This window comes from Flavobacterium sp. K77 (genome assembly GCF_021608205.1).
In the GTDB taxonomy this organism is placed as follows: Bacteria; Bacteroidota; Bacteroidia; order Flavobacteriales; family Flavobacteriaceae; genus Flavobacterium; species Flavobacterium turcicum.
In genome coordinates this window covers 115343-230685 of sequence record NZ_JAKIHO010000006.1, presented here as the reverse complement: position 1 = coordinate 230685, position 115343 = coordinate 115343, and the positions used below count along the sequence as shown (strand labels likewise).

The following is a 115343-nucleotide window of genomic DNA, read 5'->3' as shown; positions in this document are numbered from 1 at the left end:
GCTTCTCCAATTAGTGTCTTCGGAATTGTTTTTAATTATGAATTATTCTTTGGAACCACTCTGAATGTATAAAATAAGCACTACTGCCAACAGCCACTACAACGGATTTGGGCATTTGGCTTAATGGAAAAATGGTCTTGTATTTGGAATATTTGGCAAATCCGAAGAATGGGGTTAATTTAGTCCCAAACCCGCTGTAGTGCCAGAACGTTAGGCGTCAGTTGACGAGAAACGAAACGGAAACAACAAAATGAAAAGAAATGGAAATTCCAAAAATTAAATTAATACCAAATCCCGAAACTGACGAAGAGAAATCAACAATTGGATATAAATGGAATAAGATTGCTGGAACTAGACATTTTTTAGGCGGAAAACCCGAAGAAGTTAGCGCAGATGATTATCCAAATTGTGACGATTGTAAAAAAGAAATGACTTTTTATGCTCAAATTGATAGTATTGGTGAGAATTACGATTTAGCAGATTGTATGGTTATTCACAATTATGTTTGCTTTAGTTGCTTAACGGTTAAAGCTCAATTAATGCAACAATTAGCATAAATTTAATTAGAAATCAAAATTAAAGAAAGTAGAAAAAGATGAATGATAAATTATTTACAAACAAAATATTTAGAATATTGCTCATTTTATTTGTTGGAATTGACCTAATAATAGCAATTTCAAGAATATCAATCAATAATGATTATGCTTCGACAATAATTTTGCGTTATTTTAATCTACTTTTAACATTAATTGCTTTTATTTCTATTTTCATAATAACTAAACAATCATTGCCAATAATTAAAATATATATAATTCTAAAACAAATTATTTTTCCAATATTTATGATTTTTTACGGTTTAAAAGAATACATATTTTACTCTTTAAACAGGTATAAAATTGAGAATTATTTTGAATTTAGTTTTACTTTATTAATTGGTTTTGTATTGTACTATTTCTTTAAAAAATATAAAGTAGAAAATATTATTTATAAAGAAAAACAGAATACGGAAACAGAAATTAAATAAACAACCGAACGCCTAACAGCAGTTTGGCAATATGGCGGGTTTTGGGCTTAATTTAAAGTTGGTTTTGTACTTGCAAAGTCTGTTTTTAACCGAAAGTTTAGGCTACCTTAACCGCCACATCGCCAAGCTGCAAAACGTTATCACTCAGCTTTTGGCGTATCGTTAATAATTGACATCGATTGTTTAACTAAATCATTAGTGTATTCTGAATAAATTGGCGGAGCTAATATTTCTGTTGGAAATTCTCTACTCCACCATTCGTCAATAGCAAATTGAATTGATAAATATTTTTTGCCTTTTTTAATAAATGTGCAATCTCCAAATTTTAAATCTGTAACAATTCCCTCTTTTTCAATTTCATCATTATCGCCTTTACAAAATTGTAAATCTCTACCAATTAATGACAATTCTTTTTCTGTGAACGGAATATCAAATCCGTATTTTTCTAAGTATTCTGATTTTTTCATTTTTTATTTAAATTAAGCCGAAGTGATAACAGCAGTTAAGCGAGATTTTCGGCATTGGGTTATTAATTTATTGATTTGTTTGTACTTGGTTAATTTGTCTAAGCGGAATAAATACGCATATCACATCCGAAAATCCTCGCTTAGCTGCGGGGCGTTGTAAGCAATTTTCAGAACGTATACATAAATGAAAGACATTCAGAAATTATTAAAGCCAATAGTCACAGAATTTCAGACTGAAATACCTGATGCTAATCCTGAAATTTATAATGTAACTTATGATTTGTGGACATTGAAAATCACTTTAGGTTTTGATGATATCAAAAGCCCAATATATGTTATTTTTAAAAATGTCGTTGGATTTAGAGTATTGGACGAAGGAAATCTTTTGGAGTTCTGGGATAAAGATGTCAGAGTTCCTGGTTGGATTTGGAGAGTTGAGAGTGGTGGCTGGTTTGAATTGGAAAAATTACGCGCTGGTTTCTTAGCTCAACATCATGGAGATAGTCACAATGAGTATTTGATAAGTGGAATAAATGATTGCTTGAGTGTAATAGCGGAATCTGAACCGATTATTATGAAAGCTGAGTAAAAAACTGCTTACAACAGGCGTTTGGCAAGATTGCGAATTTTGTAGTAAATTCAAGTTTATTTCTCGCAAGAAATTTTATCTTTGATAGAAAATAATCGGTTCCGAAGTTCGCAACCTCGCCAAGCGCCGGAACGTTAGCAACTATTATGAAAAACCTAATCTACATAATAACCACACTTTTAATTATTAGTTGTTCTAAAAAAGAAGAACCGAAAACTGTTACCGAAAATAAAACTGAAGAATTAATAGTTGTTGACACACTTGAGTTTTTCTCTGATTCAATAAGTTTTGGTCAAATACACAATAACAAAGTAGAAGTTTATAAAATTGGCACGCAAGAAAATACTATTGCTAAAGTTTATCTTTATGAAAAAGACCAATTACATTGGAAATTAAAAGATAGCTTAATTTTAGAAGCTGAGAGAATTAATGATTTAGATACTGAAATCAAAGATTTTAACAATGATGGCTTCAAAGATATAATCTTTACAACTGGAATGGCAGCAAGAGGCGGAAACGTTGTCCAAACTCTAATTTTATATTCTCCTAAAAACAAATCATTAAATTGGATGAGAAATTCAGAACGTTTCCCAAACTTAATGTTTAACGAAAAACTAAATTGTATTGACGCTTGTGTACTAACTGGAGGACAAACAACATACTTTTTAAAAATTGAAAATGATAGTCTAAAAGAATTTGCTAGTGTGGAACAAAGGGATGGTAAGATTATTGCGGAAGTTCTTGACGTGAATGGAAAATGGAAAGAAATTGAAAATATTAAAGATTCTCCAGATGCTTTTGATAGATTTATTAATTTCAGTCCTATAGAGAAAAGAAAATAACAGTTGCTAACAGGCGTTTGGCAAGATTGCGAATTTTGTAGTAAATTCACGTTTATTTCTCGCAAGAAATTTTATCTTTGATAGAAAATAATCGGTTCCGAAGTTCGCAACCTTGCCAAGCGCCGGAACGTTGGTGGTAATTGTGCCGAAACTACGTAAATTCAATAACTTAACGCAAAAAATGAAATTATCTAAAATTCTAATATTTGGATTTATTATATCTTTATTTCTTAGTTGTGATAAATATGATCCACGAGAATTAATTGTTTTTAATAAATCGAAAAATACTGTTTACAGTATCATATCACGGAATGATAAACTTGCAGGAGGAAGCTTTTACGATGAATTTGAAAATGACGAGAATTACGTCTATACTAAACACGACAGCTTATTTAGTTTTGTCTTTGAACCAATAAAAAGTAATACAAAAGTTGCTAATCACGACACACCAAGATTTTGGGACAGTTATTTTAACAAAATTGCTGATAAAAAACTTCGCTTATTTATTGTACCTCAAGATAGTGTTAGTAAATATGGATGGTTTAAAATATTTAAAAAAAACATCTATGCTAAAAAATACGAATTAACACTTGAAGATTTGGAAAAACAGAATTGGCAAGTTGTGTACGAATAACAACTACCACCAACACACGCTACAACGGATTTGGGCAATTGGCTTAATGGAAAGTTGGTTTTGTATTTGGGAATATTTGGCAAATCCGAATAATGAGCTTAATTTAGTCCCAAACCCGCTGTAGCGCGGGAACGTTGTGTGTAATGCACCTAAAAATGACGAAAAATGTATCTTAAGAAAATAAAACTTACCAACTTTAGGAGTTACGAATCAATCGAAGTTGAATTTGACAGTAACTTGAATGTAATAATTGGCAAAAATGATATTGGAAAATCTACAATTTTAGAAGCATTAGATATTTTTTTCGGTCAAGAAAAAATTAAAATAGACATTGATGATAAAAATGTTTTCAATGGTCTTGAAATGTCAATAAGTTGTTCTTTCATTATTGATCAACAAAAAGAATACCTAATTGATACAGATGTAAAAACTAATTTAAAGGATGAATTTCTTTTAAATTCAGAAGGATTGTTAGAAATTAAAAAAACTTGGGATTGTAGTAAAGACAAACTAACAGCGACAAGTTTGAAAACTTTTATAGTTTGCGACTACCCAAAGGAGTTTTATTTGAATCCATTACCCACTTTAAAAATTGAGGAACTTAAAAAAATATTAAAGGATAAAGACAATTCTGATATTGCTTTTGCTCTTTTTGACAAACTGAATAATAATGAGTTTGAAGGTTTAGAAATCGGACCATATAGTTCTGATATGGACAAAAAAATTCCAATCAAAATAGATAAAAGAAAAAGAGCTGAAATACGTAATGCTATTTATCAAGTAATTGAAAATAAAGACTTAAAAACCATTGAACTTGCTATTGACAAAGAAGACGGTAAAAATATATGGAATAGTATAAGTACAGATTTACCATTATATTTTTTATTTCAATCTGACAGAGCAAATAAAGATACTGATAAAGAAGTTCAAGATCCACTAAAAGTTATTACCAAAACTGCAATCGAAACTGTAATTGACAAACTTGAAGAAGTCAAAGAATTAATTAAAAAAAGTGCAGAATTAATAGGTAACGAAACTATAAAAAAGCTTGAAGAAATGAATCCAGAACTTGCAAAAGTTTTAAAACCAGATGTTACAAACAAAGCTTGGGATTCACTTTTCTCATTTTCTTTTGTTGGGGATGATAACATTCCTATGAACAAAAGAGGGAGCGGAGTTCGTAGATTAATTCTATTAAATTATTTTAGAGCAGAAGCTGAAAGAAAAAATAATTCGAATAAAACGGTAATTTATGCAATTGAAGAACCTGAAACTTCTCAACATCCAAATCACCAAATTCTATTAATTAATGCTTTAAGTGAAATTGCTTTAAAAGAAAATCACCAAGTAATACTAACTACTCATTCTCCCGAAATTGCTAAACAAACAAAAAGTGAAAATCTAATACTAATTGACAAAGTAAATGGAGTAAACAAAGTTATTGAAGAAGAAAACAAACTTTTTGCAATATCTAAAACTTTAGGAATTACATCATATTTAGGAAAACTTGTAATTTGTGTTGAAGGAGAAAATGACATTAATTTCTTATCGAATATTAATCAAAATATTCAAGATTTTAAAGAAATAATAGACTTGAAAAAAGAAGGAATAAAAATAATTCCTATGAAGGGTTCTTCTTTGATAAACTGGATAGATAAAAATTATTTAGAAGGTTCAAACATAGTTGAATATCATTTATACGATAAAGATGCCGATGAGAAGTACAAAAAATCAATAGAAAAAGTGAATAATAGAAATGATAGTTCTAAAGGGAAATTAACTCTCAAAAGAGAATTAGAAAATTATATTCCTTCAAAATTATACGAGATAGAATTTGAAATAGATTGTTCAAATATTAACGATTGGAGCAATGATGATGTAATTTCTATAATAACATCAAAAACAAATAAATTTAATCATATTAAAGATTTTAAAGAAAAAGAAAATATTATTAAGAATATAACAAATTCAAAAATAACTAAAAGTATAACAAAAGAGCATCTTATAGAAATGGGGAATTTTGAAGAAATAAAAAGTTGGTTTACTGACATAAAAGAACTTTACGAAAAATAAGCACTACACACAACAGCAGTTTGGCAAAATGGCGGTTTCAGTGCTAAATTGAACATTCGGAATTCTAATGATGTTTAGTACTAAATTGAAAGTAAGTACTTCTAAATCCGCCACTTCGCCAAGCTGCAAAACGTTACCAGACATTTATGAAGAAGCATCGCGGTCAAAATCGAATAATTAAAAACATCGAAAAAACTATCAAGGATGATAGTAAGCTCGATATTGACTTTTTAAATCTTGAAGGATATTTCAATTTTCAGTTCGACGATTGGTACGGTGATGAAATTTCAGCAAACGGAAAATCGCGAAAATTTATCATTGAATATTTACTTGATACCTACTTCAGATGGAAAGCCGAGCTTCAAAGCCAAAATAAAGTTTTCTACTTGGCTATATGGTTGCATGAACCGAGATTATTAAAGTCAGAAATCGTGTGTGCAATTGGTGACAAAATAGACTATTATAACACTGAGGCGTTTATGGAATCAACTAACTTGATTAAACTAAATCCTAATCATTATGGTTTATTTTCAGAGCAATTTAAAAAATTTGATTGGTCGGCAAAAATCGATCTTGAGCCTTATTACGAATTTGAAATTAATTGGCCGAAAGAGCAATACGAATTGTTAAGAGAATACAAGTCAAATAAAAAATTCTTTAAAAAATTGGTCGCTGAAAAATTCCACGTCGTTGAAAAAGATTCAGAGATTATATATTTTAACCCGGAAGGAATTGTTTGGGTTGGTCAGGAAATTTAAACGTCTGGTAACAGCGCGCAAAACTTCATTGCTAAGTTTCCGGTAAGTTGTACGCTTTTTTTACTATTTTCGTTTTGTGCTAGTGGAAAAAACTCGGTCGCCAAGCCGCAACGAGTTCTGCGCGCGAAACGTTAGCCGTCAGTTTAGGATAGACGAGAAAAAGCTAAATTCAAAATTAAAACATCAACATTTAAAATATTCAAAATGAAAAAGATTATTCTACTATCATTAATTGTCCTTTTGACTTCATTTAAAGATTATCAAACAGAATTTACTTATATAAATTTCGATTATGAATTGAAGTATCTATTTTATAATAAAGAAAGCTCTGTTTTTGTGTCTAAAACAAATTCAAAAGACTTTTTAAGATACGATGGAAGAGCTGAATCATTTGCACTTTTGCGAAACGATGAGAAATACAATATAATATTTTCTAACAATGAAATTGATTATAATTTGTCACATTTTGAGCCTAATCGGGGTTTTTTCACTAAAATATTTGAGACTAAGGAAACGAAGGTTATAAACAATTTAGTTTGTACAAAATACATTGAAAAATCTTCATCTGAACCTGAGCCTAAAGATGTTTTTATTTCTAAAAATCACAAAATTAATAATACTAATTTTTTAGTGAGTATGGGACTTAAAACGGATGTTGAGGTTAAAGGCTTAGTTGTAGAAATAAATGTTATAAAGAAAAAAACTAACGAAATTAGAACAATATTATCGCTTAAAGAAATCAAGGAAAATCAAAAATCTTTAAAGATTAATGACAAAAATTTAAATGAAATAGCTGAGAAATTCAAGAAACTTAAAAAAGATTATTATGATAACCCAAGTGTGTATTATGGTAAAAATGTCAAAAACGGTGAAACGGTTGCTACTTATGTTACTGTTGAACATATTGATGATACAGAGTCTAAGAGTTTACCTCTGAAAGAAGAAAAAAAATATATGGATATTGCCGAAAAAAATCATAAATATTTTCATTTCAAAGATGGAAATTGGAATAAGTATGCCGAAAAAAATTTCAAATTCAAAACAAAAGATACTATTGGATATACTTATAATTTTAAAGCATATTGCACAATTTCTAAGAATGGAATTATTACAAAAATAACTGATGTTCAGCCAGAAGAATATAAAGAAGAATATACAAAATTCTTAAATTCGGTAAAAGATAGATGGGTACCTGATGAAGAATATGGAGAAAAAATAGAATGTTCATATTACATCTTAACTAGAATTGTAAAATAAAACCGAACGGCTAACAGCCGTTTGGCAAGATTGGGGTTTTAGGCTGAATTTAGAGATGGTTTTGTGTTTTAAAATTTGTGTTTAACCGAAAAATCCCGCATCTTTTATCCCCAACCTCGCCAAGCGTCAGAACGTTATATCCCACTTATCTGCGACAGAAAAGATAAATTCGTAGAACACCACTTCTACTCTACTTTTCGAATTTAAAATGCAACGGAATAATTTTGAAAAGCAGAAACTGAAAAGCAGAAACCGAAAAGTGGAATCTGAAAAGTGGAAACTGAAAAGTAGAAACTGAAAAGTAGAAACTGAAAAGCAGAATCTGAAAAGCAGAATCTGAAAAGCAGAATCTGAAAAGCAGAATCTGAAAAGCAGAATCTGAAAAATGGAAACCTGAAAATTGGTCAAGAAAAAAATTTAAGCGGCATATAACAGCCGTCTCAAGCCATTGCGAATTTTCTTCTAAATTGACGCTTTCGTTTCGCAAGTTTATTTATCTTAGCCGAAGCTAATCGGGTCCGAAGTTCGCAACGGCGTGAGGCGTCGGGACGTTATATGCCACTTATCTGCGACAGAAAACATAAATTCGTAGAACATCGCTTCTACTCTCCTTTTCGACTTTAAAACGTAACGGAATAATCTTGAAAAGCAGAAACCGAAAAGCAGAAACCGAAAAGCAGAAACCGAAAAGTAGAAACTGAAAAGTGGAAACTGAAAAGTGAAAACTGCAAAACGAAACTTGAAAGCAGAAATTGAAAAGTGGAATTTCAAAAGTGGAATTTCAAAAGTGGAATTTCAAAAGTGGTAACTGAAAAATGAAACCTAAAAACGAAACTTGAAAGCAGAATCTGAAAAGTGGAATCTGAAAAGTGGAATCTGAAAAGTGGAATCTGAAAAGTGGAAACCTGAAAAGTGGTCAAGAAAAAAATTTAAGCGACATATAACAACCGTCTCAAGCCACTACGAATTTTCTCCTAAATTGACGCTTTCGTTTCGCAAGTTTATTTATCTTAGCCGAAACTAAACGGTCCCGAAGTTCGCAACAGCGTGAGGCGGCGGGACGTTGTGCTTCATTTTGAAAAACCGAAGTATAAAAACATAAATATTTAATTTAAACTATAAATAATGAAAAAAATAATTTTACTGTTTATCATCGTATCTACAATGTCTTTCAGTTTAATAAATGACAATAATTACTATCTGTTATTTGAAAAGGCTAATAACATCAAATTTTTCAAATATGGTAAACATTACTATTATGAATATTTTATGGATGAAAAAAAAGAAATTAATGGAAACTTGTATTATGTTGAAATTAGAAAATATTCTTTTAGCGATATTGATACTACATACATAAGAAAGTCCGACATTAATTATTTACAATTCAATAGAATTACAAATTCTGAATCAATATTATTACCAATAAATCCCAAAATTGGAGACAATTGGCTTGAAAATGATGGAAGTTGGAAATATGAAGTGATAGAAGAAAAAGCAACTTTTGAAACAGCAAATAAAAATTATGATGATTGTATTTTAGTAAAATGTAAACAATTAACAAATAGAGATTCAAATAAAAATGAGGAATATTTACTATATTATTCAAAAGAGTTTGGCTTTGTTGGAAACGTAGATAAAGAAAAAAATATATTAAGTTTTCTAAAGGAAATTAAATTAAACACAGTAAAAGGAGAAAAAATTAAAACGAATTAAAAACGAACGCACAACAGCAGTTACACGAGATTTGGGTTTTAGGCCAACTTTAAAGTTGTTTTTGTACTTGAAAGTTCGGTCATTAACAGAAAATTAAGGCGTACTTTTCCCAAACCTCGTGTAGCTGCAAAACGTTATAAGCCACTTATCTGCGATAGAAAAGATAAATTCGTAGAACACCACTTCTACTCTACTTTTCGACTTTAAAACGCAACGGAATAATTTTGAAAAGCAGAAACTGAAAAGCAGAAACTGAAAAGCAGAAACTGAAAGGCAGAAACTGAAAAGCAGAAACTGAAAAGCAGAAACTGAAAAGCAGAAACTGAAAAGCAGAAACTGAAAAGCAGAAACTGAAAAGCAGAAACTGAAAAGCAGAAACCGAAAAGTGGAATTTGAAAAATGAAACTTGAAATCAGAAACCGAAAAGTGGAAACTGAAAAACGAAACTTGAAACAGAATCTGAAAAGCAGAATCTGAAAAATGGAAACCTGAAAATTGGTCAAGAAAAAAATTTAAGCGGCATGTAACAGCCGTCTCAAGCCATTGCGAATTTTATCCTAAATTGACGCTTACGTTTCGCAAGTTTATCTATATTTGGTGGAAAATAATCGGGTCCGAAGTTCGCAACGGCATGTGGCGGCGGGACGTTATAGGGCAGTTGCGAATTTACGCAGACATTAAGAATTAGAAATAAATTAATCTTCCGCTAGAGTTTTTGAAAGTAGAAACTTGAAAGCGAAACTTGAAAAGCAGAATCTGAAAAGCAAAATCTGAAAAGTAGAAAATTGAAAGTGGAAACCGAAAAGCGAAACTTGAGAAGTAGAAACTTGAAAAGCAGAATCTGAAAAGCAGAATCTGAAAAACGAAACTTGAAAGTGGAAACCGAAAAGCGAAACTTGAAAGGCAAAATCTGAAAAATAGAAACTTTAAAATATTCAACCGCCCTATAACAGCCGTCTCAAGCCATTGCGAATTTTCTCCTAAATTTACGCTTACGTTTCGCAAGTTTATTTATCTTAGCCGAAACTGATCGGTTCCGAAGTTCGCAACGGCATGAGGCGTCGGGACGTTGGTGGTAATACGCGCAAAAAAATGAGAAAAATGAAGATACTTTCGGAAAATTCGCCTTTTAAAATGCTTCCTTTAGAAATGAGTGAATATCAGCGAATGATTTTCGATTCAATTCGTATTACTTTTGAAATGATTGAAAATGATTATTCATTATTAGAAGAAAAACTTCATAAGCTATCTCAAAAAAATTCTGTAAAAGAAAATACTTCTCAAATTTTTGCAAGTGCTTGGGCAATTGTTGACCACACTTCAAGACTTATTAAATTATTTCAAAAATTACCTTCTGAAAGCAACCATACAGCACTCGAAAGCATACTTTTGATAAATGCTTTTAGAAATACTATTCAACATTTACACGAACGTATTGATGAATCAATGTTTGAAAATAAATCTCCATATTATGGAATTCTTGTTTGGTATCATAAGAATATGGAAACTCAAAAACTGACACCTAAAGTATTGGTTAGTGGTTTAGCTTTTGGTTTTAATCTTAATTTCAAAATACCTGAAATTTCAGAATTAAATCAAGAAATTAATTCAATTACAATTCAAACTTTTGATAAAAAGAAAGTTATCTCAATGGATTTAAGTCTATTATTAGAAAACATAAAAACTATATGTCTTTCAAATGAAGAAAAAATTGGCGAGTTTTTCAAAGTACAAGGTTGGAAACTTTGCGATTGGTCGAAAAGACAAGATATTATGATTAATATTGAAAGTGAAGATAAGATAAATTAAAGTACTACCGCCAACACACGCTACAAGCAATTTGGGTATTAGGCTTAATTTGAAGTTGGTTTTGTATTTGGAAGATTTGGCAAATCCGAATAATGAGCTTAATTTAGTCCCAAACTGCTTGTAGCGCGAGAACGTTGGCGGTAATTTTGCCCAACCACAGAAAATATCCTGAAACAGAAAATATGAATGAGATTTCAACAACTACGAAAATTGAATTTGACAAAGCTGAGTTAGAAAATTGGTTTTTTAAAGTTGAAAAAAAGTTGCTTGAAAAAACTCAAATCCGTATTGTAAATTATGAGAACAAAGATTGTGTTTTAAATTTTAATAAACTTAATCAAAAATTTCTAGTTGACATAAATAATAAATCAGTAGTTTACTGTATTTGGGTTGGAGATACTTTGAGTAATCTTGAACCTTGTTATATTGGACATGCAAAGGAAACGATTGCAAAGTATAGAATGATTGCGCATTTTTCGAGAAAAAATAAAGCAACAGGTTCCTAACTTGAAAAAATAAAAAAAGCAGTTGAAGAAGACTTAATTTTAGGTGTAACATTCATTCAAATTGAGCCAGCTTATATGCGAACTTCAATAGAAGAATGGCTTATAATGAAGTATTCGAGCATATTGGAATGGAATAAAAATGGGAAAGTAAAATAAAAACTACCGCCAATACACGCTACTAGCAATTTAGTCAATTGGTTTAATGGTAAAATTGGTTTGTTTCAGAAATATTAGGCAAATCCGAAAAATGGGCTTAATTTAGTCCCAAACCGCCTACAGCGCGGGAACCTTGTGCGATATTTTGACTGTCAAAACCGAAAATGAAAAATATAATAATTTTTACCTTTATCTTAAATTTTTTATCTTGTAAAGCACAAGATTTTGAAAAAATATCTATTTCAAAAACTGATATTTCCGAATTGTACGTTAATGATGAAAATTCTACAGAACTATTTTATTACAAATATCTTCCTAAAAATAATATTACAGGAGTTTTAGTTGTAATTCCTTCTGGTGGAGAACTTGTTGAAAATACATTAAAACAAATAACTCTTCAAAAAATAGCAGTTGAAAAAGGAATTATGGTAATTGTTCCATCAATAAATTGGGGAACAGATAATCGAGAAGCAGAATTCAAATTGCTTGATAAAATTTTCAGTGAAATTGTCGCAAAGCATAAAGTATCAAAAGATAAATTTATACTCGGTGGACTTTCAAGTGGCGCAATGATTTCTTTAACGTACGCGGAAAAGGCAACTAAAAATCCCGAAAAGTATTTTATAATGCCAAAAGGTATTTTTGCATTAGACGCACCTTTAGACCAAGCTAGATTTTATAAATATTGCGAAAGAGAAATCGAAAGAAATATTTATCAACCTGCAGTAGATGAAGCAAAATGGATGAAGAATAATTGGGACAGTATTTATGGGGGCTCTCCAGAAGAATTTCCTGAAAAATATATAGAAAACTCTATTTACTCCTATGGAGAAAAAGATGGCGGAAACGCAAAATATTTAAAAAAAATGCCTCTTTTAATGTTTACTGATTTGGATACAGATTGGTTAATTAATCAAAGACATCGTGACTTAAATGATTGGAATGGAATTGATATAATCTCAATGATAAATAAATTAAAAATAATGGGAAATAAAAACGCTATGGTAATAGTTAGTCAAGGAAAAGGAGTTCGATTAGATGGAACGAAAAATCCACATTCTTGGTCAATTATGGATTCCGAAGTTTGCCTGAAATGGATAATAGAAACATTTGAAAAATAAAAAAACATCGCACAAAAGGCGATTGGCAAGATTGCGAATTTGGTACTAAATTCACGTTTATTTCTCGCAAGAAATTTTATTTTTGATAGGAAATAATCGGTTCCGTAGTTCGCAACCTTGCCAAGCTCCTTAACGTTTTAGCCAATTCTGATATCGACCGTGTAAACATTAAACGATATGAACGAAAGAACGAAAATAAAATTAGAACTCACGACATTTGACAAGACACTTGAAATTCTTGGTTGGACTTCAATTCTTGCAATTTGGTTTTTGACAATCACAAACTACATTAACTTGCCCGACATTATTCCCATTCATTATAACGGTGCAGGGCAAGCGGACGGTTTTGGTGGAAAAGGAAACATTTTGACTTTGCCGTTAATAGCGACAATTCTTTTTATAGGGCTGACAATCCTTAATAAATTTCCACTCTTATTTAATTATCCGACCAACATAACCCCAGAAAACGAATTAAGACAACACACTAATGCGACAAGACTTCTTAGATATTTAAAGTTCATTATCGTTGTTATTTTTGGACTACTTGCATTGCAAACAATCCGAAATGTAAACGGAGAAACAAGTGGACTTGGTATTTGGTTTTTACCATTAACATTAGGACTAATTTTTATTCCGCTTACATATTTTGTAATAAAATCATTCAAGACAATAAAACAATGACGACAAAAGACACTGGCCATAACAGACGTTTGGCAAGATTGCGAATTTTGTAGTAAATTCGCGTTTATTTCTCGCAAGAAATTTTATCTCTGGTAGAAAATAATAGGTTCCGAAGTTCGCAATCTCGCCTAGCGCCGGAACGTTAGCGCTAATGTCACGAATACGGACATTGGTTGCACTCACAATATAATTCATTGAACTGTTACAGCTATGGAATGTGGTCTAGTATAGCTACAGCAAATTCGGCAAATGCTTCCATCACTTGGACAGAGATTAAATCAAATACTATGGCTTATTATTACTTTGGTCTTCCAACAATTTTTAATAATCCGATATATAAGAAAGAATATCCAATAGATAAAAACTCAATATTTGACGACTTAAAATATAAATTATACCATCACCTAAAACCTTAAAACTATGTTAAAAACTAAAATATTTATTTTTCTATTCTTTTTATTCCATTTTTGTTCTTGTGATAAATTAGATACACGTAATATATTCGTTAAAAACAATTCTGATAAGATAATATTTAGCATTCTATCAGATAATGATAGTATGAATAGTGGCGGGTTTTATTATGAGTTTAGAGATGATTTTGATGAATCAAAAAGAGGTAAATATGATATGCCTTTTATTTTCAATGAAATTAAAAAAGGACAAAAAGATTATAATGGAGATGGACCTAGATATTGGGATACTTATTTTGATAGTTTATACGATAAAAAAGCAAGATTATTCATTGTAAAAAAAGACAGTGTTGATAAGTATGGTTGGAAAGAAATATTTAGAAAGAACATTTACAACAAAAAATATCTTTTAACAATTGACGATTTAGAAAAAATGAAATGGGAGATTGAATATAAAGGAGATTAGCGCAGAATTATTTTATACTTTTGGGAAAAACTAAAAGTAATATTTGTTTTGTGGACTATAATAGTTTTTGAAACATAATTCTAATTGAAAAGAAAAAACACTACCGCTAACAGCTACTACAACGGATTTGGGCAATTGGCTTAATGGGAAGTTGGTTTTGTATTTTAAAGTTCAGTACATAACCGAAAATTAATGCGTACTTTTTCCCAAACCCGCTGTCGTACCAGAACGTTGGCATATACACTATGAAAAAACTACAAACGACATTATTTTTATTATTTTTAATCCAAATAAATTTTGGACAGAAACTAAATATAATAAATAATCAAGCTATTCAATTCAATATCAAAAAAGAAAAGGATACTATAAATTTTATATTGATCGATACTAATTTAAACGAAATAAAACCTATATTTTTATTTTGTCAAGGTTCTTTGCCAATGCCATTATTCGTAAAACCTGCAAAAGAAAATATATGGATGATTGGCGGTGGAATTACAAATTTCGACATAAATGAAATAAAGAAGAACTATCATTTAATTGTCATTTCAATGCCGAAAACTCCAGTAATTGTTAATGACAAAAACTTAAATAAATCTTATAGCTATATTCCAAATGTAGAAGAACCCGATGAGTTTGATAAGGAATATGTAAAAGCAGATTTTTTAGAGAATTATGAATATAGAGCAAATAAAGTTTTAAATTTTTTGCGAAAACAGAAATGGGTAGATAACTCAAAATTAGTAGTTGTTGGACATTCTCAAGGTTCTAAAGTTGCGACACTTATTGCTTTAAAAAACAAGAAAGTTACACATTTGGGATTATTTGGTGCAAACCCATTTGGAAGAATTGACCAAAACATTAGAAACTATAGAAAGGAAGCAGAAAGAAAAGAGATAACCTGGGAAAAAGCTGATGAATATATCGAAAACACATATCAAATGTATAGAGAAGCTTACAATAAAGAAACTTTAAAAGAAAATCCAAATTTATTAGCTTGGAAATCTTTCTCAAGACCATTATTAAATGATTGGTTAAAAATCAAAATACCTACTTATTTAGCTTATGGAACAAATGATATTACTTCTGATTTATGTGATCTAGTTCCTTTATTTTACATCCAAAACGGAAAAGATAATTTAACACATAAAAGATACTTAAACTTAGAACATAACTTTTTTGAAGTTAATGATAATGGAAGAGCAAATTACGAAAAAGAACATTGGAAAGAAGTTATGAATGAGTTTATAAATTGGACCAAAAAATAAATACATTCCAACTTACGTACAATCAATGTAATTAATTTAAGAGGAAAACGAAAAAAATAGCACGCAGATTCTACAGATTTAAATTGATTTTTCAGCGAAAATCTACGAAATCTGAATGAAAAAAAAGTAAACCCTCTGAAACTCGTTTTCAACGAGTATCTTATTATCTCTCAATCTAAAAAAATATTATTTAAAGAATTTTAATTATGAAATTATTGTTTTTACTATTTATTGGATGGAGTAGTTTTAGTTACTCTCAGGAAAAAAATAATTTATATTTAAATTACACTTTAAAGGAACCTAATTCAAAAGATATTTTGGATAAGTTTTATAAGTATATTAACGTCCCTTTAAATAATAGCGAAAATACAACCTTTTGGACTGAAAGTAATTTCTTAAAATATCCAGAAACTGATATTCTGGATATCATTACAAATGCTGAAAATCATAAAATTACAATTCTGTCTATTAACAATAGTGATGATAAAAGAAGTTTAATTAAAATTGCTTGGATTAAAACTAGCAATAATTATGGTAATCTTTATGCTATTTATAATATCTACGCAGTTAAAAAAAATAATGAAATATTATTTGAGAATGTTTTAGATTACAATGTTAAAGATTTTAAAACTTTTGATTTAGATGAAATAAAATATGTAACCTACAAGGAACATATTTTCAATTATACCGACGCAAAAAAAATGTTAGATTTCAATAAAAAAATAAGTTTGTTTTTTGAAAAAGAGACAATAAATTTTACTTATTTTTTGTGTAAAGATATGAATCATTTTAAAAGAATAAGAGGTTTTGATTTTGACAAAATGATGGTTGAGCAGAATCAAAATGGTGGGGAGACTTTCCCCGCAGATAATGTAATTTTCGCGGGAAATAATTCAGAATTTTACCCACATGAGGTCGTTCATTTATATACGTTTAAATATTTTTCCAACATACACAAAATAATAGATGAAGGAATAGCAACTTATTTTGGAGGTTCTAAAGGAATAGAATTTAAAGAACATATTAAAAAATTAAAAAATCATTTAAATGAAAATGATTTAAACGTTTACGAAAAACTATTTAAAGAGTCAGAACAATATATCTTAGATGACATATCCTCATTGTGGTACACGGTAGGCGCTTTGTTGTGTGATGTCTCATTAAAAAAACAAGGTGAAATTGCACTATTAGAATTAATGAATTCAGGCAAAACAGATGAAGAATTATTACTTTCTATTGAGAAAATTTTTAAAATTAAAAGAGAAAATTTTGATAGTTTCATAAAAAAAGAATTACAAAATTATTAATACTACTTTATTTTTAATATTGAAATAATTCTTAAGATATTAGTTATAACATCAAACTCACTTTTCATACAGAAATCGCTTCATTGGTAGATAAAAGTGATTTTAAAGATATCAATGTTCTCTTAATATCATTTTCAATCACATTAATTCTTGAAGTTCTAAACGAATTTCCATAAAAAACTATTGTATTTATCTGTATTTCAAATTATTAAAATTGATTCAAGAAACCGTTTAGAATACTATTAGCATTAAATAACAGATTAGCATTAAACTGAAAAAATAGTAAATAAACTTTTTAGATTATCACAAAATTACGTAATTTTGATTTTGAAAAAATGAATTATATCATTCAATTCGAACAAGTTAATTCAATAATTTACTTAAAAAATAGCTTTAAATTGTTATGTTGAGTTTTGTGGCAAAATCGTGGCACATCAGTTTATAAGTAGTTGAAAATGCAGTATAGGCGCGGGTTCCAGCTTGTTGGTTCGAATCCTGCTCTCCCCACTAAAGCGCTTCAGATATCTGAAGCGCTTTTTTTATTCCTACAATTTACATCTCCTATTAAAATTTATTGTCTGTTCAAAACGATTGCACAATTCTCAATTTTATGACTTCATAAGATTTTAAACATTTCCAATAAAATAAATGTGAAGTACCGTAATCTCAATTATCACGTGTAAAGGAATTTTGATTCTTACCAAAGAATAATTAACTTAGGACTCTTAAAAGCAACTTAGTTAAGCCAATTAACAAACAAAAATTCTATGAAAAAATTTCTAAGCTTTTTATTATTGATTCCAATTCATTTTGCAAGCGCGCAAAATGACAGTGATCGAATTGAACTAACCGATCTCTTAAAAATAAAAAACGTAAACAGTATCACTAGTTCTCCAGATGGAAAAAAAGCGGCCTTTACAGTAACTTCCATTGAAAACGACGAAAACAGTTCGTTAGACTACACTTATCGCACTCAAATTTACACTTGGACAAAAGATGCTAAAAATACTTTAAAGCAACTTACATCAGATAAAAACGGCGCATCTAGACCAGCATGGAGTCCTGATGGAAAGAAACTAGCTTTTACAAGGTTTGTAAAAGATAAAACACAAATTTTTGTCCTTGATATGGATGGCGGCGAGGCATCTCAGCTAACTAATTTTAAATATGGTGCCAATAACCCAAAATGGTCTCCTGACGGCAACAAAATACTTTTTTCAGCTAGCATTTCTCTTCAAGAACTTTTAAAAGACTCCATTTTAAATCCTAAAAAAACAGTTCCAAGTTGGAATACAGAAAAACCGGGCTTTACATCGAATGATTATTTAGCCAATACTAAAATCAAAGCCAATCCGAACGGTTCATTGGCCGAAGTAAGAGCGTACTTGAACCAAAACGCTACCGATAAAAAAGCCATTGTTTTAAACAAGTTAAACTTTCAAAGCGAAAGTAATTTATCATCTGACATTAACTTTAATCACTTTTTTGAGACAGATACAAAAATCAATAGCACTCCAAAAGCCATTACTAGCGGATTCTATAGCTTTTCATCGGCAGATTATATTGCAAGTGGAACTCAAATACTTTTGTCTGGCGATGTAGACAATATCGAAAACCCTGATCGCTCGCAAGAAAGTGAAATATTCACGGTAGCTACGGACGGTAGTAATTTCAAAATGATTTTAGGCGAGAACGGTAAACGCTATAGCAATGCGTCTGTTAGCACTTCTGGAAAATGGATTGCATTTTTATCAGGAGCTACTTCATTCGTGAGCATACCAACTTTATCAATTATGCCATTAAACGGTGGACCTGAATCAATCCAGACGATTCCGTTTGACCGTAACATCTCTAATTTAAAATGGAGCAAGGACGACAAATTTCTTTATTTTACATCGCAAATGAATGGCGGGAACGTTTTACACCGTGTATCATTAGCTAACAAAAAAATTGAGGCTTTATCGGCAGCAGATCAAGGAATATCCAGTTATGATTTAGTTGCTGATGGTTTTCTTTATAGCAAGACTCAAGTGAGTAATCCATCAGAATTGTACACCGCTGATTCCAATTTCAAGAAAGAAAACAAAGTAAGCACATTTAACAATTGGGTTTCAACTAAAAAACTATCGTATCCTGAAAAGAAAAGTTTTGTAAACGAGTTAGGACTCACAGTTGAATTTTGGGTAATGAAACCAACTCAAACTACAAGTGGTGAAAAAGCGCCTTTGTTACTAGAAATTCATGGCGGACCATCTGCTATGTGGGGACCGGGTGAAGAAAGTATGTGGCATGAGTACCAATATTTTTGTAGCAAAGGATATGGTGTAGTATACAGTAATCCGCGTGGATCTGGAGGTTACGGTCTTGATTTTTTAAGAGCCAATGTTAATGATTGGGGCAAAGGACCCGCAAGTGATGTTTTAACCGCTCTCGACAAAACAGTTGCCGAAGGTTGGGCAGATCAATCTAATTTATTCATTACCGGTGGTTCTTACGCAGGATATTTAACAGCGTGGATTATTAGTCATGACAATCGCTTTAAAGCGGCTTGTGCTCAAAGAGGTGTGTACGATTTGAATACATTTTTTGGAGAAGGAAATGCTTGGCGATTGGTTCCAAATTATTTTGGAGGATATCCTTGGGAACCAAAAGTTAAAGAAATACTAGCTCGCGAATCGCCAATTAATTACGTACAAAACATTACAACGCCTTTTATCATTTTTCACGGTGCCAACGATCGTAGAACAGGATTTGTTCAAGCCGAAATGATGTTTAGAAGTTTAAAAGTTTTAGACCGTCCAGTAGAATTTGTAGTTCATCCTGGAGCTACACACGAAATTACTCGTAATGGCGACAATAGACAACGTATGGATCAAATGTTGAGAACTTACGAGTTTTTTCAGCGTTTTTTGACAAAATAATTACACGTATACAGACAAAAAAAATCGCTATCAGCAAATGCTGGTAGCGATTTTTTACTTTAATTCAGCATCCTTTTTTTATAAAGTAGCCATATCGATTACAAAACGATAACGAACATCCCCTTTTTCCATACGGTGGTAGGCTTCATGAATGTTTTTGATATCAATCATTTCAATTTCTGAAACAATACCGTGTTCTGCACAGTAGTCTAACATTTCTTGTGTTTCTGGCAATCCACCAATTAAAGATCCGGCTAAACTACGGCGACCACCAATCAAACTAAAAGCATGCACTTGATAAGGCGTAGGTGGCACTCCAACACAAATATGAACTCCGTTTACGCGTAACAATGACAGATATAAATTTAGATCGTGTGGTGCAGAAACCGTATCTAAAATAAAGTCAAAAGTCCCGGCCACACTTGCTAATTGCGCTTCATCTGAAGTTACCACAAAATTATGAGCTCCTAATTTTTTAGCATCTGCTTCTTTACTTGCAGAAGTACTCAATACCGTAACTTCAGCACCAAAAGAAACTCCAAATTTAACAGCCATATGTCCTAATCCGCCTAAACCTAAAACAGCTAATTTATGTCCCTTCCCTACTTTCCAGTGACGTAATGGCGAATAGGTTGTAATTCCAGCACACAATAATGGTGCAACAGCAGCTAAATCTAGTTTTTCCGAAATATGCAATACAAAATCTTCATGTACTACAATAGTATCCGAATAACCTCCGTAAGTAGGCGTTACTCCATCTTGACCCAAAGCATTGTAAGTATCTGTACGTCCTTTTAAACAATATTGCTCTAAACCTTCTTTACAATTGTCGCAACTTCTGCAAGAATCAACCAAACATCCCGTACCAGCAATATCTCCTACTTTAAACTTGGTAACGTGGCTTCCTACTTGTACCACCTTACCTACTATTTCGTGACCGGGAACCATTGGGTAAATTGAACCTCCCCAATCGTCTTTTATTTGATGTAAATCACTGTGACACACTCCACAAAACTGAATATCAAATTGTACATCATGCGGCCCTAATGTTCTTCTTTCAAAATTCCAAAGAGCTAAATCTGAAGTGGCACTTTGAGCTGCGTAACCTTTTGATGGTATCATATTTTTTCATTTTAAATTAAGTTTTAAATTTACACATAAAGCAGCAGTAAAAACTGTTTTTTAACGTTTTTTAATAATCGTTCATCATATAAAAAATTCGAACAACTGCCAATCAGGAGTTTAAAAACAATGGCTAGAGCCTTACTCCTATTTTAAATTGATAAGGTTTTTTTGAGTAATTTTAGCCAGTAAAATATAAATAAGTAATACTTCCGCATGGCTCAATACAAGGTAGAACAACATTTTCTAGGTACAATATTTAGTGAAACAGCATTGAACTTTCAAGAGTTCGAATCGTGCACCTTTACGAATTGTATTTTTTCTGCTTGTAGTTTTATCGATGTTACTTTTATTGATTGTACTTTTACTAATTGTACTTTCAACAAGGCAAAAATCAACCATGTTGCACTGCGAACAGTTACTTTTGAGTCTTGTAAAATTGTAGAAGTTAATTTTGCCATGTGCGATCGGCTGATTTTTGAAATCACCTTCAAAAATTGTATTTTAGATTTTTCTCAATTTTACGATTTGAATTTAAAGGAAACCGTATTTACCAATTGCAGTTGTGTTGCTGTCGATTTTATGAAAGCAAACTTGACCGCTGCTATTTTTGAAAAATGCGATTTGTACCGCGCTGAATTTGCGCAAGCCAATCTTGGTAAGGCTAATTTTACAAGTAGTTTTAATTTTGCTATCAATCCTCAAAAAACTAAAATTACCAAAGCAGTTTTTAGCAGCTCTAACGTTAAAGGATTGTTACAACATCATGATATTGTGGTGCAATAAAAAACCAAATAAAATCAGCTATTCACCGCAGTAACACCGCTAAACTGATTGTATTTGGTTCTTAATAATTATACTCTTTAAAAATAATGCTTATAAAGAAAGCATTCGAAAGACTTTTTATCCGTGGATGGTTTGACCTGTACCGTAGTTGGAAATTACAGATTCTTCAAAAGCCAGCCACTCTCTCCATCTCTTTTCAACATCAATTCCTGTTCCATACTTACGGGCATAAGTAATAAAAGTGGTGTAATGACCTGCTTCGCTTTCCATTAATTCTCTGTAAAACGAGGCCAATTCTTCGTCTTGAATATTTTCAGAAAGTACTTTAAAACGCTCGCAACTTCTTGCTTCGATCATTGCTGAAAAAAGCAAACGTTCTACCAAACCGGAAACGCGGCTGCCATCAATACTTTTTTTCATGTACATATAAAGTTCATTCACATAATCGTCTTTGCGCTCACGACCAAGTGTTAAACCTCTTTTGATGATAATGTTATGCACTTGTTCAAAATGATCCAGCTCCTCTTTGGCTAAAGCCAATAAGTCTTTCACCAAATCCTGATGCTCTGAGTTGTTGGTAATGATCGTAATAGCATTGGTGGCGGCTTTTTGTTCGCACCAAGCATGATCTGTCAGGATTTCCTCTATATTTTTTTCTACAATATTCACCCATCTTGGGTCAGTAGGCAATTGCAATCTTAATACTCCCATTTTAAATTAGTTCAAAATTTTAAAATTAGTTTCAAGTTTCAAGTTTTACCTAGAACTTAAAAAGTTTAAAATTTTGCGATACCATTCCGTAAACACAAAACTTTAAACTTTTAACCTGAGACTTTAAACAAAAATTTAATAAACGAAAATAGCTCTCTCGCTCATCATTTCGTTTACTTCATTTGCTACCGCTTCAATAACATATTCGTTGGTGTGATCAACTAAAACTCTGTCAATTAAATCAACAATAGTTTCCATATCCGCTTCAACCAAACCACGGGTGGTAATTGCAGCTGTACCTACACGAATTCCAGAAGTTACAAATGGTGATTTATCATCAAAAGGAACCATGTTTTTATTTACAGTAATCTCAGCTTTAACCAATGCATTTTCAGCTTCTTTACCAGAAATGTTTTTGTTTCTTAAATCGATTAACATCATATGGTTATCGGTTCCACCTGAAATAATTTTATATCCTCTTTTCACAAAAGCTTCCGCCATGGCAGTCGCATTTTTTTGCAATTGTAAAGCATAAGTAAAAAATTCATCTTGCAAAGCCTCACCAAATGCTACTGCTTTTGCAGCAATAATGTGCATTAAAGGTCCACCTTGATTTCCAGGAAAAACAGCTAAGTCAAGTAATGAAGACATCATTCTGATTTCTCCTTTTGGAGTAGTTAAACCAAACGGGTTTTCAAAATCTTTGCCCATCAAAATCAAACCTCCACGTGGACCACGTAAAGTTTTGTGCGTAGTTGTAGTTACAATATGACAATGCGGAATTGGATCACTCAACAATCCTTTTGCAATAAGTCCCGCTGGATGCGAGATATCTGCTAACAAAATAGCGCCCACACTATCAGCAATTTCTCTAAAACGAGCAAAATCCATATCACGTGAGTAAGCCGAAGCTCCTGCAATGATTAATTTTGGTTGCTCTTTAGTAGCTATTTCTTGTATTTTATCATAATCTAAACGTCCCGTTTCTGGATCAACTCCATAAAACGAAGGAGAATATAAACGTCCAGAAAAATTAACTGGCGATCCGTGAGTTAAATGTCCACCGTGCGACAAATCAAAACCTAATATCTTATCTCCTGGTTTCAAGCAAGCATGAAAAACAGCAGTATTGGCTTGAGAACCAGAGTGTGGCTGCACATTTGCGTAAGCAGCACCAAACAATTCTTTAGCTCTATCAATTGCAATTTGTTCTACCACATCTACTACTTCGCAACCTCCGTAGTATCTTTTGCCTGGGTATCCTTCAGCATATTTGTTGGTTAATACAGATCCTGCTGCTTCAAGCACTTCGTCACTTACAAAGTTTTCTGATGCAATAAGTTCTAATCCGTGAATTTGTCTTTCTTGTTCTTCAAGAATAAGGTCAAAAATTTGTTCGTCGCGTTGCATTTTTTTGATTTTCGTTAATTTGATGCAAAAATACAAAAAAACGTTTGCTTAGTACTTAGATTATAATATATTTGATGAGTAATTTTTTAACAAAACAATTAACAAAATATGCCAATAACAGCTAACGATACGAATAGAAAATCATGGCTTGAAGTACCTTCAAACAGCGATTTCCCTATTCAAAATATACCTTTCGGAGTTTTCCTTACCAAAGAAAACATCGTAACAGTGGGAACTAGAATTGGCGATTACGCCATTGATTTAGGTGCATTACAACAATTGAACTATTTTGAAGGTATAGAATTGACTGATGATATGTTCATGCAAGATACCTTGAACGATTTTATTTCGGACGGTAAAAAAACTTGGCGTTTGGTACGAAATAGAATCGCAGACATTTTTGATGTTAACAATCCGAAATTACAAAACAATCACACAGATCGAGACATAGTGATTTTTGATATCAAAGATGTCGAAATGCAATTACCAGTTCTCATAGGTGATTACACTGATTTTTATTCTAGTAAAGAGCACGCTACCAATGTAGGAAAGATGTTCCGCGATCCAGAAAACGCCTTACTTCCAAACTGGTTGCACATTCCTGTAGGTTACCACGGCAGAAGTTCTTCGATAGTACCATCTGGAATTCCGGTGCACCGACCAATGGGACAAACTTTGCCTAACGGAGAAACCAGTCCGGTATTTGGTTCTTCACGCTCTGTTGATTTTGAATTAGAAACCGCTTTTATCACCACTGATGTTAACATCATGGGCGAAAATATTCCGGTTACTGAGACCGAAGATTATATTTTTGGAATGGTTTTGCTAAATGACTGGAGCGCGCGTGACATTCAAAAATGGGAATACGTGCCACTTGGACCGTTCTTAGCAAAGAATTTTGCATCTTCTATTTCACCGTGGATTGTAACTATGGATGCTCTAGAGCCTTTTAGAACAAAAGGTCCAAAACAAGAGCCTACACCATTGCCATATTTACAGCAAAAAGGAAAGCACTCGTTTGATATTAATCTAGAAGTAGCAATACAACCAGAAAATGCTGAAGCAACGGTAGTATCTCGCTCTAATTTTAAATATTTATATTGGAGTATGTGCCAGCAATTGGCTCACCATACGAGCAACGGTTGCCGTGTAAATTCCGGAGATATGATGGGATCTGGAACCATTTCAGGACCAACTCCAGATAGTTTTGGATCAATGCTAGAACTTACTTGGGGAGGTAAAAACCCTCTAAAAATGAGCGATGGAACTGAGCGTAAATTTATTAATGATAATGACACTGTTATCATGAAAGGTTTCTGTCAAAACGGACAAGTTCGCATTGGTTTTGGTGAAGTTTCAAGTAAATTACTACCGCCTTTTGTGCGTCAATAAAAAATCATCAAACTAAAAAATCAAACCTAACAATTAACTTATTTTTGTTAGGTTTTTTTTTGGCATTATATTTGAATTTTGCAAAATAGAAACAACTAAACATCAATCAAAATAGTAATCAATTACGAACTCAATCATCCGCTTATGAAAAAAATTACACTCCTAATCGCTTTTATCGTTCTTGCAGCAGCTTGCGGTGTCAAACAAACACAAAACGCTTTGAGTTCAGGCAATTATGATCAAGCTATCGAAAATGCCGTATCGAACTTACGCAGCAATAAAGACAAAAAAGGCAAACAAGATTACGTTTATATGCTTGAGGAGGCTTTTGCCAAAGCAAAAGAACGCGATTTAAACACCATTAATTTACTAGTAAAAGAGGCTAATCCTGCGCAGTTAGAAAAAATTTACAACATTTACTTACAATTGAACCAACGCCAGGAGTTAATTAAACCCATTTTACCATTGAAACTGCTCAAAGAAGGACGCAATGCAATATTTCCTTTAGACAATTACAATGATGAATTAGTAGACAGTAAGAACGCACTTTCTGCTTATTTATATGGAAATGCTAAAAAACTAATGGGAACGCCTGATAAAATGAAGTACCGTGCAGCTTATGATGATTTGCAGTATTTGAACAAAATCAATCCCAACTACAAAAATACAATTGATTTAATGGACGAATGCCTAGCAAAAGGCGCGGACTATGTACATGTTTATACCAAAAACGAAACCAACATGATCATTCCGGTTCGTTTGCAAAATGATTTACTCGACTTCAGCACCTTAGGATTGAACGACAGATGGACGGTATATCACAGTAATAAAGTTAGAAATTTAACTTACGATTATGGCATGTTGATCAATTTTAGACAAATAAATATTTCACCAGAACAAATCAAAGAACGTGAATTTGTTAAAGAACGAGTAGTTAAAGATGGCGTTAAAAAACTCATTGATGCAAACGGAAAAGAAGTCTTAGACGAAAAAGGAAAACCCGTTATGGTTGACAATTTAGTCACTGTTAATGCCCGCATTTACGAGTTCAAACAATTCAAAGCTTGTCAAGTCACAGCCAAAATTGATTATATCAACTTACGATCTAACCAACTTTTACAGTCTTTCCCATTGGCGAGCGAATTTGTTTTTGAGAATATTTATGCTACATACAAAGGCGATCGTCGTGCTTCTGACGACAATTATTTCTCCTATTTTGATCGCAGAGCAGTGCCTTTTCCAAGCAGCGAACAGATGGTTTATGATTCTGGCGAGGACTTAAAAGCGAAATTAAAAGACATTATTACAAGAAATCGCTTTCGAAATTAAAATATAAAACAAAAGCTTTTCATAATACAACTCCTTGATAAACAACTATCAAGGAGTTTTTTTTTTATACCAAAAATCAAACATACCATTAAAAATTTGTTAGATTTTTTAAAAATAGGTTTCACTTTTAAAAATAAGTGTACTTTTGCAGCAATGAATCAGACAAGTTTACATACTACATTGTCACGGACAAACACACTAACTACTTCGCCCGAAGTACGGACGCTATCTGTATAGTCTCCACGTTGTTCGTTTAGTATTCATATTTCATTTTTCTCGTTTTGATTTTATCGCTCAAACCTATTGGATATTTGCATCCAATACCAACTCATAATTTATTCACAAATTATTCAAATACAATAAGTTACACTTATTTATTTACAATAACCCTTATTCTTAGGTATTATTTCATTGATACCAATCCAATTTTTTATTCCTTTTCTAACTCTAAAATTCAGCTTTTGAAATGAATATTTCTATTGTAACCGCTCAGGAAGAACACTATAAATATGCGCAAGAAATTTGCGATACCATCGAACTTTCAGCCTTGCTGAGAGGTACTGGTATTGCCAAAAGAACTCCTGAGTACATCCAGAAAAAAATGGAAACCAAAGATGCTGTAATTGCTCTTGAAAATGGCAATTTTGCAGGATTTTGCTATATCGAAAGCTGGCAGCACGGCCAATTTGTAGCGCATTCTGGTTTAATTGTACATCCAAATTATCGCAATCATGGTTTAGCCAAAAAAATCAAAACTTTTGTTTTTACGTATTCTCAACAAAAATATCCTGGCGCCAAAGTATTTGGTATTACGACGGGATTGGCAGTGATGAAAATCAATTCGGACTTAGGTTACAAACCAGTACCTTTTTCAGAGTTGACCAATGATCCAACTTTTTGGGCAGGCTGTAAAACCTGTACAAATTTTGAAATTTTAAAAAGCAAAGAATACAAAATGTGTCTTTGTACAGGTATGTTATACGATCCTGCTGAGAAACCTAAGATTCCACCAAAACACGATTTTAATGTCCGGATTTGGAACCGTTTAAAGAAAATAAAGCAAGCGCTCTTTTTACCAAAACTTTTTTGAAAGGTTCACTCCTAAATAATTAAAAGTACACTTTAAAGCTAAAATAGTGTATAAGAAAAAATAGACATTAAGTGGCAATAGCCCAACAAAAAATAAAACACAAATGGAAAATAAAAAAGTAGTTTTAGCCTACAGCGGCGGATTGGACACCTCATATTGTTTAAAATATTTAAAAAACGAAAAAGGCTTTGAAGTACACACCGTACTAATCAACACAGGTGGTTTTGATGATGCCGAGTTGGAAGCTATCGAAGCAAGAGCCTACGAATTAGGAAGTGCCAAACACGCCAATCTTACCATTCTTGATAAATATTACAACAAAGCTATCAAATACCTTATTTATGGAAACGTTCTGAAAAACAATACGTACCCACTTTCAGTAAGTGCTGAACGTGTTTTTCAAGCTATTGAAGCCATCAAATACGCCAAATCTGTTGGAGCAACCGCAATTGCACATGGAAGTACTGGTGCTGGAAATGACCAAATTCGTTTCGACCTAATCTTTCAAACCATTGCTCCTGAGATTGAAATCATCACTCCTATTCGTGACTTAAAACTTTCGCGTCAAGAAGAGGTTGATTATTTAGCCAAAAACGGCGTACATTATTCTTGGGAAAAAGCCCAATATTCTATCAACAAAGGACTTTGGGGAACCAGCGTAGGTGGAAAAGAAACATTGACTTCAGGACAACCTTTGCCTAGCGAGGCTTATCCTTCGCAGTTAATCAAAGAAGGGCACGAAAAAGTAACATTGGAATTTCAAAAAGGTGAACTCGTTGCTGTAAACGGCATTGCAGATAAACCATCAAATAATATTGTCACTCTCGAAAAAATTGCCAGCGCATACGCCATCGGCCGTGACATCCACGTAGGCGACACCATTATTGGTATCAAAGGCCGTGTTGGTTTCGAGGCTGCGGCTCCAATGATCATTATCAAAGCGCACCACTTGCTCGAAAAACATACTTTGGGCAAATGGCAGCAATACTGGAAAGAACAACTAGGCAATTGGTACGGCATGCTTTTTCATGAAGGTCAATTTCTTGATCCCGTAATGCGAAACATCGAAACTTTTCTTGAAGACACTCAAAAAACTGTCAACGGAATTGTGACCGTGACCTTGCAACCCTATCATTTTTCGCTTGACGGCATCGAATCGGAAAACGATTTAATGAACACTGGTTTTGGTCAATACGGCGAAATGAACAATGCGTGGACCGCTGATGATGCCAAAGGATTCATCAAAATATTAGGCAATGCGCAAAACATCTTTTCATCGGTAAACCAACTGACATACGAGGATTAAATTACTATTCTTTTGGGCGTGACCCTTCGTAAAAACTACGGGTCGGGTCATCCGCTATATCTTTTGCTCGGCAAAAAGCCTCACAAAAGGATACCGCTGCTACCCCTCACGCACACGCGCAGGAATACAACAACACATTTGCATCGCTACAAGAATCAAATAGGCAAAAATGCCAAGGACAAAAAATAGAATTATGATAACAATTGGAATTATAGGAGGATCAGGCTACACTGCAGGCGAACTCATTCGTATTTTACTATACCATCCGTATGCTACTATCGATTTTGTTTACAGCACTACAAATGCGGGTAAACCAATTTCAGTAGCGCACCATGATTTATTAGGCGATACTGATTTGCATTTTACCAATGTCATAAATCCAAACGTCAACGTAGTTTTTTTATGCCTCGGACATGGCAAGTCAAAAGCTTTTCTTGAAGCCAACCAATTTGCAAATCATACCAAAATAATCGATTTAGGTAACGATTTCAGATTGCACGATGATCAAATATTTCAAAACAAAACCTTTGTGTACGGACTACCTGAATTGCAAAAAAGCAAAATCAAAACAGCCAACTATATTGCAAATCCAGGTTGTTTTGCCACCGCAATTCAACTTGCCTTATTGCCTTTGGCGCAAGCCAATCAAATTACAACCGAAGTGCATATTAACGCCACAACGGGAAGCACAGGCGCAGGTGTAAGTCCATCAGAAACAAGTCATTTCAGTTGGAGAAATAACAACATGTCGCACTACAAAGCTTTTGAACATCAACATCTTGCAGAAATCAATCAAAGTATAGCTTCACTACAAGGTAATTTCAGTCAAGAGCTGCTTTTTATACCCAATCGCGGAGATTTTCCACGCGGAATATTCGCAACGCTTTACACCCATTGCACTGAAAGTTTAGAAGAAATGGTAACGCAATATGAAACCTTTTACAGAGAACATCCATTTGTTACTATAACAACAACCAACATCAACATGAAGCAAGTGGTTCAAACCAACAAATGCATTATCAATTTAATGAAAAAAGGCGACCGACTATTGATCACCTCTATTATTGATAACCTTGTAAAAGGAGCCTCAGGACAAGCCATTCAAAATATGAATCTTATGTTTGGCCTTAATGAAACAACTGGATTACAATTAAAACCATCAGGATTCTAAAAAAATTATAAGATTGATGGATTTAAAATTTTATACAAAACTAAATTTTTAAATTCTTAAATCTTTAAATCTTTAAATTTAAGCAAAATGAACTTATTCGACGTTTACCCATTATATCCAATTACTCCCGTAAAAGCCCTAGATTGCATCATCACGGACGACAAAGGAATTGAATACTTAGATTTATATTCTGGCCACGGAGTGATTTCTATTGGCCACAGCCAACCAGAATATGTAGCTAAAGTTAGCGCACAGCTAGCTCAATTGAGTTTTTATTCAAATGCCATTCAAAATCCATTGCAAGTTGAATTAGCTGAAAAACTAGGTAAAATGTCTGGCTATACAGATTACAGCTTATTTTTATGCAGCTCTGGTGCCGAAGCAAACGAGAACGCTTTAAAAATGGCTTCTTTTCATACGCAAAAGTCCAGAATTATTTCGTTTGACAACGCTTTTCACGGCCGTACATCAGCAGCCGTAGCTACTACCGATAACAAAAAAATTGTAGCACCAATTAATGCACAACAAGTAGTTACTTTTTTACCACTCAACCAAATCGAACTTGTTGAAGCCGAATTAGCCAAAGGCGATGTTGCAGGCGTAATTATTGAGCCAATTCAAGGAGTTGGTGGTCTTGACATGGGAACCACAAACTTTTTTCAAGCCTTAGAAAAAGCTTGCAAGGCACATGATGTGGTTTTAATTTTAGATGAAGTGCAATCAGGTTTCGGGCGAAGTGGAAAGTTTTTCGCACATCAATTTCACGGTATTCAACCTGATATCATTTGCATGGCCAAAGGTATGGGCAACGGTTTTCCTATTGGCGGAATTTTAATAGCACCACATTTTAAAGCGAGCTACGGTTTGCTTGGAACTACTTTTGGAGGCAGTCATTTGGCCTGTGCAGCTAGTATTGCCGTTTTAGACATCATCGAAAAGCAGCATTTATTGGAAAATGCACAAAAAGTTGAAGCTTACTTTATGGAAGCCATCAAGGTTATTCCAGAAATCATCAAAGTAAAAGGACGCGGCTTAATGCTTGGTGTAGAGTTCGATTTTGACGTAAACGACTTGAGAAAGAAAATGATCATCGAAAAACATATTTTCACCGGAGGATCAAGCAACAAAAACTTATTGCGCATTTTACCACCTCTTACAATTACAACTGACGCAATAGATACTTTTATCAGAGCATTAGCAGAATCATTAGCAGAATTAAAACAATAAGGATAAATTGATTACAATAATTACTTAAAGTAAAAAATTACCTTAAAACAATACATTGCACAACAAATCGATTTTAGAAAATTAAATCAATTGTACCATGAATTACACTTCAGTTAAAGACATAGATAATTTGGACCAATGGGTTCAACAAGCCATAAAAATCAAGAAAAAACCTTTAAAAAATAAAAAACTAGGCAATAATAAAACACTAGGAATGTTATTTTTTAACCCAAGTCTTCGCACCCGTTTGAGTACGCAAAAAGCAGCCTTAAATCTAGGCATGAATGTCATGGTGATGAACTTTGGCAGCGAAGGTTGGACGCTTGAGTACGAAGATGGCGCCATAATGAATTCTGGTTCGTCAGAACATATCAAAGAGGCCGCAGCGGTAGTTTCGCAATATTGTGATATTATTGCTGTACGTGCATTTGCTGGTTTGCAAGACAAAGAAAAAGACAATGCCGAAACAGTAATGGCAGGATTTTTAAAATACGCTACAGTTCCTATTGTCAATATGGAAGGTGCTACTGGACATCCGCTACAAGCATTGGCCGATGCCATCACGATTGCCGAGTTCAAAACAAAAGCACGACCCAAAGTAGTACTCACTTGGGCACCACATCCTAAAGCTTTGCCTCAAGCTGTAGCCAATTCTTTTGTAGAAATGATGCAGTTACAAGATGCCGATTTTGTAATCACTCACCCGAAAGGCTATGAGCTTAATCCAGAAATTACTAAAGATTCGCACATTGAATACGATCAAGACAAAGCGTTTGAAAATGCCGATTTTATTTACGTCAAAAACTGGAGCAATTACAACGAATACGGTCAAATTACAAATTCAGACCCAAATTGGACAGTTACAGCCGAAAAAATGAAACTGACCAACAACGCTAAATTCATGCATTGTTTGCCAGTACGTAGAAATGTAATTGTCACTGATGAAGTACTTGACGGTCCCAATTCTGTTGTAATTGAACAAGCCAATAATAGAACCTATTCTGCGCAATTGGTCTTGCAAAAAATATTAAAAAAATAAGGCATTGAGATGCAAAGTTCTAAGGCCATAAGTCCTCAGACGGTTTGTATCTTATCGCCTCAGAACCTTTTTTAAATGGAAAATAAAAAACCGATCACGATAATAAAAATTGGTGGCAATGTCATTGACAATCCAACCGAATTAGCGCTGTTTTTAAACGATTTCGCAAACATGGAAGGGTTTAAATTACTAGTTCACGGTGGCGGAAAATCAGCTACTAAAATGGCTGAGAGCATTGGCTTAACTCCTGTTTTAATTGATGGACGACGTATCACTGATGCCGCAATGCTTGATGTTGCCGTAATGATTTATGCCGGACAAATCAATAAAAACATTGTGGCACAATTGCAAGCCAACCAAATCAATGCAATGGGATTTACCGGTGCTGATGGGAATTTGATTCAATCACAAAAAAGAAATCACCCCACTATTGATTACGGATTTGTAGGCGATGTTACCCATGTAAATTCGAGTTTGCTACAAACACTAGTAAATACCGGAATTGTACCTGTTTTTTGCGCCATAACACATGATAAGCAAGGGCAATTACTTAATACGAATGCTGATACTATTGCTAGTGAATTGGCAATTGCACTTTCATCTCATTTTGAGGTAACTTTAAATTATTGTTTTGAAAAAGCAGGCGTTCTATCTGATAGCAATGATGATGATTCGGTAATTGAACAACTAAACGCTAGCTTGTATGCCAACTTAAAACAAAAAGGCGCTATACATTCAGGCATGATTCCAAAACTTGATAATTGTTTCAATAGCTTACAACAAGGCGTGCAAAGCATCAAAATTGGCCAACGCCAAATGTTACAAAACAACAAAACCATTTGTACCACTATTAACTTATAAACCACCAAGGAACTGTATTATTTACAATTTATTGAAACCTTTTACCGTTCCTAACCCATATTTGTGGCAACCCAACTTATGAAAAACACAGCACAACTTACACAAGAGGCCATCAGTTTGCTCAAAGCACTCATCGCAACACCTTCTTTTTCCAGCGAAGAGCAGCAAACCGCACTATTGATTGAAAATTGGTTTCGCACCAATGCCATTCCTTTTGAGCGCGAAAACAATAATATTTGGGCCTACAACCGCTTTTTTGATGCATCAAAACCAACCTTACTACTCAATTCACATCATGATACGGTAAAACCCAATCAAGGTTATACCCTTGATCCATTTGAACCAATCGAACAAGAGGGCAAACTTTTTGGCTTAGGTAGCAATGATGCTGGAGGTTGCTTGGTATCGTTGTTGGCTACTTTTACACATTTTTTCCCTCTTGAAAACCTACCATACAATTTAGTAATAGTAGCTTCGGCAGAAGAGGAAAGCAGCGGGAAAAACGGCTTAAACAGCGTTTTGCAACACTTACCTGAACTAGATTGCGCCATTGTGGGCGAACCAACTTTGATGCAACTAGCTGTTGCAGAAAAAGGATTATTAGTGCTTGATGTTGTGGTAAAAGGTACAGCAAGCCATGCGGCACACCACAATCCGGATAACGCAATTTACAACGCCATTCCGGTTATCGAGTGGTTTAACAGTTTTCAATTCGATAAAGTTTCAGAAGTTCTTGGGCCGGTTAAAATGACGGTAACGCAAATCAATGCAGGCAAACAACACAACGTAGTTCCCGCCGAATGCCATTTGGTGGTCGATATTCGAGTAAATGATTGCTACAGCAATGAAGAGATTTTACAAACCATAGCAGCACATCTTACAGCGCAAGTTACCCCAAGATCCATGCACCTCAACGCCTCGTCTATTTCTTTAAATCACGGGCTAGTTCAGGCAGGAGTTGCGCTAGGCCGAACAACATATGGCTCTCCTACCCTTTCTGATCAGTCGGTTTTGAGTTGCCAATCTTTAAAACTTGGTCCTGGCGATACACTGCGGTCACACTCTGCTAACGAATTTATTTACCTCAACGAAATCGAAAAAGGAATTCAATTGTACATTCAAATCCTAAGCGATTTTTTTAGGAGCTAATCCTGCTATCCTTTGCAATCTTTCTTGGCGAACCCTGCCATAAAAGGATTTTCACTTTAAACGGAGTTCACTGAACTCCTATGAAAATAGAAATCAAGTGAAGTAATCAGGGCTACAAACAACACGAATAAAAAACTATTTTACCTTTTCAAATACAAATCGAAACGGTAAACCTGAAACAAAAACGAATATGAAACTTTGGGAAAAAGGAATACCTACAGACAAACAAATAGAACATTTTACCGTTGGCAACGACCGAGAATTAGACTTAGTACTTGCTAAATACGATGCGCTAGGCTCTATTGCTCATGCCAAAATGTTAGGCTCCATTGGCTTATTAAGCAACGAAGAAACACACTCTTTGGTCAAAGCCTTAGAACAAATCATAAAAGATGTGGAAGCTGGTCAATTTGAAATTGAAGATAGTTTTGAAGATGTGCATTCAAAAATTGAATACCTACTAACCGAAAAACTCGGCGATGCTGGTAAAAAAATACACACCGCTCGTTCTCGTAATGATCAAGTTCTTGTAGATGTAAACTTGTACCTAAAAGATGTCGTAACCGATTTCAAAACCCAAGTAAAAGCATTATTCGATTTGTTGATGGATTTGGCTAAGCAGCATCAAAATGTACTATTGCCAGGTTATACACATTTGCAAATCGCCATGCCTTCCTCTTTCGGGATGTGGTTTTCAGCATACGCCGAAACTTTAATTGATGATATTAGTATGCTAAATGCTGCACTTGCTATTGTCGACCAAAATCCGCTTGGCTCCGCAGCCGGTTATGGCAGTTCATTCCCCATCAATCGAAGTTTTACTACTGCCGAATTGGGTTTTAAAACTTTAAAATTCAACTCGGTAGCTGCACAAATGAGCCGAGGAAAATCAGAAAAAAGTGTTGCTTTTGCTATGAGCAGTGTAGCAGCAACTTTGGCAAAATTTTCTATGGATGTATGTTTGTACATGAGTCAGAATTTTGATTTTATTGGTTTACCTGCTCATTTAACCACAGGTTCGAGCATTATGCCTCACAAAAAAAACCCCGATGTTTTTGAATTAATTCGTGGAAAATGCAACAAAATTCAAGCTTTGCCTTATGAAATTACGCTAATAACCAACAATTTACCAAGCGGTTACCACCGTGATTTACAACTTTTAAAAGAAGGCCTATTTCCGGCCATTCAAAACTTAAAAGCTTGTTTAGATATCGCCTTATTTTCAATTAAAGACATTCAAGTTAAGGAGCACATCCTGAACGATAATAAATACGACTATTTGTTTACTGTAGATACTTTAAATGAAATGGTAGTAGCTGGGATGCCTTTTAGAGATGCCTACAAAGCCGTAGCAGAACAATTGGAAAACGGCAGCTACCAATCGCCTCAAGCTACGCAACACACTCACGAAGGCAGTATCAACAACCTTTGCCTAGATGAGATCAAACAAAAAATGGACAACACATTTTAAAAATGCAACTACTGCAACAAACACAACTACTTTTAAAAATCCATTCGCTTTGAGTGGATTTTTTTTTACAATTGTCCGAAAGATTTCATTAGCAATTAATGTCTATATTTGAAATACAAAAAAGTAAATTTCAATGATGCATAACCACCAAGAACAACTTACTCAGGACCTTTTTGATCGAAAGTTAATCGACAAATCACAGTTCGATGCAGTACAAGACTACCGAAAATTGAACATATTTTCATTGCACAACGAACTTAAATTGTTACTTTATGGATCAGTATTGGCAATAAGTAGCGGTATCGGAATACTAATTTATCAAAATATTGATACTATTGGCCACACGGTACTTTTAGGATTAATTTTAATGGCGACTATCGGTTGTTTTTACTTTTGTAATAAGAATGCAAAAAGTTTTCACCAGCAGGAAGTTTCCTTTGATAATCCTATTTTGGATTATCTCCTTTTAGCAGCTCAGTTGCTAACTTGTGTGTTTTTTGGCTATTTGCAATATCAATATAAAGTTTTTGGAACTTATAACAACTTGGCCACATTGGTGCCAACCGCAATTGGTTTTTATTGCGCTTACTATTTCGACAACAAGAGTATTTTATCGCTTTCCATCAGCGGACTTGCTGCTGCAGTTGGACTTACAGTAAGTCCGCTAGCTTTACTAAATAACGAAACCATCGCTACCGATTTTCTTTGTTACACCTCAATTATACTTGGATTTACACTTCTATTTTGGTCGCAATACAGCAAACGCATCGATTTAAAAACCCATTTTACATTTTTGTACCTCACTTTCGCACTGCACCTTATTGCATTAGCTTGTCTTTCGCAGCTTGTTGAAACATATTGGCCTATTTTTGCTATTGTACTTGGATATACTTGTTATTTGTTTTACAAATTTAGTTATCAGGAAAAAGCAGTTTCACTTTTTGTATTTACTTGTCTATATGGTTATATCGGCTGCAACATTCTACTTGGAAGACTACTTTCCCTTATTGATCTTGGTGAATTAGTAAGCCTGTTTTTTATGATAATTCCAGGCTATTTTATAGGTTCTATTGTTTTATTCATAAAAGTTATTAAAGACTTCAATAAAAAAATCGCACATGATAGCCCACGATAAAATACTCCTACAAAACAAATACATACTTGAAGAAGCCAAAGCATTACAAGATACTGGCTTTATTTCTAAAGAGCATCACAGCAACATTAAAATAGAGTTAGCCGATTTTAAAAGTAACCACAATTTGCTTTTACGAATTGCATTTTTACTACTAGGGAGTTTTTTATATTCTTCGATTTGTGGATTTTTTGCGTTATCAATCCTTCAAGTTACAGGAGAGCATCTTGAAGTTCTATTTTTTGTATTTGCCTTGATTGGTCTTGCAGGAACTGAATTTTTTGCCCGACAAAACTATTTCGGTCATGGATTAGATGATGCTTTTATTATCGGATTTCAAATATGCTTGGCAGCTACCATCGGTATTATAACTTCGGGAGATGAATTTTTGATAGCCATTGTAGTAACAACATCAGCCGCATTCTGTTATTTGCGTTATTTACACCGTAGCATGTTGCTGTTAGCTTGTGTTGCCGCAACGGCAAGTATTTTTTACGGAATGCTAAACCTTGGTACTGAAATCGCAGCAATACTACCAATTGTAAGCATGGTGTTTGCATTGCTCCTTTTTTTACTTTGGAACAAAAAGCTACAGCATACTTCAACGTTTTATAAATTTGATTTAGATTTAATTCGTTATTACAGCTATCTGTTGTTTTATCTTTCGGGGAATTATTTGGTGGTTCGGGAACTCTCGGTAGTTTTACTAGAGCAAACCATCAAACCTGGTCAAGATATACCTTTTGCTTGGTTTTTCTATCTATTTACATTTATTATACCTTTTGGTTATATCTATCAAGGGTTACAACAAAAAAATAAAATTTTACTTTGGCTTGGTTTATCAGCATTAGCATTTTCCATTTACAGCATTCGTTTTTACTATAGCGTTTTACCATTGGAGTTGGTATTAACTTTTGGCGGACTAATTTTATTTGGATTTACCTTTTATTTGATCAAAAAATTACAAAATCAAACAACTGGAATTACCTTTAAGCCAGATCGTTTTAGTAATTCTACTCCATTTCAAGCGGCCGAAATTATAGTCTCAACACAATTGGGTGGTGCACAATCCAATCAACAAACAACCGATTCGCCGATGGAATTTGGTGGCGGTGGCTACAGCGGCGGTGGCGCTTCGGGAGAATATTAAATCTATAAATATTATCTATCTCAAAGATTGATTTCGAATAAAAATTATTACCCTTCAGCCTAAGAAAAAATAAATAAATAAATAAATAAAAAAACAACTTTACATTTAAGAATTGTAAAGTTGTTTTTTCTTTGAATAATGATCAATTGATGATTACAATTTAGTTTTCAATTCTCCCGCATCGATATCGCTATGCGAAACATTGTAAACCGCTTTCCCTTCTTTGATCAAAATTAATTGTGGCGATTGATGAACAACTCCAAAACGAGCTGCGATTTCATTTGAAACCTCGCGAAATGCAATCAAATCTAAATAAAAAGGTTGTACAAGATCTGAAAAGTCAAACTCACTTTCAAATTGCTTCAAAGCCATACGACTAATACTGCAACGTGTGCTGTGTTTAAAAATTACAACCGCTTGTTCTTGTGATAAAGCCACTAATTCATCAAGCTGTGAAATTGTTTCTAAATTGTTCCACTGCATTTTTGATTGGGCTTGTTCTTGATTCTCAGAACTACCAAAAATATTCTTCAAAAAACTCATAATTGTCTGTTTTTAAGACATTTTGACATTTTAAAAAAGCGAAAAAAGCTTTAATGTGTCAATTTGTCGTATATTTACTAATGGAATATAAATTGAATATTCTCACGCAAAGTTACTTAATTCAACCTAAAAATACCGAAAGATGAACTTAAATAAATTTACCATCAAATCGCAAGAAGCCATACAACGCGCACAGCAATTGGCGCAAGAATTGGGACAACAACAAATTGAAAACGAACACCTATTAAAAGCTATTTTTGAAGTAGACGAAAACGTAGCACCCTTTATATTAAAAAAGCTGAACGTAAACCTTCCGTTATTTCAACAAATTCTCAATAGCAGTTTGCAGAATTTTCCAAAGGTTTCTGGTGGCGAAATCATGCTTTCTCGCATCGCAAACAGCACCTTGAACGAAGCTGAAATCATCAGTAAAAAAATGAATGATGAATACGTTTCTATTGAACATTTGCTCTTAGCTATTTTCGAATCGAAAGCTAAAGTCGCTCAAATTTTGAAAGATCAAGGTGTTACCTCAAAAGGACTAAAAGCTGCTATTGACGAACTCAGAAAAGGAGAAAGAGTAACTTCTGCATCAGCAGAAGAAACGTATAATTCCTTAAATAAATATGCAAAAAACCTCAACGAACTGGCGCGCTCTGGCAAATTAGATCCTGTTATTGGCCGCGATGAAGAAATCAGAAGGGTATTACAAATATTAACCAGAAGAACCAAAAACAATCCAATGCTAGTTGGTGAACCCGGAGTAGGAAAAACAGCTATTGCCGAAGGTTTGGCGCACCGAATTGTGGATGGTGATGTACCTGAAAATTTAAAAGACAAACTGGTTTTCTCTCTTGACATGGGCGCTTTAATTGCTGGTGCCAAATACAAAGGTGAGTTTGAAGAACGCTTAAAATCGGTAGTGAAAGAAGTGACCGCTGCTAATGGTGACATTGTTCTTTTTATAGATGAAATTCACACACTTGTAGGTGCAGGCGGTGGCGAGGGCGCTATGGACGCAGCCAATATTTTGAAACCGGCCTTGGCACGTGGTGAATTACGAGCCATTGGTGCTACCACGCTTGATGAGTATCAAAAATATTTTGAAAAAGATAAGGCACTTGAAAGACGTTTTCAAAAAATCATGATCGAGGAACCGGATACCGAAAGCGCCATTTCAATTTTACGAGGCATTAAAGAAAAATACGAAACGCACCATAAGGTGCAAATCAAAGACGAGGCAATTATTGCTGCTGTCGAATTATCACAGCGTTATATTACCAACCGCTTTCTTCCGGACAAAGCCATCGATTTGATGGACGAAGCAGCTTCAAAATTGCGCATGGAAATCAATTCGAAACCAGAAGAATTGGATGTTTTGGATCGTAAAATCATGCAACTCGAAATTGAAATCGAGGCCATCAAACGAGAGAAAGACGAAAATAAGCTCAAAATTTTAGGTCTAGATTTGGCTAATTTGAAGGAAGAACGCAACGAGATTTTTGCCAAATGGAAATCAGAAAAAGATGTTGTTGATGGAATTCAAATCATCAAAACACAAATTGAAGACCTGAAATACGAGGCCGAAAGAGCGGAACGAGATGGCGATTATGGTAAAGTAGCCGAAATTCGTTACGGGAAAATCAAAGAAGCACAAGAGCAACTTGCTGCTTTGACAAAACAACTACAAGAAAATCAATCGGGTACCTCTTTGATAAAAGAAGAAGTAACCAAAGAAGATATTGCCGAAGTTGTTGCTAAATGGACAGGAATTCCGGTCATGAAAATGCTGCAAGGCGAACGCGAAAAACTTCTAAAACTGGAAGATGAATTGCACCTGCGTGTTGTAGGTCAAGAAGAAGCAATTCAAGCCGTGAGCGATGCCGTTAGACGAAGCCGTGCAGGATTACAAGACATGAAAAAACCAGTAGGAACTTTTCTATTTTTGGGAACAACGGGAGTTGGAAAAACCGAATTGGCCAAAGCCTTAGCAGAATACCTTTTTGATGATGAAAGCGCAATGACCCGAATAGATATGAGTGAATATCAGGAACGCCACAGTGTGAGCCGATTGGTAGGTGCGCCTCCGGGATATGTGGGTTACGACGAAGGCGGGCAATTAACTGAGGCTGTGCGTAGAAAACCTTATTCTGTTATACTTTTGGATGAGATTGAAAAAGCACATCCTGATACATTCAATATCTTGTTACAAGTTTTAGACGAAGGACGTTTAACGGATAACAAAGGACGTTTGGCCGATTTCAAAAACACGATTATAATTATGACTTCTAACATGGGAAGCCAAATCATTCAAGATAAATTTGATAATTTAAACGGAAGCGTTGAAGCCGCAACCGAAGCTGCCAAAGTTGAAGTTTTAGGATTATTAAAACAAACGGTTCGCCCAGAATTCATCAATCGTATTGACGAAATTGTAATGTTCACGCCATTATCTCATTCTAATATCGCTCAAATTGTAGGTTTACAATTAAAAAGTGTGGTGAAAATGTTAGCGGCGCAAGGAATCACGATAGATGCAACGCCCGAAGCAATTGATTACTTGTCAAAAAAAGGATACGATCCGCAATTTGGAGCCAGACCGGTAAAAAGAGTCATCCAAAGAGAAGTACTCAATGAGCTTTCAAAAGAGATACTTTCTGGAAAAATTACCACCGATAGCATTGTGTTAATCGATGCCTTTGATGGAAAATTAGTGTTTAGGAATCAAACCAATTTCGTTGATTAAAATTAAATAAACTTTAATACTTGTATAACACTGGTCGAGAGGCTAGTGTTATTTTTTTGAAAAAAAATCACTCTGGTTAAATCATCATGCATAGAGAAAAAATCCTTGAAATTTCTTGAAAAATGATTACAAAAAATTCAAATTTTTATCTTTCTATTTTATCCGCCTAAAACAAAATTTTAAAAGTAATTTTAAAAAATCAGTAATAAAAACTTTACTTTTACAAAACTATTCTTATAAAATAAAAAAACAAGAATCATGAAAAATTCTACGACAGTACTAAAATTGGTATTTTTTGCCGTTTGTCTTTGTTTTTTCCAAAACATCAATTCACAAACCAATTGGGAATTGTTAAACCCAAAACCAAGTAGTAATATTGGTTTAGATATTCGTTTTGTTTCTGCAGGAAGGGGATTTATCATAAATTCTAATGAAATACTAGAGACTTTAGACGCTGGAACTTCTTGGCAAAAAAAACAAAATATTAACAGTGCGAATGACCTAAATTTCAATGGAAACATAGGTTTTATTGTTGGAAATAATGGATATGTTTTAAAATCTATTGATAGTGGAACATCATGGGCACAAATTCAAACAGGGTTTAATGACAATTTTAATACATTAAATATTTTAAATGCAACTGATATTATTATTTCATCTTCCAATAACATTATTAAATCCTCAGATGGAGGTTCAACTTGGACTAAGAAAACTATCCCTAACAACACCGTTAATAAAACATTTTTTGTTAGTCCCCTGATAGGTCATGCCGCATGTAATGATGGAACAATGTTAAAAAGTGTTGATGGGGGTGTCACTTGGTACATTACTCAGAGTTCAAATATAGTTCCATCAGATTTATTGATGGTTCATTTCATAAATCAAAATATTGGTTTTTACACAAAAGAACATAGCGATTTGTACAAAACAATTGATGGCGGAGAAAGCTGGTCCAAAATAAATGGAATTTCTGATGCCATATATGCTATCTCATTTATAAATGAGAATATTGGTTATATAACTGGTGATGGTGGAGTCATCTTCAAAACAATAGATGGTGGGACCACATGGAAATGGAGTGGTTTTCAAAACGGACGTTTTAACAACTCAACTTTGTATGGACTACATTTTTTAGACGAGAACATAGGTTATGCAACTGGTGCTCGGGGGAGAATTATTAAAACTAGTGATGGCGGTAAAACTTGGATTGAAAACTCACCTACTTATGACGACATAAAACAGATACAGTTTATTGATAACAACATTGGGATTGCAGCAGTTGGAGATAAATTCTTTAAAACTGTGGACAGTGGCAAAAATTGGAAAAATATTAGCTCCTTAAAGCTTAACCCATCAATATCCGCAGGTAAATTTCAATTCGTAAATAATAGTATAGGCTATGCAACAACTAGTTCAACTTATGGTGGACAAGTATACAAAACTCTTGACGAAGGGGTTACTTGGACAATTTTAAACAATGGAAATGACATTATTGATGAAGGGATTAGTTCTATTTTTTTTCTCGATAAAAACATTGGTTTTGTATCAGGAGGGTTCAATCAAAAAAAAGTAATGAAAACAACTGATGGAGGTACAACTTGGCAGCAGGTGTTAGATCAAAGTTTTGGACAAATACAATTTGTAAATGATCAAATAGGCTACGCGCACCGTATTGGTTATTCAGGTGGCAGGATATACAAAACTCAAGATGGAGGTAGTACTTGGACCATCAATTTTGATATAGATCAAAACATTAATTCCATTCATTTTTTGGATGAAAACAACGGTTACTTTGCAGCTGAAAACGGTTCAATGTATAAAACTAAAAATGGTGGAATAACATGGGAAAAATTGACTATTCCTTATGTTGATTTCAGAACTGTAAAGTTTTATTCTAAAAATGTAGGTTACGTTTTTGATAATTATGGACAATTGTACAAAACCTCTAACGGAGGTGCCAATTGGGAAAATATAACACTAATCAACTCGTATGGCTCACCATCTAATGATATGGCCATAGTACAAAAAGATCTCTATGTAAGTAGTAGTAATGGTAAACTTTTAAAAAGCGCTATTTCATTTAATCAATTTGCAATAAATGTTAATCCCGCTCTTAATCTAACAAACAAAGGAGCAACTATTTCTGGTAATGCTGCCTCGAACGATGGAACATTACAAAATATAAGATTTGAATATGGAACAAATTTATACCTAACGAATGTTAAAAATACAAATCTTAATTCAGTAACATTTGATACTTCTTTGGATATATCTTCATCACTAACTGATTTAACTCCAAATACAACATATTACTATAAACTAGTAGGAACTTACAACAACGTCGATTATTCTAGTCAAATGTTGAGCTTTACAACACTTCCTGATTTGGTATTATCAATAAATGATATTTACAACTATTCATCAAATACCGCACAAGTATCAGGAAACATAAAATCTAATGAAAATGAAATTTCTAATATTGAGTTTCAATATGCCACCAAAAATGAATTTTCTGAATTTAGTACTTTACCACTAAGTACTACTGTCATTGGGAATACCAATCAAAATATTAACGGCGATTTGACAAATTTATTTCCAGAAACCACATATTACATCAGAATTAAGGCAGAACATAAAGGGCAAAACGTTTACAGTTCAGTAAAATCATTTAAAACAAAAGCAGAATATTCAATCAATTTATACAATCCTGATATTAATGGAAATAATGCTACTTTGCAAGCCTACATAAGCAGTTATAGTAAAAATATTACTAACATAGTTTTTGAATATGGAACCATAAATTATGAAAAATCTATCGCAACTGCTATTAATCAGATACCTGTAAACACTTCAAATTATGTAAGTGCTACAATTAGCAATCTAGACCCAAATCTGAATTATTATTTTAGAATTAAAGCATTAAATGGACCTGATGTCATTTATAGCAAAGAAAATGTTTTTAATACTTCCGGTAATGTCATTATAATTCCTAATCCAATAATCGAGACGAACTCTGGCTTCAATTTCGTTGGACTTATCAATGCTTATGGAAAATTGCTCGACGATATTCAATTTGAATATGGACTAACAGAAAGCTACGGTTCAACAATTAGTGGTTCGCCTAACTATGCATTTGGATATAATACTACCACTATAACATCCCCATCAACTAATTTATTACCAAATCAAACCTACTATTATAGATTGGTGGCCACATTTAACGGAAACAAACTTTACTCTAACAAATATCAATTTACAACAAAAACGCTAGGCATTAATGATTTTAAGACTGATTCTAAATTAATCACATTATATCCAAATCCTGCGAATGATGAGGTAAATATTATCACAGATGATCTTAGTGAAGTATCGAGTATTAAGTTAATCGATATAGCAGGCAAAGTTTTAATGACTCAAAACAATCCAAATCAAAACAATATTTTTAAACTTTTGCTGTCAAATCATGCAAAAGGCATTTATATTATAAAACTACAATTTAAAGATAATACTACTGTTAGTAAAAAGATTTTATTCCAGTAAGTTCAATTAAAAACAATAAACGACACCATTGTTCTTATCGATGCCTTTGATGGCAAATTGGTATTCAGGAATCAAACAGAATTGGTTTCATAATTGCAAAAAACAGCATAGCTATTTAAGCTAATTGATAAGAAAATGCATCAGTACAATCTGATGCATTTTTTTTGCAGCACCAACTTATCTTCCAATCACGATTACTCCTGCTCTACGCTAAATCACTACGCTACGCTCCGTGGATACCGCTACGATCAGGGCTATAATCGACAACTATTTTTCAGCAGTCGCTTACATTTGCGTAACCCTTCAGAACAAAGGCATCAAATATTGAATAAAACTGCTACAAAGCATAACGTTAATACTTTTTTTTAAAGCAAAAAAGTTTTAGCTTCGCACCACAAAACAATCAAAAGGGTGGCTACTACGGGTAAGAAGTTCGTGTAAGCCCTACTAAAAACTAGAACTATGGCATCAGGATTTTTCGCATTATTAGATGATATCGCAGCAATGATGGATGATGTGGCTGTAATGAGCAAAGTAGCTGCAAAAAAAACAGCAGGAATTTTAGGCGATGACTTGGCCGTAAATGCTGAAAAAGCATCAGGTTTCGTTTCCAACAGAGAATTACCAGTACTTTGGGCCATTTCGAAAGGATCTCTCTTGAACAAAGTAATAATTTTACCCATTGCATTTGTGCTCAGTTATTTTTTACCAACAGCGGTAACTGTAATTTTGGTATTGGGAGGTTTGTATTTGGCATATGAAGGAGCCGAAAAAATCTACGAATTTTTTTTCCCGCACGAACACGAAAAAACAGAAATTACTACCGCAGAATTGACCGAAGAGCAAATACTCGCATTTGAAAAAGAAAAAATCAAATCGGCTATTATCACTGATTTTATTCTCTCAGTCGAAATAGTAATCATTGCACTTGGTACCGTACTTGGTGAACCTATTGCAAAACAAATTACAGTAGTGTCAATCATTGCATTATTGGCAACAGTTGGTGTTTATGGTATTGTGGCGCTAATTGTTCGTATGGACGAAGCAGGTTTAAAACTAATTCAATTGAACCCCAATGAAAAAAGTTTCACTTACAAATTCGGAACAGTATTAGTCAAAGCATTACCGCTAATCATCAAATCTTTATCTGTAATTGGTACGATCGCTTTACTTTTGGTAGCAGGAGGCATATTTGCACACTACATTCCATTTTTACACCATATTGAAACACCACTTCCTGCATTTGTAATGGAATTCGCTTACGGTTTAGGATTTGGAGTAGCCGTTTTGATCGTAGTAATGTTAGCAAAGAAAATTTTTGGTAAGAAAGCACATTAAGTGTTCGCTTCATAAACGGATTATAAAATCAGTCTTCGGACTGATTTTTTTTTGAAAGCAATTTTAGTCGAAATAAAACTTCAAAAGATTATTTTCGAATACAACAAAAGATTATTCAAAAAGACCCTCTTTTGATTATTGTATTTATAGAAATTTCTAGTAGTTTTGAAGTATCAAATAAAAGTACAGCACTTGCTGAATAAGCAAGATATAAAAGAGAATCAGCGTTAAAAATAAAGTAATATGGATATCGTAAAATTTAAAATCACACCCAAAACCATTAAAGTTGAAGTTCGAAACTCGAACAACTATGTTTTTGATTTTAACAACTCCGTAGCCATTGCGAAAGAAGATCGAGACGTACTTTTAAAACTTTATAATGCTTTAGATTTACTATTTAAAAAAGATACTCCCACAGAAATAAAAAACTACATTTCACCCAATCAAACCAATATACTAGATCAAATTGAAGAAGTTGGTGAACAAGATTCAGAGTAAAATAATAGACCAAAGCCCAAGCTTTAGCGCAAGCTAATTAAAAAAAAATATTCTAGTTAAAAGGTAAAAATCAAAGTATTTAGCTGCCAAAATATTCCATTTTGATCAGAAATGAAAAATAATAATATGCTATACTACCAAGATTGCGCTGAAAAGAATACAAACCTAAAAACATGCTCGAAGATTTCTCTTTTATTGGTTTGATATTAATTCCAGTAATTTTTTTCATAAGCCGAAAAGCATTACGCGAAAGACAAACATTTTTAATAATTTTATGTGTTTGTATATTTTGCGGAATTTTGGCAATCTTAAACTTAGAATCAGCCGAAAATGGAAAACCAAACTTTGCACTTATTTGGTTTTGTCCATTATATTCTCTTCTCCTATACAGAATATTATTAATCGCATTTTGGGCAAGAAAAAAAAGAGATCCGAAAATTCCACAGCTTGAACTATTTTATAATGGAAATGTAGATTTTTTTGCTGACAGACTTTTTGGTTTAATTTTTATAATACTGAGTATAATGTTGCCAATGTATTTGATAACGAAAAATTATTTGTAAAAAGTACAGCAAATTAAAGGCGTTTAGCAATACTGGGAATTTAGGATGAATTAAAATATAGTTTTGTATTTGAAATTTTGTCTTTAATCCATAATCTCGAATCTCTTATACCAACCTCGCAAAGCGCTAGAACTATATAATCCTAACGTCCGGTATAATTGGGACAACCAAAACACTTTTTATCCAGATTAAATTGATAGGTTAAGGATAACTCATAAATTCCGCCTGTTTTACCAATTTTTGAAGTATTTAAATCATAAGCCAAGCCCAATCTTAAATGATCGTATTGCAAGCCTGTAAATAAATTGACAGAAGTTAGCAATTGACTATTCAAACCATTTTTAGCAGGATTGGTCACTGCAGTGGCACCAAAAAACATTTTTTCAAACAATAAAGAGGCTCCTAAATCAACTCGATTGTAGCGACCTTGTTGCATGTAATTAGACGTCAAAAACAACTTCGTTTCGTATGGAAAGAATTTAACATCAATGTAATTGGCTAATAAAAATTCATATCCTGCACTCAATGAAAAAAATGTGTTCAAAGGTAAATTTCCATCTTGAGTAAGCGCAATATTTGGCTTGTTTAAATGTTTCATTGATAAACCAATCCACATATCATCGGTATTAAAAACCATTCCTGCACTTACATCAAAAAAGCTAATTTTCTCGTTTCTAAGCAAAGGATCAATCGAACTAGCATTGATAATTCCTGTTCTAATATTAATTTGATCTTCAAGAAGTAAGTTTTGAAATGCAAATGATTTAAAGCCAAAACCTGCCTCTATAGCTGGTCGAAATTGCCAATTATCACTAATTTGGACACGATAAGCATAGTTGGCATTCAGTTGCGTGAACGTGTAATTACTGGCATTTTCTCTTTGATTCAAAATGCTAATTCCAAAACCAGAACTCATTTCTTCGTTCCAAGTATTTAAAAAAGCATAATCTGTATCAATTTTTAAAGCCAAATCAGGCCATTGTTCACGGTGAATTATACCCATGTAAGTTGTTTCCATAAAACCTGTAAAACCGGGATTTAGTGTTTCAGGAACCAAAAAATATTGTGTGAAAACAGGATCTTGTGCAGTACTTGTCGCAAAAAAGCAAGCAGTAACAACAGTGGTAATAAAAAATTTAAAATTCATTCTACAATGCTTTTCTTTATTTAATTAATGTGAATGCGCCTTCTTCGACAACTGTTTTATTGTAAAAAGTAGTTGCTGAAAGTTTGAAATAATAATTTCCGTTTTCTGCATCTAAATCTTTTACTTTCCCGTTCCAACCGCTAAGTGTTTGGCCCTTTTCAGTATGAACGATACTTCCCCAGCTATCATAAACATCTAATGTCATCTCAATAAAACCTAAAAACACGGGCGCAAATGAATCATTTACTCCGTCACCATTTGGTGTAAAGGCATTAGGCATGACTACACTATAGCCTTTTTGCACAAGTAGTGTTTTGGTATTTACATATTGACATCCAAAAGGATAATTTACAGTTTGTTTAATTGTGTAGGTTCCAGGCTTGGTATAAATATGCTGCGGACTCGCTTGATCAGAGAAATTTCCATCTCCAAAATCCCAAGAAATACTAGTGAAATCGCCAGTAGCTAAATTGGAAAATTGAACAGGATCATGAATGGAATAAAGCTGGTAAACATCTTTGCCATACGAACTTGTTTCAAAATTTGGAGTTCCTAGAACTGGCGTAGCAACATTAAAATTAATCGCTGCGCTACAACCAAAACTATCCGTTACACTAAAAATGATCAAACCATTATTATTGGTATTCATAATCTCGTTGTTGCTTCCAGAAACAATACCATCAGACCAACTCAAAGTATAGGGCGGTATTCCTCCTTTTACTTTACCCACAAACGTTTGTTTTACAAATTTAGTTTCACAATTATAATCCGTAAGCACCTCAACAGTAGGAGTTAATTGATCAAAACGTGTTATTTTCCATGATTGAGTCTCCGTGCAACCATTTGCATCGGTAACAATTACAGTATAGTTATCAGGAGGTAAATTTTGTAAATCTTCAGTAGTTGCACCATTTGACCATAAGTATTTAAACGGCTGCGCGCCACCTGTTACTACCAAATTGATAGCTCCAGTATTGGCATTTGAACAGCTTAATGTATTAGTTACATCAGCTTTCAATTCTAGTTTCAAAGGCTCATTAATTATAAAAGTTCTTTTAATTTGACACATTTTAGCATCTGTAATCGTAACAGTATAGCGGCCAGGCCCTATATTATTTCGCTCAATTCCAGCAGTTGAGTCATCATCCCATACTAATTTTACAGGAGTCAATCCACCAACTAAATTCAAACGAATGTAAGCATTCTTAGCCCCAAAACACGAGATGTTTTTAACATCAGGATTGATTGTAAATACTGGTGCATTGTCAATGATTACTTGGAAAATCTTCGAACAATTTAAGGCATCCGTCACGGTAATTAAATACGTTCCTGCTGATAAATTATTCTGAACCAAACCTGTTCCTAAATTACTCCATTGTACTTGGTACGGCGCTCCTGTTGCAAAAGGAATTCCACCTTTAATATTGGTAATTGTAATAGATGCATTCGCGTCATTGTAACATGCTATTTCGGTTTTGGTAAACTCAAGTGCAATTTCATCGTTTTGGGTAAGAATCACTTGTAAATTTGCTGTACAATTTGAATTATCTGTAACCACTAAATTATAAGTACCAGCAGGTACATTTCTTAGGTTTTTATTGCTGCTGGTAAAACCATTTGGACCTGACCAATTGTAACGGTAATTAAAATTTCCAGGAGTGGTTTCAACTGCTCGTCCACCACTAGGTGTAACATTTATTTCACCCGTACTAAAACCATAACACAAAATATCTATCTTACTTTCTAATTTTACCTCAAGTAATGGCGGATTTATTACCACATAGGTACCTGTTAAAATATCGCAATTATTAGCTTCTTTGATCGTGACCTTATAAATACCCTCTTGTAGATTTCTAAGATCTTCAGTTGTAGAAAATGAAACCCCATCTTTGGTCCATTCATAGGTATAAGGCAAATTACCTCCTATCACATTGAGGTCAATCGTTCCGTCGTTTTTATTAAAACAACTGATATCTACTTTTGAGGCTCCAAACTGAAACTTACCTGGCTCTTCTACCAAATATGATTTGACAAATGGACAATTACCATTATCAATAACTCTTAATGTATAGAGTCCAGGTTTTAGATTGATGATTGAGCTGGTATTGGCAGAAAATCCGTCAGGACCTGACCATGAAAACTGATATGGACTACCAGTTGCAAATGGAATTCCTCCAGAAACTACAATACTCAAAGAAGCATCATTTGCACCAAAACAACTTGATTTTTTATTCGTTTCTACTACTTTAATCAAGGGGTTTACCACAACAGTAATTGTAAAGGCTGGCCCAGGGCAACTTCCTGCCGTTGGGTTGATGGTATAGGTAACTGTGGCAGGAGTGTTCGTGTTATTTACTAATGTTTGACCAATGGCGCTAACGGGAGAAAACTGTCCGACAGCACCACTTACTGCTCCTGCAGGCGAAACAACCGGATTAGTCCAAGTATAAGTCGTATTTGCAGGAACATTATCAATACCATTAGATGTAGGACGAACTAAAAATGAAGAACCACTACAAATTGATTCAGATTTTGGGCTAATAATTGGCGAAAGAACCGTATTTACTGAAAAATTTCGTGTTGCAGATGTGGTACCACAACTATTGGTTACACTAAAAGTAGCTTGGTAATTTCCACTAACTGAATAAGTAATAGAACCCGGATTCAAAAGTGTTGATGTTGATGGTGTTCCGCCTGGAAAACTCCATAAGTAAGTCAACTCTGATTGTGGTGCACAACCATCTAACACATTACCAACAGGTTGGATAGTAGCCGAATTACAAAAATCGGATATTGGATTTAAAGTGATTTTTGGTGGTGTTTTAACTTCTATAAGCTGTACATTAACTCTTTCTACACCACAAGAATTTATAGTGGTAAGGCGTAAATAATAATTTCCTGGAGTTACAAAATTGATTACTGGATCCTTTGAATTACGTCCAGTACCATTAGCAAAAAACCATTGTTCTGGCTTTTTACCACAAAAATCTTCAAAATAATTTATTACCTCCCAAATGTACGTTTCTGTTCCACAACTTTGTCGTACATCTGTTGTATTGGTGATTTGAGTATTTGAATTCGCACATGGTTTTGAATAGGTAAAACTAGGTTGCAATACTGGTTCTACACAAATTGTTCTGGTAACTGTTCTTCCAATTCCGCACGGCGTTTGGGCAAACATAGTTACTGTATAAGATCCTGGATTGTTATAAATATGTGATGGATTAACTGCTCTTGAAACAGGACTACCATCTCCAAAATCCCAAGTATAAACATTAAAAGTACTACAGTCATTAGTGTAACCTGCAATAGTGTTATTATTGAAAAACACTGATCTACCTACACAATTAACGCGATTCACGTTAAAATCAACCACAGGAACATCTAAAATAATAATAGGACCAGCTGTTAAATAAGTGCTCCCGCATGAGGTAGAAATAATTAAAGCAACAGTATTTCCGTTTGGGCAATTGAATCTAGTAAAGGTATGTGGAATTGGAAAATTTTGAGAAGCTGCTGGATTAGCCTTGTTGTAATAAATCGAGCTCTCTAATTGTGCTTGAGTGTAATTTACAATAGTTCCATCTCCATAATTTACCTGATATTTTGTATCCGAAGGATTGAGAGCCCAAGACCCAATTGCAAAATTCATTGGTGCCACAGGTAGACAAAAATTGGTCGTATTTCCCGGGGCAATTAAGGCTCCAATCGGGTTATTTGAATTTTTTACAATATATGAAACACGGTTATTACAGCCACTGGCACCTACTGCCGTAATTACCATATTAAAGGAGCCTAACTTTTCATAAGTATGCTGTCTAGGAAAAACAACATTGGTCTCTGTTCTACCATCTCCCCAATCAATATTATAAGAAGTAACACATGAAGTTGACGCCGATTCATTTCCAACGTCGATGGTGTAACTTAAACTGGAATTATTATCTCCGCAACGTTCAAAAACTGAGTTTGAACCTGCCATTCTGTTAACAAATTTCAGATCAGGTTTTTGTTGTACCAAAACAGGTTTACTAACTGTGCTTTCTTCTCCATTCCTGTCTTTAACTGTTAATTTGACAATAAAGGTTTGGATACCGCAACCTAAAGCCGTAAAAGTATGAGTCGGATTACTATCTGAAGATGATTTTCCGTCTCCAAATTCCCAAAGATAAGTATAAGGAGCATTACCGCTCACAGTTGGGTTGAATGTAATTGGGGTTTCAGAACAACTACTATTGTTATTAAAATTAAAATCTACAGTGGGAGCAAATTCCTTAATCTCAATGTTAGGGTATATCGTATTGGCAAGTAAGGAATTAATTCCAAAAAAGAGTCCCAATAGCACATACCATCGGAACAGAAGAGTATTTTTTTGCATGAAAACAAAATATATAATTTTCTCACAAAAATATCATAATTAATTAACTGGGCAATAGTAATACTAGTTATTTACAAAAATAAATACGAAACATGTTTTAGGCTTCTTAAACAGAAAGAATGAATTAGCCTTGTTCCAAATCACATCCCAATACCTATCTATCTAATTAAACAAACTGTTACAAAGAATTATATTCAAAATAAAAAAGGCTATTTCCCGTGAGAGAAACAGCCTTTTTTAATTATTGCAAAGTGCTTCGAAGAATTATCTAGTATAAATAATTTAAAGCAGTAACATCGTTAGTATTAAATACACCTGTGTCACTTGAACTAAAACAAGCTCTCATGTATGAAGTAGGATCATATCCTGACGGAGTTCCCGGAATAAGCACAGCACCTACGCCTGAAGTCCCCTCATTAGTGTTTTCTCCACAACTTTGACGGCTAAACCAATCTGTGTGACGCAAACCAATACAATGTCCGATTTCGTGAGCAGCTACATGCGAGTTTACACCAACTGAATACGTATCCATACCAGAGTACAAAGTCACTGTATTGAATGGGTTTCCTCCTGATGGGAATCCTGCTACTCCTCCTGCACCACCTGCAGCTCTGCGTACTACAATGTTTGCACCGGTAGTACTAGAACTGAAAGTTAAAGAGAATTTTAAAGTCAGGTTCAAGTTATTGTAGCGGTTAATTGCCGCTTGTAATCCAGAACGCATGTTTGCACTAAGCGCCGATGCACCAGTTCCTGATAAACCAACAACACGAATTGTTCTTGGTCCAGACACAAGGTTATTGGTTCTGTATTGTTCTGTGGTAATACCACCATGCAAATCCATACTATTAATTTGCGCTTTGGTCATGATGATATCTCCTTCTATTAAAAACGCATCTTCTGTAACACCATTTTGGTTTACATGCTTTACAACTTTCACATCTTTATTGTTGAATGAAAGCGAACTAAGTTTAGCTAAAATCTCTGGTGTTACCTTAGTTGCATCTGCTTTTACAGCAGTAGTTTCGTCATCTTTAGTACAAGCTACAAAAGCCAAAACTGCACAAGACAACATTAAAATTCTTTTAATTTTTTTCATCGTTTGGTTAATTTTAAGAAAAGTTAATTGTTTTTTTTGAAGCACTTTGCAAAATCAAAAAGCCGAAAATAGACAATTAAATTTGTACGAAAATCATATTTTTATTAAAATAACAAATTTAACTAAAAAAGTTATATTTGTAACAAATGTTTTAAAAAAAGACAATCAAGAACAAATTAAAAACAAAAGGCCGTTTGTCAATACGATAATTTTATTGTTAAATAAAAACAATATCATCTAAAATTGAGTAATAAAATAACATTCAATTATTTTTTACTAATGAAATGAAAAGAAAAATTAGAAATTATTTTTTATATTTGAAAAAAAGTAAAAAATCAATTTAGTTAAAAAAATAAGTACTAAGAGGAATAATTTTATATATTTTAACATAATTTTTGTAGGTTGTTAAAATCAAACAAAGACTTATATAATAGTTTCAAAATGGTCCGAAATAACAAATTCTTACAAATAAATTATCAGAAAATAAAAAAGTGCAATATATTTTAATCCAACTAAAAATAGCATTCAAAATACTTTATTACATGAATTTCAAAATCATTATAGCACTACTCTTTATTCCTTTGATATCTTTTTCGCAAAAAACAGATCGATGGAAACATTTGCTTATTAAAGACCAAAAGAAACCTTCAACCTTTTTTCTAACTACTGTTTCTAATGCATTGACTAACAAGCATCAAATAATAAAGAAATTAGACGCGCAATTTTGTATTATTTCTGTTTCGAACGAACCATCGGAAAAATTTAAGGAACAAATTTATCGGGTTAACAACGATTGGAAACTCCCGGAACAAACCCTTAAAAAAAATAGAAAAAACAATTTCAATCTCTCAACATCTAATACCAACTTACTTCAAGCCACATTAAACAAGTTGCAAATAGCACACAAAATTGTTGGTGATATTATCATGTTACGCACAGATTTACAAACAATACAAGAGCATATTTTACAATTACCTTTTGTATTATCTATTACAACAGAATCCTTTACTCCCACCCTTGAATCTAAAATTAGAGATCAAAATTTAACCGTAAACCAGATAAACGGGCTTTCAGAAAAATTTCCACTCGTTGATGGCGCCACTCAAATTATTTCCATTAAAGATGATTTGTTTGATACCGCCGATATTGACCTACTCGGAAAATATATTTCGTCTAGCACAGAGTCAGCACAAGTAGGTGCTCATGCAACTGCTATGGCAACTATAGCTGCCGGATTAGGTAACAGCTCAGTATTAGGCAAAGGTGTCGCACCAAAGGCTAAATTACAATCCTCCAATTTTAATTCTCTTTTTCCTGATCCAATTAATTCATTACCAGGCGTAACCGTCCAAAATCATTCGTATGGAACAACTATTGAAAATTTTTATGGTCTACTAGCAAACGCTTACGACAAAAATTCATTTGAAAACACCAGCTTAAACCATGTATTTTCGGCAGGAAACAGAGGAACTGAGGGCTACAAAACCATTACAGGTAACTTCAAAAACTCTAAAAATAGTATTGTAGTTGGTTGTGTAGATACTAATGAACAAATAATGCCTTTTTCGTCAAAAGGACCTGCTAATGATGGTCGAATTAAACCCGAAATAGTAGCCTATAGTACAGAAGGTACATCAAATAGCGCAGCCATTACTACTGGAGTTATCGCATTGATGAACGAACTGCATACTGCAAAAAACAAACTGCCGCTACGTAATGATACTGCCAAAGCCATTTTAATAAACAGTGCTAAAGATTTAGGTAATAAAGGTCCTGATTTTACCTACGGTTTCGGGAATATAAATGCTACAAAATGTTTGAATACTATAAATGAAAATCGGATTATCTTGGGGAAAATTGGATCCATGCAAACTAACACCCATCAAATAGAATTGCCTGCCTCCGCAAAAAATCTAAAAATATCATTAGTTTGGACTGATCCCGAAGCGCCTGCCAATAGTACCTTTTGTTTGGTAAATGACCTCGATTTATCTTTAAATTCGACTACCGAAAATGAATTACCTTGGGTACTTAATCCAGCAAATCCAGCAGCTCCTGCAACTAAGGCGCCGGACCATCTCAATACAATAGAACAAATTGAGTTAGCAAATCCTCAGCAGCAAACTTATACTTTAACAGTAAAAAGTCAGCTTTTACAAAATGATTTTCAAAATTATAGTATTGTTTATGATTATGAATCAGCCGATACCTTTGAATGGTTGTATCCGAAACGCAATGATAATTTCCCATTTGATGGAAAAAATCCTTCTCCTTTTAAATGGAAAACCAATCAAACGAATGCAAACGGAACATTATCTATTAGCTTCGACAACGGATTATCATGGACACCGATTCAAAATAATATTGATATTCAAAATCAACTCTATTTGTACACTCCAACTCAACCCCTTTTTGAGCAAGCTAAACTAAAAATGAAGATTAACGAAAGAGAATATCTTAGTGATTCCTTTATTTTATCGTACGACTTAAATCTTACCACAACATTGGTTTGCAATGGAATTACCGAAATTACTTGGTCTACTCCACCCGCTGTGACCGCTTTTAATATTTATACATTACGCAACAGCAGCTTACAATTTAAAGAGCAAATAACAACCAATACTTACACCTTTACCGATGCCACAAATTATACGGTAGCGCCCGTTTTTCAAGGAATTGAAGGCATCAAAAGTGAATTAACTGTAGTAACAAGACCAAATACAGATTGTTACTTTGAGTCGACTCTAGCTGAAATTGAATCAGAAAATCAAATTAAAATAAGCGCTAGTCTTTTTAGTCTTTTTCAGATAAAAAAAATAGAAATACTTAAAACAAAAAATAATCAAGAAACTTCAATAAATACAATCTTAAACATCAATTCAAAAACAATTACCGTAACAGATGACAATCCAGAAATTGGTATTAATCGCTACTTTATAAGATTAACTTTAATTGATGGAACTGTATTCGACTCATCCGTATTCGAGACTAATTATTACTTTGAACAATTATTTTTGGTTACTCCTACCTTGGTCCAAAAAGACAACAAACTTTTAATTGAGGCTAAATCCGAAGGCGCTGGCGAATTACAACTTTTTAATAGCAGCGGACAATTAATGCAAACCAATCCAATTAGTTCAAAATCCTCAGAAATCACGCTTATTAATTTCACATCTGGCGTATATATTTATAAGCTTATTACCGCTAAAGGCGAGACTCAAACCGGGAAATTGATCAAAATCTAGTGGTATTGTGCTAATAAAATTGCCAAAAAAAGGGTTGCTATGAAAAAGCGAGACTTTCTAAAAACAAATTCGCTAATACCCTATTTTTTACTCTTTCTAAAATTCACTATTTTTGCAGTCTAAAATTAGAAAGCATGTCAAATAAAAAATACAAAATAGCGGTTATTCAGTTGAATTTGAATGATGTTGCCGAAAACAACTTGAAAAAATGCATCAGTTGGGTTCGCGATGCCGCAAAACAAGGAGCAGAAGTTATCTCTTTGCCTGAGTTATACAGCAGCCATTACTTTTGCCAGAGCGAAGATGTTGAAAATTTTTCGATTGCAGAGCCTTTGTACAGCACTTCTTTTACTGCTTTTAGTGCTCTAGCAAAAGAACTAGGAGTGGTTATTATTGTTCCTTTTTTTGAAAAAAGAATGGCGGGTATTTATCATAACAGTGCCTACATTATTGATACTGACGGGACAGAAGCTGGATTGTACCGCAAAATGCATATTCCAGACGATCCTGCTTTTTACGAAAAATTTTATTTCACACCAGGTGATTTAGGATTTAAAAACAATCCAACCAAAAAAGGAAATATTGGAACTTTAATTTGTTGGGATCAATGGTATCCTGAAGCAGCTCGTTTGACTGCTTTGAAAGGTGCTGAAGTATTGTTTTATCCTACCGCAATTGGATGGCACCCGCAAGAAAAAGAGCAATATGGTGAAAACCAACACAATGCTTGGATGACCGTAATGAAAGGGCATGCAGTAGCAAATGGTGTGTACGTAGCAGCAGCTAACCGTATTGGTTTAGAGCAATATTTACCTGATACAGCTGGAATTCAATTCTGGGGATCTTCTTTTATTGCCGGACCTCAAGGAGAAATTTTAGCACAAGCATCACACGATCAAGAAGAAATCCTCATTGCCGAAGTGGATCTTGATTTACAAGAAAATGTGCGTCAAAACTGGCCATTTTTTAGAGACCGACGTATTGATGCTTTTGGCGATATTACAAAAAGAGCCATCGACTAAATTTATATCGTAAAAACAAGACAAGCCTGCTAATTTCAAAATCAGCAGGCTTGTTTGTTTTAAATAATGACTCTATTTAATTCAAATCCGGTTGGAAAAATTTCACTACTCCATCTCCTTCACTACTTACAACGAGTAAACTTCTTTTAGTAGGACTTTTTGCTGCTGGTATAAAAAGTAATCCTTCAGGTGCATCGCCAGTTTTAAAACTTTGCAAAAATTGTGGAGCTGCTGGGTTAGTAATGTCATAAACCATTACTGTATCTGTTCGTTCTAAGCCAACAAATAAAATATTTTTATTTCCCATTTTTGCCACTACAACAGCTTCTGGTTCTGAACCTTTATCATCACTACGTGCATCGTCATAGGTTCCAAAATCTTGAGAACGTTTATCTAAATCATTTTTGCTATCAAAAACCAAAGCGCCTGTATTTCCGTTCCAGATGGTAAAAGAACGCGCTCCAAAACTAATTAATTCATCCAAATCACCATCATTATCAGTATCACCTTCGGTAGCAACTAAATTCAAACGTCCCATTTTAGGATCGGTTTTTAAAGTTACTGCATCAGGAAAAGCAGTTGGATCTAATGACAAGGGTTTCAACCGTGCAACATCACTATAGGTACCATATTCTCTAGCGTCTCCCTCATTTGCTGTTACAAAATAAGTAGTTCCGTTTACCATATAACTGGCAATTGCATCAGGCATGAACAATCCTTTTAATTTCCATGGAGTGAAGGCAATTGCATTGTCTCTATCACTTACGTCAATGCCATTTTCAACGCTATTGAAATCTTTATAACCTAATCCAAAAAGAGCCGTTATGGTTTTGTTAGTCAAATCGACTTTAGCTACTCCATTGTTTTCTTGTAAAGTGATCCAAGCCGTTTTAGAATCTTCAGAGATAGTAATATATTCAGGCTCAATATCTGCTGCAAAAGATTTTGCTTTTTTAGAAATTCGAAATCCTTTTGCTTTCAAAGCTGTTAATTGATTTTCGAATCCCGAAAAATTTAAGGTAGTCACAGCATAGTTATTGTTTACATCAATAATCGAAATAGTTCCATCAGGATCTACCGAATAGTCTGCATTTGGCTCTCCTTCATTGGCTGTCATAATAAATTTCCCGTCAGGCGAAAAGGTTAACATATCAGGTAATGCACCCACAGTTATTTCTTTAATCAAGCTATAATCAGTCGTTTTAAAAACAACTACTTTTCCATTTGCTTGTTTGTTAACAGTAGATTCTATTGCAACCGCTAATTTGCCATCATAAACAGCCACACTATTTGATGCTCCATTATAAACCGATAAATCAATCACAGCTAATTTTTTAGGACTAGTAGGATCTGTTATATCAATTACATCAATTTGATTGGTGTTGCTGTTATTTACTGTAAATAATTTTTTACCAACTTCATCATAGGCACTAATTTCAGCAGCACCCGTTCCTCCTATGGCAAGAGAACCGATTTCTTTAAAACTTGCAGCATTTTCATTAACGATTAACTCGGGTTCTTGGTTTGCATTCGAATCTTTCTCGCAACCAACCAATACGGCACCGGCAACCAAGAACGTCATAAATTGTTTTTTCATAATTGTGTGTTTTTTGTTTTTGCCAAAACTAACACGCAACTGTATTTTTGAAATTAACACAACATTATATAATTATTACCAAAACAATCAAGGTTCATTTCAAATGTAAAATCAGTCAATACATAGTTTTCGAGAATGAAGTTGAATGTTTATATTTGCAATCTTTCAAACAATAACTTCTTTATGACTACAAATACAAGACGATTTCCTGCAGAGTGGGAAAAACAACAAGGAATGTTACTTTGTTTTCCACACAACGGGAAAGATTGGCCAGGAAAATACGAGGCGGTTCAATGGGCATTTGTCGAATTTATTAAAAAAGTAGCCGCTTTTGAAACCGTTTATTTGGTTGTAGCCGATGAGCAACAAAAGCAAAAAGTACAAGAAATGCTAGAGATGGCACATGTTTCAGCCGACTCGATATCCTATATTTTATACAAAACCAATCGCAGTTGGATGCGTGACTCAGGACCAATTATCGTATATAATGGTTCTGCAAGAGAAGCTTTAAACTTTAATTTCAACGGTTGGGCCAAATACAAAAACATACAGCTAGATAAATTGGTTCCTAAAAAAGTAGCCACTCATCTTGGCTTACCGCTAACGCAAGTGGTATACAAAGGAAAACCTGTCATTGTAGAAGGCGGTGCGATTGATGTAAACGGTCGAGGTACTTTGTTAACTTCTGAAGAATGTTTATTGCATCCAGATATTCAAGTGCGAAATGCTGGTTTCACAAAAGAAGATTACGAAGCCGTGTTTAAAGAATATTTGGGAGTGACCAATGTCATTTGGCTTGGAAACGGAATCGTAGGAGATGATACGCACGGCCATATTGATGATTTGTGCCGCTTTGTCAACGAAGATACCATTGTGACTATTGTAGAGACAAATCCAGAAGATAAAAATTACCATGCCCTACAAGACAATTTAAAGCGCTTGCAAAATGCAAAACTAGAAAATGGTAAATCACCAGTGATTGTAGTGTTGCCAATGCCTAAAAAAGTACTTTTTGACGGACTACAATTACCCGCAAGTTATGCGAATTTTTTAATTTTGAACAACTGCGTTTTAGTACCTACATTTAATGACAGTAATGACCGAATTGCTTTGAATATTTTATCTGAATGTTTTCCAGACCGCGAAGTGATTGGTATTAGTGCCACTGATTTCATATGGGGATTTGGAACTTTGCACTGCTTAAGTCAACAAATACCCAAGTAACAATTAAAATTCTAAATAAAAATAGGCTGCCTTTATGGGCAGCCTATTTTACTTAATAACAATCATAATTTTATTTTTCCTTAGTAAAAGGAATTTTTTGTCCATCTGGAACCAACATTTCGAAACCATTTAAACTATCGTTGAATTCAAAAGTCAATCCTGCCAGTTTAGATTCGAACTTGTTTTTACCAATTGGCTCTACACTAAAACTTGGATAACCTGTAATCAACGCATTTAAAACGCCATTTTTCTCTGTGAAAGTGATTTTAAGCGGAGCCATTTTTGTAGAATAAGTTCCTAAATATCCATCCAAAATCACATCTTTTTCAAGAGTTCCAGCTGTTGCTGTCCAAGTATTGTTTTTAGTATTGCTGTCTGGTAAAACGTGGTCTGGATCTAGAGTAATACTTTCAATTTCTTCAGTTGAATTGTGTTTGAAAGACCATACTTTGTTACGTTGCCAAATTTCAACTGGTAAATTCACACGTGTAACTTTTCCAGCTTTAGTTTTTACATCTAAGGCTACTGGCATAGCCATTTTTTCAAAGTTTTCAATGGTAATTACCGCACCTAGTTTAGTATCATTTTTAACGTATTTCACATTATTGATACCTTGATCTAAACGCCAGTTGTATTGAAACCAACCTCTCCAAAACCAACTTAAATCTTCTCCAGCAACATTTTCAATTGTTCTAAAGAAATCATCAGGTTGTGGGTGTTTAAAAGCCCAACGCTCAATATATGTTTTCAAAGCCAAGTCAAATCGTTCAGGTCCTAGAACTTGTTCTCTCAAAATTACCAATCCAGAACTTGGTTTAGAGTACGCTAATAAACCAATATTACGTTCCTTCATATTGTCAGGAGAACTCATGATAGTTTCTAAATTCGGGCTTGTATACGTTTCAGCTCTCTGGTGCATGTCGGCTTTTGGCTCTTTATACTCACCATTGTTAAAATCAAGTGAACTTAATGAATTGATGAATGTATTAAAACCTTCATCCATCCAAGCAAACAAACGTTCGTTAGAACCTACGATCATTGGGAACCAAATGTGTCCGAACTCGTGATCAGTAACTCCCCATAAGTCGGCACCTTTAGACTCCCAACTACAAAATACAATTCCTGGATATTCCATTCCACCCTCATTTCCAGCGACGTTAATTGCAGCAGGATAAGGATATTCATACCATCTTTTTGAGTAATTTTCAATAGAAGCCTTGGTATATTCTGTAGAGCGTCCCCAAGCTGTATCACCAGCACTTTCGATAGGATACACTGACATTGCTAACGATTTTTTACCGCTTGGCAAATTGATTTTTGCAGCATCTAAAACAAAAGCCGCAGAAGAAGACCATGAAAAATCTCGTGAATTTTTGATTTTATAATTCCACGTTTTGGTAGCTGAAGTTGCTGATTTAGCGAGCGCCTCAACCTCTGAAGCAGATCGAATGATAACCGTTTTATCGCTTTGTTTTGCTTGTGCCAAACGAGCTTGTTCCGCCGCAGAATAAACAGCAGTTGTGTTTACCAATTCTCCCGAAGCCACAACTATGTGGTTTGATGGGGCAGTAATACTTACATCAAAGTCACCATATTCTAGGTAAAACTCAGAAGCTCCCAAGTACGGGTTAGTATTCCAGCCGCGCACATCATCGTACACACACATACGTGGGTACCATTGAGCAATTGTGAAGATTTTTCCGTTTTTAGTTTCCAAAACTCCCATTCTATCTGATCCTTCGAAAGGCGCAACAAATGAAAATTCAATTTTCACTTTTACGACGCCACCTTTTGCACTCAAAGCTTGAGGTAAAAACACTTGCATTCTTGTATCAGTGATTACGTATTTAGCTACCGACTCTGTTGTTACTCCTTTATTGGTGCTAAGAATTTTAACCGATTTAATTTTGTGACCTCCGTCAAAAACTTGTCCTTGAGCACCATTTCTACTTCCTGTTAAGGGCACAACGGCATTTCCACGAGAATCAGCTTTGAATAAATTTTGATCCAAATTCATCCATAAAAAGCCCAATTTATCCGGACTATTATTGGTATAGGTGATAATTCCCGTACCTGCGATTTCATTTTTTTGCTCATCTAATTTAGCCGTCAATTTGTAATCAGCGCTGTTTTGCCAATATTCGGCTCCAGGTTGACCACTTGCAGAACGAGTATTTGTTCCGTTTTTCGAGTAAAAATGAGGTGCAAAAGCATCATGATAATCATACTTTGAAATCGGTGCTGCTGCTCCATTTGCAGGAGCCTGCTGCGCTGACAAAGTATGAACTCCTACAGACAGTAAAGCAACTGGTAGTAGAAATCCTAATTTTAAGTTTTTCATTGTTTATAATTTTTTATACAAATTAAATAAAAAAAGAGGAATTTAAGCCTTAAAAACACAATCATTACCAGCTGCATGAATAAAAAAAGTGCTTCAAGCAACAATTAGATATTTTATAAATACTTTTACACTATTGCAAATTCTCATTTTAAATCAACTAACGTGATTACAACGCTACAAAATTCAAAACTTACCGTTCAAATTAAGCAGCTTGGAGCCGAATTATTTTCGATTACAAACTCGGAGGAAAAAGAATACATATGGGGAGGTGACCCAGCTATATGGGGAAAGCACGCTCCTATTTTATTCCCAATTGTTGGAACTTTAAAAAACAACACCTACAATTTTAATGAGCAACAATACCAATTAACACGACATGGTTTTGCTCGAGACATGCATTTTGATATCGTACAATCGTCAAAAACAGCAGTTACTTTTTCTTTGCAAGCCGATCCAAAAACTTTAGCAGTTTACCCATTCCATTTTGAATTGCAGGTGAGTTACACACTTCAAAATGCTACTATTCTTGTTGATTACAAAGTGATCAATAAAGGAGAGCATTCGATGCCGTTTGCCATAGGTGCACATCCTGCATTTGCTTTAGAAGATAATTTTAACGATTATAGTTTAGTTTTCGAAAAAGAAGAAACTTTGAAATACTTTATTTTGGTCAACGATTTAGTATCTGATCAAACCAAAGTTCTTGCTTCAAATAATAAAAAAGTAGCATTAGATTATGATTTGTTTGCAAACGACGCTTTGATTTTCAAAACCACTGAATCTAAAGAGCTGACCATCGTACATCAAGAAAAACCACTTTTAAAAGTAAAATATGCTGGGTTTCCTAATTTAGGCATTTGGACAAAAATAAACGCTCCATTTGTTTGCATTGAACCTTGGTATGGTTATTCTGATACTCAAACTGCAAATGGTAATTTGTTTGAAAAAGAAGGAATGCAAAAACTTAATGCAAATCAATCTTTTACGGCACAATATCAAATTGAAATACTTTAAATTTTCATTCTCATGATGGTAATTAATTTTTCTCCATTCCCTATTTTACAAACCGAGCGATTGGTTTTGAGACGTTTAGATGATAGCGATGCTGCCGAATTACTTGCGCTACGTTCCAATCCTCAAACAATGGAATTTATTCCACGACCACTTTTACATACTACTGAACAAGCCCTTGAACATATCAAAACAATCAATGATAACATTGATGCCAACTTAGGAATAAATTGGGCTATATCATTTCAAGACAACCCGAAAATGATTGGTATTATTGGACATTATAGAATTAAACCCGAGAGTTACCGGGCCGAAATTGGTTACATGTTATTACCTGAACATCACGGCAAAGGAATTATTACAGAGGCAGTACAAAAAGTTGTGAAATATGGATGGGACGAGATGAACTTGCATTCTATTGAAGCCATTATCGATCCAGAAAATTATGCTTCCGCAAAAGTACTAGAGAAAAACGGATTTATTAAAGAAGGTCATTTGCGAGAAAATGAATTTTTCGATGGTCGCTTTTGGGATAGTGTTATTTATTCGATTTTAAAAAAATAAAACAATCACTTTAAAAGTGATTTATAAACGATAATACCTATTTGGTACCTATTATATTTTAAATTTGCTCCAAACCATTTTACAATTTGAATACCATTGGTATTAATTCAATAATTATGAAAAAAATAATATACTGCACTCTCCTTTTAATTAGCACTTTCGCTCAAGCACAAACCTATGTAAAAGCCAATGCGATAACTACCTTGCTAACCGTACCAAATGTTGGGATTGAAACCAGCATTGGTAAAAAATCAACTTTTCAGTTTGATATTACCGCATCTATGTGGAAATCGATCAATGGAAATCCAGCGCAGTTCTACATGTTTATCCCAGAATACCGCTATCATTTTAAAGAAAAGTTTAATGGTTTCTATGCTGGGGTTCACTTAGGAGGTACGGTTTATAACTTCCAAAAATGGAATTACTGGAAAACGGATAATTATGAAAAAGGTGTGGGATACATGGCCGGGGCAACAATTGGCTACCAAAAGAGAATTAAAGAACGCTTTGTTTTGGATTTCTTTTTAGGTGGCGGAAACCATCAGGGTTTTTACAAAGGGTATTTAGTAAGTACAGGTGAACGTGTGGATGAGGCCAAAAAATACAACAAAAGTGGTGAATGGCTTCCTTATAGAGGTGGCATAATGCTTTCTTACCGAATTAAGTAATGGAATTACTTTGAGAATTTTGGAATAGTTTTTACATACAACTCCTCAACTTGCTGACGTGCCCAATCGGTTTTACGCAAAAAAGTAAGGCTTGATTTTACACTTGGGTTGTCTCTAAAACATTTAATTTTGATCAATTCTCCTAAAGTATCAAACCCATAATAAGCAACCAATTGCTCTACAATAGATTTTAGGGTAATACCGTGAAGTGGGTCTTTTGATGTAGAATTTTGCATAATGCAAAGATAACTAATTTTCAACCGAAGCAAAATACAATTGATCATGAAAACAAAACTGATTTTATTCCTATTAATGGCATGGCAACTTAGTTTTAGTCAACAAAAAAGCACTACTTATTATTTTATTAGACATGCCGAAAAAGTAGACAACTCTAAAGATCCAAATTTATCAGAGTTAGGAATGCAACGAGCACAAAAATGGAAAGCTATTTTTGAATCAATTGATTTTGACCAAATTTACAGCACTAATTACAAAAGAACTCAGCAAACAGCGACTCCAATTGCTACTGCCGATAAAATTGAAATACAGCTTTATGATCCTCAAAAAATTGATTTAAAGGCGTTTAAAAAAATAACTTTAGGTAGAAAAGTACTGATTGTAGGTCATAGCAATACCACTCCAGACTTTGTCAATAAGATAATAAACCAACAAGTATTTAACGATATTGAAGATACCACCTTTGGAAACCTCTATATAGTAACAATTATTGGTGACACCATTAGTTACCAACTACTCAAATTACCTTAATTTGACAAAACCATTTTAAATTTTATTACCTTTGTCACCTATGGTAAAAACAATAAACATATTCAACAAAAGAGCGAAATTCGATTATGAAATTCTCGATACCTACACTGCTGGAATTGTATTAGCAGGTACTGAAATTAAATCTATTCGTTTGGGCAAAGCCAATATTACAGAAAGCTTTTGTGAGTTTAACAGCAATGCTGAGCTTTTTGCAATCAATACCTATATTGAAGAGTATGCTTTTGGTAATCAATTCAATCATAAATCCAGAAGTGAAAGAAAATTACTTTTAAAAAGGAAAGAATTAAAAGGTTTACTAAAAAGCGTACAAGCCAAAGGTTTAACCATTGTTCCTTTGAAATTGTTTACCAATGAAAAAGGGTTAGCTAAACTACAAATAGGCCTTTGTAAAGGTAAAAAAACCTACGACAAACGCGAATCATTAAAAGAACAAGATACCAAACGCGACTTAGAACGAATCAAAAAATCGTTCTAAGTTGTTAACTTGAATTTTACTTAAAGAAGTAATTTCTTTGATGACTTAAATCGTCAAGACTCGAAAAAACATTTCAATTATATGCACCAAATGCTTAAATTAGCGCGCGTACAAAAAGGTTTGAAAACTCGAGAAGTAGCGCAATTATTAGGCATTGATCAAGCCTTGATTAGCAAATTTGAAACCGGAAACCGTAAGCCTACAAAAGACCAATTAGTCAAACTAGCTCATTTACTTGAAATAGATATTGAAAAAATTGTGATACTTTGGCTTAAAGATAAAATCCTAAACGAAATCAATAACGAAGAATGGGCAATGCAAGCCTTACAACTCGCTCAGCAGGAATTACAAGTAATTACTAAACCAAAAAAGTTCGAGCCTTCAAAAATCCTTTTACGATTATTAGATGAAGTTACTTCTTTGAAAAATGACTTAAGTACAATTAGTCACTTTGACCGATACCGCATCTCCAAAACTTTAGAAATAGAACTCACTTATGAAAGCAATCGTACTGCAGGCAACAGCATGGGTCTGGAAGAAACAGATTTGATTATCAACAAAGGCCACACGATTTCAGGTAAAAGCATGCGCGAACACCTTGAAGTCATTAATCAGCACGAAGCACTCGCCTACCTTCGTGACCTTGCTCAAAACAATACAGTTATCATTTCTAAAGAATTACATACCCTTTATCAATTGTTAATTCGCGGAATTTTATCAGATGCAACTGAAAATCAGACAAATGAATCAAACAAGGAATTGGAAAGCTTTTTCACATGGTTCGAAAGCCAAAAAAATGAGCTTCATCCTATGATTTTTGCTGTACAAACCTATCAAAAGTTAAGAAGGCTGTCTGTTTTTGATATTGAAAATGAAAAAATGGCGTGCCTAGTAACAAATTATTTATTCTTACTGAATGGTTATACCCTTTTACCAACCATTCAAACCTTATTAAACGCATCAAATTCAAGCGAAGAAGAAAATTATATCGCTGTGATTAATGAACAGAAAAACATTTTGAAACGATATGGTTTAACTACTTCAATCGAATGAAATTGAAATAGAAGCTGAAAATCTAATAATAAAAAAGAGATTAACCTCAGAATACCCGATATCTTACTTAATTTTTATCTTCCAAAAGCGGTACAAATCGAAATTCACCAAATTCGTGTTTTTCAAATTGGGTTTCGTTTTTACGAATAAGTAACGTCATGATTTGAACGTCTTCGCCAAGCGGAATTACCAATCGACCTCCAATTTTTAACTGAGCCATTAACGGCTGTGGGATAAAAGGAGCACCAGCAGTGACAATAATACTATCAAATGGCGCATAGTTTGGTAAACCTTTGTAACCATCACCAAAAGAAAGATGCTTGGGTCTAATATGCAATTTCGGAAACAAATTAGATGTCTTTTTAAACAACTCTTTTTGTCGTTCTACGCTATATACTTTAGCTCCCATGGTACACAAAACAGCCGTTTGATATCCCGAGCCAGTACCAATTTCTAAGATTTTATCTTCTTTTTTAACTTCTAACAATTGCGATTGAAAAGCTACCGTGTAGGGTTGCGAAATAGTTTGCCCCGCCCCAATAGGAAAAGCCTTGTCTTGATATGCGTAATCCTCAAAACTAGAATCTAAAAACAAGTGTCTTGGTATCTTTTTAATCGCATCAAGTACATTTTTATCTACAATCCCTTTTTGCTCTAAAATGCTTGTTAGTTGATTTCGAAGTCCTTGATGTTTGGCTGTATCTCTCAAAATGGGGTAGTTTTATTTTGGTAAAAATAGAGGGAAAAATGCCAAAAAGCAAATGGCAATTTGCAAAAACAATCCTTGCAATTATAGCCTGAAATTGGACTTTTTTAAATTGAATTTTAATCATATTATTGCTATTTTTGTAAAAATTACATCGTTATGCTAAAAATTGGAGTATTAGGTGCGGGTCATCTAGGAAAAATACATTTGCGTTTATTACAACAATCTGAAAAATATGAATTAGTTGGTTTTTACGACCCCAATCAAGAAAATGCTGAAAAAGTAGCTAAAGAATTTGGTTACAAACATTTTAGCACTATCGCTACTTTAATACATGCTGTAGATGTAATTGACATTGTTACTCCTACTCTTTCGCATTACAAATGTGCCAAAGTCGCAATCAAGTCAGGAAAGCATGTTTTTATTGAAAAACCAATTTCAAACACTGTTGAAGAAGCCGAAGAAATTATCGCTTTGGCAAATGAATACAATGTAAAAGGGCAAGTTGGACATGTGGAGCGCTTTAACCCTGCGTTCATTGCGACCAAAAATATGATCGAAAACCCAATGTTTATTGAAGCACATCGTTTAGCAGAATTTAATCCTCGTGGAACCGATGTTCCTGTTGTTTTAGATTTAATGATTCATGATATTGATGCTATTTTAAGCGTAGTACAATCTAAAGTAAAAAATATAAGTGCGAGCGGAGTTTCTGTTATTTCTGACACTCCTGATATTGCCAATGCCAGAATTGAATTCGAAAATGGTTGCGTTGCCAACTTGACCGCAAGCCGAATTTCGATGAAGAACATGCGCAAATCACGCTTTTTCCAAAAAGACGCTTACATCTCTGTTGATTTCCTAGAAAAAAAATGTGAAGTCGTTAAAATGAAAGATGCTCCAGAAGTTCCAGGCGATTTTGATATGATCTTGCAAAATGCTGAAGGAGTAAAAAAACAAATCTACTTTTCGAATCCTGAAGTTGAGCAAAATAATGCCATTCTTGATGAATTAGAATCGTTTGCAGATGCCATCACCAACAATACAACTCCTACTGTAACCTTAAATCAAGCAACAGAAGCGTTGCGAGTAGCGTACCAAATCATTGACTGCTTTAAAAAATAAATATAATTACTTTCAAGTTTACCGTTTTCAGTTACTCATAATAACTTTGAACTTTAAACTTTTAAACTTTAAACTCAAAATATGAAAACAATAGCCGTAATCGGAGCAGGAACAATGGGTAATGGAATCGCTCATACTTTTGCACAAAGTGGTTTTACCGTAAAATTAATTGATGTTTCTGAACAATCATTAGATAAAGGAATGGCAACTATTGCCGCTAATTTAGATCGAATGATTGCCAAAGGTACTATCACCGAAGAAGATAAAACGAAAACAATTACCAACATTATTACTTACAATGATATCGAAGATGGAGTTGTTGGCGTTGATTTAGTTGTTGAAGCGGCGACTGAAAACGTAGCTTTAAAACTGAGCATTTTTGAGAAATTGAATAAACTTTGTTCTCACGATACTATCTTGGCTACGAATACATCGTCGATTTCTATCACACAGATAGGTGCTGTTGTGACGCACCCAGAACGTGTAATTGGAATGCACTTTATGAATCCGGTGCCAATTATGAAATTGGTGGAAATCATTCGTGGTTACAATACTAGCGATGAAGTTACTAAAACCATCATGAGCCTTTCTGAAAAATTAGGAAAAACTCCTGTTGAAGTAAATGACTACCCTGGATTTGTTGCCAACAGAATTTTAATGCCAATGATCAATGAAGCTATTGAGACTTTGTACAATAAAGTTGCTGGTGTGTATGAAATAGACACGGTGATGAAACTAGGAATGGGACAACCAATGGGACCATTACAACTAGCCGATTTTATTGGTCTTGATGTGTGTTTGGCGATTTTAAATGTGATGTACGACGGATTCAAAAATCCGAAATATGCGCCTTGTCCATTACTTGTAAACATGGTTCGCGCCGGAAAATTAGGAGTAAAATCTGGTGAAGGTTTCTATGATTATTCTGAAAGCAAAAAAGCGGAAAAAATATCTAAACAATTTATTTAATATCATAAATTTTGAAAGTCAAAAGTATCAAGATAAACTTCTGTCAACTTTGAACTTTTGACTTTTGACCTTTGACTTTTGACTTAATTATGGCAAAAATAATTCCTTTTCAAGCGGTCCGCCCTACTCGTGATAAAGTTTGCCTTGTAACGTGCAGGTCCTACGAGGAATATGTCAATGCAGAGCTTGCTGCACAACTAGATTTTAATCCGCTTTCTTTTTTACACATTCTAAAACCCGCTTACACCAATCAAGAAAGTGTTTCTTTCGAAAAAAGATACCGACAAGTACATCAAAAATACCAAGATTTCAAAAATGAACTCATCTTGGTAAAAGATAAAAAACCAGCGCTATACATTCATAAAATTGTCAACAAAACGCAATCCTTTACTGGAATTATTGCAGGAACAAGCGTAGCGGATTATTGCGAAGATCACATCAAAAAGCACGAAGATATTATTGCGTTTAGAGTGCAATTGCTTAAGGAGTACATGAAACACGCCGCCTTCAATACGGAGCCGGTTTTAATGACCTACCCTGACAACAAAACCATCGAAAATTGGATTTTTAATTGTACCCAAAAATTAGCCGATTTTGAATTTTCAACGACCAAAAAAGAAATTCACTATCTCTGGAAAATTGATGACGCATTAGAAATAAGTTGGTTGCAAAAAATATTCGCTCAAACAGAAAGCTTGTACATTGCCGATGGTCATCATCGAACAGAAGCCATGAGAATGCTTGCTGCGGAAAATGATAATCCTGAAAACACGACGACAAACCACATTTTGAGTTATTTAATTTCTGAAAATAATGTCAAAATATACGAGTTCAATCGATTAATCAAAGATTTGAATGGCTTGACCAAAGCTGAATTTTTACATCAAGTTAGTGCTCATTTCACAATCGAAAATAGAGCGCAACAACCATTTCAACCGATTCAAAAACATCAATTTGGAATGTATCTTGAAGAGGAGTTTTATAGTTTGACTTTAAAATCTGAAAATCTAAACTTTGAAAGTCCATTGGATTCATTAGATGCTCAAATTTTATACACGACAATATTGTTGCCCATTTTAGGTATTGAAGATTTGCGTAATGACGAACGAATTGACTACCTTTCAGGAAAACAGGCCGTTTTAGAGTTAAAAAATAAAATAGATCAAGGCGAGTTTGAGTTAGGATTCTTTCTTTTCCCTTCCAATATTAGCGAAATCAAAGCCTTAGCAGATGCTAATTTGATAATGCCACCGAAAAGCACATATATCGAACCCAAATTCAGAAGCGGATTGGTCGTTTACGAATTTGATTAGGTTAATACATAAAAACAAAACCATGTCTATCACAAATAATTTACAAAGCATAAAAGAATCCTTGCCGGACCACGTTACTTTAGTTGCAGTTTCAAAAACGAAACCTGTATCCGATTTGAGGCAAGCCTATGAAGCGGGTCAACGTATTTTTGGAGAAAACAAAATCCAAGAAATGGCCGATAAATGGGAACAAATGCCCAAAGACATTCAATGGCACATGATTGGTCACGTGCAAACCAATAAAGTAAAATTTATGGCGCCATTTGTAAGCTTGATTCATGGTGTAGACAGCCTAAAACTATTACAAGAAATCAATAAACAAGCCTTAAAAAACAACCGTATAATTGATTGTTTATTGCAAATTTACATTGCCGAAGAGGAAAGTAAATTTGGTCTTGATGAAGATGAACTCACTTCCCTCCTTTCCTCAAATGAATTTGAAGAACTGAAAAACATTCAAATCGTTGGATTAATGGGAATGGCAACTTTTACTGACAGAAAAGATCAAATCAAGAAAGAGTTCACTCAATTGAAAACAATTTTCGAAAAAACGAAAGCTTTAACAATTTCAAACTGCCAACTAGAGACCCTCTCAATGGGAATGTCCGGTGACTATCAACTTGCGATTGAATGTGGTAGTACTATGGTTCGAATAGGAAGTAGTATCTTTGGGGGGAGAAATTAATTTCAATTTCAAAGTCGATAATGCTGTTAGAAACTGAATACTAAAAACTGAACACTGAATACTTATTTTGTACGCAATACTCGACATAGAAACCACAGGAGGACAATTTAACGAAGAAGGAATCACTGAAATTGCCATCTATAAATTTGATGGACATGAAATAGTAGATCAATTCATAAGCTTGGTCAATCCTGAAATTCCCATACAGCCGTTTGTTGTAAAACTTACTGGTATCAATAATGCTATGCTCACATCAGCACCCAAATTTTTTGAAGTAGCCAAACGCATCATTGAAATTACAGAGGGTTGCGTTATTGTAGCGCACAATGCTTCTTTTGATTATAGAATCTTGAGAACTGAGTTCCGCAGATTAGGCTATGATTTTGAAGCCAAAACACTTTGTACCGTTGCTCTATCACAGAAATTATTACCAGAACAACCATCACATAGTTTAGGGAAGTTGGTACGTGCACTTGGCATTCCTATGGCCGACAGGCACCGTGCAAGCGGAGACGCATTGGCGACAGTTAAATTATTTAAAATTCTTTTAGAAAAAGATTTAGAAAAAGAAATCGTAAAAGATTTCATCAAACTAGAAGTACAAAAAGGCATTGCTCCCAAACTCTTAGACATTGTGTCAAGTTTACCATCAAAGACCGGTGTTTACTACATTCATAATGAGAAAGGAAATCTGATTTACATTGGTAAAAGCCGAAACATCAAAAAAAGAATCAACCAACATTTTACTGGAACTACAAAAAAATGCAAAAAAATTCAAGCTGATGTTTACACTGTAACTTATGAAGAAACGGGTAGTGAACTAATCGCTTTATTAAAAGAAAGCGAGGAAATCAAAGTCAACAAACCCATATACAACAGGGCACAACGCAAAAGTATTTTTCAATTGGCTTTGTATGTAGAGAAAGATGAAAGAGGATATTTGAACTTAAAACTTCAAAAAGCGGATGGCCGCAAAAAAGAAATCACGTCTTTCACTTCTATCCAAGAAGGAAAAAATGCTTTGTTCAGAATCACATCTCATTACAATTTATGCCAAAAACTAACGGGCTTGTACGCTAGTAAAACAAACTGCTTTCAATATACCATTAAAGAATGTGATGGCGCTTGCGTAGGAGAAGTATCTCCAGAGGAATACAACGCAAGAGTACAAGCTTTTATCGACAAAAATAGTTTTGACAATCAAAACATGATTTTAATTGACAAAGGCCGAACAATAAGTGAACGATCAGCTGTTTTGATAGAAAACGGAATTTACAAAGGATATGCGTTTTATGATTTAAACTATCAAATAAACAATGTTGAAATCCTAAGAAACATCATTATCCCAATGCAAAATAATCGGGATGTGAAAAATATTATTCAAGGACACATCCGAAAAAACAAAACGTTAAAAATAGTTCATCTATAGGCTGAATATTAATTGTGATCCTATAAATCAATTATCTTAAACTAGATTTATGAAACTAATAATCAAATTTATCTTCACATAGTGTTTTGATCATGTATCCGAATCTTAATTTAATAATCTTGAAGCTAATCCAGCTGTGCACTGCAACTCCTCGTGACTTCAGTAGTTTTTCTAAGGCATAAAAGAAGCTTCCTTTGGTCGCTCTTTTACACCAATAAAAACTAACTTCAATCACTGCGGGGTTTACGTTGCAATCTGGGCTAAAAAATATGAAATACTTAATCACAATAGTCGGACCTACAGCTATCGGGAAAACTTCCCTTAGCATTGTCTTGGCAAACCACTTTAATTGCGAAATCGTGTCATGCGACAGCCGACAATTTTTTAAAGAAATGACCATAGGCACCGCCGTTCCCAGCTTAGCTGAATTGGCAGCAGCCAAACACCATTTTATTCAAAACAAGTCTATTTTTGAAAATTATACCGTCGGCGATTTCGAAAAAGAAGCCATTGCTAAACTTAACGAACTATTTCGAGATAATGACTACGCCATTCTAGTTGGCGGCTCTGGCTTATACGTTGACGCAATCCTAAAAGGCTTTGATGAATTTCCTGAAATTGATCCTGAATTGCGTATTCAAATAAATTCACAATACGAAAAATTGGGAATTGGATATTTACAACAAAAACTAGAACAACTTGATCCAACCTATTACAAAACCTTAACCACGGAAAATCCGCAAACTTTACAAAATCCACAGCGTATGATGCGTTTTGTAGAAGTATGTTTGGGAACAGGAAAGCCGTATTCCTCTTTCTTGAACCAGAAAAAAAACAATCGTAACTTCACCCCGATTTTAATCGGTTTAGAAGCTGATCGAAAAATTATCTATAATCGAATCAATCAGCGTGTAGATATTATGATGAACGAAGGCTTGCTAAACGAAGCCAAAACTTTATATCCCAATAAAGAACGAAACGCTCTACAAACAGTAGGGTACAGAGAATTATTTAGCTTTTTTGACAAAGAGTTTTCATTAGAATTTGCCATTGAAGAAATAAAGAAAAACACCAGACGATTTTCTAAACGTCAATTAACTTGGTTTAAAAGAAATGAAAATACCAAATGGTTTGACTTTGAGACGCCGTACACAACCATTATAGATTACATTAGAAAGTACAAATAATTCATTAAATCATAATTCATACTTAAATACATGCCTATTTCCCCTAATTTCAATTCCATTATCACCAAACAATGGGATATTAACTTTACACAATGTGCGCCCAATGGCTTTTTAAAATATACCGATTTATGTAACATGTTACAACTTACTGCAGCTGCCCATTCTGAACTTGGTGGTATTAGTTTTTATGACATGCAAGAGTTTCACCAAGCTTGGGTTTTAAGCCGCATGCGCGTTGAAATAGCAGAACTCCCAAAATGGGGCGATACTGTAACGGTTACAACATGGATCAATTCATTAGAAAATTCGCGTTCCGTTCGTGCCTTAGAGATGCATTTGAACGGAAAAAAAATTGTGGGCGCCGAAACCTTTTGGGCGGTATTCAATACTCAAAAAAGACGTCCTGAAGCATTGGCTTTGCCATACGGTCACTTTGAACTTTATCCTGAAAAAAAGGCTACAGCAAACGGATTTATCAAAGTAAATGTAAGTACTGCCACTAGCAAAATTGCCGATAAAACAGTGTACATGTCAGATTTGGATATTGTAAACCACGTGAACAATGTAAAATACTTAGAATGGTGCCTTGATTACACTGCGACACCTCTACTATTAAAACAACAATTACAAAGTATTGAAATGAATTTTTTAAAGGAATTATCACTTCAAGATCAAGTAGAAATTTTAAAGAAGGAAGATGAAAAAGAATACCTTTTTAACATTACCAAAGAAGGAAAAACTTGCTTTGCTTTGCAACTCAACTGGAAATAAAAAAATGCCCTAAGAAATAAATCTTAGGGCATTTTTTTTACTATTTTTAACAGTAATTATTGAGCTACTTTGTTTTTTACAACTAATCTGAAGCCTTCACCGTGAATGTTTAAAATTTCAACATCCTCATCTAATTTTAAGTACTTGCGTAACTTTGCAATATACACATCCATACTTCTTGATGTGAAATAATTATCATCTCTCCAAATTTTAGTTAATGCTAATTCTCTTGGCATTAAATCATTTTCATGCAAAATAAGCATTTTAAGCAACTCATTTTCTTTTGGAGAAAGTTTTATTGGCTCCTCATCTTTGTACGTTAAAAAACGTAGTTTAGAGTTCAAATGAAATTTACCAACATTAAATTCAAACTGCACTTGTTCAGCTTTGGTGTCAGATGATTTTCTTTGAATGATGGCTTTAATTTTCATTAACAAAACCTCAGAGTCAAATGGTTTATTTAAGTAATCATCAGCTCCTGCCTTGTAACCTTTTAACACGTCCTCCTTCATGGATTTAGCAGTTAAAAAGATGATAGGAACATCATTATTTTTTTCTCTGATTTCTTTTGCTAGTGTATATCCATCTTTGTAAGGCATCATGACATCTAAAATGCAGAGGTCATAGGTATCTTTTTTGAATTTTTCAAATCCTTCCATACCATTTTTAGCTAAAGTCACATCAAAATCATTTAGCATCAAATAATCTTTCAAGACTGCTCCAAAATTAAGATCGTCTTCTACTAAAAGTATTTTTTTATTTACATTTTCCATATTCTAATTTATTAATGGTAATTTTATTATGAAGGTACTTCCTTTTCCCTTTTCACTTTCTACATAAACTTGACCGTTATGGTCGTCAACAATTCTTTTTACATAAGCAAGACCTAAACCGTGCCCTTTTACATTGTGGATGTCTCCAGTATGTTCTCTATAAAATTTTTCAAAAACTCGTTTTTGAGCTATTTTACTCATTCCTAAACCTCTATCTCTAACTTTTATAATAATAACATCTTTGATATTTTCAGTATAAATATCTATTTCAGGTGCGTTAGGAGAATACTTTATCGCATTTTCTAAGATATTCACGATCACATTCGTAAAATGAACATCATTTATTAGAACCGTTGTTCTCACGGCTTTAAAATAACATTGTACCTTGCCTCCTCTATCTTCCAATATTAAATTCACATGATCTATAGCATCCTCTATTATATCATGAATATTGTTTGAGTCCTTTGTAATATCTAGCTCTTTCTTCTCTAATTTGGATATTCGCAATACGTTTTCAACTTGGGCGTGCATGCGCTTGTTTTCGTCCTTAATCATTTGCAAATATCGAAGCACTTTTTCCTTATCCTCAATTATCTTTGGGTTCCTTATGGCATCAAGAGCTAGGTTAATGGTAGCAATTGGTGTTTTGAACTCATGCGTCATATTATTGATAAAGTCGTTTTTTATTTCCGATATCTGACGTTGTCTAATTAACTGATTCAGTGCACTAGTGTAAGCGATCAAGATGATTAATGTAAAAACAATTGAAAGTATCGTGATACTAACCAATTCTGACAATAAAAACTTCTTTTTCTGCGGAAAAGTAACAAGTAATTGGTATTTACTATTGCCCTCATTGTCCGTAAAAATAGGAATAGAATACGTTGCCTCTTTATTGTATTTAAAATCATTAGATTTAACAGCTGTAGCAATATTATTATTGTACACACTAAACTCAAATTTGGTATTAACACCAGATTCTGCCAGTTCTTTTTTGATTAATTTACTAAGCGTTTCCTTCGAAACTCGCTCCTGGATTGGCAAAACAGAAGCAAAATCTTTATAAAAAATCTCAAATGAAGCATTGTCTAAAACATTCAAATTCCCTGACTTTTCAATTTTAATATCAGGAATCATACTTTGGCTCAACCCCGAATTATCGATTGAATTATCATCATAAACCTCTGTTACCCTTTTGGAGCTAAAACTTTTGAATTTATCATTGTTGTATTTTTTATCAAAGAACGACGGTGAAATATTGTAATCTTCAGATATGATACTGTTCGAATAAATAATCGTTTTTTTAGTACGTGGATTTTTTTGAACATAGTAAAATTCCAAGATATCATCTCTCTTTGGCACCTTACCTGTACTATCCTTGTAATGATTTATCTTATCATAAAAATTATAAGCTTCTTGCTTCTGAATCTTTTCGGCAACATTGCCAATCACTTGGTTCACATGAAACTTGAACTGCTCATTGTTATTTTCAAAAGAGTTGTTAAACCAATATACCTGTACAAGAATTATCCCAATTAGGGACAAACTCATTAACAATACAAGCAGTCTAAAGAAAAGTTTATTCATCGAAACAAATTTAGTATTTTAACAATATATTAAATGATAGATTAACCAAACATTAACACCTAGGGTTGTTTTTGTTTAATCTCTAAAATTTTAAGAATTTTAGTAACTTGTACTTTGGCTAATTCTAAATCGTCATTTTCAATAACAAAATCGCTTAAAGGAATTCGCTGACCATCAGTCCATTGTGAATTCATTCTTTGTAAAACAAGCTCTCTAGAAGTTTGGTCTCGTTGTATAACCCTTGCTATTCGGGCCTCTGTGCTTGCAATTACAGTTATAACGCAATCACATTCTTTATATTTTCCACTTTCAAATAAAATGGCAGCTTCATAAAGTACATATGGAAAATGTTTTTGCTCCAGCAACCAATTGTCAAAATGTTTTTTCACTGCAGGATGAACAATTCTATTCAATTTTTGCAATTGTTGAGATTCATTAAAGACAATAGAAGCTAATTTTTGTCTGTTAATTATATCATTTTCAACAACACCGCTACCAAAAACATCTGCTATAGCGACTATAATGTCAGGATTCTGCATTACTTTCTTGCCTGCGTCATCGGCTAAATAAATAGGAACACCAGCCTCTTTAAAATAAGTAGCAATAGTAGATTTTCCGCTACCAATACCTCCAGTTAACCCGATAATTTTTGTCATATTATTTTTTAAAAAATAACTCTGGAAATGCTACTTGGGGTTTTTGTTTTAAAACAATTACTTTAATGTACGATTGTAAAAAACCAGTACCGTAACCATAAAATTGTTTCCAAACAGCAACAAGCGATAAATAGCCAATTTTAAAACTTTTAGTTTGGTAGGTTGCTGTTCCAAAAAGTATTGCGAAATACAAGAAATATAACTGTAATAGATAATCAAAATTGCAAAATACTGCTAAAACAGCTACAACTAAACCAACGATAAATACAGTTGGAAAGAAAAAAGTTAATTTGTTGTGCTGCGGATACCAACTATTTAATATAGGTCTTGCTTTACCAAACTTATTTACTTGAATAGAGAATTTATCCCAATCAATTCGGCGTTTGTGATACACATAGGCATCTGGAAACAATTTGGTTTCAAATCCTAAATTCCACAAGCGAATGGATAAATCTGGATCTTCGCCTGGATGAATGTTCCCAAAGCCTTTTGAAGCTTGAAAGGCTTTCCGTGACAATCCCATATTAAAACTACGAGGCTGGAATTTATCTATTTTTTCAGATCCACCACGAATACCGCCAGTTGTCAAAAAAGAGGTCATGACAAAATTTATTGCCTTTTGAATATCTGAAAAACTATCCAAAGCACGATCTGGACCACCAAAACAGTCTACATAATTCTTCTCTAAAGCACTAGCTACATTATTCAAATAATCGGCTGGAATAATACAATCAGAGTCAAAAATGATAAAATAATCACCACGGGCTTTATCCATTCCATAGTTTCGAGAATCACCCGGTCCTGAGTTTTCTTTGTAATAATAACAAATATCCAATCGATCGCCATACTTACTGGCTACATTTTGACACCTAATGGTCGATCCATCTTCAATTAAAACAATTTCAAACAGTTCGGTATAGGTCGTTTTTGATAGGCTTTCTAATAATTCATCAACTTCGTCTGGCCTATTGTATACTGGAATAATTAAGGAAAATAACATAATGGAAAATGGTGGTTTTACAACACTTTTTTGATTCAAAAAATTTTAACAAAGATACTCTAATCCACAAAAAAACCATCAACTTTTCAGCGATGGTTTTTTATATAATTTTATGATTTCGGATTAAGCGATGCTTTCAATTCCCATCATTTCATTAGCCTCTGCTTTATAATCAACACCAGCTAGGTCAAATCCGAATAAGTTATAAAAGTCTTTTCTGTATCCTTCAAGATCACCAATTTCAGCAACATTTTCAGTAACAGCTTGATCCCAAAGTAATGCAACCTTTTCTTGAACATCGGCACGCATCTCTAAATCGTCAATTCTGATTCTTCCTTTTTCATCAACAGGAACTTCACCGTTAGTATACAAACGCTCTTGGTACAAACGTTGAATTTGCTCGATACATCCTTCATGAATTCCTTCTTGCTTCATGATTTTGTATAACAATGAAATGTACAAAGGAATAACTGGAATAGCAGAACTCGCTTGAGTTACCAATGCCTTATTTACAGATACAAATGCTTTTCCATTCAAATCAGCTAAGCTATTTGTAATTTCAAAAGCAGTTGCTTCTAGGTGATCTTTGGCACGACCGATAGTTCCTTTTCTGTAAACAGCCTCTGTCAATGCTGGTCCAATGTATGAATAAGCAACAGTTGTAGCTCCCGGAGCAAGCAAATTAGCTTCTTTTAAAGCGTCAATCCACATCGCCCAATCTTCACCACCCATTACGGCTACTGTATTTTGAATATCATCATCATTACATGGAGCAATTGAAATTTCAGAAACTTTTCCCGAGTGAAAATCAACTGTTTTGTTGGTAAAAGTATCACCAATTGGCTTTAAAACCGAACGGTGCAAAACACCAGTTACAGGGTGCAAACGCACTGGACTTGCTAAACTGTATACAATTAAATCAATCTGACCTAAATCTGCTTTGATTAAATCAATAGTTTGTTGTTTGATTTCATTTGAAAAAGCATCTCCGTTGATACTTTTAGCATATAAACCTGCTTTGTGTGCTTCTGCCTCAAAAGCTGCAGAATTGTACCATCCTGGCGAAGCTGTTTTTCCTTCTGCTGGTGCTTTTTCAAAAAACACACCAATAGTAGCAGCATCAGATCCAAACGCACTGGTAATCCTTGAGGCTAAACCAAATCCAGTAGACGCACCAATTACCAATACTTTTTTAGCACCATCAATACTGCCTTTTGATTTAATATATTCAATTTGATTTTTTACATTTTGCTCGCATCCCGCTGGGTGAGATGTTGTGCAAATAAATCCTCTCATTCTTGGTTCAATAATCATATTCTTGCTTATTCGTTTATGTACAGTTTTAGTTTTTTTTTTGTGCATTTGTAGTTGTAATTACAATTCAAAACGCAGACAAATATAATTTAAAAAATTAGTTCAACAAGGCTTTTGCATGATTTAAGGCAGAGTCAGAGACTACAGTTCCAGACAACATTTGAGCGATTTCCACTACTCTATCTTCAGCAGACAGCAATCTCAATTCCGATTGCGTATCTTCTCCAACAGTTGATTTTAACACTTTGAAATGCGCATTTCCTTTGGCTGCAATTTGCGGTAAATGCGTAATGGCAAATATTTGCATTTGTTGACTCATTTGCTTCATAATTTCACCCATTCTGATAGCGATTTCTCCTGAAACTCCAGTATCAATTTCGTCAAAAATTAAAGTAGGTAGTTTTGAATACTGTGCCAAAATAGCTTTTACGGCCAACATTATTCGAGACATTTCACCACCAGAAGCTACCTTTTTCAAAATCCCGAAATCAGTTCCTTTGTTTGCAGAAAACAAAAATTGAAGTTCATCTTTACCATTAGTATGATATACTTTTGATGGCAATACTTGAATATCAAAGCGAACGTTAGGCATACCCAAAGACGCTAAAATAGTAATCAATTGCTCTGTCAAGACCGGAATAGCGACTTGTCTATTGTCACGAATTACTTTTGCCATAGCATCTAATTGCTCTGTATGAGCAGACAAAGAAGCTATTAAGGTTGCAATATCCTCTTCCATTGTTCCTAACTCCAGTACAGCATTCTCTAATCCAGTTTGGATAGCCAACAACTCTTCTACAGTTGCTACTTGATGTTTTTTCTGTAAAGAGAAAATCAATTGTAATTTTTGACTTAATAAGTTGAGTTGTTCTGGATCATCAATCAACTTCTCCGCATTGCGATTCATTTCACCAGAAATATCATCAAACTCAATAGCTAAACTTGTAATGCGATCTAATAAAAGCGCATAGTCATCAGAAAAAGGAGCAATTTTTTGAAGAGAAGCTTTAATTTCATTCAAATTATGTAAAACTCCAATTTGCTCTTCGTTCGAAATTGACAAAGCTCTTTGAAGAGACTCTTTGATGATTTCAACATTATTTAATTTTTCAAATTCTGTCTCTAAAACTTCTTGCTCACCAGCTTTTAGTTTGGCAGCCTGCAATTCTTGAAGCAAAAAAGTGTTGTAATCTTGTTCTTTTTTAGATTCAGCTTGTTTTTTGAATAATGCATTCAATTTAGATTGATCTGCTTTGAATTTTTTTAACAAGGATTGATATTCTGAAATAGTACCATTATTTGAAGCAATTGCATCAATAATTGCAAACTGTACTCCTTCATCAGACAGCTCTTGAGTTTGTTGCTGTGAGTGAATGTCCAACAAAAAAACACTCAAATCCTGCAACTCTTGTAAATTCGCTGGACTGTCATTAATGAACGCTCTTGACTTACCCGATGGTAAAATTTCACGTCGGATAATAGTCTCATCTTCGTAATCCAGATCTTTCGCCTCAAAAAACGGACGAAGATTGTATTTGCTAATTTCAAACTGTGCTTCAATTACACATTTTTCTTCTTTATTTTTTAGAGAACTTAGGTCGGCTCTTTTGCCCAAAACTAATCCTAAAGCACCTAAAATAATAGATTTTCCTGCACCAGTTTCTCCAGTAATAATAGAAAATCCAGAAGAAAAATCAATACTCAGCTTTTCTATTAAAGCATAATTTTTTATCGAAAGTGACGTAATCATTAGTTTGATTTATTAATAGATAATTGGCAGTAAAAGAGGATTTTTTTTTTGGCGATTAAAAAGTCATCATAGCCCACTTACTAGAGTTTAATGGCGAAATTTTATTCAACCCATCAACCAAATCTGCGGTAGGTACAGATGGTCCTCCTGAAAAAATGGAAACTATTTCATCAGACTTAGCGTCAAAAAAAACTCTTGACAAAAAAGCATTAGGCCTTGATGTATTTAATTTGGAAAGATTTATCAGCGCTGTTTTTACGTTATTTTTCGCGCTCCTACCATCCTGACTCATTACATCTAGAGCGGTATGGTAATCAAACATTGCTTGCCTAATTGGCTGGAATGGTGGCGAAAGTAAATCATTTATTAAAAAGAAACGCGTTTGATTTCCATCTGCTTGACTCCAACCTTTAGCACCACCCTGCTGTGCCACGGTTGCAATGTTTTGAGCAATCTCAAAACTATTTGAACCAGAATTAGCTACAAAAGTGTCAGCATCTAGGCCCAAAATCATATAACTATAAAAAGCTAAAACAGAAACTAAATTAGAATCGTACGAAGCTGGGTTAAAAAATAGATTTTCAAATTCAACGTACCTAAAACTAAAATCTTTATCGTTGTAATTTAAAACTGGAGAAGCATAAGTAGAATTATAAATTGGACGAGAGGATTGTACCTGAATAGTAGCTGAAAATTGGTCAGAACTATTAGAATTGATCGTAATGTACATGGAACAATTAATCTTTTCGGACTGTTTTAATGCTTGGCCCGTCCAATCAGTTTTGTTAACAAACTCCGTTATTGATGTTTGTAAGGTTTTAAAAACCTGCTGATTCGTTGCACTCAAACGCTGTGAATCAACAGTAACGGTACAGTTAAGCTGCTGTGCTTGTCCGTATCCACAAATAAAAAGGAGTAAAAAAGCATATAATTTCTTCATCTTTAACTTTTAGTATTTGTTTGACTCGACTTTTTTAGGATAATAGCATATTAACTGCACTCTAACTACGAATTAAAATGTTCTAAAACTTTTGCTACAATATCGGTAGCAACTGCCTCCTTAGATTTTAACGGCATTGGTTCAATGACAAAATTCTTATCAATGAAAGTAATTTTGTTAGTTGGTGTACCAAATCCTGCACCGTCATCTTGTAAGGAGTTTAAAACAATCAAATCTAGGTTTTTTTTCTGAATTTTCAATTTTGCATTCTCAATTTCATTTTCGGTTTCTAAAGCAAAACCTATCAAAAATTGTTGTTTTTTATGAGCTCCAAATGAGGCTAAAATATCTTTTGTTTTTTCTAGCTCAATTGTGAAATCATCAGATGCTTTTTTAATTTTCTGATCAGCCTTGTACTTAGGCTTGTAATCTGCCACAGCGGCAGCAGCAATAGCTACATCAACATCATTATAAAATTCGTGACATGCTTGGTACATTTGTTCTGCAGCCACAACAGGTACAACTTGAATTAACGAATGATTAATTTTTAAATGCGTAGGACCTGTGACTAAGGTAACCGAAGCACCTAAATCAGCGGCAACTTGTGCTATATCAAAACCCATTTTACCAGACGAGTGATTACCTATAAAACGTACGGGATCAATCGCTTCGTATGTCGGGCCAGCAGTAATTAGAATTTTTTTACCTTTCAAAGGCAATTTACCCTCTAAATCAGCTTCTATAAAAGCGATAACATTTTCCGGCTCTGCCATTCTGCCTTCGCCAGACAAACCACTTGCTAACTCTCCTGTTTCTGCTGGAATCATCATATTACCAAAACTACTTAAAGCTTGAAAACTAGCAACAGTGGATGGATGCTTGTACATATCTAAATCCATAGCTGGCGCAAAATAAACCGGACATTTAGCCGACAAATAGGCTGCAATAAGTAAATTATCACAGGTGCCGTGTGTCATTTTCGATAAAGTGTTGGCTGTTGCTGGAGCAATAACCATAAAATCAGCCCAAAGTGCTAATTCTACGTGATTGTTCCATTTTTCATTCTCGTCGTCTTGATTGTAAAAACTTGAGTGAACTGGATTTTTAGAAAGCGTAGATAAGGTAAGCGGCGTTACAAAATCCTTAGAAGCAGGTGTCATTATCACTTGGACATGTGCACCTGCTTTTATGAAAAGTCGAACTAATGACGCTGTTTTATAGGCTGCAATTCCACCAGAAATTCCTAGTAGAATTTTCTTCCCGTTTAAAACTGACATAGTATACTATTATTTGTTTGAATCTCTGTGGTAGATTTTTCCATCTAACCACTCTTGAACTGCTAATGCATGTGGTTTTGGTAATTTCTCGTAAAATTTAGACACCTCGATTTGTTCTTTATTTTCAAAAACTTCTTCAAGACTATCATTGTATGTGGCAAACTCTTCTAATTTCTCTGTCAATTCTTTTTTGATTTCAGAGTTGATTTGATTTGCTCTTTTAGCCATAATGGTTATCGCTTCATACACATTACCAGTAGGTTCTTCAATAACTGTTTTGTTATAAGTTATTGTATTTACTGGAGCATTCGTCTTTTTTAAATCCATGACTTTATTTATTTAGTAAGTTTTTGTAAATCTTTTTCTATTCGAGCCAACATTGCTGCTGCCTCTTTTTTATATTTTGTTTCTGCGTTGAACTTCATCAAACTTGACTGTGCTACCTTAGCCGCATTTAAACGTTCTTCCATTTTAGATGGAATACTGTTTATTGCTAATTGGTAAGCTGAATCAAACTTGTAAAACAAAGCATCTTCTTTGTATGGTGTACCTGGATAATCAGCCACGAAATTATCTAAAGCTACGATGGCAGCTTTATACTCTGTCACGGTATGATAACCTTTAGCATTTTCGTAAACCTTTTTTTGAATTTTACCACTTAAAGTCTGTACTATAGCATTCGCTTCTGCTAAATAAGTTGAATTCGGATAAGCATCAATAAAAGTTTGCAATTTATCAAGCGATTTGTTGGTCTCCGTTTGATCCAAACTATACACGGGAGATAACATTGAATAACTCTTAGCTCCAAGGAAGGCTGCTTCCTCTAGTTTTTCACTTTTTGGATAACCTGAAACAAAACTTTCAAACTGATATCCTGCCAAATAATATTGTTTGGTTTTAAAATACGACTGAGAGAACATGTAAAATAACTTTTCTGCTTGAGGTTTTCCGCGATACGAAGGTGCTATTTGCTCAAAAAGTCGGATGGCTTTATTGTATTTACCAGCATCATACATTTTAGTTGCTAAATCAAATTTAACAGCCACATCTTCTGATTTTAAGGCTTTTTGATACTCATTACAAGAGCAAAACAGGACAACTACAATAAAAAGCGATATTATTTTTTTCATTTTCTTACTTATTTCATGATTTGCAAGCTGAAACTACTTACAGAATCACGCCGAAGTTTCGTCGGCAAATTTAGTTATTAATTTAGCGACTGCAAAATATATTTTTTATTTAAAAAAAGCGTCTTTATTTAGCTAATTTTTGAAAGTTTCCCCACAAAAGCAGCAATTCTACTAGACAAATCATCATTTACAGTAACTAAAGGCAAACGTACTGTATTTTCGGTTAAACCTAGTACACTAAAAATTTCTTTAATCCCAGCTGGGTTTCCTTGTTCAAAGATCATATCAATACTTTCAGCCAAAAGATATTGCGTTTTAAAAGCCTCGTCTACTTTACGATTAAGCCCTAGGCGAATCATCTCAGAAAATTCTTTTGGAAAACCCTGCCCTATCACTGAAATAACCCCGGCTCCTCCTGCCAAAACCATTGGCAAAGCAATCATGTCATCCCCAGAAATAACCAAGAAGTTTTTTGGTGCATCTTTAATTAATTGCATCGCTTGAACTAGATCTCCCGCTGCTTCCTTAATTGCAACTACATTTCTAAACTCATTTGCTAATCGAACCACAGTTGCAGGCAACACATTACTTGAAGTCCTACCGGGAACATTGTATAAAATTACAGGAATTGGTGATGCTTGCGCAACCGCCTTAAAATGTTGGTAAATTCCTTCTTGTGTTGGTTTATTGTAATAAGGAGACACCGATAAAATAGCTGTAAAGGCTGATAAATCTCTAGTTTTCAACTCCTCCACTACTTTTGCAGTATTGTTTCCGCCTACTCCCAAAACTAAAGGTAAAATGCCTTTATTCGCCTCAATAACAGTTTGAATTACTACCTCTTTTTCTTCTTGAGAGAGAGTGGCATTTTCGGCAGTTGTACCTAAAACTACTAAATATTCAATTCCTCCATCGATAGAAAATTGAATAATTCTTTTCAAAGCTTCTATATCGATTGAAAAATCTTTTTTAAATGGAGTGATTAAGGCTACTCCGGTTCCTATTAATGCCTGCATGATCTTATATTTATATTTTGTTTAGTATTTTTAGATATTTGAATAACTCGTCAACAAAAACCTTAGGCTTTGTTTCTGGGGTTTGTAGTAAAAAATGATTCAATCGTTGGTCTATAGTATCAAAACCTACTTTAAATCCTGCTTTTGACTGTTGTGCTACTTTCATCAAAAAGGGATTCGCCTCGTCGAAAAAATTAACTAACAAATCAAATTCTGTATTACAAAAATCAGTTATAAATTTCTCATTAATTGCACCACTCCAACCGAAATCTTTAGAACCAAAATGACTGTACTTGTCTGTAAATTCATTCCTTTTCTCTGAATTAAAAACCAAAAAAGAACAGTTTTCTACTTTAATTCCGTGTGTCAAAATTCGGTTCAATAAGTCATCGTGATAATCTTTACTTTGAGCATCTGCTAGTATCCCAACTGTTTGCACACGGTTATTTACAACATTTGTTTTTAAATTATCCCAACCGTAATTTAATGATTTTTTTACCAAAAAACGCTTTATATAATTTAAAAACATAGTACTTTTACCTGATTACAAATTTAATTAATAAAGTCGCATTTAAAATGGTAAATTTAAAAAAGTATAACGATGTTTTGAAACTTTTTGTTATATTCTTAACACTTATTTGTATTGCATCTTGCAGCAGTCAAAAATATTACATTACAAAAATTGAGGGAAAAAAAGTTCCAATTACCAACACCAATTCACAAGTTGCTGCAATTGAAAACTTTGTAGCACCTTACAGAGAACACATCAATAAAGACTTAGATAATGTTTTGGCAATTTGTCCTGAAACTCTGGACAAAAGTAATGGGAAATGGCAAACCAAAATCGGAAATTTAATGGCCGATATAACATTGCAATATGGTACGAAAGCATTTCAATTAAGAGACAAAAAAAGTATAGACATTTGTTTGCTTAATAGTGGTGGTATTCGTTCTATTCTTCCAAAAGGAAATGTAACGGCTCGAACAGCTTTTGAAATTATGCCTTTCGAAAATAGTCTAGTAGTAATTGCACTAAAAGGAGAGCAAATTATTGAAATGGTAAATTTCTTTATTGCCGAAAAAAAACCACACCCTTTAGCAGGAATTACATTTACAATTGACAAAAATAAATTTGCTAAAAACATTGTGATACGAGGAAAACCAGTTCAAAACGAAACTATTTACTACGTTGGTACCAACGATTATCTAGCCAATGGTGGCGATAACATGAACTTTTTCAAAAAAGGTATTCAAAAATTTGATTTAGAATACAAATTACGCAACGTCTTAATTGACTATTTCAAAGATGTTGATACTATTGCGGTTCCCAACGATATTCGTATCACAGAGGAATAAAACATAGTTTTAAAAAGAATTTATCAGAGAAAAATAATAGCAAAATAGATCTGCACCGATTAGGATTTTCTGTTTGGCGATAACAAAATAAGGATCAGTATTTTAAGTTATAAAATATTGCTCCTGCTTTTAATAAAAAAGTATACACATGAAAAGAAGAGAGTTTATAGAAAAAACCGCTGCCGGGTCTGCATTACTTGGTTTAGGAGTATCATTAAGCAGTTTTGGAACTTCAAAAACAAAACATTTGACGATTTTACACACAAATGACGTGCACAGTTACATTGATCCATTTCCTGCTGACCATCCTAGAAACGCTAATATGGGCGGTGTGGCGCGCCGAGCTGCATTAATTGAAACGGTGCGTAAAGAGAATCCAAATGTACTTTTGCTTGATGCAGGAGATATTTTTCAAGGAACTCCCTATTTTAATTATTACGGAGGCGAATTGGAATTCAAATTAATGAGTATGATGCAATACGATGCATCTGCTATTGGTAATCATGATTTTGACAACGGAGTTGATGGTTTACACGCACAATTGCCACATGCAAAATTCGATTTTTTATGTGCTAATTACGATTTTAAAAATACTGTGATGGACGGTTTTGTAAAACCATTCAAAGTATTTAACAAAGATGGTATCAAGGTGGGAGTTTTTGGACTTGGAATAGAATTGGCTGGTTTGGTGGACAAAAACTTATCGAAAGAAACTGTGTATAATGACCCTCTCGAAATTGCCCAGGATATGGTGCGCATTTTGAAAAAAGAACAAAAATGTGATATTGTAATTTGCCTTTCGCATTTAGGATACAAGTACAGAGACGAACCTAATAAAATCTCTGACATAAAATTAGCCGAACTTACTCAAGATATTGATTTAATTATTGGTGGTCACACACATACTTTTCTAGACAAGCCAACAGTTTTAAAAAACAAAGCCGGTCAAGATGTACTTGTCAACCAAGTAGGTTGCTACGGCATAAATGTAGGGCGCATTGACTTTTATTTAGATAATGATAAGGCTAAAGCCGTTGATGGCAAAACTATAATTGTGTAAAACTCCTTCAACTAAAAATTGGATTTACTGAATAAAAAAAGAATCGATTAAATGTAATCGATTCTTTTTTTTACGACAGTGCTTCAATTTCTGATTTATCTTCCATATCACGTACATACTTGTAAAAAGCATAATAACAACTTACGTGAAGCATCATGATTAAAGGCTCAAAATGTGATAACGGAAACTTTGCTAAAAAACATTTTTCAATTAGCAATAAAAAATAAAGGGAAGCATACAATAATCCAAAAATATATAACCAAACTGTATTATTACTCAACGACTGATTGATGTATAAAGATACAATGATGCCTAATGCTACCGCTACAATTACGTTCTGAATCATAATTACTTTATGACTATTTAATGGCAATCCTTCTGAATTAAATAATAAATACGAAAAAATACAGAGAAATGGCACGATAGCCAAAAGCGTAATTCCTATTTTTTTAAAATTTTGTAGTTTTAAAATTAAAACAATCAATAAAATTCGAAAAATCAAAATCGAAATTACTCCTAAAATCACAAACAACATCGAGGTATTCATCATCATTATACTTGTACAAAGTAAAAAGAAGCAACAAGCAAAAAAAATAGGATCCCTTCGTTTTGATGATAACCAATAAAGGACAATCAATAAAACGGCTACAATTGGTTTGAATACCACAGTAAAAAGATGATTTTCTCTCCACTCAGCAACAACAGCAACTAATGAAAAAGTAAAAAGTAAAAAAATAAGAATATTCTCGACCGAGAAATGAGGTTTCTTAAACGATATCAGCATTATTTTAAGCTATTAACTTCATAAAATCATCCTCCGAAATAATCGAAATATTCAACTTGACGGCTTTATCCAATTTGGCAGGACCCATATTTGCTCCAGCAATTAAATAATCTGTTTTGGCAGATATAGAACTCCCTACTTTTCCACCGTTGTCTTCAATTGCTTTTTTCAATTCATCACGCGAAAATTTCTCAAAAACACCAGATACCACAAATGTCTTACCAACCAACAAATTAGTTGCATCAGGATTTGTATTTTCTACTAACTCAAATTGTAACCCATAACCTTTTAAGCGTTGTATGATAATACTGTTTTGTTCGTTTTGAAAAAAGTCCATTACACTTTGCGCAATACGCTCTCCTATTTCATCAACGAGCATCAATTCTAATAAATTTGCCGCACGCAAAGCGTCAATAGTTTTGTAATGTTTAGCCAATTTTTTAGCGACAGTTTCACCTACAAAACGGATTCCCAATGCATAGAGAACACGTTCGAATGGTATATTTTTAGATTTTTCGACACCATTTACTAAGTTTTCAGCTGATTTTTGAGCCATTCTTTCCAATGGTAAAATATCAGAAACTGATAAGTCGTAAAGATCTGCGTAGTTATGAACTAAATCATTTTGATATAAAAGCGCAACCGTTTCGCCACCCAATCCTTCAATATCCATAGCTTTTCGAGAAATAAAATGCTGAATACGACCTATAATTTGTGGCGGACAACCATAAAAATTTGGGCAATAGTGATTAGCTTCACCTGCATTTCTTACTAAATTAGTTTCACACTCTGGACATTTATCAATATATATTGTAGACTCAGCGTGAAGTGGTCGTTGGGTTAAATCAACAGCGATAATCTTTGGGATAATTTCACCACCTTTTTCAACAAAAACAGTATCTCCAATTCGAATATCTAATTTTTCAATTTGATCCGCATTATGTAGGGAAGCTCTTTTTACAATTGTACCAGCCAGTTGCACTGCTTTAAGGTTTGCAACAGGCGTGATAGAGCCTGTTCTACCAACTTGATACGAAATAGATTCTAAAACGGTAGCAACCTGCTCTGATTTAAACTTATAAGCCATGGCCCATCGGGGCGACTTGGCAGTGTAACCTAATTCATCTTGAAATTGTAGGTTATCCACTTTTATGACCACGCCATCAGTTTCGTAAGGCAAATTGCTTCGGTTTTGATCCCAAAAAGCAATAAATTCGAAAACTTCATCTAAATTTTGTGCCAATTTTGATTCTTGAGGAACTTTAAAACCCCATTTTCTCGCAGCTCGTAAGCCTTCAAATTGAGATTGAAAAGGAAGATTTGGCCCAATCATAAAATACAATAAACAGTCTAGCGGACGTTTGGCTACTTCTGCACTATCTTGTAATTTTAAACTACCCGAAGCTGTGTTTCTAGGATTAGAATAAGGTGTTTCACCAAGGGATATCAAATCTTGATTCATTTTTTCGAAACCAGCAAAAGGCAAAACAATTTCGCCACGAATATCAAACTTTTCTGGAAAATCATTTCCTTTTAAAGACAGAGGAATTGATTTGATAGTTTTTATATTATTCGTAACATCATCTCCTTGAAAACCGTCACCACGAGTTAAGGCACGTTTTAACTGTCCGTTTTCATAGGTAATACTAATTGAAGCTCCATCATATTTGAGCTCACAAGTATATCGCAAAGGCACATCGCCTAAGGTTTTCTTTATACGATTTTCCCAATCGATTAAATCTTCTTTTGAATAGGAGTTATCTAATGAGTACATTCGGTATTCGTGCGCCTTGGTCTCAAAATTCTTCGTAATAGCACCACCTACTCTTTGGGTTGGAGAATTAGAATCGTACCATTCTGGATGTGCATTTTCAAGATCTTGAAGTGCTTTTAATTTCATATCAAATTCATAATCCGAAATCAATGGTGCATCTAACACATAATAATTGTGGTTATGAAAGTGTAATTCTTCGCGTAATTTTATTATCATATTTTGATCATCCATAAAAAAAAATTGGTCATTTTAGTGCCTGAAATCAGTGTACTAAAATAACCAAATTAAACCAAAAAACAACTAAATTAGGATTTGATAATTGAGTTTATTTGTTGGTATAACTGACCGTCGCTCAAAAAGGCTCCTTGTTGTATTAATTGAAAAATTGATGAATTTCGCTCTTCTGTGAATTCTTTTTTACCTACTTTCATTTCAATAGTTTCTGTAAACATATTATCACTCAACCATTGTAAACCTTCACGAGTTAGAAAATCAACATCGGGAACTAATGATTTTAAGACAATTGATTGTACGTGCGTATCAAAACATTCAAAAAGAAAAATATGATTTTTAGAAAAATGCTCTAAAAAAGTTGCTCTAGACAAAACGCCTTCCCAAATCAAATCAGAGAAAACATCTAATTCTTGCTCTGCTACTTCAGGTTTTTCTAATTTAATTTTATCCCATTCCGCTTTATCAATTGCTTGGGTTGCTAAAAAATTAGTAAACTCTTGCGTTAATTCTTCAAATTGCTCTTTTGTAAGTCTTGAATATTTCATGAAATGTATAATTGCTATTGGTCCTGTTGTGGACTTTGATTAAAATAAAAATGGGTGCAAATTTATAATTTTAAAACCAAAAAAGCCTTCTTTTTCAAGAAGGCTTTTTTGGTACTTTAGAGTATCTACTAAAAAATATATCTTAATCCGAATTGTACTTGCCATCTTGACAATAAGCTAGCATCGTAATTGAATGTTTTTGTTTGCGTTCCGTTAAAAGTATAAGTAGGTACTTTTGTAGTTTGATTAACGCTAACTCCAATAGGTTGGATACTTGTAGGAACTTGTACCAATCCCCAATCAGAATTAATTAAATTTCCAACATTTAAGATGTCAACACTAAACTGAATTGTATTTGTTTTATTTGAACTAGAAGATGGTTTAAAATTAAAATCTTGAATTAATTTCATATCCCATTTTCCTCTCCAAGGTGCTAAAGCTCCATAACGCTCTGCGTATTGCCCTCTTCTACCACTCAAATACTTATCTTGACTAATAAATGCATCAAATGCAGCACCTTGACCAGGAGCACTGAATGCCATTGTACCAATTTCAGCTGTTGTTGGAACGTAAATTAAGTCATTCGTTCCTGATCCGTCATTATTAACATCACCACCATAAATGTAATTGAAACGACCTCCTTGAGCATATTCAAAGAAAGTTGAAATTGTAGTTGCCCAAGCATCATTAGAACCGTATTTCCATTTTTTTGAACCTACACCAATAAAACGGTGTGTATCTCCATATTTAGAATTTGATAAAACAGCATTGTTTACATTTCCTAAAGCAGGGTTAAATGCAAACGCATCACCTGTAATTTCAGCTTCGATAGAGTTCACATCTTTGGCAACTAAGTAGTTGTAAGCTAAACTAGCGAATACTCCGTTATCAAATGTTTTTTGCAACTTTACAGAAGAGTTCAAAACATAACCTTTACTAGAATTGGTCATTACATAAGCATTGTTAGCACCTTTATCTGAAGCATTGTAGATTAAACGATTATCTACACCTGCCAAAGTACCTGATGGAGTTCTTAATCCCCAGTTTTGAACGTGTACCCCATTAATATCTTTGTTATAAGCAACATCAAGTGTAGCAATATAATTATTTTTGAAACGGTGATCCAAACCTAAACTACTTCTCCATACTTGTGGCCACTTGAAATCTTTATCCATAATTTGGAAGAAACCATCATCAGCACCACTTACTTGATTTCCTAACCAAACGAAAGGAAGTTTTCCTGTAAAAATTCCAGAACCCCCACGCAATTGTGTTGTTTTATCGCCTTTTACATCCCAATTGAAACCAAATCTAGGAGACCACAACAATTCAGCAGTTGGTAAGGTAGTTGAAATCAATTGCTCATTCATTTTAGTTATCGGATTGTAGTACAAAGTGTTATTGTTTCTCGTAGCTCCATTTTGCGTATCAATGTATTTCTGAATTAAATCTGAAGTATTAAAATACAATGGTTTATCAACTCTAATACCGTAAGTGAATTTAAAATTCTCAGTGATATTCCAATCATCTTGCACATAGAATGCAGCTTGACCCACATTTAATTCCGCTAATTTCCAGCCGTTATCTGCACCAACAGCAAAAGTGTTTTTTGTTGCCGCTGTGTTTTGCGCGTAAAGTAAATTTTGTGCAATAATACTACTAGCAAATGGTTTAGCGGCATCTGTTAAAAAATCTTGTACACTGAAGTACGGAGAAAAGAAAGTTCCAGCATAACCATTTGGGTTACCAAAATTATCATAACCAGCAAGGTTAAATGAGTTTTCAAACTGGTACTTTTCAAACGATCCACCAAAGGTAAGTGCATGTGTTCCTACAGTATAATTTAAATTATTTGTAATTTGTAATACCTTTTGACTTAAAGTATTATTGATAGAGAAAGGCTCGTTTCCTGCAATAATGTAATTAGATCCATTGCTTTGAATATTAATTACTGGTGCTGGTGTCGAAAAAGGGTTTCTGAAATCATTGAATGTTGTGTATCCAGCTTGTAATTTGTTAGACACAGTTTCACTCACTTTTGAATTAAGCTCTACTAAAAATGAACTTAACTCATTGTTAATTTGGTAACCTGATTTTTCAAATTGAAGTGTATTTGCATCCGGTCCTCTAAATCCTAAAGCTGATGGGTGTGCTGGTTTATCTTTACTAGCATCTAAAAAATTGTAAATAACTGCTAATTTATTGTTGTCATTGATATTCCAATCCAATTTAAAAATTCCTTTATTAGAATTTGAATTGTGCTTGAAACCTTGATATGCTCCAGTATTATAACCTAAATTACTTAAAGCAGTTGAAACGGCAATCAAATCAGATTCTAAAACTCTTGATTCATTCACTCCAGTAACTCCATCACCATTATTTGCTACGAAATTAGATCCTAAGTCACTTCTTTTGTCAATTTCATAATTGGCAAAAAAGAAAAGTTTGTCTTTTACAATTGGTCCACCGATGCTAAAACCTGCCTGAGTTTGCTCTAGCGAAGGAACAAAAATATCTTGACCCTTAATTCGTCCTCCTGTAAGATCTTGATTTCTAAAAAAAGCGTAAGCAGTTCCGTGAAATTCATTAGTACCTGATTTAGTAACTGCATTCACAGATGCTCCTGTAAAACCAGATAAAGTAACATCATAAGGAGCAGTAGCTACTTGAATTTGATCAATTGCATCTAATGAGATCGGTTGAGAACCTGTTTGCCCACCAGGTGTAGCTGCATCTAAACCAAACGGGTTGTTAAACACCGCTCCGTTCAAAGAGTAACTATTGTATTGATCATTACGCCCACCGAAAGATCCTCCACTTGCTGATGGCTCTAAACGGGTGAAATCTTCTGCAGATCTAGAAATTGTTGGCAAAGCTGACAATTCTTTTCTACCAATTGTAGTTTCAGCACCTGTTCTACCGTTACCAAACACTTTGTTTTTAGCTCCTGTAACTTTCACCTCGCTCAATTGCATACTTTCGTCTGACAATTCAGCATCCAAAATCAAAGCTTTACCAAGTTCTAGGTACACTTCATTAAATTCTTGAGATTTGTAACCAACAAAGGATATGGTGATTTTGTAAGGTCCACCAATACGCATGTTTAGCATATTATATCGCCCATCGATATTTGAAACTCCTGAATATTTAGAACCTGTAGGAGTGTGAATTGCCAAAATTGTAGCCGACGGTAGTGTCTCGCCTGACGTACTTTTTACAATTCCTTTAATACTAGACGTTGTAGTTTGACTGATCATAGTGATCGAACTACAAAAGATAAGTAGTAATGTGATAATTTTTTTCATGTGTTTGAGTATGTATTGTTTATGGCGCGAAATTAGACAAAAAAAAATCACTCCGAAGAGTGATTTTAGTAATTTATTAACAAAATGCTAACACAATGTTATTTTTCCGCAACAATTTCATAGTCTAATTCAACTATTACATCTCTGTGTAAACGTACACTAGCAGTATATTTACCAGTACGTTTTACAATTCCACTAGTGATGAATTTTCTATCAACCGATTGACCACCTTTAGCCAACGCTTCAGCGATGTCACTATTAGTAATTGAACCGAATAATTTTTCTCCACCTGCTTTCGCAGAAATTTTAATTTCAATTGCTTTTAAAGCTTCACCAAGTGCTTTTGCATCTGCAACCACTTTAGCTTCTTTATGAGCTCTTTGTTTTAGGTTTTCAGCCAATACTTTCTTTGCAGAAGAAGTAGCTAATTGAGCAAATCCTTGTGGGATTAAGTAATTACGACCGTAACCGTTTTTTACATTTACTACATCGTCTTTAAATCCTAAATTTTGAACGTCTTGTTTTAAAATAAGTTCCATGTTGTTGTCCTTTTATTGAAGAAGTTAGCCCGCCAAAGGCGAGGCAACAACTTTGATTAATTATTATTTAAGTAAATCCGCTACGTACGGCATTAAAGCTAAGTGACGTGCTCTTTTCACAGCTACAGACACTTTTCTTTGGTATTTCAAAGAAGTTCCTGTTAAACGACGAGGAAGAATTTTTCCTTGCTCATTTACAAATTTCAATAAGAAATCAGCATCTTTGTAATCAACATACTTGATACCTGACTTTTTGAAACGACAGTATTTCTTAGTTTTGTTAGTTTCTATGTTTAAAGGCGTTAAATATCTGATATCTCCGTCTTTTTTTCCTGAAGCTGATTGTTGTAATGTTGCCATGATAATTAAGCTTTTGTAGATTTTAATTTAGTTCTTCTTCTTTCAGCCCATGATATAGCATGTTTGTCAAGACTTACAGTCAAGAAACGCATAACTCTTTCGTCACGTCTAAATTCAGTTTCGAAGGCAAGAAGTACTTCTCCAGATACTTTAAATTCGAACAAATGGTAAAAACCACTTTTTTTGTTTTGAATTTCGTAAGCCATCTTTTTTAGACCCCAGTCTTCTTTCGACACCATTTCAGCACCTCTACTAGTAAGAAAATCTTCAAATTTGCTTACTGTTTCCTTTACCTGAACTTCAGATAAAACGGGATTTAAAATGAAAACAGTTTCATAATGATTCATAAAAATATATTTATTGTTAATTTGGGTGCAAAAGTAATCATTTTTTTAAAATAAGCAACTTTATTTGATTTTTATTCGACGTATGACAAAAAAAGGAGGTTAACTGGTTGCAGATCAAAAAATAATTACTATGTTTACCGAGCCAAATCTTAAAAAATCTAAATTATGAAACTTAACTGTGTAGTTGTAGATGATAGTTCGATACAAAGAATGATCATTGCAAAGTTAGTTAATAATCACCAAAGCTTACATTTAATTGGTGATTTTTCTAATGCTATTGAAGCGCGTAGTTGCATGTCTATTCACAATGTTGATCTGATTTTTCTCGACATTGAGATGCCAGTAATTAGTGGATTTGATTTTTTGGATGGTTTAAAAGTAAAACCTCAGATCATTTTTATCACCTCAAAAGCAGAATACGCAATGAAAGCTTTTGATTATGATGCTACCGATTATTTGCAAAAACCAATTGCAATCGATCGTTTTAATTCGTCTGTAAAAAGAGCTATTGATTTTCATTTACTTAAAAAAGAAAACAAAGACGAAGAAGGTGATCACATTTTCATTAAAAGTAATCTTAAGAAATTAAAAATATTTACATCAAAAATCAAATGGATTGAAGCATTTGGAGATTATGTGAAAGTAGTTACTGAAGATGATAGCAATTTAGTTTTATCTACAATGAAGGCTTTTGAAAGCGACTTACCAAAGGAAAAGTTTGTACGTGTACACAAATCATATATCATCAACATTGACAAGGTGGAACGTTTTAATAGTAAATTTGCCGAAATAGGGTCAACAAAAATACCTCTGAGTCGCCACAAAAAAGAAGATCTAGTAAAAGCTTTATCTTTTTCTTAATAAAAATCAACATTTACAGAAACTTTAATTGCTCTGTATTGCGCAACAGCTTCAAAACTATTCAGGATTTTCTGGATAGTTTTTTTTGTTGAAGCAACTCCAACATTTTGAGGCAGTTTAATCATAATAGTTCGCAAATATTCGTTACGAATTCTGCTAATCGCCGGCTCTTCTGGACCCAAAACAGGCATATTTAAATTTTGTTGTAAAACCTGATACAACCACATAGAACCTTGCTTCAACTTATCATAATCACGCTGTTTTAAAGTAAGCTTAATGATTCTAAAGTACGGTGGATACTTATAAATTTGCCGATCATACAATTGTTCTTTATACATAGCAGCATAATCATTTCTGGTAACCTGTTGAATAGTATTGTGATTGACATTATAGGTTTGAATAATTACTTTGCCTTGTTTTTGAGCGCGCCCTGCCCTACCTGCCACTTGTGTCATCATTTGATAACTACGCTCGAAGGCACGAAAATCTGGATGGTAAAGCATATTATCAGCGTTTAAAATCCCAACTAAGCTTACATTATCAAAATCTAATCCTTTGGCTAACATTTGCGTACCAACCAAAACATCAATTTCTCTATTTTTAAAAGCATCAATAATACGTTCAAAACCAAACTTACCCCTCGTCGTATCTTGGTCCATACGTCCTATTTTAGCATTTGGTAAAATAGAAAGTAACTCCTGCTCTATTTGCTCAGTACCAAATCCTTTAGTTAACAAATCAATACTAGAGCACGAATGACAATTGGTAGGTTTCGCCATTGTATAACCACAGTAATGACAGCGCAACTGATTTTTATTTTTATGATAAGTCAAACTTACATCACATTGTTGGCATTGAGGCACATGCCCACAAGTCATACATTCTACAACGGGTGAATAACCCCTTCTATTTTGAAACAAAATTACTTGTTCGCCAAACGAGAGCGCTTGCCCCATCTCAGCAATTAAAACATCACTAAAATGGCCTGTCATTTTTTTTCTGAAATATTTATCTTTTAAGTCAACCAATTCAATGACCGGCAGCTGCACATTACCGTATCGTTTACTAAGCTCAACTAATCCAAACTTTCCGGATTGTGCATTGTAATAGGTTTCGACACTTGGTGTTGCGGATCCCAGTAATACCTTTGCTTTATGAGAATGAGCCAATACAATAGCCGCATCTCTCGCATGATAACGTGGCGCAGGATCTACTTGTTTAAATGTTTGTTCGTGCTCTTCATCTACTATCACCAAACCCAGGTTTGAAAATGGTAAAAACAAAGCAGAACGGGCACCAATAACAACTTGCGCTTTTTCTGAATTTGACAAGACCTGCCTCCATACCTCAATACGCTCATTATTATTGTATTTGGAATGATAAACAGCCACTTTGTTACCAAAATAAGCATTTAACCGGCTGACTAATTGAGTAGTCAACGCAATTTCAGGCAACAAATACAAGATTTGTAAGCCTGAATTCAAATATTCTTGAATAAGCTGAATGTAGATTTCCGTTTTACCACTTGAGGTTACACCATGCAACAAGCACACCTCTTTAGACTCAAAAACTGCCTTGATAGCCAAGCTCGCTTCCTCTTGTTGCTCACTCAATTTTAGTTCGCTAGCATTTTTAGCTCCAAATTCTACACGATCTGTTTCTAAAAAATACTCTTCGAATATTTCTTTTGTTATTAAAGCTTTAACAACTGCAGTTGATGATTGTGTTATTTCTACTAATTTCTTTACTGTTATCGGCTTTTTTTCACTTGCACTAAGTTGAAAAAAAGCCATCACAATCTCTAGTTGTTTTTGAGCGTTTTTTAAGTTGTTTAGCAAAACACCCAAACCCAAATCGCCAACATATTGAGAGTGCAAGCGCACATATCGAATCAATTTGGGCTTATAACTTTCTTGAATCTCTTCCTGAAGTACTAAAATATTTTTATCTACCAACTTTTGAATGACAGGAAAAATATTCTTCTTGTTCAATATTGCAATGATATCGTTGACTTTTAAGGTAGATTGTTGTTGTAAAGCCTCGTATACTAAAAACTCATCGTCACTTAATAGCGAAACATCTATTATTGCACTAGTTTGCTGCGAAATAACAGTTTCACTCTCCAATAGCAAAGCGCTTGGCATGGCACCTCGGTACACATCACCAATAGCACACATGTAATACGATGCAATCCATTGCCAATGTTGTATTTGAATTTCAGTAACAACTGGTTTTTCGTCTAATATTTGGTGAATTTCTTTTGCTTCATACAAAACAGGTGCGTTTTGATGCATGGCTATCGCTAAACCAGTATAAATTTTACTTTTACCAAACGGAACGGCTAAGCGCATCCCTGTTTGAATGAACTTATATTCTTCCTCGGAAATAGCATACGTAAAGGTCTTAGCCAAAGATAGCGGCAAAATTACTTCAACAAAATACATGTATTATTTTTTTACTTTGAAAGCTTATTACTTTACGTTTTTGATTTATTCAAAATTTTAATGAGACGTTTATTTAACTCTATTCCAAGTTTGAGTGCGACCAAAAAGAGATACTCCAATGTACCCTCGTACATTTAATTTATCATTCCCCTCAAGTGCAATAAAACATTTGTACTGCTTTCCAGTTGTTGGATCTACAATTTTCCCTCCATTGTATTCTTTACCGTCTTTTTTAAGACCTTTAATGATAACAAGACCCATTACTGGTTTGTTTTTATCTTCTCCAGTACATAAAGTACAAATGCTTTTTCTTTTATCTGCCTCTACGATATCAACAATTTTACCATACAAAAGTCCACCACGTTCATAAATTTCGACCGTAGATTTAGGCTTACCTGTTTCATCGTCAATAGTTTTCCATTTACCAACTACTTGATTATTCTGGCCATAAAAAGCCATTGAAATCATAACTGCTACTGCGGTAATCACTTTTTTCATTCTACTCTTATTTTTATTATTTTTTTACTAAAACTATTCCCTTTTAAACTACTCTTTTTTTGCGCGCAACTTAGAGACTGTTGCATTCAATTCAAATCCCAACAACAAAATAACACAGTTAATCCAGATGTAAAACATCAAAATTAAAAGCGTTCCAATGGAGCCATACAACTCATTGTACTTAGAAAACTTGGTTACCCAAATCCCGAAAAGATAGGAATCAATCAAAATTAAAATTGTTGTGAATACAGATCCTATCGAGATAAATGCTCTATTGCCTACTCTTTTAGTTCCGAATTTAAAAAGTACCGACGTAGTAAGCAAAATCATCAAAATTACAAAGGCATATCTACCTGCGACAATGAGTAAAACTTGATCACTAAATACAGTTTTTTGCAACAAAACTTCAAAAACAACAATGGTTGCTACGGTAACCAAAAGTAAAACCGACAACAACAAAGACATTGCTAAAGCCACCAAATACTGCCTAACAAAACCCCTTTTTACAATAACATGTCTTGAAGTTTGAAAACCACCAAGAATTCCGTTTAAACCATTTGCCATCAAAAAAATAGATAACATAAAACCCGAAGACAACAAACCAGAATCACTATTATTCAAAATATCACTAATAATTTTATAAATAGCATCATAGGTATTAGGCGGAACACCATCTTTAACAAATAGTAAAAAATCCTCCTGAAAACCATCAATTGGGATAAAAGGAATCAGATTCAAAATAAAAAGTGCAAACGGAAACAAAGCCATAAAAAAACTAAAAGCAATGGCACTAGCATGATAGGGAACGGCACTTTCAACAATTCCTTTACTATAGAGCACAATCAAATCATATAAAGACAAACCTTGTAACCATGGTAACTTCAATTTTTGAAGTCCCGAGATTACATGCCTAATAACAGGCATTTTAACAAGTTTATCTTCTAATAAGAGATTCATACTGCTTTTAAACTCAAGTCCATGTTATAAACAGAGTGTGTCAATGCTCCTGACGAAATGTAATTTACGCCACATTCTGCATACGCTCTAATCGTACTTTCGTTAATATTTCCGGACGATTCTGTCAGACATTTATCTCCAATTAGCGCAACTGCTTTTTTGGTATCTTCAAAGTTAAAGTTGTCAATTAGAATTCTAAAAATACCTTCACTTTCTAAAATTTCCTCAATTTCAGCTAAATTTCTTGCCTCTACAATAATCTTTAGATCGAGCTTATTTGCTTCTAGGTAAGCTTTGGTTTTTGCAATTGCCAACGTAATTCCCCCAGCAAAATCATTATGATTATCCTTAAGCATTACCATATCATACAACGCAAATCGATGATTTTCTCCACCACCAATTTTTACAGCCCACTTTTCACAAGCTCTAAATCCCGGTGTGGTTTTTCGAGTATCTAAAATTTTAGCTTTAGTTCCTTCTAACAATTGTACATATTGATTGGTTTTTGTAGCGATTGCGGACATTCTTTGCATCGAATTTAAAACTACTCGCTCTGCTTTCAAGATGGATTGTGAACTACCACTAACATGAAAAACGACATCTCCTTTTTTTACAAAATTCCCATCTTCGATAAAAGTTTCAACTTGCAAATCAGCATCAACGTATGCAAAAACCTTTTTAGCAAAAGCTACACCAGCGATGATCCCATCTTCCTTTACCAATAACTTCGCTTTTCCTGCTGCATCAATAGGAATGCAAGCTAGTGAACTGTAATCTCCGGTTCCTACATCTTCTCGAATTGCATTTTCAATAATTAATTGTAATTCTTTTTCGAACTGTTTTTCGCTGATCATTTTTCGATAATTTTTGAATTGCTAAAATAGGTTATATTTTGCGGACTAGGAAATTTGGAAACAAGCAACTTTATTAAAAATATGATAAAAAAACTTTTTAAATATCAAATTTCTAGTACCAAAACCCTACCCTAATTATTTTGGCAAATAGCAATAATCAAGTATCTTTGAGTTTCTAAAGAATGAAATATTATGAAATCATTGCTCTATTATAGCGCTGTTGCGCTCCTTACATTGACTTCTTGTAACAAAGAAACGCAAAAGCCTGCGCCAAATAAAATTGTAGTTCCTTTTACAGAAGTAGGACGCCAAATGAAAAGCGAAGTTCCAAATTCTACTTCAGCAACAAGTTCAGCCGTGGCGACAAATAGCGCTGACGCAAATCCAGCACATGGTCAGCCAGGACACCGTTGTGATATTCCTGTTGGTGCCTCATTAAGTACGCCTGCTGCTCCAACTCCTGCAGCAACACAAAATTCGGCACCACAAAGTACTGCAAAACAGCCTGCAACAATTCCAGCACCTGTAGTCACTGAAGCAGGAATGAATCCGCCGCATGGCCAAGAAAATCACCGCTGTGATATTGCAGTCGGTGCTCCATTACCAAAAGTGTAAAAAATGCAAACAAACTCTTTGGAAACCATTATTCTTTTCGATTCAAGCCGAAAAGAAGATTTTGATACTTGGCGTACCGTCAACGACACCGTGATGGGAGGAGTTTCTAAAAGCGAGATGAGAATTGAACGCGAAAACTTCGTGCTGTTTAAAGGTAAAGTATCTCTTGAAAACAATGGCGGTTTTTGCGCAACCAAGCTAGATTGTCAATATAGCGATATATCACAAAAAGCTACAGTTTTTCTACGTTTAAAGGGCGATGGTAAATTGTATCAATTTCGTGCAAAGCAATTTAGATCAGAGCAACACGCCTTTACTTCTACTTTCACCACAGGTACAGACTGGGAAGTAATCAAAATTCCAGTTGCAGAATTAACTCCTTTTTACAGAGGACGACAATTAGATTTACCAAATTACACCGGCGGAAATCTCGAGGAAATTACTTTTTTGATTGGTAACAAAGTAGCAGAAACTTTTGAATTGTACATTGACAAAATCTGGCTTGAATTTTAATTCAAACCACTTTTCCTTATCCAAGATTAGGACTACCTTTGCCCAAAAGCATTACTTTTATGAATATTAAGCTTATCGCAATAGGAAAAACCGACAATAAGGCGTTGCAAACTTTAATTGACGATTATACCAAACGGTTGTCGTTTTATATAAAATTTGACCTAGAAATAATCCCTGACATCAAGAATGTAAAAAACCTAAGCGAGAGCCAACAGAAGGAAAAAGAAGGAGAACTGATACTCTCTAAAATTACTGCAACTGACCAATTGATTCTGCTGGATGAAAACGGTAAAAATTTCTCTAGCGTAGGTTTCTCATCTGAATTACAAAAGAAAATGAATTCAGGAATAAAAACTTTGGTATTTGTAATTGGTGGCCCTTATGGATTCTCCGAAACTGTTTATGCCAAATCACAGGGCAAAATTTCTCTTTCGCTCATGACTTTTTCGCACCAAATGGTTCGGTTATTTTTTATTGAACAATTGTATCGCGGCTTTACTATTTTACGAAATGAACCCTATCACCATCAATAAATTGATTAAATAATTATTTCAAGTTTTGAAGCAAAGTAATACACTCCATAGCTTCTTTCACATCATGTACTCTCAATATCTGAGCACCTTTGGTTAGCGCAACAGTATTCAAGACTGTTGTACCATTTAAGGCTTCCTGAGCGGTTGTTTCTAAAGTTTTATATATCATCGATTTGCGAGAAATACCCACAAGCAACGGCAACTCAAGAATATGAAAATGGTCTAATTTTTGGAAAATTTCAAAATTTTGAGCTACAGTTTTAGCAAAGCCAAAGCCAGGATCTACAATGAGGTCATTGATTCCGAAACTGCGTGCCAATGCTATTTTTTCAGAAAAATAAAACAGTACATCTTTTACTACATTATCATAATTTGTCAAAGTTTGCATCGTCTGCGGATTGCCACGCATGTGCATCATGATATAAGGAACATTGTATTTAGCCACAACTTCAAACATTTCAGCATCTAAACTCCCCGCCGAAATATCATTTATAAGAGCTGCACCGCTATCAAGAGTAGCTTTTGCAACAGCATTCCTAAAAGTATCTATCGATAATAATGCATTAGGAAAATGTTTTAAAATCAATTCAATTACGGGCACAATACGGTCAATTTCTTCTTGCTCGGTTACAAATTCGGCGTTTGGCTTACTAGAATAAGCACCTACATCAATAAAAGTAGCGCCTGCTGAGAGCATTTTTTCTACCTGAGTCAAAATAGCAGTTTCATCTTTATACTTTCCGCCATCAAAAAATGAATTGGGTGTAATATTTAAAACCCCCATTACCTTCGGACTACTTAAATCGATTAAATTTCCTTTACAGTTAATTGTCATTTTATACTTGTTTTAATTCAATTCCTTTTGTGGTAAGGCCCAAACCAGCAAGATGAAAGTTTAATATGAGTGGTGTAACAACTTTGGAACTTTGAACTTCGGTCTTAATTCTTTACTTTTGAAAAAAATTGAATACAAATATACAGCAATAATGAAGAATACTTCACAAGAATATGATGCCGTGATTGCTACATGTCGCAGCCTTTTTGTTAACAAAATGAAAGATTACGGTTGTGCTTGGCGCATTTTACGACTCCCATCGCTAACTGATCAAATTTACATCAAAGCACAGCGAATTAGAAGCCTTCAAGAAAATACAACTCGCAAAATTGATGAAGATGAAACAGGAGAATTTATCGGAATAATCAATTATGCGGTAATGGCTTTAATACAATTGGAACTTGGAGTTGTAGAGCAACCCGATCTTGAAGTGGCCAAAGCAACCGCTTTGTACGACGCTAAAATTACTTTAACCAAAGAACTCATGGAAGCCAAAAATCACGATTATGGTGAGGCTTGGCGCGAAATGCGTGTAGCATCCTTAACCGATTTAATTTTACAAAAACTGCTTCGCGTAAAGCAAATCGAGGACAATAAAGGAAAAACATTGGTATCCGAAGGAATTGATGCCAACTATCAAGACATGCTTAATTATGCTGTTTTCGCACTAATTTTAATGGGCTTTGGCTCTCAAAAATAATTTCTTTACATGAAAAATGCAATTACTCAATTTTCTAGAATATTTGTCGGAATCCTTTTTATCATTTCAGGATTAATCAAGTTAAATGATCCAGTAGGATTCTCATACAAACTCGCCGAATACTTTAGCGAACCCGTTTTTAACTTACCTATTTTTGTCCCTTTTGCTTTAGCAATTGCGCTATTTCTTGTAATACTTGAAGTGGTTTTGGGCGTGATGCTATTAATTGGTTACAAAACAAAGTTTACAGTTTGGAGCTTACTTATTTTAATTATCTTGTTCACATTCTTAACTTTTTACTCGGCTTATTTTAATGTGGTAAAAGATTGTGGTTGTTTTGGTGATGCTTTAAAATTAACACCTTGGGAATCATTTACAAAAGATGTGGTCTTGTTAGTTTTTATTTTGATTTTGTACCGAAACCAAAAACTCATCAAACCGTTATTTCCTGCCGCTTTGCAAAATACTTTGTTTTTAGCAAGCATTGCAGCTTCGGCATTCATGGGCTATTGGGTTTTAAACCACTTGCCTATCATCGATTTTAGACCTTACAAAGTGGGCAACAGCATTCAAGCAGGCATGAAAATTCCTTATGGCGCTGCAAAATCAGTAGTCGAAATGGTTTTTATTTACAAAGTAGACGGTGTTGATAAAGAATTCAAAGAAGCTGATTTAATGGCGATACCAGAAAGAGCCGTATTTGTTGACCGAAAAGACAAGGTAATTACTGAAGGCTACGTACCGCCTATTCATGATTTTATTATGGAAAAAGACGGTTCTGATTATAAAGACGAATTTTTAAATGCTCCTAAATTACTTTTAATTACGGCTTATGATTTACCAAATGCTGATTCTGATGGGATGAAAAAGTTAGCAAATTTAAGTAAAACCGCTATCGCAAAAGGGTATCAGGTTGTAGGAATGACGGCTTCATTACCAGAGGATATAGCTGCGGCTCAAAAAAAATACGGTTACAATTTTGATTTTTATTTTTGTGATGCAATCACAGTTAAAACTATTGAAAGAGCAAATCCAAGTATTATACTTCTTGAAAAAGGTACCGTAAAACAAAAAGTACATCATCAAGACTTGGATCAAATTAAGTGGTAGAAAAAAGTTCAAAATATAAAGTCGTAAATACTCTCATGAGTTTTACGACTTTTTTTATGGTTGGACGTAAAATGATACAGAGCAAAAACGAAAATTTGTTATACAATTATTATACTATAACGATATAAATTTGTGATTTTCGAATAATAATTTCAAAAATGCTTTTTCTCTATTTGGCATTACATTTGTTTGCGTAACTTTGTTAAAAAGAAAATAAAAATGAAAAAATTAATAGCATTAGTTCTAGTAATCCTCAGCTGTGCTTGTACAACCAATGCACAAAAAACTGCATTCTCAAAAACAGCATTATCAGAGACGCTTTTGGCATCAAATGGTAGCCAAGTAGCATTTAAAAACATTTTAAAGAAACACAAAGGTAAAACCGTAGTGATTGAAGTTTGGGCTTCGTGGTGTGGTGACTGTGTAAAAGCAATGCCTAAGGTAAAAGAAATGCAAGCTGCTCACACAAATGTTGATTACGTATTTATTTCAATGGATAAAACTGCTGACAAATGGAAGTCTGGTATCGAGAAACACGCTTTGGTGGGAGATCACTATATGGCTAATGACCAAATGAAGGGTGTTTTTGGAAAAGCAATGGACATTGATTGGATACCGCGTTACATTATCGTGGACAAAACAGGTAAAATCGTTCTTTACAGAGCCATTGAAACCGACTTTGATAAAATTAACGAAACACTAGAAAGTTTAAAGTAATCTACTACTTTAACACACACGAAAAAACTAATAAACTTACAAGAGAATTATAATGAGAAAAAAGATTGTTGCTGGAAACTGGAAAATGCATAAAAATGCGGAGCAAACAGAAGATTTATTGAATGAATTAATCGCTAAAATTCCAACTGATACAGATACAAACGTAATTGTTGCACCTACATTTGTCAATTTAGCATCGGCAGTAGATCATTTAGAATTTACTAATATCAAGGTTGCAGCGCAAAACGTACACCAAGCTGAAGGCGGTGCATTCACCGGAGAAATTTCGGCAGACATGTTAAAAAGTGTTGGTGTTGACATCGTAATCTTAGGTCACTCTGAACGACGTGCCATTTTTCACGAAACTGATGCACTCATTGCAAACAAAGTTAATACGGCTTTACAGCATGATATGACTGTTATTTTTTGCTTTGGCGAAGAATTAAAAGACCGTCAATCAGAAAATCATTTTAATGTGGTAGAAAACCAATTAAAAGATGGTTTGTTTCAAATTGAAGCAAAAGATTGGGAACAAGTTGTTTTGGCCTATGAGCCTGTTTGGGCTATTGGTACAGGCGAAACAGCTTCACCAGAACAAGCACAAGAAATGCACGAATTTATCAGAGAAACTGTTCGTAAAACATACGGAAATGATATCGCTGACACTGTTTCTATCCTTTACGGAGGAAGTGTTAAACCTGAAAATGCAAAAGAAATTTTCTCTAAGCCAGATGTTGATGGCGGATTAATTGGTGGTGCTGCTTTAAAAGCAGATGATTTTGTTGCAATTGTTACTGCAATCTAAAACAACTCCTATTTAAAACAAAAAAACCGATGCCCTAACAGCATCGGTTTTTTTGTTTTAAATCCCAATTTCAATTTGAAAACGAGCGTACCAATTATTTTTTCTGTCACCTGAATAAAAAGTTAGTGTATCAAAACTAATTTCACCTTGTACTTTGAAGGCATGTTCCCAAATATACTTGGTGAGTCCTAAACTATATTGTTTGGTATTGGGAGCCAATATTTGAATATCAGTTCCGACCTTTTGAGTTGAAAAACGACCAATTACTTCATAATTTGATACAAAATTATAGCTGACTTGATGGTCAAATCCATGACCAACATAAGCAAAATTAAAAAGGCTTGCGTCAGTAGGGCTAAAAGTAACAGCGTTCTTACTCGTAGTTCTAGACATATAACTACTCATAAAAGCCCAACCATTGTATTTCAGCATAGCATCCAATAAAACGGATTTCATAGTTCGAGCTTGAAATAAATCATTTCCTAACTGTCCTTGTGTTCTTTTGGCTTGATTATTTTGCTGAAAAGCTCCTGAAAGCATTAATTTAGGCTTTGGCTCTCGTACGATATCTCCCTCAAAATAAGTACCGTCTTTTGCAAAAGCGCCAAACGGAAACAATTCTACTTTACCAGTTACAGCTAAACCTGCATCAGCGTTATCGGTAATATTTCGGCCTTCTCCCGTTGAAATGGCAGTTTTAAAATTATACGAAAACGCATCCTTAAATTCATTCAAATTGTGAACTTGAAAACCAAAATCACGATCAATAGTAAACTTAGCATTATTGATGGAGCGATCGGTCAACTGCAATCCTCCTGACGAATTTACACGTTGTCTATTTCCAGGTAATTTCGTTTGACCAAAACTGAGATTCCAATTTTTGTTAGGTCTGTAAAACAAAACAGCATCGCGAATAATGTTTATATTTTCACCTTCTCTAAATTCGCCTACATCGCCCGGGGCAAATGACAATTGCACCGCATATAAAAATTTTGGTGAGCCCACATAACCATCCAAACGCAATCGCAACCTACGAATTTGCCCATCATAGGATGCCGCAGCTCCTTCATTATCTATGTATGTGACTCGGTTTTGCATTCGGAACCTAATATTCAATTGGTACAAACTATCTGGCGAAGTAATCCCAATTCCTTTTCCAAAACTATAATAGGGCAAAGCAGAAAGTTTTAAATCATTGTCTTGATTGCTTCGTTTAATAGACACTTGAGCCGAACTAGCTAAGCAAAAAGCAAGCGCAATGATTAAGGCAATTTTTTTCATTATTTTGTTGTGTGTTTGTCTTACAAATGTAAAATATTATTTAAATATCAAATGCATTTGCTACGCTATTGTTACCTTTGTAAAAAAATAAGCATGTCAAACATTTATATAGGCTACCATTTTACGATAAGTCCAAAAGAATTAGGTTCAGAAATTTTAATTGCTGAATTAGGAGAAAAAGCATTTGAAAGTTTCACCGAAACAGAAAACGGAATCTCAGCTTTTGTACAAAAAGACCTTTGGGACGAAATGATTTTAGAAGGAGTACAAATTTTAAGTTCAGAAGAATTTGAAATTGATTACACATTTGAAGAAATCGAGCAAGTAAATTGGAATGAAGAATGGGAAAAAAACTTTGAAGCAATTGACGTAGACGGGAATTGCCATGTGAGAGCTCCTTTTCACCCAAAAACTGATGCAGAGTTTGATATTGTAATTGAGCCCAAAATGAGTTTTGGAACTGGTCATCATGAAACTACACACATGATGATTCAGCATTTACTAGAAATGGATGTTAATGGTCTTAAAACACTAGATATGGGTTGCGGAACGGCCATCTTAGCTATTTTAGCCGAAATGAAAGGCGCACAACCTATTGATGCTATTGATATTGACAATTGGTGTTATTTGAACTCGATTGAAAATGCAGCACGCAACAATTGTAAACACATTACCGTTTATGAAGGCGAAGCTGCTTTACTTGTAGGGAAAAATTACGACCTGATTATTGCTAACATCAATCGCAACATCTTATTAAATGATATGCAAAGCTATGTGGATTGTTTAAATCCGGGTGGGACTTTGTTATTGAGTGGTTTTTACCAAGAAGACATCCCGTTTATTGATGCGTCATGCACTGAAAAAGGGTTGACCTATGTTAAAAAATTTGAAAGAAACAACTGGGTATCATTAAAATACGTAAATTAGAACTAATATTTGTAAAAAGTAATAATCACAGTACAAAAAGCAAATAAAATGAGTACTAAAGAAAAAGTTAGAGAAAGAGTCAGTTTAAAAGAGGCTGTGCAGCTTGAAAATGAAATTATCGTGTACAACGACGATGTTAACACTTTTGATCACGTTATTGAAACTCTCATTCGTGTATGCGATCATACTCCAGAACAAGCAGAGCAATGTTCCTTAATTGTACACTATAACGGAAAATGTACCGTAAAAACGGGACCTATTGAAAAGCTAAAACCGCAATGTACACAACTGCTAGAGGCAGGAATTAGCGCTGAAATAGTCTAGTTAATTCATTTAAAAACAATAAAAAAACCTATTCTTGATTTTGTCTCGAATAGGTTTTTTATTTGATTTTAAGTTAACTTATTTTGGTTTAATGAGGTAATTTTGAACGAATAACACCATACAAAAAAGTACCCAATAGCGCGCCAAACAATACAATAAGTACACTCCAAAAACCTGCGCCAATTAATATAAAAATTGGTCCTGGACAAGAACCAACCAAGGCCCAACCCAATCCAAAAATAAGACCGCCAATCCAATATCTGGCATTTCCTTTTTCCTTATCTGGAATGTTAATCGCTTCACCTGAACTATCCTTAACATTAAAACGCTTGATAAGCTGTAACCCTATTACACCAGTTACAATTGCAACGGTAATAATGCCAAACATATGAAAAGATTGAAACTGAAACATTTCATAAATACGGTACCACGAAACGGCTTCGGACTTTGTAAGGACAATTCCAAAAACAAAACCAACTAAAAGATATTTTATTGTATTTTTCATTTTGAACTATTTAAAATGGTTAGGATAAAAAATATGGTAAAATAAAATGAGCCATCAATAAACCTCCGATAAAAAAGCCAATTACCGCTTTTAAAGATGGGATTTGCAAATTACTCAAGCCTGAAATGGCATGACCAGAAGTACATCCGCCTGCATAACGCGAGCCAAAACCAATCAAAATTCCGCCAACAACTAATAAAATAAGATTGGCAGGATTTGCAATTGCATCAGACCCAAAAAGTGCCGTAGGCATCAGTTTACCATTTGGCGCATCAATACCCATTTGTTCTAATTGCGCGACTGTAGCAGGATTTAGAGTAACATTAGATGGGTCGCTCATGAATTGAACTGCTACAAATCCGCCAAGCATTGCACCTATGACCACAACTAAATTCCAACGCTGCGATTTCCAATCAAAATTAAAAAACGACACTCTTTTACCCAATCCAGCAATAGCACAAAGTGATCGCAAGTTCGAAGACATCCCGAAAGATTTACCAAAATAAGTAAGTGCCAACATTATCATACCAATCAAAAAACCTGAAATATACCAAGGCCAGGTTTGAAAAATTATTTCCATATTCTTGAATTTTTTAGACAAATATAAGAAGCATTTGCAAAGTTCAATTATCACTTGTAATTTTTGAATGTAGAAATACAATACATCTTAGTTTCAATTATCTTTGTTTTAAAAATTGAACTCCTAAAAAGCGCTACAAACAAATATAAAAAACCAAATAGCATGAAAAAATTACTGCTCTTAACCCTCTTGGCACTACAACTAAGCTCTTGCACTAGCACCAAATCTACTTTAAAAAACACCGATGACTCGGCACCAAACCTAAGATTGAGCGAAAACAACACCTTTATAATTACTCAGTTTAGTACTGATAAAAAATATGGGTATGATAAAGATTACCCTGTTAATATCTTTTTTAGCGGTACAACAAATACAACTATCAACCAACAACGTTTTTTGAACGCTTTGGCTGGGCCAAAAGGCGAAAAAATTAGTTATGAAAAATTAGAGAGCTGTTGTCCTTTTCCAACCACAAAAAGTGATATGGGTGCAGGTTTCTTAGATGTATATCAGATTAAATGGCGAGGCCAAAATAAACCTGTTTTACTCTACTTAAACATCTATGAAAAAGGAGTTTTGATGGTACCAATGGGTTTCACTTTAAAAAAATAATCGTTCCTAGCCCTGATAGCAGTGGAAATCCTTTTGCTTTTTATTTTCAAAAAGCAAAAGATTGCAAAGTATAGCAGGAAAGAGCTCCTAAAAAAAATAAAATCGCCAACAAATTTGTAAAACCTGACTATCTTTGCAACTTTAAAAAACAACACATTATGAACATACAAGATATCCCTTTAATTAAGCATACTGATAATGGCAATTTTTTCTTATTGGCTGGACCTTGCGCTATTGAAGGCGAAGAAATGGCATTACAAATTGCTGAAAAATTAGTTGGAATTACTACTAATCTTCAAATTCCATTTGTATTTAAAGGTTCCTTTAAAAAAGCAAACCGTTCTAGAATAGATAGTTTTTCTGGCATTGGCGACGAAAAGGCTTTGAAAATTCTAAGAAAAGTTTCTGAAACTTTTAATATTCCAACCGTTACTGACATTCACACCAATGAAGATGCGGACATGGCTGCTCAATATGTTGATGTATTGCAGATTCCTGCTTTCTTGGTACGTCAAACTGACTTAGTAGTTGCAGCGGCTAATACTGGAAAAGTTGTGAATTTGAAAAAAGGACAATTCATGAGTCCAGAAAGCATGAAGCATGCCGTTCAAAAAGTGCTGGATTGCAACAATACCAATGTGATGGTTACGGATAGAGGAACGATGTTTGGGTACCAAGACATGATTGTTGATTTTAGAGGTATTCCAACAATGCAAAACTATGCAACAACAGTACTTGATGTAACGCATTCTTTACAACAACCCAATCAAACAGCTGGTGTTACTGGTGGACGCCCGGATATGATTGAAACGATTGCCAAGGCTGGAATTGCAACAGGAGTGGATGGTATATTTATAGAAACACATTTTGATCCTGCTAATGCTAAAAGTGACGGTGCTAACATGCTACATTTAGATTATTTTGAAGCTTTAATGACTAAGCTTGTGGCTATTAGACAAACTGTGAATAAATTCTAATTTTTGAGAACTAAACAATTGAAAAAAATAATTTTTATATCGGCAATTTTTACTGTTTTAGCTGGAAATATGGTTCAAGCTCAAGACGATATTAAAATTCAAGATAAATATACAGCACATAATAAAGGAAAGTTTTTTGTGTCATGGGGCGGAAACAGAGAAACTTATAGTAAATCTGATGTGACTTTTAAGGGAGCTGATTATAATTTTACCCTAAATAACATAACGGCACATGACAAACCTAAGGGTTGGCACGTTGACTATATCAACCCCACTAAAATGACCATCCCACAAACCAATTTGCGTTTGGGTTACTTTATTAATGATCATTATAGTGTAGCCCTTGGAGTTGATCATATGAAGTATGTGATGACTCAAGGTCAAACAGCAAATATTAGTGGTACAATTGCTGCAGGAACACCTTTTGACGGAGTTTACAACAATACGCCAATTGAATTGACTGAAGATTTTTTAATGTACGAACATACCGATGGTTTAAACTACGTACATACGGAAGTATCGCGTCATGATGATATTTCCAAACTATTTAAAATTTCAGATACTGATAAAATTCAAG

Annotated in this window: 105 protein-coding genes (1 of these 105 cut by a window edge); 66 read left to right on the top strand and 39 right to left on the bottom strand. The window is 34.0% G+C overall.

The window, feature by feature from the left end:
- The first annotated feature begins 260 nt into the window (after positions 1-260).
- Positions 261-557: a hypothetical protein gene (locus L1S34_RS12245; protein ID WP_180910962.1), complete on the top strand. Its 297-nt coding sequence runs from the start codon at positions 261-263 to the stop codon at positions 555-557.
- 38 nt (positions 558-595) lie between these two features.
- Positions 596-1024, top strand: coding sequence for a hypothetical protein (locus L1S34_RS12240; protein WP_236364255.1), 429 nt, complete (start codon positions 596-598; stop codon positions 1022-1024).
- 140 nt (positions 1025-1164) lie between these two features.
- Here L1S34_RS12240 and L1S34_RS12235 read toward each other — a convergent pair whose 3' ends face one another.
- Positions 1165-1491: a hypothetical protein gene (locus L1S34_RS12235; protein ID WP_236364254.1), complete on the bottom strand. Its 327-nt coding sequence runs from the start codon at positions 1489-1491 to the stop codon at positions 1165-1167.
- 184 nt (positions 1492-1675) lie between these two features.
- Here L1S34_RS12235 and L1S34_RS12230 point away from each other — a divergent pair, with 184 nt between their 5' ends.
- The 15 genes from L1S34_RS12230 to L1S34_RS12160 all read left to right on the top strand — a co-directional run bounded on the left by L1S34_RS12230 (position 1676) and on the right by L1S34_RS12160 (position 20002).
- A complete protein-coding gene (locus L1S34_RS12230) occupies positions 1676-2080 on the top strand; it encodes a hypothetical protein (protein WP_166125157.1) in 405 nt (134 codons plus the stop codon).
- Positions 2081-2226: 146 nt separating this feature from the next.
- Positions 2227-2922 carry a hypothetical protein gene (locus L1S34_RS12225; RefSeq protein WP_236364253.1) on the top strand — a complete coding sequence of 232 codons (696 nt, stop codon included), beginning with the start codon at positions 2227-2229 and terminating at the stop codon, positions 2920-2922.
- A 181-nt stretch (positions 2923-3103) separates the two neighbouring features.
- The gene (locus L1S34_RS12220; RefSeq protein WP_236364252.1) at positions 3104-3556 is read left to right on the top strand and encodes a hypothetical protein; all 453 of its coding nucleotides are present in this window, start codon (positions 3104-3106) and stop codon (positions 3554-3556) included.
- Between the two features lie 165 nt (positions 3557-3721).
- The gene (locus tag L1S34_RS12215; protein ID WP_236364251.1) at positions 3722-5629 is read left to right on the top strand and encodes an ATP-binding protein; all 1908 of its coding nucleotides are present in this window, start codon (positions 3722-3724) and stop codon (positions 5627-5629) included.
- A gap of 146 nt (positions 5630-5775) precedes the next feature.
- The gene (locus L1S34_RS12210; protein WP_236364250.1) at positions 5776-6387 is read left to right on the top strand and encodes a hypothetical protein; all 612 of its coding nucleotides are present in this window, start codon (positions 5776-5778) and stop codon (positions 6385-6387) included.
- A 204-nt stretch (positions 6388-6591) separates the two neighbouring features.
- Complete coding sequence (locus tag L1S34_RS12205) at positions 6592-7644, top strand: hypothetical protein (RefSeq protein WP_236364249.1); 1053 nt, start codon at positions 6592-6594, stop codon at positions 7642-7644.
- A 1125-nt stretch (positions 7645-8769) separates the two neighbouring features.
- Complete coding sequence (locus L1S34_RS12200; protein WP_236364248.1) at positions 8770-9357, top strand: hypothetical protein; 588 nt, start codon at positions 8770-8772, stop codon at positions 9355-9357.
- 1101 nt (positions 9358-10458) lie between these two features.
- On the top strand, positions 10459-11166 hold the full coding sequence (locus L1S34_RS12195; RefSeq protein WP_236364247.1) for a hypothetical protein: 708 nt from the start codon (positions 10459-10461) through the stop codon (positions 11164-11166).
- 182 nt (positions 11167-11348) lie between these two features.
- Positions 11349-11672, top strand: a complete 324-nt coding sequence (locus L1S34_RS12190) for a hypothetical protein (RefSeq protein ID WP_236364246.1) — start codon at positions 11349-11351, stop codon at positions 11670-11672.
- Positions 11673-11992: 320 nt separating this feature from the next.
- The gene (locus L1S34_RS12185) at positions 11993-12949 is read left to right on the top strand and encodes a hypothetical protein (RefSeq protein ID WP_236364245.1); all 957 of its coding nucleotides are present in this window, start codon (positions 11993-11995) and stop codon (positions 12947-12949) included.
- A gap of 177 nt (positions 12950-13126) precedes the next feature.
- Positions 13127-13630 carry a DUF1648 domain-containing protein gene (locus L1S34_RS12180; RefSeq protein ID WP_236364244.1) on the top strand — a complete coding sequence of 168 codons (504 nt, stop codon included), beginning with the start codon at positions 13127-13129 and terminating at the stop codon, positions 13628-13630.
- A 420-nt stretch (positions 13631-14050) separates the two neighbouring features.
- On the top strand, positions 14051-14506 hold the full coding sequence (locus L1S34_RS12175) for a hypothetical protein (RefSeq protein WP_236364243.1): 456 nt from the start codon (positions 14051-14053) through the stop codon (positions 14504-14506).
- A 245-nt stretch (positions 14507-14751) separates the two neighbouring features.
- Complete coding sequence (locus tag L1S34_RS12170; RefSeq protein ID WP_236364242.1) at positions 14752-15774, top strand: alpha/beta hydrolase; 1023 nt, start codon at positions 14752-14754, stop codon at positions 15772-15774.
- A gap of 206 nt (positions 15775-15980) precedes the next feature.
- Positions 15981-17081 carry a hypothetical protein gene (locus tag L1S34_RS12165; protein ID WP_236364241.1) on the top strand — a complete coding sequence of 367 codons (1101 nt, stop codon included), beginning with the start codon at positions 15981-15983 and terminating at the stop codon, positions 17079-17081.
- Between the two features lie 767 nt (positions 17082-17848).
- Positions 17849-20002: a S9 family peptidase gene (locus L1S34_RS12160; protein WP_236364240.1), complete on the top strand. Its 2154-nt coding sequence runs from the start codon at positions 17849-17851 to the stop codon at positions 20000-20002.
- 78 nt (positions 20003-20080) lie between these two features.
- Here L1S34_RS12160 and L1S34_RS12155 read toward each other — a convergent pair whose 3' ends face one another.
- Positions 20081-21124, bottom strand: coding sequence for an NAD(P)-dependent alcohol dehydrogenase (locus tag L1S34_RS12155; RefSeq protein ID WP_236364239.1), 1044 nt, complete (start codon positions 21122-21124; stop codon positions 20081-20083).
- A 216-nt stretch (positions 21125-21340) separates the two neighbouring features.
- Between L1S34_RS12155 and L1S34_RS12150 the strand changes: the two genes are divergently transcribed.
- Positions 21341-21910: a pentapeptide repeat-containing protein gene (locus L1S34_RS12150; RefSeq protein WP_236364238.1), complete on the top strand. Its 570-nt coding sequence runs from the start codon at positions 21341-21343 to the stop codon at positions 21908-21910.
- 117 nt (positions 21911-22027) lie between these two features.
- On the opposite strand, the gene L1S34_RS12145 is transcribed toward L1S34_RS12150, so the two are convergent.
- Both L1S34_RS12145 and glyA read right to left on the bottom strand, forming a co-directional pair.
- Positions 22028-22621, bottom strand: a complete 594-nt coding sequence (locus L1S34_RS12145) for a tRNA-(ms[2]io[6]A)-hydroxylase (protein ID WP_236364237.1) — start codon at positions 22619-22621, stop codon at positions 22028-22030.
- Positions 22622-22756: 135 nt separating this feature from the next.
- Positions 22757-24031, bottom strand: coding sequence for a serine hydroxymethyltransferase (glyA, locus tag L1S34_RS12140; protein ID WP_236364236.1), 1275 nt, complete (start codon positions 24029-24031; stop codon positions 22757-22759).
- A 108-nt stretch (positions 24032-24139) separates the two neighbouring features.
- Between glyA and fahA the strand changes: the two genes are divergently transcribed.
- The 12 genes from fahA (at position 24140) to L1S34_RS12080 (ending at position 38348) form a co-directional block, all read left to right on the top strand.
- The gene (fahA, locus tag L1S34_RS12135; protein ID WP_236364235.1) at positions 24140-25423 is read left to right on the top strand and encodes a fumarylacetoacetase; all 1284 of its coding nucleotides are present in this window, start codon (positions 24140-24142) and stop codon (positions 25421-25423) included.
- A 144-nt stretch (positions 25424-25567) separates the two neighbouring features.
- Positions 25568-26752 carry a hypothetical protein gene (locus L1S34_RS12130; RefSeq protein WP_236364234.1) on the top strand — a complete coding sequence of 395 codons (1185 nt, stop codon included), beginning with the start codon at positions 25568-25570 and terminating at the stop codon, positions 26750-26752.
- Between the two features lie 466 nt (positions 26753-27218).
- The gene (locus tag L1S34_RS12125) at positions 27219-27842 is read left to right on the top strand and encodes a GNAT family N-acetyltransferase (RefSeq protein WP_166133902.1); all 624 of its coding nucleotides are present in this window, start codon (positions 27219-27221) and stop codon (positions 27840-27842) included.
- Positions 27843-27945: 103 nt separating this feature from the next.
- Positions 27946-29148, top strand: coding sequence for an argininosuccinate synthase (locus L1S34_RS12120; protein WP_166133900.1), 1203 nt, complete (start codon positions 27946-27948; stop codon positions 29146-29148).
- 193 nt (positions 29149-29341) lie between these two features.
- Complete coding sequence (gene argC / locus L1S34_RS12115; RefSeq protein ID WP_236364233.1) at positions 29342-30319, top strand: N-acetyl-gamma-glutamyl-phosphate reductase; 978 nt, start codon at positions 29342-29344, stop codon at positions 30317-30319.
- Positions 30320-30406: 87 nt separating this feature from the next.
- Positions 30407-31546 (top strand): aspartate aminotransferase family protein, encoded by a 1140-nt coding sequence (locus L1S34_RS12110; RefSeq protein WP_236364232.1) that lies wholly within the window; start codon positions 30407-30409, stop codon positions 31544-31546.
- A gap of 97 nt (positions 31547-31643) precedes the next feature.
- Complete coding sequence (locus L1S34_RS12105; RefSeq protein ID WP_236364231.1) at positions 31644-32585, top strand: N-acetylornithine carbamoyltransferase; 942 nt, start codon at positions 31644-31646, stop codon at positions 32583-32585.
- Positions 32586-32660: 75 nt separating this feature from the next.
- Positions 32661-33446, top strand: coding sequence for an acetylglutamate kinase (gene argB, locus L1S34_RS12100; RefSeq protein ID WP_236364230.1), 786 nt, complete (start codon positions 32661-32663; stop codon positions 33444-33446).
- 78 nt (positions 33447-33524) lie between these two features.
- A complete protein-coding gene (locus L1S34_RS12095) occupies positions 33525-34595 on the top strand; it encodes a M20 family metallo-hydrolase (protein WP_236364229.1) in 1071 nt (356 codons plus the stop codon).
- Positions 34596-34785: 190 nt separating this feature from the next.
- On the top strand, positions 34786-36066 hold the full coding sequence (gene argH, locus L1S34_RS12090) for an argininosuccinate lyase (RefSeq protein WP_236364228.1): 1281 nt from the start codon (positions 34786-34788) through the stop codon (positions 36064-36066).
- A gap of 133 nt (positions 36067-36199) precedes the next feature.
- Positions 36200-37201, top strand: a complete 1002-nt coding sequence (locus tag L1S34_RS12085; RefSeq protein ID WP_236364227.1) for a DUF2157 domain-containing protein — start codon at positions 36200-36202, stop codon at positions 37199-37201.
- A complete protein-coding gene (locus L1S34_RS12080; protein WP_236364226.1) occupies positions 37185-38348 on the top strand; it encodes a hypothetical protein in 1164 nt (387 codons plus the stop codon). Before L1S34_RS12085 ends, L1S34_RS12080 begins: the two co-directional genes overlap by 17 nt.
- Positions 38349-38501: 153 nt before the next feature.
- Here L1S34_RS12080 and ytxJ read toward each other — a convergent pair whose 3' ends face one another.
- Positions 38502-38891, bottom strand: a complete 390-nt coding sequence (ytxJ, locus tag L1S34_RS12075) for a bacillithiol system redox-active protein YtxJ (RefSeq protein WP_236364225.1) — start codon at positions 38889-38891, stop codon at positions 38502-38504.
- Between the two features lie 142 nt (positions 38892-39033).
- Between ytxJ and clpB the strand changes: the two genes are divergently transcribed.
- The 5 genes from clpB to L1S34_RS12050 all read left to right on the top strand — a co-directional run bounded on the left by clpB (position 39034) and on the right by L1S34_RS12050 (position 47576).
- Entirely contained in the window at positions 39034-41637 is a 2604-nt protein-coding gene (gene clpB, locus L1S34_RS12070; protein WP_236364224.1) for an ATP-dependent chaperone ClpB, read from the top strand.
- 258 nt (positions 41638-41895) lie between these two features.
- A complete protein-coding gene (locus L1S34_RS12065) occupies positions 41896-45177 on the top strand; it encodes a YCF48-related protein (protein WP_236364223.1) in 3282 nt (1093 codons plus the stop codon).
- Positions 45178-45639: 462 nt separating this feature from the next.
- Positions 45640-46515, top strand: coding sequence for a DUF808 domain-containing protein (locus L1S34_RS12060; RefSeq protein WP_236364222.1), 876 nt, complete (start codon positions 45640-45642; stop codon positions 46513-46515).
- Between the two features lie 243 nt (positions 46516-46758).
- Positions 46759-47013: a hypothetical protein gene (locus L1S34_RS12055; RefSeq protein ID WP_166133875.1), complete on the top strand. Its 255-nt coding sequence runs from the start codon at positions 46759-46761 to the stop codon at positions 47011-47013.
- A gap of 173 nt (positions 47014-47186) precedes the next feature.
- Positions 47187-47576 carry a hypothetical protein gene (locus L1S34_RS12050; protein WP_236364221.1) on the top strand — a complete coding sequence of 130 codons (390 nt, stop codon included), beginning with the start codon at positions 47187-47189 and terminating at the stop codon, positions 47574-47576.
- 142 nt (positions 47577-47718) lie between these two features.
- Here L1S34_RS12050 and L1S34_RS12045 read toward each other — a convergent pair whose 3' ends face one another.
- From L1S34_RS12045 to L1S34_RS12035, 3 genes are all read right to left on the bottom strand, one after another.
- Positions 47719-48723 (bottom strand): PorP/SprF family type IX secretion system membrane protein, encoded by a 1005-nt coding sequence (locus L1S34_RS12045; RefSeq protein WP_236364220.1) that lies wholly within the window; start codon positions 48721-48723, stop codon positions 47719-47721.
- A gap of 16 nt (positions 48724-48739) precedes the next feature.
- Positions 48740-53098, bottom strand: a complete 4359-nt coding sequence (locus tag L1S34_RS12040; RefSeq protein WP_236364219.1) for a PKD domain-containing protein — start codon at positions 53096-53098, stop codon at positions 48740-48742.
- A gap of 268 nt (positions 53099-53366) precedes the next feature.
- The gene (locus L1S34_RS12035; protein ID WP_166133868.1) at positions 53367-54197 is read right to left on the bottom strand and encodes a M57 family metalloprotease; all 831 of its coding nucleotides are present in this window, start codon (positions 54195-54197) and stop codon (positions 53367-53369) included.
- A 542-nt stretch (positions 54198-54739) separates the two neighbouring features.
- Between L1S34_RS12035 and L1S34_RS12030 the strand changes: the two genes are divergently transcribed.
- The gene (locus L1S34_RS12030; RefSeq protein ID WP_236364218.1) at positions 54740-57442 is read left to right on the top strand and encodes a S8 family peptidase; all 2703 of its coding nucleotides are present in this window, start codon (positions 54740-54742) and stop codon (positions 57440-57442) included.
- Between the two features lie 134 nt (positions 57443-57576).
- Positions 57577-58464: a carbon-nitrogen hydrolase gene (locus L1S34_RS12025; RefSeq protein ID WP_210789811.1), complete on the top strand. Its 888-nt coding sequence runs from the start codon at positions 57577-57579 to the stop codon at positions 58462-58464.
- A 76-nt stretch (positions 58465-58540) separates the two neighbouring features.
- Here L1S34_RS12025 and L1S34_RS12020 read toward each other — a convergent pair whose 3' ends face one another.
- Positions 58541-60061 carry a choice-of-anchor I family protein gene (locus L1S34_RS12020; RefSeq protein ID WP_236364217.1) on the bottom strand — a complete coding sequence of 507 codons (1521 nt, stop codon included), beginning with the start codon at positions 60059-60061 and terminating at the stop codon, positions 58541-58543.
- 183 nt (positions 60062-60244) lie between these two features.
- On the opposite strand from L1S34_RS12020, the gene L1S34_RS12015 reads away from it, so the two are divergent.
- On the top strand, positions 60245-61285 hold the full coding sequence (locus L1S34_RS12015; RefSeq protein ID WP_236364216.1) for an agmatine deiminase family protein: 1041 nt from the start codon (positions 60245-60247) through the stop codon (positions 61283-61285).
- Between the two features lie 70 nt (positions 61286-61355).
- On the opposite strand, the gene L1S34_RS12010 is transcribed toward L1S34_RS12015, so the two are convergent.
- The gene (locus tag L1S34_RS12010) at positions 61356-63626 is read right to left on the bottom strand and encodes a M1 family metallopeptidase (protein ID WP_236364215.1); all 2271 of its coding nucleotides are present in this window, start codon (positions 63624-63626) and stop codon (positions 61356-61358) included.
- A 162-nt stretch (positions 63627-63788) separates the two neighbouring features.
- Here L1S34_RS12010 and L1S34_RS12005 point away from each other — a divergent pair, with 162 nt between their 5' ends.
- The 3 genes from L1S34_RS12005 (at position 63789) to L1S34_RS11995 (ending at position 65869) form a co-directional block, all read left to right on the top strand.
- Positions 63789-64640 (top strand): aldose 1-epimerase family protein, encoded by an 852-nt coding sequence (locus tag L1S34_RS12005; protein ID WP_236364214.1) that lies wholly within the window; start codon positions 63789-63791, stop codon positions 64638-64640.
- Positions 64641-64652: 12 nt separating this feature from the next.
- Positions 64653-65201 carry a GNAT family N-acetyltransferase gene (locus L1S34_RS12000; RefSeq protein ID WP_236364213.1) on the top strand — a complete coding sequence of 183 codons (549 nt, stop codon included), beginning with the start codon at positions 64653-64655 and terminating at the stop codon, positions 65199-65201.
- A 116-nt stretch (positions 65202-65317) separates the two neighbouring features.
- The gene (locus L1S34_RS11995) at positions 65318-65869 is read left to right on the top strand and encodes a DUF3575 domain-containing protein (RefSeq protein WP_236364212.1); all 552 of its coding nucleotides are present in this window, start codon (positions 65318-65320) and stop codon (positions 65867-65869) included.
- 5 nt (positions 65870-65874) lie between these two features.
- On the opposite strand, the gene L1S34_RS11990 is transcribed toward L1S34_RS11995, so the two are convergent.
- Complete coding sequence (locus tag L1S34_RS11990) at positions 65875-66105, bottom strand: VF530 family DNA-binding protein (RefSeq protein WP_236364211.1); 231 nt, start codon at positions 66103-66105, stop codon at positions 65875-65877.
- Positions 66106-66151: 46 nt separating this feature from the next.
- On the opposite strand from L1S34_RS11990, the gene L1S34_RS11985 reads away from it, so the two are divergent.
- The 3 genes from L1S34_RS11985 (at position 66152) to L1S34_RS11975 (ending at position 68186) form a co-directional block, all read left to right on the top strand.
- Complete coding sequence (locus L1S34_RS11985; RefSeq protein ID WP_166133848.1) at positions 66152-66637, top strand: SixA phosphatase family protein; 486 nt, start codon at positions 66152-66154, stop codon at positions 66635-66637.
- A 40-nt stretch (positions 66638-66677) separates the two neighbouring features.
- Positions 66678-67133, top strand: coding sequence for an SsrA-binding protein SmpB (smpB, locus tag L1S34_RS11980; RefSeq protein WP_166133846.1), 456 nt, complete (start codon positions 66678-66680; stop codon positions 67131-67133).
- A gap of 81 nt (positions 67134-67214) precedes the next feature.
- Positions 67215-68186, top strand: a complete 972-nt coding sequence (locus L1S34_RS11975; protein WP_236364210.1) for a helix-turn-helix domain-containing protein — start codon at positions 67215-67217, stop codon at positions 68184-68186.
- Between the two features lie 67 nt (positions 68187-68253).
- Here L1S34_RS11975 and L1S34_RS11970 read toward each other — a convergent pair whose 3' ends face one another.
- Positions 68254-68895, bottom strand: a complete 642-nt coding sequence (locus L1S34_RS11970) for a protein-L-isoaspartate(D-aspartate) O-methyltransferase (RefSeq protein WP_236364209.1) — start codon at positions 68893-68895, stop codon at positions 68254-68256.
- Positions 68896-69051: 156 nt separating this feature from the next.
- Between L1S34_RS11970 and L1S34_RS11965 the strand changes: the two genes are divergently transcribed.
- The 7 genes from L1S34_RS11965 to L1S34_RS11935 all read left to right on the top strand — a co-directional run bounded on the left by L1S34_RS11965 (position 69052) and on the right by L1S34_RS11935 (position 76371).
- Entirely contained in the window at positions 69052-70017 is a 966-nt protein-coding gene (locus L1S34_RS11965) for a Gfo/Idh/MocA family oxidoreductase (RefSeq protein WP_166133840.1), read from the top strand.
- Positions 70018-70098: 81 nt separating this feature from the next.
- Complete coding sequence (locus tag L1S34_RS11960; protein ID WP_236364208.1) at positions 70099-70986, top strand: 3-hydroxyacyl-CoA dehydrogenase family protein; 888 nt, start codon at positions 70099-70101, stop codon at positions 70984-70986.
- Between the two features lie 89 nt (positions 70987-71075).
- Positions 71076-72299, top strand: a complete 1224-nt coding sequence (locus L1S34_RS11955; RefSeq protein ID WP_166133836.1) for a DUF1015 domain-containing protein — start codon at positions 71076-71078, stop codon at positions 72297-72299.
- A 22-nt stretch (positions 72300-72321) separates the two neighbouring features.
- Positions 72322-72984 carry a YggS family pyridoxal phosphate-dependent enzyme gene (locus tag L1S34_RS11950; protein WP_236364207.1) on the top strand — a complete coding sequence of 221 codons (663 nt, stop codon included), beginning with the start codon at positions 72322-72324 and terminating at the stop codon, positions 72982-72984.
- Between the two features lie 67 nt (positions 72985-73051).
- A complete protein-coding gene (locus L1S34_RS11945) occupies positions 73052-74413 on the top strand; it encodes an exonuclease domain-containing protein (RefSeq protein ID WP_236364206.1) in 1362 nt (453 codons plus the stop codon).
- 269 nt (positions 74414-74682) lie between these two features.
- Positions 74683-75600 (top strand): tRNA (adenosine(37)-N6)-dimethylallyltransferase MiaA, encoded by a 918-nt coding sequence (gene miaA / locus L1S34_RS11940; protein ID WP_236364205.1) that lies wholly within the window; start codon positions 74683-74685, stop codon positions 75598-75600.
- A 30-nt stretch (positions 75601-75630) separates the two neighbouring features.
- Entirely contained in the window at positions 75631-76371 is a 741-nt protein-coding gene (locus L1S34_RS11935; protein WP_236364204.1) for an acyl-[acyl-carrier-protein] thioesterase, read from the top strand.
- A gap of 56 nt (positions 76372-76427) precedes the next feature.
- Here L1S34_RS11935 and L1S34_RS11930 read toward each other — a convergent pair whose 3' ends face one another.
- From L1S34_RS11930 to L1S34_RS11875, 12 genes are all read right to left on the bottom strand, one after another.
- Positions 76428-77144 carry a response regulator transcription factor gene (locus tag L1S34_RS11930; RefSeq protein ID WP_166133824.1) on the bottom strand — a complete coding sequence of 239 codons (717 nt, stop codon included), beginning with the start codon at positions 77142-77144 and terminating at the stop codon, positions 76428-76430.
- Positions 77145-77147: 3 nt separating this feature from the next.
- On the bottom strand, positions 77148-78731 hold the full coding sequence (locus L1S34_RS11925; RefSeq protein ID WP_166133822.1) for a sensor histidine kinase: 1584 nt from the start codon (positions 78729-78731) through the stop codon (positions 77148-77150).
- A gap of 59 nt (positions 78732-78790) precedes the next feature.
- Positions 78791-79387: a dephospho-CoA kinase gene (gene coaE, locus L1S34_RS11920; protein WP_236364203.1), complete on the bottom strand. Its 597-nt coding sequence runs from the start codon at positions 79385-79387 to the stop codon at positions 78791-78793.
- A gap of 1 nt (position 79388) precedes the next feature.
- Positions 79389-80387 (bottom strand): glycosyltransferase, encoded by a 999-nt coding sequence (locus L1S34_RS11915; RefSeq protein WP_236364202.1) that lies wholly within the window; start codon positions 80385-80387, stop codon positions 79389-79391.
- 123 nt (positions 80388-80510) lie between these two features.
- Entirely contained in the window at positions 80511-81701 is a 1191-nt protein-coding gene (gene fabV, locus L1S34_RS11910; RefSeq protein ID WP_236364201.1) for an enoyl-ACP reductase FabV, read from the bottom strand.
- A 97-nt stretch (positions 81702-81798) separates the two neighbouring features.
- Complete coding sequence (gene recN, locus L1S34_RS11905) at positions 81799-83451, bottom strand: DNA repair protein RecN (protein ID WP_236364200.1); 1653 nt, start codon at positions 83449-83451, stop codon at positions 81799-81801.
- Positions 83452-83506: 55 nt separating this feature from the next.
- Positions 83507-84391, bottom strand: coding sequence for a DUF4835 family protein (locus L1S34_RS11900; protein ID WP_236364199.1), 885 nt, complete (start codon positions 84389-84391; stop codon positions 83507-83509).
- Between the two features lie 65 nt (positions 84392-84456).
- Positions 84457-85668, bottom strand: a complete 1212-nt coding sequence (gene coaBC / locus L1S34_RS11895) for a bifunctional phosphopantothenoylcysteine decarboxylase/phosphopantothenate--cysteine ligase CoaBC (protein ID WP_236364198.1) — start codon at positions 85666-85668, stop codon at positions 84457-84459.
- 9 nt (positions 85669-85677) lie between these two features.
- A complete protein-coding gene (locus L1S34_RS11890) occupies positions 85678-85995 on the bottom strand; it encodes a DNA-directed RNA polymerase subunit omega (RefSeq protein ID WP_026709525.1) in 318 nt (105 codons plus the stop codon).
- 8 nt (positions 85996-86003) lie between these two features.
- Positions 86004-86798, bottom strand: a complete 795-nt coding sequence (locus tag L1S34_RS11885; protein WP_236364197.1) for an outer membrane protein assembly factor BamD — start codon at positions 86796-86798, stop codon at positions 86004-86006.
- 128 nt (positions 86799-86926) lie between these two features.
- Positions 86927-87814 carry a 4-hydroxy-tetrahydrodipicolinate synthase gene (dapA, locus tag L1S34_RS11880; protein WP_236364196.1) on the bottom strand — a complete coding sequence of 296 codons (888 nt, stop codon included), beginning with the start codon at positions 87812-87814 and terminating at the stop codon, positions 86927-86929.
- A gap of 10 nt (positions 87815-87824) precedes the next feature.
- Positions 87825-88343, bottom strand: coding sequence for a DUF6913 domain-containing protein (locus L1S34_RS11875; RefSeq protein WP_236364195.1), 519 nt, complete (start codon positions 88341-88343; stop codon positions 87825-87827).
- Between the two features lie 47 nt (positions 88344-88390).
- Between L1S34_RS11875 and L1S34_RS11870 the strand changes: the two genes are divergently transcribed.
- Positions 88391-89170 carry a 5'-nucleotidase C-terminal domain-containing protein gene (locus L1S34_RS11870; RefSeq protein ID WP_236364194.1) on the top strand — a complete coding sequence of 260 codons (780 nt, stop codon included), beginning with the start codon at positions 88391-88393 and terminating at the stop codon, positions 89168-89170.
- A 148-nt stretch (positions 89171-89318) separates the two neighbouring features.
- A complete protein-coding gene (locus L1S34_RS11865) occupies positions 89319-90230 on the top strand; it encodes a bifunctional metallophosphatase/5'-nucleotidase (RefSeq protein WP_236364193.1) in 912 nt (303 codons plus the stop codon).
- A 70-nt stretch (positions 90231-90300) separates the two neighbouring features.
- On the opposite strand, the gene L1S34_RS11860 is transcribed toward L1S34_RS11865, so the two are convergent.
- The 7 genes from L1S34_RS11860 to rpsF all read right to left on the bottom strand — a co-directional run bounded on the left by L1S34_RS11860 (position 90301) and on the right by rpsF (position 98118).
- Positions 90301-91014: a hypothetical protein gene (locus tag L1S34_RS11860; RefSeq protein ID WP_236364192.1), complete on the bottom strand. Its 714-nt coding sequence runs from the start codon at positions 91012-91014 to the stop codon at positions 90301-90303.
- A gap of 4 nt (positions 91015-91018) precedes the next feature.
- Positions 91019-93019, bottom strand: a complete 2001-nt coding sequence (gene ligA / locus L1S34_RS11855) for an NAD-dependent DNA ligase LigA (protein ID WP_441316734.1) — start codon at positions 93017-93019, stop codon at positions 91019-91021.
- Between the two features lie 74 nt (positions 93020-93093).
- Positions 93094-93567, bottom strand: coding sequence for a DUF6495 family protein (locus tag L1S34_RS11850; protein WP_166133794.1), 474 nt, complete (start codon positions 93565-93567; stop codon positions 93094-93096).
- A gap of 128 nt (positions 93568-93695) precedes the next feature.
- Positions 93696-96872 carry a TonB-dependent receptor gene (locus tag L1S34_RS11845; protein ID WP_236364190.1) on the bottom strand — a complete coding sequence of 1059 codons (3177 nt, stop codon included), beginning with the start codon at positions 96870-96872 and terminating at the stop codon, positions 93696-93698.
- A 98-nt stretch (positions 96873-96970) separates the two neighbouring features.
- A complete protein-coding gene (gene rplI / locus L1S34_RS11840) occupies positions 96971-97411 on the bottom strand; it encodes a 50S ribosomal protein L9 (protein WP_236364189.1) in 441 nt (146 codons plus the stop codon).
- 63 nt (positions 97412-97474) lie between these two features.
- Positions 97475-97771 (bottom strand): 30S ribosomal protein S18, encoded by a 297-nt coding sequence (gene rpsR, locus L1S34_RS11835; RefSeq protein WP_026715037.1) that lies wholly within the window; start codon positions 97769-97771, stop codon positions 97475-97477.
- A 5-nt stretch (positions 97772-97776) separates the two neighbouring features.
- Positions 97777-98118 carry a 30S ribosomal protein S6 gene (rpsF, locus tag L1S34_RS11830; protein ID WP_166133788.1) on the bottom strand — a complete coding sequence of 114 codons (342 nt, stop codon included), beginning with the start codon at positions 98116-98118 and terminating at the stop codon, positions 97777-97779.
- 165 nt (positions 98119-98283) lie between these two features.
- On the opposite strand from rpsF, the gene L1S34_RS11825 reads away from it, so the two are divergent.
- On the top strand, positions 98284-98979 hold the full coding sequence (locus L1S34_RS11825) for a LytR/AlgR family response regulator transcription factor (RefSeq protein ID WP_166133786.1): 696 nt from the start codon (positions 98284-98286) through the stop codon (positions 98977-98979).
- On the opposite strand, the gene priA is transcribed toward L1S34_RS11825, so the two are convergent.
- From priA to nadC, 4 genes are all read right to left on the bottom strand, one after another.
- Positions 98976-101423: a replication restart helicase PriA gene (gene priA / locus L1S34_RS11820; RefSeq protein WP_236364188.1), complete on the bottom strand. Its 2448-nt coding sequence runs from the start codon at positions 101421-101423 to the stop codon at positions 98976-98978. The two genes, L1S34_RS11825 and priA, sit on opposite strands and share 4 nt — an antisense overlap.
- A 69-nt stretch (positions 101424-101492) precedes the next feature.
- Positions 101493-101921, bottom strand: a complete 429-nt coding sequence (locus tag L1S34_RS11815) for a DUF2147 domain-containing protein (protein ID WP_236364187.1) — start codon at positions 101919-101921, stop codon at positions 101493-101495.
- 48 nt (positions 101922-101969) lie between these two features.
- Positions 101970-102878, bottom strand: coding sequence for a YihY/virulence factor BrkB family protein (locus L1S34_RS11810; RefSeq protein WP_166133780.1), 909 nt, complete (start codon positions 102876-102878; stop codon positions 101970-101972).
- Entirely contained in the window at positions 102875-103732 is an 858-nt protein-coding gene (nadC, locus tag L1S34_RS11805; protein WP_236364186.1) for a carboxylating nicotinate-nucleotide diphosphorylase, read from the bottom strand. The genes L1S34_RS11810 and nadC overlap by 4 nt, the downstream gene beginning before the upstream one ends.
- Positions 103733-103924: 192 nt before the next feature.
- Here nadC and L1S34_RS11800 point away from each other — a divergent pair, with 192 nt between their 5' ends.
- The 3 genes from L1S34_RS11800 to rlmH are packed head-to-tail and all read left to right on the top strand — an operon-like array spanning position 103925 to position 105393.
- Positions 103925-104347 carry a hypothetical protein gene (locus L1S34_RS11800; RefSeq protein ID WP_236364185.1) on the top strand — a complete coding sequence of 141 codons (423 nt, stop codon included), beginning with the start codon at positions 103925-103927 and terminating at the stop codon, positions 104345-104347.
- A 3-nt stretch (positions 104348-104350) separates the two neighbouring features.
- On the top strand, positions 104351-104860 hold the full coding sequence (locus L1S34_RS11795; protein ID WP_236364184.1) for a CIA30 family protein: 510 nt from the start codon (positions 104351-104353) through the stop codon (positions 104858-104860).
- A 59-nt stretch (positions 104861-104919) separates the two neighbouring features.
- On the top strand, positions 104920-105393 hold the full coding sequence (gene rlmH / locus L1S34_RS11790; RefSeq protein WP_236364183.1) for a 23S rRNA (pseudouridine(1915)-N(3))-methyltransferase RlmH: 474 nt from the start codon (positions 104920-104922) through the stop codon (positions 105391-105393).
- Between the two features lie 13 nt (positions 105394-105406).
- Here the strand turns inward: rlmH and folP are convergent, their stop codons facing one another.
- Positions 105407-106228 carry a dihydropteroate synthase gene (folP, locus tag L1S34_RS11785; RefSeq protein ID WP_236364182.1) on the bottom strand — a complete coding sequence of 274 codons (822 nt, stop codon included), beginning with the start codon at positions 106226-106228 and terminating at the stop codon, positions 105407-105409.
- A 151-nt stretch (positions 106229-106379) separates the two neighbouring features.
- Between folP and L1S34_RS11780 the strand changes: the two genes are divergently transcribed.
- The 4 genes from L1S34_RS11780 (at position 106380) to tpiA (ending at position 109560) form a co-directional block, all read left to right on the top strand.
- Positions 106380-106928, top strand: a complete 549-nt coding sequence (locus L1S34_RS11780; RefSeq protein ID WP_236364181.1) for a DUF1599 domain-containing protein — start codon at positions 106380-106382, stop codon at positions 106926-106928.
- Between the two features lie 9 nt (positions 106929-106937).
- Positions 106938-108038, top strand: coding sequence for a BT_3928 family protein (locus L1S34_RS11775; RefSeq protein ID WP_236364180.1), 1101 nt, complete (start codon positions 106938-106940; stop codon positions 108036-108038).
- A 219-nt stretch (positions 108039-108257) separates the two neighbouring features.
- Entirely contained in the window at positions 108258-108755 is a 498-nt protein-coding gene (locus L1S34_RS11770) for a TlpA family protein disulfide reductase (protein ID WP_236364179.1), read from the top strand.
- A gap of 52 nt (positions 108756-108807) precedes the next feature.
- On the top strand, positions 108808-109560 hold the full coding sequence (gene tpiA, locus L1S34_RS11765) for a triose-phosphate isomerase (protein ID WP_236364178.1): 753 nt from the start codon (positions 108808-108810) through the stop codon (positions 109558-109560).
- Positions 109561-109617: 57 nt separating this feature from the next.
- Here the strand turns inward: tpiA and L1S34_RS11760 are convergent, their stop codons facing one another.
- On the bottom strand, positions 109618-110841 hold the full coding sequence (locus L1S34_RS11760; protein WP_236364177.1) for a porin: 1224 nt from the start codon (positions 110839-110841) through the stop codon (positions 109618-109620).
- Positions 110842-110934: 93 nt separating this feature from the next.
- On the opposite strand from L1S34_RS11760, the gene prmA reads away from it, so the two are divergent.
- On the top strand, positions 110935-111768 hold the full coding sequence (gene prmA, locus L1S34_RS11755) for a 50S ribosomal protein L11 methyltransferase (RefSeq protein ID WP_236364176.1): 834 nt from the start codon (positions 110935-110937) through the stop codon (positions 111766-111768).
- Positions 111769-111816: 48 nt separating this feature from the next.
- Complete coding sequence (locus L1S34_RS11750; protein WP_166133756.1) at positions 111817-112092, top strand: ATP-dependent Clp protease adaptor ClpS; 276 nt, start codon at positions 111817-111819, stop codon at positions 112090-112092.
- A gap of 88 nt (positions 112093-112180) precedes the next feature.
- Here L1S34_RS11750 and L1S34_RS11745 read toward each other — a convergent pair whose 3' ends face one another.
- Complete coding sequence (locus tag L1S34_RS11745; protein ID WP_236364175.1) at positions 112181-112597, bottom strand: DUF6691 family protein; 417 nt, start codon at positions 112595-112597, stop codon at positions 112181-112183.
- Positions 112598-112616: 19 nt separating this feature from the next.
- The gene (locus L1S34_RS11740; protein ID WP_236364174.1) at positions 112617-113177 is read right to left on the bottom strand and encodes a YeeE/YedE family protein; all 561 of its coding nucleotides are present in this window, start codon (positions 113175-113177) and stop codon (positions 112617-112619) included.
- Between the two features lie 162 nt (positions 113178-113339).
- Here L1S34_RS11740 and L1S34_RS11735 point away from each other — a divergent pair, with 162 nt between their 5' ends.
- The 3 genes from L1S34_RS11735 to L1S34_RS11725 all read left to right on the top strand — a co-directional run.
- Complete coding sequence (locus L1S34_RS11735; protein ID WP_236364173.1) at positions 113340-113789, top strand: 2-dehydro-3-deoxyphosphooctonate aldolase; 450 nt, start codon at positions 113340-113342, stop codon at positions 113787-113789.
- Between the two features lie 158 nt (positions 113790-113947).
- Positions 113948-114766 (top strand): 3-deoxy-8-phosphooctulonate synthase, encoded by an 819-nt coding sequence (gene kdsA, locus L1S34_RS11730; RefSeq protein ID WP_236364172.1) that lies wholly within the window; start codon positions 113948-113950, stop codon positions 114764-114766.
- A gap of 18 nt (positions 114767-114784) precedes the next feature.
- Positions 114785-115343: the 5' portion of a hypothetical protein gene (locus L1S34_RS11725; protein WP_370637621.1), read on the top strand. It continues 287 nt past the right edge of the window; the window shows 559 of its 846 coding nt (coding positions 1-559); it begins with the start codon at positions 114785-114787; its stop codon lies off the right edge, out of view.

What these genes read in the sequence shown, in the direction of transcription:
- L1S34_RS12030 (WP_236364218.1), top strand. Translation starts at nt 54,740, where the DNA reads ATGAATTTCAAAATCATTATAGCACTACTCTTTATTCCTTTGATATCT.
- glyA (WP_236364236.1), bottom strand. Translation starts at nt 24,031, where the DNA reads ATGCAACGCGACGAACAAATTTTTGACCTTATTCTTGAAGAACAAGAA.
- argC (WP_236364233.1), top strand. Translation starts at nt 29,342, where the DNA reads ATGATAACAATTGGAATTATAGGAGGATCAGGCTACACTGCAGGCGAA.
- L1S34_RS12060 (WP_236364222.1), top strand. Translation starts at nt 45,640, where the DNA reads ATGGCATCAGGATTTTTCGCATTATTAGATGATATCGCAGCAATGATG.
- L1S34_RS11745 (WP_236364175.1), bottom strand. Translation starts at nt 112,597, where the DNA reads ATGAAAAATACAATAAAATATCTTTTAGTTGGTTTTGTTTTTGGAATT.
- L1S34_RS12125 (WP_166133902.1), top strand. Translation starts at nt 27,219, where the DNA reads ATGAATATTTCTATTGTAACCGCTCAGGAAGAACACTATAAATATGCG.
- L1S34_RS11935 (WP_236364204.1), top strand. Translation starts at nt 75,631, where the DNA reads ATGCCTATTTCCCCTAATTTCAATTCCATTATCACCAAACAATGGGAT.
- coaBC (WP_236364198.1), bottom strand. Translation starts at nt 85,668, where the DNA reads ATGTCAGTTTTAAACGGGAAGAAAATTCTACTAGGAATTTCTGGTGGA.
- miaA (WP_236364205.1), top strand. Translation starts at nt 74,683, where the DNA reads ATGAAATACTTAATCACAATAGTCGGACCTACAGCTATCGGGAAAACT.
- L1S34_RS12105 (WP_236364231.1), top strand. Translation starts at nt 31,644, where the DNA reads ATGAATTACACTTCAGTTAAAGACATAGATAATTTGGACCAATGGGTT.
- L1S34_RS11875 (WP_236364195.1), bottom strand. Translation starts at nt 88,343, where the DNA reads ATGTTTTTAAATTATATAAAGCGTTTTTTGGTAAAAAAATCATTAAAT.
- L1S34_RS12195 (WP_236364247.1), top strand. Translation starts at nt 10,459, where the DNA reads ATGAAGATACTTTCGGAAAATTCGCCTTTTAAAATGCTTCCTTTAGAA.
- nadC (WP_236364186.1), bottom strand. Translation starts at nt 103,732, where the DNA reads ATGATCAGCGAAAAACAGTTCGAAAAAGAATTACAATTAATTATTGAA.
- L1S34_RS11870 (WP_236364194.1), top strand. Translation starts at nt 88,391, where the DNA reads ATGGTAAATTTAAAAAAGTATAACGATGTTTTGAAACTTTTTGTTATA.
- L1S34_RS11960 (WP_236364208.1), top strand. Translation starts at nt 70,099, where the DNA reads ATGAAAACAATAGCCGTAATCGGAGCAGGAACAATGGGTAATGGAATC.
- L1S34_RS12210 (WP_236364250.1), top strand. Translation starts at nt 5,776, where the DNA reads ATGAAGAAGCATCGCGGTCAAAATCGAATAATTAAAAACATCGAAAAA.
- L1S34_RS12170 (WP_236364242.1), top strand. Translation starts at nt 14,752, where the DNA reads ATGAAAAAACTACAAACGACATTATTTTTATTATTTTTAATCCAAATA.
- coaE (WP_236364203.1), bottom strand. Translation starts at nt 79,387, where the DNA reads ATGACAAAAATTATCGGGTTAACTGGAGGTATTGGTAGCGGAAAATCT.
- clpB (WP_236364224.1), top strand. Translation starts at nt 39,034, where the DNA reads ATGAACTTAAATAAATTTACCATCAAATCGCAAGAAGCCATACAACGC.
- L1S34_RS12015 (WP_236364216.1), top strand. Translation starts at nt 60,245, where the DNA reads ATGACTACAAATACAAGACGATTTCCTGCAGAGTGGGAAAAACAACAA.
- L1S34_RS12185 (WP_236364245.1), top strand. Translation starts at nt 11,993, where the DNA reads ATGAAAAATATAATAATTTTTACCTTTATCTTAAATTTTTTATCTTGT.
- kdsA (WP_236364172.1), top strand. Translation starts at nt 113,948, where the DNA reads ATGAACATACAAGATATCCCTTTAATTAAGCATACTGATAATGGCAAT.
- L1S34_RS12055 (WP_166133875.1), top strand. Translation starts at nt 46,759, where the DNA reads ATGGATATCGTAAAATTTAAAATCACACCCAAAACCATTAAAGTTGAA.
- L1S34_RS12240 (WP_236364255.1), top strand. Translation starts at nt 596, where the DNA reads ATGAATGATAAATTATTTACAAACAAAATATTTAGAATATTGCTCATT.
- L1S34_RS12150 (WP_236364238.1), top strand. Translation starts at nt 21,341, where the DNA reads ATGGCTCAATACAAGGTAGAACAACATTTTCTAGGTACAATATTTAGT.
- L1S34_RS12035 (WP_166133868.1), bottom strand. Translation starts at nt 54,197, where the DNA reads ATGAAAAAAATTAAAAGAATTTTAATGTTGTCTTGTGCAGTTTTGGCT.
- L1S34_RS11845 (WP_236364190.1), bottom strand. Translation starts at nt 96,872, where the DNA reads ATGAAAAAAATTATCACATTACTACTTATCTTTTGTAGTTCGATCACT.
- L1S34_RS12205 (WP_236364249.1), top strand. Translation starts at nt 6,592, where the DNA reads ATGAAAAAGATTATTCTACTATCATTAATTGTCCTTTTGACTTCATTT.
- smpB (WP_166133846.1), top strand. Translation starts at nt 66,678, where the DNA reads ATGGTAAAAACAATAAACATATTCAACAAAAGAGCGAAATTCGATTAT.
- L1S34_RS11795 (WP_236364184.1), top strand. Translation starts at nt 104,351, where the DNA reads ATGCAAACAAACTCTTTGGAAACCATTATTCTTTTCGATTCAAGCCGA.
- L1S34_RS12110 (WP_236364232.1), top strand. Translation starts at nt 30,407, where the DNA reads ATGAACTTATTCGACGTTTACCCATTATATCCAATTACTCCCGTAAAA.
- L1S34_RS11850 (WP_166133794.1), bottom strand. Translation starts at nt 93,567, where the DNA reads ATGAAATATTCAAGACTTACAAAAGAGCAATTTGAAGAATTAACGCAA.
- L1S34_RS11775 (WP_236364180.1), top strand. Translation starts at nt 106,938, where the DNA reads ATGAAAAATGCAATTACTCAATTTTCTAGAATATTTGTCGGAATCCTT.
- L1S34_RS12235 (WP_236364254.1), bottom strand. Translation starts at nt 1,491, where the DNA reads ATGAAAAAATCAGAATACTTAGAAAAATACGGATTTGATATTCCGTTC.
- L1S34_RS11995 (WP_236364212.1), top strand. Translation starts at nt 65,318, where the DNA reads ATGAAAAAAATAATATACTGCACTCTCCTTTTAATTAGCACTTTCGCT.
- priA (WP_236364188.1), bottom strand. Translation starts at nt 101,423, where the DNA reads ATGTATTTTGTTGAAGTAATTTTGCCGCTATCTTTGGCTAAGACCTTT.
- prmA (WP_236364176.1), top strand. Translation starts at nt 110,935, where the DNA reads ATGTCAAACATTTATATAGGCTACCATTTTACGATAAGTCCAAAAGAA.
- L1S34_RS11915 (WP_236364202.1), bottom strand. Translation starts at nt 80,387, where the DNA reads ATGTTATTTTCCTTAATTATTCCAGTATACAATAGGCCAGACGAAGTT.
- fahA (WP_236364235.1), top strand. Translation starts at nt 24,140, where the DNA reads ATGCCAATAACAGCTAACGATACGAATAGAAAATCATGGCTTGAAGTA.
- L1S34_RS12000 (WP_236364213.1), top strand. Translation starts at nt 64,653, where the DNA reads ATGATGGTAATTAATTTTTCTCCATTCCCTATTTTACAAACCGAGCGA.
- argH (WP_236364228.1), top strand. Translation starts at nt 34,786, where the DNA reads ATGAAACTTTGGGAAAAAGGAATACCTACAGACAAACAAATAGAACAT.
- L1S34_RS12095 (WP_236364229.1), top strand. Translation starts at nt 33,525, where the DNA reads ATGAAAAACACAGCACAACTTACACAAGAGGCCATCAGTTTGCTCAAA.
- rpsR (WP_026715037.1), bottom strand. Translation starts at nt 97,771, where the DNA reads ATGGCAACATTACAACAATCAGCTTCAGGAAAAAAAGACGGAGATATC.
- L1S34_RS11760 (WP_236364177.1), bottom strand. Translation starts at nt 110,841, where the DNA reads ATGAAAAAAATTGCCTTAATCATTGCGCTTGCTTTTTGCTTAGCTAGT.
- L1S34_RS12085 (WP_236364227.1), top strand. Translation starts at nt 36,200, where the DNA reads ATGATGCATAACCACCAAGAACAACTTACTCAGGACCTTTTTGATCGA.
- folP (WP_236364182.1), bottom strand. Translation starts at nt 106,228, where the DNA reads ATGACAATTAACTGTAAAGGAAATTTAATCGATTTAAGTAGTCCGAAG.
- L1S34_RS12175 (WP_236364243.1), top strand. Translation starts at nt 14,051, where the DNA reads ATGTTAAAAACTAAAATATTTATTTTTCTATTCTTTTTATTCCATTTT.
- recN (WP_236364200.1), bottom strand. Translation starts at nt 83,451, where the DNA reads ATGATTACGTCACTTTCGATAAAAAATTATGCTTTAATAGAAAAGCTG.
- L1S34_RS12225 (WP_236364253.1), top strand. Translation starts at nt 2,227, where the DNA reads ATGAAAAACCTAATCTACATAATAACCACACTTTTAATTATTAGTTGT.
- L1S34_RS11740 (WP_236364174.1), bottom strand. Translation starts at nt 113,177, where the DNA reads ATGGAAATAATTTTTCAAACCTGGCCTTGGTATATTTCAGGTTTTTTG.
- L1S34_RS12050 (WP_236364221.1), top strand. Translation starts at nt 47,187, where the DNA reads ATGCTCGAAGATTTCTCTTTTATTGGTTTGATATTAATTCCAGTAATT.
- L1S34_RS11770 (WP_236364179.1), top strand. Translation starts at nt 108,258, where the DNA reads ATGAAAAAATTAATAGCATTAGTTCTAGTAATCCTCAGCTGTGCTTGT.
- L1S34_RS11965 (WP_166133840.1), top strand. Translation starts at nt 69,052, where the DNA reads ATGCTAAAAATTGGAGTATTAGGTGCGGGTCATCTAGGAAAAATACAT.
- L1S34_RS12160 (WP_236364240.1), top strand. Translation starts at nt 17,849, where the DNA reads ATGAAAAAATTTCTAAGCTTTTTATTATTGATTCCAATTCATTTTGCA.
- L1S34_RS12045 (WP_236364220.1), bottom strand. Translation starts at nt 48,723, where the DNA reads ATGAATTTTAAATTTTTTATTACCACTGTTGTTACTGCTTGCTTTTTT.
- L1S34_RS12165 (WP_236364241.1), top strand. Translation starts at nt 15,981, where the DNA reads ATGAAATTATTGTTTTTACTATTTATTGGATGGAGTAGTTTTAGTTAC.
- L1S34_RS12220 (WP_236364252.1), top strand. Translation starts at nt 3,104, where the DNA reads ATGAAATTATCTAAAATTCTAATATTTGGATTTATTATATCTTTATTT.
- L1S34_RS12025 (WP_210789811.1), top strand. Translation starts at nt 57,577, where the DNA reads ATGTCAAATAAAAAATACAAAATAGCGGTTATTCAGTTGAATTTGAAT.
- L1S34_RS12180 (WP_236364244.1), top strand. Translation starts at nt 13,127, where the DNA reads ATGAACGAAAGAACGAAAATAAAATTAGAACTCACGACATTTGACAAG.
- ligA (WP_441316734.1), bottom strand. Translation starts at nt 93,019, where the DNA reads ATGGATGATCAAAATATGATAATAAAATTACGCGAAGAATTACACTTT.
- L1S34_RS12040 (WP_236364219.1), bottom strand. Translation starts at nt 53,098, where the DNA reads ATGCAAAAAAATACTCTTCTGTTCCGATGGTATGTGCTATTGGGACTC.
- L1S34_RS12230 (WP_166125157.1), top strand. Translation starts at nt 1,676, where the DNA reads ATGAAAGACATTCAGAAATTATTAAAGCCAATAGTCACAGAATTTCAG.
- L1S34_RS11865 (WP_236364193.1), top strand. Translation starts at nt 89,319, where the DNA reads ATGAAAAGAAGAGAGTTTATAGAAAAAACCGCTGCCGGGTCTGCATTA.
- L1S34_RS11810 (WP_166133780.1), bottom strand. Translation starts at nt 102,878, where the DNA reads ATGAATCTCTTATTAGAAGATAAACTTGTTAAAATGCCTGTTATTAGG.
- L1S34_RS11800 (WP_236364185.1), top strand. Translation starts at nt 103,925, where the DNA reads ATGAAATCATTGCTCTATTATAGCGCTGTTGCGCTCCTTACATTGACT.
- L1S34_RS11955 (WP_166133836.1), top strand. Translation starts at nt 71,076, where the DNA reads ATGGCAAAAATAATTCCTTTTCAAGCGGTCCGCCCTACTCGTGATAAA.
- L1S34_RS11925 (WP_166133822.1), bottom strand. Translation starts at nt 78,731, where the DNA reads ATGAATAAACTTTTCTTTAGACTGCTTGTATTGTTAATGAGTTTGTCC.
- L1S34_RS11950 (WP_236364207.1), top strand. Translation starts at nt 72,322, where the DNA reads ATGTCTATCACAAATAATTTACAAAGCATAAAAGAATCCTTGCCGGAC.
- L1S34_RS11975 (WP_236364210.1), top strand. Translation starts at nt 67,215, where the DNA reads ATGCACCAAATGCTTAAATTAGCGCGCGTACAAAAAGGTTTGAAAACT.
- L1S34_RS12155 (WP_236364239.1), bottom strand. Translation starts at nt 21,124, where the DNA reads ATGATACCATCAAAAGGTTACGCAGCTCAAAGTGCCACTTCAGATTTA.
- L1S34_RS11885 (WP_236364197.1), bottom strand. Translation starts at nt 86,798, where the DNA reads ATGAAAAAAATAATATCGCTTTTTATTGTAGTTGTCCTGTTTTGCTCT.
- L1S34_RS11735 (WP_236364173.1), top strand. Translation starts at nt 113,340, where the DNA reads ATGAAAAAATTACTGCTCTTAACCCTCTTGGCACTACAACTAAGCTCT.
- L1S34_RS11990 (WP_236364211.1), bottom strand. Translation starts at nt 66,105, where the DNA reads ATGCAAAATTCTACATCAAAAGACCCACTTCACGGTATTACCCTAAAA.
- L1S34_RS12065 (WP_236364223.1), top strand. Translation starts at nt 41,896, where the DNA reads ATGAAAAATTCTACGACAGTACTAAAATTGGTATTTTTTGCCGTTTGT.
- L1S34_RS11750 (WP_166133756.1), top strand. Translation starts at nt 111,817, where the DNA reads ATGAGTACTAAAGAAAAAGTTAGAGAAAGAGTCAGTTTAAAAGAGGCT.
- L1S34_RS12010 (WP_236364215.1), bottom strand. Translation starts at nt 63,626, where the DNA reads ATGAAAAACTTAAAATTAGGATTTCTACTACCAGTTGCTTTACTGTCT.
- L1S34_RS11815 (WP_236364187.1), bottom strand. Translation starts at nt 101,921, where the DNA reads ATGAAAAAAGTGATTACCGCAGTAGCAGTTATGATTTCAATGGCTTTT.
- L1S34_RS11825 (WP_166133786.1), top strand. Translation starts at nt 98,284, where the DNA reads ATGAAACTTAACTGTGTAGTTGTAGATGATAGTTCGATACAAAGAATG.
- rpsF (WP_166133788.1), bottom strand. Translation starts at nt 98,118, where the DNA reads ATGAATCATTATGAAACTGTTTTCATTTTAAATCCCGTTTTATCTGAA.
- L1S34_RS12130 (WP_236364234.1), top strand. Translation starts at nt 25,568, where the DNA reads ATGAAAAAAATTACACTCCTAATCGCTTTTATCGTTCTTGCAGCAGCT.
- L1S34_RS12215 (WP_236364251.1), top strand. Translation starts at nt 3,722, where the DNA reads ATGTATCTTAAGAAAATAAAACTTACCAACTTTAGGAGTTACGAATCA.
- L1S34_RS12120 (WP_166133900.1), top strand. Translation starts at nt 27,946, where the DNA reads ATGGAAAATAAAAAAGTAGTTTTAGCCTACAGCGGCGGATTGGACACC.
- ytxJ (WP_236364225.1), bottom strand. Translation starts at nt 38,891, where the DNA reads ATGAGTTTTTTGAAGAATATTTTTGGTAGTTCTGAGAATCAAGAACAA.
- L1S34_RS12145 (WP_236364237.1), bottom strand. Translation starts at nt 22,621, where the DNA reads ATGGGAGTATTAAGATTGCAATTGCCTACTGACCCAAGATGGGTGAAT.
- dapA (WP_236364196.1), bottom strand. Translation starts at nt 87,814, where the DNA reads ATGCAGGCATTAATAGGAACCGGAGTAGCCTTAATCACTCCATTTAAA.
- L1S34_RS12190 (WP_236364246.1), top strand. Translation starts at nt 11,349, where the DNA reads ATGAATGAGATTTCAACAACTACGAAAATTGAATTTGACAAAGCTGAG.
- L1S34_RS12080 (WP_236364226.1), top strand. Translation starts at nt 37,185, where the DNA reads ATGATAGCCCACGATAAAATACTCCTACAAAACAAATACATACTTGAA.
- rlmH (WP_236364183.1), top strand. Translation starts at nt 104,920, where the DNA reads ATGAATATTAAGCTTATCGCAATAGGAAAAACCGACAATAAGGCGTTG.
- argB (WP_236364230.1), top strand. Translation starts at nt 32,661, where the DNA reads ATGGAAAATAAAAAACCGATCACGATAATAAAAATTGGTGGCAATGTC.
- L1S34_RS11860 (WP_236364192.1), bottom strand. Translation starts at nt 91,014, where the DNA reads ATGCTGATATCGTTTAAGAAACCTCATTTCTCGGTCGAGAATATTCTT.
- L1S34_RS11780 (WP_236364181.1), top strand. Translation starts at nt 106,380, where the DNA reads ATGAAGAATACTTCACAAGAATATGATGCCGTGATTGCTACATGTCGC.
- L1S34_RS11890 (WP_026709525.1), bottom strand. Translation starts at nt 85,995, where the DNA reads ATGGATTTAAAAAAGACGAATGCTCCAGTAAATACAATAACTTATAAC.
- L1S34_RS12020 (WP_236364217.1), bottom strand. Translation starts at nt 60,061, where the DNA reads ATGAAAAAACAATTTATGACGTTCTTGGTTGCCGGTGCCGTATTGGTT.
- L1S34_RS12245 (WP_180910962.1), top strand. Translation starts at nt 261, where the DNA reads ATGGAAATTCCAAAAATTAAATTAATACCAAATCCCGAAACTGACGAA.
- L1S34_RS11985 (WP_166133848.1), top strand. Translation starts at nt 66,152, where the DNA reads ATGAAAACAAAACTGATTTTATTCCTATTAATGGCATGGCAACTTAGT.
- L1S34_RS11900 (WP_236364199.1), bottom strand. Translation starts at nt 84,391, where the DNA reads ATGAAGAAATTATATGCTTTTTTACTCCTTTTTATTTGTGGATACGGA.
- fabV (WP_236364201.1), bottom strand. Translation starts at nt 81,701, where the DNA reads ATGATTATTGAACCAAGAATGAGAGGATTTATTTGCACAACATCTCAC.
- rplI (WP_236364189.1), bottom strand. Translation starts at nt 97,411, where the DNA reads ATGGAACTTATTTTAAAACAAGACGTTCAAAATTTAGGATTTAAAGAC.
- tpiA (WP_236364178.1), top strand. Translation starts at nt 108,808, where the DNA reads ATGAGAAAAAAGATTGTTGCTGGAAACTGGAAAATGCATAAAAATGCG.
- L1S34_RS11930 (WP_166133824.1), bottom strand. Translation starts at nt 77,144, where the DNA reads ATGGAAAATGTAAATAAAAAAATACTTTTAGTAGAAGACGATCTTAAT.
- L1S34_RS12200 (WP_236364248.1), top strand. Translation starts at nt 8,770, where the DNA reads ATGAAAAAAATAATTTTACTGTTTATCATCGTATCTACAATGTCTTTC.